The organism is Schaalia cardiffensis, from assembly GCF_016405145.1.
GTDB classification, from domain to species: Bacteria; Actinomycetota; Actinomycetes; order Actinomycetales; family Actinomycetaceae; genus Pauljensenia; species Pauljensenia cardiffensis.
Window position 1 is genome coordinate 1 of sequence record NZ_JAEKIA010000010.1, and the last position, 85,401, is coordinate 85,401.

Genomic DNA, 85,401 nt, shown 5'->3' on the forward strand with positions numbered 1-85,401 from the left:
CGTTCGCGTTCATCGGCGCTCGGCAGATCGGGCACTTGGGGCGCTTGTCAACACTCACCCGCTCATATAGGCCCCACCCCTATGGGGAACGCGACTTTACGCGGTCAGATCAACGAAAAGTCCGGGTCGATGCCACACTTCCTTGCCGGTATCCCCGAGATCAGCACCTGAAGGCCGCCGTCCACAGCATGCTTCGTGCGCCCGCCCTCGCTGAGCGCTTGCCCCTGTGCTTGCCTTGCGTCTGCGTTCGTTGAACGCTTGCGACTATGCTGCTTGCCGCTTGCGTCAGCAGATGCTTGTGCGGCGTGCATACTGGGGCTATGACCGCCGAACTGATTCGACGCCGCCTCCTCGCCCTCGCCGATGAGGGCAACGCAAGATTCGCCGCATCCCTGATCCCCGGACTGGAACCGACTCGGATCCTCGGATGTCGCAACCCCGCGCTGCGCGCCCTTGCGAAAGAACTTTGCAAGACCGAGCCCGAAGCCGTCGAAGTTTTTCTTGCCAAGCTTCCACACGAGCTCCATGACGAGGACATGCTCCACGCCTTCCTCCTCGGACTAGAGACAAAACCGGATCTCGCCCTCGCGAAAACGCAGTCCTTCCTCCCACACGTGAAGAATTGGGCGGTGTGTGACGCTCTATCTCCGAAAGGATTCACCAAAGACCTCGGAAGGCTCGAGCTCGAAGCCAAACGCTGGCTCGCATCCGAACACACCTACACATGCCGTTTCGGAATCTGCATGCACATGACGCATTTCCTCGGGGAGACGTTTCGTCCCGAGTTCCTCGCGCTCATCGGCTCACTCGATTCTGAGGAGTACTACGTCCACATGGCGCAGGGCTGGTATTTCGCGACCGCTCTTGCCAAACAACCCGAGGCGGCCCTGCCCTGGCTGGTGGAGGATCGCCTGCCCACTCCCGTTCGCCGTAAGGCCATCCAAAAGTCGATTGAGTCCTTCCGTGTGCCTGATGAGACCAAGACAGTGCTGCGTCGGGTGCGCGAGAGCCTTCCGCGCCGCGGGGGAGAGGTCGGCAGCTTACGGCGTGCGTGAAGCCGCTCGTCGAGTTCTCCGCCGTGGGAGAGGGGACCGGAGCTTTGCGGAGAGCGTGAAGCCAGTCCTGAGCTCCGCGCAATGGGGGAGGAGTCGGAGGCAAGTGAAGCTGAGCGGAGGAGGAGCTTGAGTCGCTGAGGCCTCGGCTTTTTGTATTGAGTGACCCCGAGTGTGTTTTCGGTGCAGTTGGGCGAGGGTGTGGGGTGTCGAGATCGTGTGTGGGGTTGTGGGGGTTGGGGTTTTGGAGTGTGTGGGGACCCTGATTGTGATTTCGGCGTAGTTGGGTGGGGGTGTGGGGTGTCGAGATCATGTTTGGGGTTGTGGTGGAGGGGGGTTTGGGGTGTGCGGGGACCCTGATTGTGATTTCGGTGCAGTCGGGCGAGGGCGAGGGGTGTCGAGATCGTGTTTGGGGTTGTGGGGGTTGGGGTTTTGGAGTGTGTAGGGACCCTGGTTGTGTTTTCGGTGTAGTTGGGTGAGGGTGTGGGGTGTCGAGATCGTGTTTGGGGTTGTGGAGCGCTGGGCACAAGTTGCGCAGTGCCCGTATTGAATGCCCTGAGGCCCTGCGCGAAGGCCCCAAGAAATGGCCTGTGTTCGCAAGATGGTGTCACGCCCGATAGTCTTAACCTGCCCCAATAGCTCAGTCGGTCAGAGCAGCGGACTCATAATCCGTCGGTCGTCGGTTCAAGCCCGACTTGGGGCACGAGAGTGCCGGTCTTGCCGACATATGTCGGACGGTAGGAAGCGGGGATCCATCCGCCTGTGCCGTCAGGGGCCGGCATTAGGTCGTTCGGCGTGACACCAAAGTAGGTGGACAAGAGGGCAATCTCTTCCGCCGCCCATCGCGTGCGACCGGTCATGCGGTAGGAGATGCTCTGGCCGGGCAGGCTCAGAATGCTCCCGAGCTGGGCGCGCGTTAGTCGATTGACGAACATGTACTGAGACATCGTGGCGCTGATTGCTTCATTGATTGTTAGCGCTGCGCCAGTCTGTGGCTGGTCGACTGTCATGCAACAAGTATGACAGATGAAACAAACCATTACAAGAGTAGATAATTGACCCTTCTGCACAATCGTGTGATGATTGCGATATGAAACAAGCTGTTACATCATCATCGCCGGAACTGATGTCAGGGCGTGAAGCGGCGGCTCTGCTCCCCGGGGTCACCTATCAGACTCTGCTCCGGTGGGCGAAGGCGGGGGATGTCCCGTGTGTGCGGTATCCGTCCGGTCGCTTCTACTTCCGGCGGTCTGATATCGAGGCGCTTGTGACGCCTGTCGTTATCGGGGTGAAAGGCGAGGTCGAGGAGTCGGGCCGCCCTTTTGAGGATGTGCCGTTGCCGGGTCTTGTGGCGGCGGTCTGATGATGCGCGAGTCGAATGATGGCCGGGGCGCGGGGGGCCTGGTAAGCCTCTCGCGCCGGGCGGGGGAGCTGCTGCTCCTCTTGCCTGTTCATCACGTCGCTCGTGGACAGTCGCCGGCGTGCCGGTGGTGTCTGTGGGCGGCGTGGTGGGGCGTGCCTGGGCTTCGGGCTCCTCGTCGTGACGGGGACTGTCGTCTCCGGTCTGGAGATGCCTGAGGCTGTTGTTAGCGTTGTGTTGTCGTGTATTCAGTGTTCGAGATTCCGGTGAAAGTGGAGGTTGACCGTGGAACTCAATGAAGAACCCGGGGCTGTCGAAACCGAGGCCGTTCCTGTGGAGGCGCCTGTTGTGCGTCGCTCGTGGACGAAATGGGCGGTTGGCTCTATCGCCGCTGTGCTTCTCGTGGGTGTCGTTGGAGGGGGTGTGTACTCTTCGATGCGTCACTCCGCCCTCACTGCGTTCGCGGATGCTCAGCAGGGGGCTGTGGCCGCGTGTGCGAGTGTGCCGACGGTCGAGCCCGAGCTGCTCGAAGCGGGCAAGGCGCTCACGGATGTGAGGGAACTCGAATCCCTCGCGGCGTCGGCGTCGCCGATCACGGCGGCCCAGCCGCCTAAGGGGCTTGCCGCCCTGCGCTCCGCCACGGCGGACTTGACTGTGAAGCAGACGGCGTGCGAGGACGCCGCCTCGAAGATCACAGCCGCCAAGGCAGACCTCGAGGGCAAGGTCAAAGAGGACCTGCGTACCAAGCTCGAAGCCGAAGCCGCCGAGGCGTTGAAGACGCAGGAGGCTGGCTTCCAACTCGATAAGGACGTGGCGGGCAAGATTGACCCGGATCCCAGTGCTCCTGGGACTCAGCTGCGCACGGCGATGCTGAGTGCGCTCGGTGACCTGACGGGAGCGCTTCCCACGGGAAACGCCGGAGCATCTCCCTGGCAGGTGATCGCCGATGAGCGGGCCAAGCTCGCCGACGCGAAAGCAACGGCCGAGGCGGCAATGAAGGCCGTCTCGGATGCCTACGCCGCCTGGCAAGCCCAGCAGGCACAGGCGGCCGCCGAAGCGGCGGCAGCTCCGGCCTCGTCCTACTCGTCGGGAGAGTCTTCGTCGAGTGCGGGGAATGGCGGAAATGCCTCATATTCGAGCGGATACTCATCCGCCCAGGAATCCCAGGACTACTCGAGCGGATCGTCCAATGGGACTGGCGTCAGCTCGTCAACGGGTTCCGGCGCAGGCGCTGCGTGGAGCGCTCCCTCAACCACGGTGCCGGACGGTTACTTCGATGATCCCGACGGCCACAAGCACTATCAGATTCAGCCGGACGTGAACGGATCTTATACCGGAGCGGAGACTCCGCTCTGGTAGCAGCTTCAAGCTCCCCGAAAGATGCGCCGTGAGCGGCGCACTGAAGACTCCCTGGCAGGCAGGCCTTAGCGGCCTAGGAACCCTGTGCCTGTCTGTCAGGGCTTATCCCTTCAACGGAAGGAAGGTCAATGGCAAACTCTGCCATCGGCGCCCCTGCGCGCCACTCACGGCTACGGTCCATCGTAGCCGCAGCATTGGGAGTCGCGATGATCGCGATGACGATGATCGTGTCTCTGCCCGCGATGGCTGCGGGCTCATGGGTGCGAGGAATGCCGATCCCTGGCGGGAGCGGATGGCTCGGCACCTGGATCCCCTATCAGGGTCAGCCTGTTCCAGGCCTCTGCATCCAGGCGAACGCCGTGAACCCTGCGGCGGATGTGGCGGTGACACCGGGGCAGCTGACGTCGCAGCCGTCGCTGAGCCGACCCGCCGACCTCAGTGTCGACATTCCGCAGATGGCGTACATCATGAAGAACTGGATGCCGACGTCGCTGGCATTCTCTGACTCGGATCTAGACGCGGCTGCGGTCGGCTTTCTCGCGCACGTGAACTTCGAGAACGCTGGCGCCCGATCACAGAGCAATGTCGACTCGCTCATCGGTCTGACTCCGGCCAACATTCAGGACCGCGCGCGTCAGATGGTCGCTGCTGCGCAGGCGGCTGGCGTTGTCGCATGGGAGCCGGGCGAGGTGACCGGTACAGGGACTCGCTTCGGCACGATCGACGGCATCGGCGTGAAGAACGGGGCTGCTGCCTATGTGGCGGGCAAGCCGTTCACCATCACGATGACCGGCCCGGCTGTCTTCGATGCCACTGGCACGAACACATACTCTTCCTCGACCGCTGCAACGCGTATCGACGGTATCAAGTGGCATTCAACTGGAAATGGAGGTGCAAGCTACCACGTTGAATATGGCGACCTTGGCAACTCGTCTCTTGGCTATGCGTCTCCCGGGGGCGGTCGCCAGGATGTGATCTGGGGCGACAATGAACACCCGCGTTCTGAGACGGCTCAGGGGCCGACGTGGGATGTGATTTTTGATTTCCAGCCTGTGGGTACCTCGGACGTTGCGGCTGCTCGCGTTGTTGATGAGGGCGCGCCGATTTCGGATACGTTCACGGCTGCCGCGAAGGCGGACTACGGTGATGGTCAGTGGCTTGCTGTGGACGGGAAGAACGTTCCGGTGACCTATGTGGGCACGGCGTATTGGACGGGTGAGCGGCCGGCTGCGCAGGCGGCTTCGGTGCCTGCTGATGCGAAGGTTCTCGGGTCTGCGACGCTGACGTTTGATGGGCCGGGTACGCAGACCGCCACCCTTGAGGGCGTGCAGGTCCCGTCGGGCTTCGTGACGTGGGTGTGGAAGGTTGTCAAGGCTGACCAGGCTGCGCAGGTCGTGGTGAATGGCGCGTCGATGGCGGCCTCCGAGCTGGTTCATGGTGACTGGTCGGACGCCTATGGAGCGGACAAGGAGATCACGTCGAAGCGCTTCCCGGTGGAGATCAACACGGCGATCTCGTCGCGCGAGACGAAGGCTGGCACGTATCTCGTGGATGACGTGTGGGTCGACGGATTCCCGTCGGATCATCCGGAGTTCGCGGGTGACCGTGGCTTCAAGGCTGACGTGAAGACGATGGATCAGACTCTTCTGTTCTTCCCGGAGGGTCTGGACGTGACCGAGGCGAACAAGGCGCAGGCGAGGGTGGTCGCGAAGGTTACTCTCCCTGCCAAGAATGGCTTCAATCCGACGGTGGGCTCGAACTCTTTCAAGGTTGATCCGTCCGAGTCCGGCACCTACGTGTTCGTCACTTCCTTTACGGGTGATGATCGTGTGGCGCCGATGACGACGAGCGTTGAGGACGAGGCTGAGCAGTTCACGGTCGAGGGCGTGATTCCGACGCTGGCGACCACGGCGACGGATAAGGCGGACGGCGACAAGGAGCTCGCTGCCTCCGGCACTGTGACCGTGTCTGACAAGGTGTGCTACACGGGCCTGGCTGTGGGCAAGGAGTACGAGCTAACGGGCACGCTCATGGATCAGGCGACCGGCAAGCCGTTCGTCGATGCTGAGGGCAAGACGGTCCAGGCGACGGTCAAGCACACGCCGACCAAGGCTGACGACTGCACGACGGTGGACATCACTGTCGACGCCTCGGTTCTCGCGGGCAAGACGACGGTCGTGTTCGAAGATCTCACGCGTGACGGCAAGACGGTCGCGACCCACGCGGACATCAACGATGAGGGTCAGACCGTTAAGGTCGACTCCCCCAAGCCGACCTTGCCGGTGACGGGCACCGACGCTGCGTTCTTCGGTGTGACCTCCCTGGTCGTCCTGGGCGTGGGCGTGACGATCCTCGGCATTCGTCGTCGTCAGCTCGTCTGACCCGATTCCCCCGCGCTGTATTGCGCAGTGCGGGCCCGTCGCAAGCGGTCGCCCTCCACAAGGCTGCTTGCACCGGCTCGGTGGGGGAGTGGACTCCTGCCACATCCCCACCGGGCCGCCGTAGACGCAAAAAAGGGAAGCGGGAAAGACGAACGAATCGTCTTTCCCGCTTCCGCGCTATTGAACGCGCCCGAGCGTACCCCAGCACAGTCGCTGGCGGTAGTCCGGGCCCGGCGAACGGTAGGAACACCCAATGACTTCCACACAGCGGCTGGCCGACGCGGCATGGCTTGCGCCGTGTCGAACCCAAACAGACAAGCTCGTTCTTCTCGCCCTGGCGCATGATGCGGGCGAGCGCGCCCGTGTGCGCATTGACCCCAATGTCCTCGCGACGAAGACCTCCCTGCCGGTGAGCAAGGTCGAAGGCTCTCTCGCCTCCCTTCACCGCGCTGGTCTCATCGACGCGCGCCGCTGGGACGACTCGGGCTGCTGGTCGGCCCGCCTGACGTTCGGGGGTGTCCGATGAGCTTCAAGGCTGTGCACTGGGCCCTTCACGAGGTTCAAGGAATGGGGGATGCGAAATTGGTCCTCGTGGCGCTGGCGGAATACGCCGATGACGACGATCGCGCGTGGCCCAGCCGTGAGACCTTGGCAGGCGTAGCCGAGTGTTCGCGATCGACTCTCGGGCGTCGCTTGAAGGCCCTCGAGAAGGCTGGACTCATCGTGCGTGAAGCGCGCTACTTCTACGACGAGGATGGGCGGCCGCACCGAGGGTCAACGATGTATCACCTCATGGTTGGCGCACAACCTCGATTGAGTGAAGGTGCAGGTCAGCCTATGAGGGTCAAAATGAGCCCCATAGAAGGTGCGGATGAACGGCCGGAGGAAGGGGGCAAGCGTTTCCGCAGGTCAGCCTATGAGGGTCAAAATGAGCCCCATAGCTCCTATGAGGGTCAAAATCGGGGGGCATGGGGGTCACAGGTGAGCCCCATAGATCTAAGGAAAGAACCACCAATAGAACCACCAGACCTGACCTGGGACCTGGAAGCGTCGCAGGCGCTCGAGGAGGTGGTGGTCGGGTCGGGTCGGCTTGGCGTCGACGAGTCGGTGAGCCCGGTCGGCGGCGCTGCGCGCGCCGACGTGGACACCAGTGGGCCCGCGCCGAGTCAGGAATCCCCCGTTAAGGCCCCTGGAAGCGCCTCTAAAGCGACTTCAGGTGTCGAGGACACCTCGGGGCAGCCAGGGGCGCGAACGGGCGTTCGAGGGCCGTCTGGGGGTCTTGGGGACGATGGTGTGCTCATCGCCGAGTGCTTGCCGCCCGCGCTTCAGGCCCTCGACCGGGCTGGTGGGCAGCGGGTCGCGCGGATGCTGGGCGAGCGACTTGAGGCCGGGTGGACGCCGCGCGAGATTCGCGCGCTCATGGACCAGGCGCTCCCGCCGAAGGTCCATCGACTCGCGGCTCTGGTGGCGAGCCGCCTGGAGGCGAACGTCGCGGTCGAGGCGGCGCCGAGCCGCCTGCGCGCCGAGGCGGACAAGCGCGGCGAGCAGCGCCGACAGGCTCTTCGCGAACAGCAGGATCGGGCTGTGGCCGAAGCGTGCGAGGACAGGCCGGTCGATCCGGAGTGGGAGGCGCTGATTGCGCAGGCCCGCGCTGAAATGCCCGACGCCGGATATCCGGCGTGGACGCGGTTCGCGCTGTCTCGTCGAGAGCGTGATGTCTCGTGAAAGTCATCTCCTGGCAACGCCAGCTGCGGGGGCTCGTGGGCGTATCCCCGTCGGCGCGGCTGGTCCTTGGTGAGTTGGCTCGGCTGGCCGACTGTCGGGGCGCGACGATCTGCTCGATCGACTTCCTCGTCGACGCGACCGGACGCGACCGGGCGACGGTGTTTCGCGCTCTCCGCCAGCTCGAGGAGAGCGGATTCCTGCGGCGTCATGCCCGCAGGGCGCCCACTCATCAGCGAGCGTCGCTGTTCGAGCTGCGCCTGCCAGCCGTCTCCTCATCCGCCCCGGAGCTCGCCTCGTGCGCGGTTGCCCTGGAAACCGGGGATGCGACGCCGATCGGGCGCAACGACAACGAGGGGCTTCGCGCGGCGCTCGCCGACGCGCAAGCCTCGGGCTGGCACGGACTTGGCGCCCAGGTCGTCGGAGCGACCCTCGTGGCCGAGGGGCCGAGGCAGTTCTGGGCTGCGGTGCGTCACTCCATGGCGTGCGGCATGACCTTCGATGAAGCTCTCGGCGACACGATCGCGACCGCCTGGCAGGTCGTTCGCGAGCATGCGGGCGAGCTCGTCGCCTCGAAGCGCCCGTGGGGATTGTGGACGGCGATTGTCGTCAAGCAGGGCTTGAAGCGTGATAGCGACCATGCGAGCAGCCCGATTCCGGTCGAGCCCGCGCTCCTACCCGAGACACCAGGTGAAGCGCCGCTTCCCGTCGATCGTGACCAGTGGGTGGCGCTTGATGAATTCGACGGCCCGCTCGCCCTCATCGTCGATGCTCTTGTCGATGCGGGCATGGATGAGACGATCGCTTGGGCGGGGACTCTGCGCGTCGCGGAGATCGCCTGTGGTGATCCGGGGCGCCGTCACGCGGTCGCTGGAGGCGACTCTCGCCTCGCGGATCTGGGTGTGGAGCCAGGGGTGGCTCGTGCGTGGATGACGCTGTTGGTTGGCTCGCGACGTGGCACGACTGGAGGCGTCCTTGACTTGGGAGAAGAGGGCCTGCGGGACCGGTGTGTCGACCTGGTGAAGCGCTGGAAGAGTGCGGCGTAACCGCCTGCGCTCAGATATGAAATGGGTCACAGAATGTGTATGGAGAGGGGCAGGGTCGCATTTTGCGACCCTGCCCCTGGTGTCGGCTGGCCCGGTGGTTCAGAGCTCGAGTATCGGGTCGAGCTCGGCGAGCAGTGCTTCGTAGTTGGTCGTGTCGTCGACTGGGGTCCAGGGCGTGTATCCGACGGCTTGGATGCGGAAGAAGATTCTGATGCGTGTGGAGGCCGGGTCGAGGCCTCGTGCGTCGCATTGCTCGAGTGCTTCCTCGTAGGCGATGTCGTAGTCGGTCGCCAGGAGCGGGTGGTGCCATTCGAGGGTGGCGGGGTCGATGTCCTCGTCGCCGAGGACGAAGGCGAACTGTGGGAGCAGGTAGGGCGCTTTCATGGTCATGCTCCTTGGGCTTTAGCGGCGGGGGTGTAGGCGTTCTCGTCGATGTGCCCGTCGGGGTGGACGGTCATGTGGAATGTGCCCTCTTCGTCGCAGGCGTCCACGTGGAGCGGGCGCGCGTACTTGCGGGCGAGTTCGCCAGCGGCATCCATCGCTTGGCGGCGTGCTGTGCGTGAGGGCGGGATCGTCTGTAAGTGAACGCCTGCGACGAGGATCCGCACGGACCCGAGCGGTGTGAGTTCGATGCGGATGGGCGGCCAGCTCGCTTCGGTCGGTGCTGACACGGGCGACTCCTTCTCAATGCTTGTGCGTCCCCATGCGACGTATTCGCTAGAAGGGACGGTGGTGTGGATGACTGAACGTGAGAATCCGTGGATTCTTCATCGAGAGAACGTCTGCTGTGCGCCCACCGACGAGCTTGCGTCAGTGGAGTCGAGGAGGGCGTGGCAGCCCGGTGCCGAGGTGGCTGCGCAGTTCGCGCTTGTCCGCGCCTATCCGAGGATCGAGTGCGAAGAGCATTTCTGGCTGGTGGGTGCGCATGGGGGTGCGGGGACCTCGACGTGGGCGAGCTTGCTGGACGCCGCTGACGGCGGGTGCCAATGGCCGAGCGTGGTGGGCGGTGCGGATGTCGTGATCGTGTGTCGGTCGAGCATGGCCGGCCTCGAGGCCGCGCGCAGGGCGGGGATGCAGTGGGCGTCGGGCGCTGTGCCCGACGTGGACCTGCGCGGGCTCCTCGTGGTGCCCGACCTTCCCGGTCGCCTGCCGAAGCCGCTTCGGGAAGCCGCCGCGAAGACGGCAGGGGCATTCCCGACCACGATCTACGCCCCCTGGGTGGGGGCGTGGCGGATGAGCGTGCGAGCCGAGCTTGGTTCGCCGTCACGCCACTTGACGCGGGCCCTCGACGCGGTGCTCGCCCTACGAAAGGAACACGAATGAAGGCTCTGGCACTGACGCTTCTGGCGTCCCTCGATCCGACTCCGACGGCTCCTCCGGGAGTCGAGGGGCCGATGACGACTGTTCTCGGATGGCTCATGTGGGGCGGCTTGGCGGCGGTGATCGCCGGCTTCGTCGCCGCCGGGATCTCGCTGGCTATCTCGAATGATCGCGGTATGGGCAACGAGAACGTGAAGAAGCTCGGGTTCGTGGTGTTGGGCGGCATCATCATCATGAGCGCGTCGGCACTCGCAAAGGCGATCATCAGCTGATGAGTACCTCGCGCGACTCAACGGCCCACGAGCGTCATCCGCTCGCCCGCCCGACTTTCCTCGCGTCGGCGATCGCCCTTTTCGCCCTCGTGGTCGCAGTCGCGTGGATCGTGCTGGGTGGGGGTGTGCGCGGCGGCGATGCCGCCACGGCTTCCCGTGCTGGCAGTGCCAGCATGTCTGGCGCTGCCAGCACTGTCAGCGAGGCTGGCATGTCAGCGGACTCGCAGTCAGCTTCGTCGGCGAGCGTGTGCGGCACTTTCCCGGCGGGTGCGGATAAAGATTCGGACGCGGCTCCGACCGGGCGAGTGAGCATGATCGGGGGTGTTGCGACCGTCGTTTCCGACGCCGCAGGGCCGGCGGTCCTGGACGGGATTCCTCGCTGCTACGCGCCGAGCAGCCAGGGGGCGGTCGTGGCGGCGGCGAACGCGCTGAGCTGGTTCGCGCAAGGCCCGTCGGTGGCTCGCGTCGTGCGCACTCTCGGCGTTGACGACGCGAACGCGCGCCGCGCCATCGCGGCGATGCCGGAAGGGCAGGGGGGAACCGAGCCGCAGGGAGTGCGCATCCACGGGTTCTCCACGGAACGGTGGAGTACGGACCTGATCCTCGTCGTCCTCGTCATCGACTCTCCGTCGACGGGAGGCAAGTGGCTGACGTGGCCGATGAAGATGCAGTACACGGGCGGCGACTGGAAGTTCGTGTGGCCCGAGGGTGACAACTGGGGTGCATCAGGCGTGCAGCCGGGGTCGCTTCCGAGCGGGTTCGTCGAGTGGAGGCTGCGATGAGCCCGCTCCTTCCCGCAGATGGTCTGAGGATCTGTGTGCCTTTCGATTTCGGGTGCGCCGCAAACAATGCGGCGACGATCGTCGGCGGCGTAGGCAGGGCTGCGAGCAACACGGTCTTGAAGTCCTGGTCGGACGCGGTATTCGAATCGTTGACCGACACGCTCGTGCGAATCGGAACCTTCTGGGTGAAAGTCGGCACCCCGTCGGTGGTGTCCCCAGCCTCTGAGGTCGCCTTCATCCAGAATCATCTCGCGTTCTTGACGGTGGCTGCCGTGACGATCTCGGCGATCGCAGCTGGGATCCAGCTCGCGGTGGGCCGCACTGGCGCGCCGATGCGCGAGCTCGTCAAAGCATTCGCCACCTACCTGGTCGTCGCAGGCGTGGGGGCGTTGGGCGCGGGCTACCTGATTCACATCGCGGACTCGTTCTCCCAGTGGATTCTTGAGCAGGCGACAGGCGACGACGGCACCCAGTTCGCGTTCTCTCTGTTCCAGGGTGGCCTGGTGGCCGGAGCCTACACCGGCTCATTGGGACCCATCCTCGTGATTCTGCTCGGCCTGTTCGGCATCATCGCCAACGTCATCCAGATCGGAATGATGATGCTCCGCAGCGCGTTTCTCATCATCCTGATCGGCATTCTGCCGATCAGTGCGGCGATGACGAACACGACATGGGGGAAGAGCTGGTTCAACAAGAACATCACCTGGCTGGTCGCCTTCCTCCTGTACAAGCCTGCGGCGTCCATCGTCTACGCGGTCGCGATCAAGCTGACGTCGAGGAGAGGCTTCGTCGACCAATGGTCCAGTGACGATGTGACGACGTTCATCATGGGCATCCTCCTGCTCGTCGCGGCAGTGTTCGTCCTTCCTGCCCTGATCGGCTTCGTCGTTCCCGCGTCGGCTGCCATGAGCCAGGGCGGACCGGGAGTGGGCGACTCGGTGGTCATGGGAGCAATGGCGACCGGATCGATCATGTCGATGCATTCGGCGCACTCGTCGTCGACGCACTCGGGCGGTCCGGGAGCGTCCGCGCCGGGGCGTGCGGAAGGCTCCGACACCTCGGCAGCTGGTGGGGGCCGTAGCGCCCCAGACGTCGCTCCGGCGAGTGCAGGCTCTTCAAGCGCGGCGGGCACCGGAGCGGCGGGCGCTGGCGCTACCTCTGCAGGCGCAGGCGCTTCTGCGGGCGCTGCGGCGGGTGCGACGGCGGCGACTGGCGGGGCTGCGGCGCCCGTGATCGTTGGCGCGCAGCTCGTCGCGGGCGCATCGAATGCAATTGGAAGCGCGGCGTCCGATGCCGCAAGCGCTCCTGCGTCAGGTGCTTCCACGGTGGTGAAGGAATGAGCAACACGGACACTCCGGCCCCTCGGACCTACGGGAATTGGCGGAGGCCGACGGCGGCAGGCTTGGGGAAGTTGTCGTTTGGAGCGTCGATGGGCCTGCTGGGGGCGATGATTCTCATTGTCCTCATCTACTCGACTCTCGGGCTGCGCTGGTCGGTCGGCTTCGGCCTTGTGAGCGCCGCAGCGATCTGGGCGGTCTCGGCCAGAGATCGCCACGGCATTTCGGTGGCAGATAGGACAGGTGAACGAATGCGATTCTGGTGGGCCTCGCGCACGAAGCGGACCATCTACAGGTCGGGGCCGCTGACACCCACGGCCGCCTCGACGGGCAAGTGCTCCTTGCCCGGCATCGCGGCCGCGTCGACGATCAGCGAGCAGGTCGACTCCTACGATCGGCCCTACGCGCTGATCCGCCACGCGGACGGGTCGCTGGCGGTCGTGATCAAGCTCGCCCCGTCGGGCGCTGATCTTCTCGACGTCAATCAGGTCGACCTCCAGGTCGCCTACTGGGGTCAGTGGCTCGCCGACCTCGGCGGCGAGCTCGGCATCGTCGGCGCATCGGTGTGCGTCGAGACGACGCCGGACACGGGAAAGAGGCTCGAACGTGAAGTGCGGCGGCGCGTGGACCCCGCTGCTCCTGAGCTGTCCCAGCAGATCATGCGCGAGATCGTCGTGGACTACAGGGCGGGATCGGCTCAAGTGCGTACCTGGCTGACCCTCGTGTTCGAACCGGCCAAGATGGGCTCGCGCAAGCGCAGCTTCGACCAAGCCGCCCGCGACATCGGGACCCGTTTGCCGGGCTTGACGCAGACGCTGGTCGCGGCTGGCGCTGGCGCGGTTCACCTCATGACAGTTGAGGAGGTCGTCAGGCTCGTGCGCGTCGCGTATGACCCGGCGTGCGAGTCGCTCTTCGAGGACGCGGCGGCCGCCGGTGAAGACGTTCACGTCTCGTGGGACGACGCCGGTCCTGTGAGTGCCTTGGCCTTGTGGGACTCGTACCGTCACGATTCGGGGGTGTCGCGTTCGTGGGTCGTGACCGCGCCCCCCAGGGGTGTGGTTCAGTCGAGCATCCTGCGAACGATCCTGTCGGCGAACTCAGACGTGGACCGAAAGCGCGTGACGATCCTGTACCACCCGATGGATGCGGGCCTGGCGCCCGACGTCGTTGAGGCGGACGTGAACATGGCGCGTGCGCGAGTGGAAACGTCCGGGCGTCCGACCGCCCGGGCGAAGAGCGAACTCCAGGCCGCCCAACAGGTCGCAGCCGAGGAGGCTGGGGGAGCGGGCCTCGTCGACTTCGGGATCATCATGACGGCGACCACTTCGGCGCCAGAGGACACGGACGACACATCATCGGCGATGGCGGCTCTGGCTGCCGCATCGCGTCTCCAGGTTCGCATCGCCTACGGCGCGCAGGACAGCGCATTCGCGCTCGGTCTGCCGCTCGGCCTGCGTCCGCCGTCCCAGCAGATGGGAGGCGCGCGGTGAGGATCCTCGGATTCATTCGCGAGCTCGTCCTCGCACTGGTCGGCGCTGACTCGGCTGACGCTCCCAGGCGCGGCCAGCTGATCCCCGGCGGAGGGTACGCGTCCTCGATGCCGATCATGCGGCCCTACCGGGGCACCACTCGTCAGGTGTGCGGCCTGTTCCCCTTCATCGTCGGGTCGGGCGCGCCGCTGGTGGGCGTGCCCGTGGGGCGGGCGACGAACGGGTCGGGCACGATCTGCGCCGATCCGATCAGTTGGTTCGAACGGGGCCTTATCTCGGCGCCGTCCGCGATGGTTCTGGGGCTCAACGGCCTGGGCAAGTCGTCATTGGTTCGCCGCATGATCGAAGGACTCGAGGCGTTCGGCGTCCACACGATGGTGCTCGGCGACATCAAGCCGGACTACGTGGATCTCATGAAGGCCCTCGGCGCCCAGGTGATCGAAATCGGCCACGGCAAGGGCGGAATCAACCCGCTCGACGCGGGCAACAGTAGGGAGGCGGCCAGCCTCCTGCGCGATGCCGGAGCGACCGAGGAGGCGGATGCTCTCGAGGCGGAGGCGCACGAGCGCAAGAAGACGCTCGTCGCCTCCCTCATCCACATCATCCGTCGGTCGGCGCCGTCGGATCGTGAGGAGACGATCCTCGACGAAGCGATCAGGGTCCTCGAGGAGCGCGGCGGGCAGCCCGTACTGGCCGACGTGCTCAACGTCGTGCGCGAAGGGCCAGCGCCCCTGCGTCGGGCAGCGCTCGATCGCGGGGACGACGCCCACTACCGGGAGGTCACCGAAGCCCTGGAAGCCTCGCTCATGGCGCTCCTGTCGGGGCGGTTCGGGGCCATCTTTGCGGTCGAGACGACCACGCCCATGATGATGGACCGCAGCGTCGTCTTCGACGTGCACTCCCTCTTGCAGGCCGACGAGGACCTCCAGGCGGCCGTTCTGTTGGCGTGCTGGTCGTATGGCTTCGCGACTGTAGAGACCGCTCAGACGCTCGCCGATGCGGGGGTCGCGCCGCGTCGCCGCTATCAGATCGTCATGGACGAGCTGTGGCGCACCCTGCGCTCAAGCTCGGGCCTGGTGGACCGGGTGGATGCGCTCACGCGCCTGAACCGGAGCGTGGGCGTCGGGCAGATGATGATCACGCACTCGATGAGCGACTTCGCTGCCTTGGAGTCAGAGTCCGACCGGCTCAAAGCCCTGGGCTTCGTGGAGCGGTCGAAGATGCTGTTCCTCGGGGGCCTTCCCGCCAGGGAGATGGACCTCCTGTCGGGCGTCGTCGCGGTGAGCGAGGCCGAGCAGGAGCTTCTGGCCTCCTGGAACGCGCCTGGCACCTACGACCCGTCGACGGGCAGGAAAGCCGCACCGGTCGGACGCGGGAAATTCCTCCTGAAAACCTCGGGAGCACCCGGCTACCCGCTGCGCCTGGACTTCGTGAAGTCCGAGGTCGCCCGGGGCCTGTCGAACACGAACCAACGCTGGGAGATGCGATGAGCCTCCGAGATGACGCGAGGACATGGGACTCCGCGACGATTCTTCTCATGCTCGCCCTCACGATCGGCGGGGTCGGGGGCCTCGTCGTGTGGGCGGGTGCGCGGCTGTGGAGCTGGTGGACGGGCAACGTCGCGCCGATGAACCCGTTCGAGCTCGTCCTCGCCCTCACGAAAGGGGAACTGCCGAACAGCGTGGTCGCCTGGGGTTTTGGCGTGGGAGCCGGTGCCGCAGCGGTCGGGCTAGGAGTGTGGGTCTGGGCATCGAATGTGCGCGTTCGCAAGCGAGGAGACGACGCGGCGCGCTTGGCCGGCTCAGGCAGTGACATTGAGGCGCTGACCATCAGTGCAGCCGCGAAGAAGGCGAAACGTCTCGGAGTCAGTGCTGGTATCGTCGGCTTGCCGATCGGTCGTTCCATCGCAGGGGGCGTCGAACTCGTCAGCTCGTTCGAGGACGTCGGCATCAACATCTCGGGACCGAGGACCGGCAAGACGACCTGCTGGGTGGTCCCCAGGATCCTTCAAGCGCCCGGCGCGGTGGTCGCGACCTCGAACAAGCGGGACATCGTGGACATCACGTGCCCGCTTCGCGCCCGTGGGGGCCGCACGTGGGTGTTCGACCCTCAAGGCATATGCGATGAGCCTCGGACGTGGTGGTGGAACCCGCTCAGGCAGATCACGAACGCGGTTGAAGCGAAGGACCTCGCCCAGGTGTTCGTCGATTCCACGCGTGCAGCGAATGCGACCACCAACGCCTACTTCGACGGCGCCGCCCAAGACGTCATCACCGCCCTCCTCCTGGCCGGCGGAAGAGGGAATAAGACGCTCCGCGACGTGTACAGGTGGGTGACGGACCCGGACGATCGGGAACCCCTGCGCATCCTGGAGCGCAGCGGAGAGGCGATGGCCGCCCAGTCCCTCGCCTCGAACATGGGACTGGTCGCCGAGACCCGCTCGGGTGTCTATGGGTCCGCTGGGCAGGTCCTGTCGTTCCTGCTCAACGAGGCGGCTCTCGCCTGGGTGGAGCCGGGCGGCGCCGAGGAGTTCATTCCCGAGGAGTTCGTCAGCTCGTCGGACACGCTCTACTGCCTTTCTCAGGAGGGCAAGGGGTCGGCATCCCCGATCGTCACCGCGTTGACCGTCGCGGTCGTCCAGGCCGCCCTCGTTCATGCGAAGGCACAGGCGAACGGCAGGGTCGCGACCCCGATGCTCATCGAGCTCGACGAGGCCGCGAACGTGTGCCGGTGGAGGGATCTTCCCGACCTGTACTCGCACCTCGGATCGCGCGGCATCTGCGTGGACACGATCCTCCAATCCTGGAGCCAGGGCGCGCACGCCTGGGGGGATGCGGGCATCCGCAAACTGTGGAGTGCCTCCAACGTGAAGGTCTACGGGGGAGGCGTGTCCGAACGCGACTTCCTCTCCCAGCTGTCTGATCTGATCGGCGTCCACTACGTCGATGCGGTGTCCACGTCCACGTCGATACAGGGGCGTTCGACCTCGACGTCGCGGGCGAGCCAGCAACGCCCGATCGCGACCGTCTCAGATTTGCAGGCACTCCCTGCGGGACGCGCCTGGGTGTTCGCCTCCGGCACGCCCGCCGTCCTTGCGGCACTCATTCCCTTCTGGCAGCGAGACAAGGAGAACAAGTCATGACAGACGAACGAATCGGCGATCTCACGCACCAGGAGGTCGAGAAGATCGTGCGGGCAGCCCTGCGCCTCGGTGAAGCGATGGCACAACGCCGGGCAGCGAGCCTGGCGAGCGAGGGCAGGCGATCGATGGAACACGCTGAGAGGCTCAGACGCGCCCTCGGCGAAGAACGCGATGTCGCACAGCGCCTGTACCGGCGGGCGTTGGATACGAGATTCTGGGACGACCCGAACACGAGCGTGGACGACGTGACAGCAGTCGTCCAGGCGGCCAAGCAGTTCGCCCCCTGGGATCCCGAGGCGGCACTCGCCGCACGTGAATGTGAGCGTCATGCGGGCCTCACCGTGGAGGCTGAGCAAGTCGCGGCCCGAGCGCAGGCCGTCGACGAGCTCGAGCACATCGAAGAAGTTCAGGCGCGAGAGGCGTCCAAGGGAGAAGAGACGCCTCGAGTCCGGGCTGAGACTGCCGACGCCGTGTCGAGCTCGGCAGCGTGGGACTCCGCGCAGGCACGCGCCGAATGGCTCGCCTCCAAGCAGGACGCAACCACTGACGTACACGCGTTCCACGGCGTCCTGCTCGCCGACGCCTCACTTCACCAGCCCGCCAGAAAGGCCCTCGCAGCCTCCAAGACGACGCGCGGGAAGAGCAATGTCCTGTCGGGCTACCGGGCGAACAAGATGCGCCAGAAGCGCGCACAGACCTTGTAAGTGAGCCGCTTGGACTACCCGTTGGGAGGGAACACGATGTCGCCCTGGCGAATGAGAGGCAGAAGAACTGCTGTGCCGGTCACCCGTGTGGTCAAATCACTCAGGGCTTCACGCACGTAGGGGAAGGCTGCCATGAGGCCGACTTTTGATGCGAAGTCAGCGGGAGCATCGGGAGAGAGAACGAACTCCTGACTGCCCGCGTAGTCGGTGATGACCGAGATCACGGCAATCCACTGGGGAGCCGTGATCCGGAACTCGAACCGGGCTCCGAACAGCCTACCTTCCTGGCGAGTGCCGAGCGTGCAGTTGATCTCGACCGGAGTGCCCTCGCTGTCCTCATCACCGTCGGTGCTCGCCTGGGCAGCGGCGTCTACAAGATCAATCGACAGGCGGTCAAAGCGGATGCTGGCGAGCTGGAGCTGCGCCGTCGCAAGCATGTCCTCGGCGCTCGCCAGGATCGGGCTATCAGACATGGGCTGGCTCCTGCACAAGGTTCCACCCATCGGCGATCGCCTGCGGCTTGCGTGATGGAGCGGAAACGCGGACGGTCGTCTGGGCGGCTCCGGTCATCTGCCATGTCGCGGGCACTCCCTCGCCGCAGTCGTCAACGACCCTGATGTCTAGGAGCGCTTCGACGGCCATCGTGTAACGGATGATCGACGATACAGTCGGATTGGCGTCATAGCGTTCGAATGCGGCAACCGTCGGCTGGCTGACGCCCATGCGCTCGGCCACCGTCTGCTGACTAAGATTGTGCCGCTTGCGCAGGTTCACGAGGTCCTCCAGAAGGCGGTCCCGCGCTTCGACCAGCAGATCGGCGCGCCGATCGAGGGTCTCATCACTCACCGTCATCATAGAGGGAACTCTATAAGTATGCCGTGATGGCATGCAACCTCTGGCCATGTTTAGGAGCGACGCGTCACTCCCCAACACGTTGGATACCCAGAGGCGTACAGCTGCTCTGCGATGTCGATCTGATCATCTTGTGCGTCCTTGGTGGCCGCCCGGTCATCCTCGACGATCGTCTTCTCGTGGGCGTGAAGGCCCAGAATGCACAAGCCGAGCTCGTCGAAAGGCTGAGCGTGTATCAGGCGGACCTCCACCTTTCTGGCGGCTTGAAGCTCCTCAGACACGACTTCACGGACCGGGATGGCTTGCCAGCGGATCTCGAAGAGTGAGCCGCCGCCGCGCAACGGCTTGAGCTCTTCCGGGGGCTGGAGTTTACCTTGTGCGGCCTTCTCAAGGCGCTTCCTGAACTCTGCGCGGATGATGCGCTCTTGGAATGGATTCCACAGGCGCTTCGGCGGCGCCTTGATGGCGCTCATGAGAGCCTCTACGGCCAGGGCGATGTGGTGATCCGCCGTACCATCGCCGCCGCCAAACCAGTAGAAGTCCACAGGCACGCCGACACAGGCATTCGACCTGGAGGAATGACCCGCGACGCCCATAGGCTCCATGATAGATGGGCGGCAGTGAATGGCGAACGCGCATGTCGCTGGCGACCCGCCGTCTGCAACGCACTCGGCGAAGATGCAGGCAGGCGCACGACGCTGGGAATGGGAGGCCTCTTCTATTCGCGCGGCTCGAACAGTCCCGTCGGTGGTGGGTCGCAGGGCAGGCGCCCGTCCGTATGGGGGCGCTCGTCCTCGTGTCCTCGGTCTTCGGCGCAGCCGATGAAGGGACCGGAGGTGGGGTTGAAGAGGACGGCCATCATGGGGTCGGCGATGTTGAGGATCCAGCCCGCCATCTTGCCGGGGCTCTCGTGGAGGCGGGTTTCCTCCCAGGAGAGCCAGAGGGCGTGCAGGCGGATGACGGCGCCTTCGTGGCGCCACCACTGCGGGCACCATACGCGCGTTTGCGCGCGCGGCAGGTCGTACATCGGAGCCAGGTACTGCTCAACGAACGCGTCGACCGTCGGGTAGTAGAGGCTCGCCTCTCCGTTGTCCTCGGCGGTCTCGTCGCTGGCAGAGTCGAGTGGGGTGTCATCTGAATCGTTCATGCCAATACGTGGCATGGGGACACACGCGAGAACGGTCTACAGGCTGCGTGTGGGCCCGTTTGCGGGTGGACGCCGCGTGGACGTCGGCGTTGGCGTGTATGGGGTGCTCGGCGCGCTGATGGCCAGCTTGGGGCGTCGTACCGCGTCGGGGCGGCCGGTCGCCGCTGCGAGTGCTTGGACGCGTGCGAGCTGCGGGTCGAGGGTGGGGGAGTTGACGAGTGCGAAGACTCCTGCGAGGTCGCGTTCGATCATCGCGGCGGTTTGGGCTTGGGCTGCGGCCCGGTGAAGGTTGGCGACCGAGCGGGCGAAGGCTGTCATCTCGTCGAGCATGGCCGCAGCGCGCGCGGCTGTTGACCGGGGGTAGTTCGTCGTCAGGAGGAGCCTCGCGGCATGGGTGAACGGGTCGCGCGTGGGGGCCAGGCGCGGCGGGCGCGTCTTCAATTGCGCGTGGCGTCCGAGGCTACGTGCGGCACGCGAATAGAGGCGAGCATGGGCCTGGTCGATGCCGGGCTGCAAGGCGGCTGCCGACAATAGGCCGGCGACGTCCTGGGTGGCGTCCGCCAACGCGATCGGGTCATGCGGATCGATCCGCGAGAACGTGTCGCGGTGGATCGCCAGCGCGTCGGCGCTCGCGCGGAACTCGCGTTCGTCGTAGGGGCGTTCACGGCGGCGCGCGGGAATCCCCTGCCATGCTGCCCGCCATTCGTCGGCGGCGGCCTGCGCGTCGTGGGGTGTGTCGGCCCACCGGTCGCGCAGGCGGGGAAGCGTCAGGTCGCGGGCGAGCGAGGAGCCCGAGTACCAGCGCTGCGGCGAGTTCGGCCCGGCTGAGGTGTGCAGTGCGACGGAGTAGCCGACGACGACATCCGTGCGGCCCTTGGCGAAGCGTGGTCGGATGCGCACGCCCAGGCCGCGCAAGCTGCGGACGAACTCGGCTTCACTGGCGGATGACGTGGCCGCCGCGCGCACGCGTGTCTCCAGCATTGCGCGCGTTGTGAAGGGGCGGCCCTCTCGCTTCGCCTGTCGCAGTTCGGTGGGAGTGTCGCATCTTGATCCGCGATTGTGTTCGCGTGATTCGATGACTTCGAGCCCGTACTTGTGCTCGAGCATGTTGCACGCGCGGTGCGCGATCACCTGGTCGCGCCAGGGCGACCACTTCGTTCCGTCGGCGCGCACGATGTTCGCGGCGATGTGGATATGGTCGCCGCCGTTCTTCGAGACTCCGTGGCGCACCGCGACCCATCGGCATGGCGCTTTGCCGGATGATTCGGTGAACCCCATTTCGTCCATGAAGTCGCCCGCGATCTTCGCCCACGTCTCATCGTCGAGGCGTCCCGTCCGAGGGGGCAGGGAAAGTGAACAGTGCCAGACGTGATTCGCGCCGCGATCCACGATCTCGGTCTTGCCGGTCTCAGGGTTGAAGTTACGGATCGGCCCTGTGGGATTAAGCCGCATTGCCATCATGTACCGGTCGAGCATGGATGCAATGTCGTTTGCTTGACCCGGGGAGAGCGACTCCCAATCGCCGAAGCGATCCATGATGATCGCGTCACCTGCGACCAGATGCGCGTTCTCATGCTCGTTGGCCCGACCCGGACCCACGAGGTAACGCATGAGCCCGGCAGTGTCTCCGCCTTCGACGATGTTGGGGATCATGCGCGCACGCTCTCGAGAGCATCTTCGATATCGACGAGGATGCGGCGCACGCGCTTGGCGAGCTCGCCAGCTTCCTCGGGGAACTGATGCTCTGTGTTCGCCCAATGAGCGAGCTGATTCAAGTTACCGGAGACGCCGCGCACCTGGTTCTGCAAGTCCGTAAGGACAGGCAAGAACTCATCGAGCTTCGCGCCGCTGATGCGATCCGACGCGGCATCGTTCATCGCGGCGCGCACGAGAATGCGCGACATCGACTCCCCCTGGTTCTCCGAGCGCGCACGAAGCATCACGTACTCCTCATGGGAGAGCGTGACTGTGAACTGCTTGCGCTTCACGCCTCGCTCGCTGCGTGGCAAGCGTCGCCCCGAACGCGAAACCGTCGCAGGCTCAACAGTCGAATCTGTCAAGGCTCGGTCCCCCTCTGCTCAGTGCAACGACCCCAACGGGGATCACACGACCAGTGTGCCAGGGTGGGCGCGCAGCGTCCAGCCCAAGCTCATATAGTCCATGGACTATATCTAGCTTGCTCCGCCTGCGCTTACGCGCGCCCCTGGTGGGGCGCGCTTGCGCGTAACGCCGCCTCGGGCGGTGTCTAAGTGGCGGAGCGAGCATGGAGGCCATGCCTGCATGCGAGGGCGAATGAGGCGCAGCCTGATGCGCCTCGATGCGTGGGAAAATGCGGGGCGTCCACGTTCGGCGTCCCAGGGGCGAGCGCGGTGGGCGCGAAGCCCCGGGCGCCGGAGGGTGGGCGCCCCGTCGAAGTGGCCTCGCCCGTCCCCACTGTGTGCAGGCGGAGCTCTCAAGGCTCTAGCGGCTGTGCACATTGGGGGCGGGCGAGGCGTGGGGGGGGGGGGTGCCCACCATCGGGGGCACACCACCGGTCAGGTCAGGGGCGCACCCCGCGAAGGGGTGCGCCTGCTGGTGGCGCCGTCGGCTGCTCACCGGCGGCGCGAGCGTCGCCACTTGCGGACTCCCGTCGCGACGCGTGAAAGGACGTCCGCGAGAGCGGCCACGAGAAGATTCGCGATGAACGCGGCTACGCAGCCGAGGTGCGGTTCGAGAGCAGCTGCGAGGACCATGACGAGCTGGTCGTGAGCGATCTCGTGAAGCTCGGCGCAGGACGCGGGTGGTGCAGCCGTGTGAATCTGGCCGGTGATGAGGAATCGGAGCCGTCGCACCGATTGAAGGAGGACGGTCAGCAGGCCGGAGAGGCGTCTCATGCCTTCTCTTGAGCGGCAGCGATGCCCTTGAGTCGTCGGGAGGACGGAAGCGTCCCGTGTGAGGGCGCGCGAGGGCTCGGCGGGGCCAGCTGCCTGTGGGGGTGGGTAGAATTAGACCATGAGGGACATGGAGGAGGTCGCGCGGATTCTTGCGGTCATGCGCGCGAAGAACCGCGACTTCTCCCAGCCTGAGCGCGTCCAGCTCCTTCTGGAACGCGGGGTTGACGAGGCGCTAGACCGGGTGACCGGAAGTGCGCTCTTCGCTGATGAGTCTCAGCTGGACGAATGTCGTCTCGAGGTCGCCTCGTGGAGCCAGCGGGGTATTCAGGTCGTCACCCTGTTCGACGCCGGCTACCCGCAGCGTCTCCTCAGCGTCCGCGAGGCTCCCGCCCTGCTCTTCTACACCGGACGTCTTGCCGGGGATGATGAGGCCGTCGCGATCGTCGGGTCTCGGGATGCAGGTCCGCGCCAGTGCGAAGCGGCGCGGGCCATCGCGGAACGAGCCGGAATTGCGCATGGCTTATCCGTCGCCTCGGGCCTGGCCAAGGGGGTCGATGCCGCTGCCCACACGGGCGCGCTCGACGCTGGGGTGCGCACTGTCGCGATCATGGGGACGCCCATCGACGTCACATACCCGAAGGAGAATCAGCCGCTGCGCGATCGTATTGAAGCCGCCGACGGCCTCGTCCTCTCGCAGTTCACACCCGGCGCCACCACCAGTCGACACACCTTCCCGATGCGTAATGTCACGATGTCCGGCTACAGTCTCGCCACGATCGTCGTCGCCGCAGGGGAGCACTCCGGGACCCGTCACCAGGCGCGGCGCGCTCTTGCCCACTCCCGCAATGTCATCCTCCTATCCGGCGTCGTCTACGCCACCGAATGGGCCAAGGAGATGGCGAGCAAGCCGGGAGTCTTCGTCGCCTCGAGCCTTGGCGAAATATCCGAGGCGATTGAGACCATCCAAGCGCACCGCCGTCTCCTGGCCGATTCAGTAGCTGCCCTATGACGGCTGATCGCCAGGCCGACTACCGGCGCGCATTGGACGACCTACGGGTCCGTCCTGACACGCGCGCTCCCAGGCCCGGTCCATGCGTGCGCGACCTGCCGAGGAGCCGCAGGCAACGACTACAAGTTCTGTCCTGCCTGCAATGGGCGTTACGGGCAGGGGAAGACCCCTCGCCTGGGCTTCTGCTTGTACGCGGTCAAGGGTGCACAGCTCTATCGGTCGCTCTTCGCCTGCAAGGAGAGCGGTGAGGCGCGCTACGTCCAGGATGCGCGCCAGCTCATCCGTGGAGTCCTCTACTTCGCCTTCGCCGACCACTACCGCTGTCTGGAAGCGCAGGAAGGTTCCGTCGACGCGTGGTGCATCGTTCCCTCACTGCGTTCGACAGTCAACACGAAGTCCGTTGACCACGCGTTGTCGCGAATCGCGTCCAAGCACTCGCAGCGGCGACCGGCTTCCCGAGCTCAACCTGTGGACGACTCCAGGGGAAGGCAAGCGCGTCTACCAGCCAGAACGGCTCCACCTCGTCCATACGCCCGACGCCGATCGTGCGCGGCACGTGCTGCTCATCGAAGACACCTGGGTCACGGGCAGCAACGCCCGCTCGGCGGCGGAAGCCCTCTTCAGGGAGGGAATCGAGAAGGTGTCGATCCTGACGATCGCCCGCCTCGTGGATAGTGGATACGCTCCCGCGCAGCCGCTCGTCGACCGCATTCGCGACCTCGCGAACACGCCGGACTCGATGTGGGCGTGCCCGTGGACCCGTTCTGGGAACTGCCCGACGATCCGGTAGACGAGTCGCCGCGAGCGATGTGCAGCCGCAGAGCGGTCAAGCATTGTCAGTAGCTCCGCGCGGGTCGCCCTACTCGAGCAGGCGCCGCTGGGTGTGTGTCCCCGTCCGACGTATCTACGAAGGACACGCCAACAGGAAGGACACACAATGACCGACCCCGTGGAAAAGCTCCTCGAACGCGACGAACACCGAGAGACGATGCTGCGCACTCTGGGAAGCAAGCTGACGACCATGTGGGAAGTCTCCGACGAGTACAAGGACGCATGGAGGGCCGCGACCGGTGTCGGCTGGGCACGAGCTGACCTCATCAAGGCCGGCTTCGTCGACCCATCGAAGCTGCCACGTAGAACTTCGACGCGTCGCAGCGTGGACGAAGACTGAGTGCGCGTGTGGGCGCCCGGCTTCAGCTGGGCGCCCACACTCACGTCGATGATGACGGAGTAGGACATGGAAGTCCTGCCCCTCGACCTGACCGTGTGAACCGAATAATCAGAAGACAGCCTCGTCCGCCTCGTCACCCGTCTCAATCCGGACATTCCCGAAGCGGAGTGTGCCGCCTAGGAGGGTGCAGACGATCTCCTCATCGGACTCGATGAAGGCTCCAAGCGTTTCGAGCTTGGCCCGATCGTGTGTCGAGTAGCTGTCGACGAGGGGCGTGGGTACGAGCCCGATCATTCCCGCGTCAACTGCGAACGAGTGGGCGCCGATAGTGCTGTGAAACACGCCGTCGCCGTAGAGGGTAGTGAGCCCGAGGACGGGGAGTCCGTCAACGTCTGCGAGCAGGAGGCCGGAGGCGAAAGCGTTAGCGTTGCTTTCGGCGGCTTGAAGAATCTCGGACCACTGCGCCTGGTCCTCGAAGACGTAGCTCGGGTCGCCGAGGAAGTATGCGCCGGGAGGCATAGTGACTTGGGCGCCGTAGCGGATGGGCAGCTCGTTCGGTGTTGTGATGGGCATGTCTTCCCTTTCCATGCGTGGGGATGTGGAGCCTCTACAGCGTCACACGGGGCATAGGCATTTGCGGCTGCTGCCTCAGTGAAGGGGGATGGCGGCCTTTCCGGCGGAGCGCTGCGTCCAGGTGTGTGGCGCGGGTGGAGCGCTCGGGGAGGCGACGCGGCATTGTCGTGTGTCCCCGAGGGGGAGGGCGCGTACTCGCGCCACGTCGGCGTCGATGCCTCTGGGCGTGGGGTCGAGCTCGGGGATGAGTTGTTGCCCGTGGGCGGCTTGGCTCATCTGGCGGCGAATCGCGTCGAGCTCGGCCTGGGCGGCTGCAAGCCGGTCGGTGTAGGGGTTGGGGCGGGCGAGCTCGGCGGTTGCCCGGTCGCGTTCGGCCTGGGCGTCGTCGGCGTGCTGGCGGTATCGCTTGGCAGTGGTGGCCAGGTTGGTCGCGTGGTTCTCGAGCTTGCGGATGACGCCGAGGGCTTGGGAGGGGTCGCGAAGGTCGGTGACGGCGAAGCGGACGGCCTCGTTGGTGAGGTACTCGTCGTCCATGTGGAGGTCTTTGAGGGCTGCGACGAGGACGGTGGGTTTGCTCATGTCGGGGTAGTCGTAGGCGTCCCGTGGAGCGGGTGCGACGCCGAAGACGAATTGGTGTCCGGCGACGGTGACCTCGACGTTGGGGAGGCCTTGCCGGTGGAAGTTGATGTATGCCATCCGGTTGGAGCTCAGGTCGCAGGCGGTGAGCGTGCGGGTGAGCGTGGCGGCGGCGTCGGCGCGGGTGTCGGCCAGGATGTCGGCGATGCGGGCGGTGAAGTCGTCGCCCTTGGTGGATGTGGTGCGGGCGGCGAGGTCTTCTCGGATCTGGGCCTTGCGAGTGAGGGCTGTGATCTGCCGGTCGAAGGAGGGGAGTATGGTGCGTAGGTGGGAGTGCTGTAGCTCGTGGTTCTTGGAGCGGGCCTGGTAGGTGGTGACCTGGTTCTTCAGGCGGGCTTCTTCGAGGAGGAGGGGGTTGCCAGATGCAATCGCCTTGACTTGGGCGTAGGAGGCTTCCTCGGTGCCTGCGGAGATGTCTTCGGCGGTGCGGCCTGCGAGCTGGTGGGTCATCACCTGGTTGATGAAGCGGGCTTTGCGTTCGAGGGTCTGCCAGGAGTATTCGTCGAAGGAGTGCTCGGTGACGTAGCGGAAGATCTGAACCTCGTCGTTCTGGTTGCCTTGGCGCAGGATGCGGCCCTCCCGCTGGGCGATGTCGGCTGGCCTCCAAGGGGCGGTGACGTGGTGGAGAGCGGCCGCGCGGGCTTGGATGTTCGCGCCGGTGCCCATCTTCTCGGTGGAGCCGATGAGGATGTTGATGGCTCCGTTGCGGGCTTGCATGAACAGGCGGTCCTTTTCGTCGGTGCTGGTGGCGTCGTGGGTGAAGGCGATCTTGTCGGCGGGCACGCCCGCGTCGACGAGAAGGGTCTTGAGCTCGTCGTAGAGGTTCCAGCCCTTCTTCGGGGTGCCCTGGTCGCAGAAGACGAGCTGGAGCGCTCCGGGGATGGGGGAGAGTTCCCCTGTTGCATCCTGGTAGGTCCGGCTCTTGGTCTCGTGGTAGATGCGGGCGACGTTTGCTGCTACGGCGTCGATCTTCTGGCTGCTGATGGGGCTCGTGACGCCTGTGAGGGCTCTGGTGGCGGACTGGTCGGAGAGGAGCCTGTAGTCGGTGGCCAGGGCGCGGCCGTCGCTGGTGATGGCGAGGAAGTTGTCCTCGTATGCGGGCACAGCACCGTTGTGGATGCGGTCAGCGCGCGCGGAGATCGCCTCGGTGAACTCGTTCATCGCGGCCCCGATGTTGACGGCGACGACCTCGGGTTCGCGTGCGCCGTTGGTGCGGGCGGCGAGTTCGGGGATCTTCAGGTCGAGCTGGCTGCGGGTCTTCACGTCGGCGAACACGCCCCACATGGTCATGAGCTCGGGCATGTTCTGGAAGCGGGCGACCCGCTGCTTGGCGGCGAGGGCGCCGGAGACGGTTGATTCGATCCTTTGCTCCGTGGCGGTGAACGTCCGAGCCCATTCGTTGAAGGTCGTGAGCCCAGCGTCGGTGAGTAGGTCGGGGCGCAGGTAGTGGGTCATGACCCACATCTCGCCCATCGTGTTGGCGATCGGGGTGGCGGTCGCGAAGGTCGCGACGCGGTCCCCGTGCGTTGCGCGCAGCCAGTCGAGCTTCATGTCCAGGTCGGTGCACTTGGCTGCCGAGGTGCTGGCGATCACGCCGTCGATCTCCGTGTTCGCCGCGAGGTTCTTGTAGTAGTGGGCCTCGTCGACGACGAGGTAGTCGACGCCGAGCTCCTCGAAGACGAGGCCAGCGTCGGAGGCTGCCTCGGCTGCTGCCTGTGCTTCGTCGAGTCTCGTTTGGAGTTTCTTCCGTTTCGATTCCGCCTTGCGAATGGACATGGAGTCGGTGGCCTGTGCGAGCCAGGCGTCGAGGTCGGCGAGCTCCTTGTTCTCGTATGCGGCTCTGGTCTGCTTCGAGACGCGGATTCTCTTGAACGCGGCTTGTGTGCAGATCACGGCGTCCCACTCGCTGGTGGTGGCCCGAGCGAAGAAGTCTTGGCGGCCTTCGGGCTTGGAGAAGCGCTGGGAGTCGGCGGTGAGGATACGAGCGTGGGGATATGCCTGGAGCCATTCGCGTTCGAACTGGCCGAGCATGTGGTTGGGGACGATGATCATCGGCTTGGAGACGAGGCCGAGGCGCTTCTGCTCCATGACGCCGCACACCATTTCCAGTGTCTTCCCGGCGCCGACCTCGTGGAACAGGCCGCAGGTAGGTTCGGCGATCATTCGGGCGATCGCGGCTCGCTGGTGGGTGCGGAGCGTGAACGTGGAGGCGAGGCCGGGTAGCTGGAGGTGGCGGCCAGCGTCCTCGTAGCTGCGGGGTACGAGCGAGTTGAAGCGTTCGTTGTAGGTGGCGACGAGGCGTCGTGCCCGGTGGGGGTCGCGCCAGATCCACTGCTGGAACGCCTCGCGAATCTCGTCTGCCTTGCCCTGGGCGGCCTCAGTCGCGGCCCGGTTGACAACGGTGCGGGTGGTCGGTGATCCGTCGTCGCGCGTCACGGGAACCGTGTCGGTGACCTTGATTTCCTTGGAGTTCAGCAGGTCCTTGAAGATGTCGGTTCCGGTCTTGCGGTCGGTTCCCCATCGGGAGGTCTGGTTGATGCCGTGCGTGGGGGCGCCGGTGAGGCCCCACCCTTCTGACGGGTTGTACGTGAGCCGTCCGGGAAGGTTGAGCTCGCGAGACAGGAACGCCTGGTGGTCCTTCACGGGGATCCAGGGGGCGCCGAGGGTGACGCAGATATCGGCGATTCCGAGGTCTTCGGGCATGACGGACTGGAGGGCGTCAACGTTGGCCTGGAACGCCGGGTCGGTGAGGGCCAGCTCCTTGGCGGCCGCGAGCTTGGCGCGCACGTTGCCCGACAGGTACTCCTCGCGGCGCACGATGTGGCCTTCGGGGGTGTCGAACACGAGCTCGCCGAGCGTGGCGCGAGCTTCTCTGGTGTCTGTGGCTGCGAGTAGGTACTGGCAGTAGTCGAGGTCGATGCTGCCCTTCTGGTCGAGGCAGATCGCGAGTGCGTCTTCAGGGGTCGAAGCGCCCTTGGGGACATATGAGGCGAACACTTGGCGTCGCTCCAGCAGCGGAGCGGGCCGGCCAGTCTCGGCCTCGTCGTCGTAGACCTCGATGGCGCGGGTGAGTGCGGCGTAGGGGTCCTTCGCGAAGATCCGGAAGACCGGCGGGCGCGTGGTGATGATGTCCTCTTCCTGTTCACCGGTCTTCTTGTCGATCGTGATGTGCGTGCGGTGCTTGGCGCGGTTGAGGGGACCGAAGTCCACGGTGTAGGCCATGTAGGCGTCCCGCAGGCCCTGGCGGCATGCCGTCATCTCGGGCGTGTCCGTGCGGCTGCGGGTCTCCAGGGTGAGGAGGGTCCGGGTTCGGTCGCGAAGATCGAGCAGGCGCGCGAGCTCGGCCTGCTGAGTCTTGGGGACCTTGATCGCTTCCCAGCCGTCGGCGCCGAGGCGTTCGAAGGCGCCCTTGTTGGATCGCAGGGAGCCGAGCTCGCGCGCGTCCACGGTGATGCCTGCGGTCGCGTCGATGGTGGGAGCTGGGGTGGAGTCGTAGGCTAGGCCCTCAATGGTCGCCTGGGTGAGGTCCTGGTCGAGGCGGCTCGTGATCTGGGCTGCGATGGTGGAGGCGTCCGTCGTGGAAGCGACGTGAAGGCCGACTGCGCCGTAGAGGCCCCGCGTGGCGGACATGGTGCCGATCACCCGGTCCGGTCGGCTCATGATCGCATCGTTGATCGCGACCGGGGTCGCCTCGGGGGCGAGAACGTGAGAGTGAGCGTGCTCCCAGGTGAACGCACGAGGCTCTTCACCGTCCTTGCGGACGCGGAAGACGAGGAGGTCGGTGACGACCTGCGTGTCGGCGGTCTGCTCGTGAGCGCCCGACGGGAGACGGATCGCGGAGATGAGGTCGGCGCGCTCGTACATGTCACGGCGGGCGGACGGGTTCTTCGCGTCGAGCGTGTGGTGGCTGGTCAGGACTGCGACGTAGCCGCCGGGCTTGGTCTGGGCGAGAGCTTTGATGATGAAGTGGTTGTGGATGGAGTGCTCGCCGGGGTTGTTCGCCGGATCGTAGAGGGCGTAGTCCCCGAAGGGGACGTTCCCTACCGCAGCGTCGAAAAGCCGGGTTGTCGGTGTCTTTTCGTAACCCTCGTTGCGGATTTCCGCGTTCGGGTACAAGGCGTGGGCGATTCGGCTGGTCGTCGGGTCGAGTTCGACGCCCGTCATGGCCACGCTGTCGGGGGCGAGCCCGATGAAGGTGCCCGCCCCGCATCCGGGCTCGAGGACGTGCCCGGAGGTGAGGCCGTGGGCGGCGAGGGAGTGCCAGATCGCTTCGACGTATTGGGCGTGGGTGTAGTGGGCGTTGAGGACGCTGGCGCGCGCCTGGGCGTAGTCCTCATCGTTGAGGAGGCCCTGGAGGTGCTCGCGCCGTGAGGCCCATTCGGGCTTGGACTCATCGAACATCCCCGACAGGCCGCCCCATCCGCTCCACTGGGCGAGCTGAGCCTGCTCGGCAGGGGTGGCGGGGCGGCCTTCGGATTCGAGGACGTGAAGGAGGCTGATCGCGTGGAGGTTCGCGTCGGCTCGCCGCGTGGGGGTGGAGGGCGTCGCGTGTGATGACGGGGTGAAGGAGGGGCCTACTGCTCGTCCTCTGCCGTCAGCTCCATGAGGTCCTCCCAGTCCAGGCCCTTGCGCTGCGCGAGCTGCAAGATCAGATCGTTCACCCACTGGGAGAAGGGGCGCGTCTCGCCAACCCAGAACGGAATCGGAGTGGGATACCGATGCGTCGAGCTGATCGTGTCCCACTGGGCCGGCGGAGTCTCCACCAGACCCTCCGGCAGGGGCCGGTCGAGCCACCACGTCATGAACCAGACGAGGATCGTCTCGGTATCCACGGGGCCGTGGTTGAGCATCCACTGTGCTGCCCGGTCTCTGTCGTCGCCCTGGACCAGCATCGTCAACCGATCCAAGTCGAGCTTCGGATCGAAGTCGGATTCCGTCCAGGGAGCTCCGTTCCAGTCCGATCCCATCCCGGTCAGGATGCACAGTCGCGCCATCGCCAGCTCGTAGAAGCGCGTGAGGATCTCCTTCTCGAGCTGATTCTGGAGCAGCCGGATCTCCTGCGGGTCCGTCGTGTCCTCGACCGCGTACTCCCCAGCCCAGTCGATCGGACTCCAGGCCGGATCCGTCGGGTTGAAGAGCTGGGCGTGCTCCTCGATGGTCTCCTCGAGGAAGATCTGCTCCCAATGGGTCATCGTGTCGATGAGGAACACGCTCGCTTGCCTGTCGCTGAGAATCCGGTCCTTCCACCACTGGTACCAGTAGGTTCTGCCGCTCGTGTCGTAGCGCATCGTGTTCCTCCTTGTAAACGTCCTGCTCTTCGAAGATGGAGAACAGGTCGAGCTGGTTCTCGTCGGTGGTGGTGTGCCGGGCCATCGGTGGTCCCTTCCCGTGGTGATCGCTTCTGTGATCACGTCGGGTGTGCACACACACCGGGGGTGCCCGCGCTGCGGGTGGTGCGGGCGTTGCGGGCTGTGCTGGTAATGGTGTCAGTGCCCGCTGGCGTTTGCGTCCGCCTACTCGTCGTCGGTGCGGGCGAGGGCGAGGTCGTCGGTGGCGAGGTCGGCGCCGATGTGGTCGACCCACACCTGGTGGGAGAGGCGCGTCTCGCCGTCGCGTCCCGTCCACTCGCGCACGCTGTAGGTTCCGGCGAAGACGATGCGTCGGTTGCCTGCACGTTCCTGGAAGCCGACGAGCCTTTCGCCGGGGGTGCCGGGGATGGTGAGGTCGTAGAAGACGGTGGCGCCTTCGGCCCATTCACCGTCCTCGCTTCGCACACGGTCGGTGACGGCGACCCTGGCGTGCGTGAGCGTGCGCCCCCGGTCGGTGGTGGTCGTGGCGGGTGCGCCGGTGAGGTTTCCGCTGCGGATGATGTAGCTCATGATGGTGTCCTTTCAGGGGGTCAGTTGAGGAGTGCGTGGGCTGCCATGAGGTAGGCGGCGGCGCTGAGGATGGCGACGCCGCTGATCGTCAGGAAGCTTGCCTTCTGATACTCGGGTTCAGCGTTGGACGCGATGGCGGCTCCGACGACGAGTGAGGAGACGGTTGACAGGCTCATGACGGTGCCTGCGACGGCGGCGAATACGGGGGACATGTTCGGGGCCTTTCGGGGTCTAGTGGGTGTAGCGGACGGGGAACCAGAGCTGGCTGCGCCAGTAGCCGGTGGAGATGGGGACCTCGTGGACGACGGCGCCGAAGTCGGGGGCGTGGATCATGCGTCCGTCGCCGACATAGATCCCGATGTGGTCGACGTGGGGTGTGCCGGACTGGGAGAAGCCGATGAAGTCTCCGGGCTGGAGGTCGGCTTCGCTGATCGGGGTGACGGCGCTGGAGTGGACGATCTGGTCGGCACTGGGCCGACCTTCGGGGAAGGAGTAGCCGAGTTCTTGCATGGTCAGGACGATGAGGCCGGAGCAATCGACTCCGGAAGGGGTTGTTCCGCCCCACACGTAGGGAGCTCCCGTGTGGGTGCGCGCTTGGTCGACGATCTGATTCCCGCTCGCTGACGAGGCGCCCGCGTATGTGGTGGCGTCGGCGATGATCCTGGCGACGTAGTTGATGGTCTCCGGGAAGGGAGGCATCCCGTGATTGTCGTGGACGGCGCCGGGGCCGGCGTTGTAGGCGGCGAGTACCAGGGATGTGAAGTCGCCCGAGACCGTGCCCTGGTCAAGCCAAGCGCGCACAGACGAGGCAAGTTCGCACATGTAGCGGCCCTGGCTGGCGATCGCGTCGAGGGGGTTGAACGGGTCGGCTTTGCCGTCTCCGTCGCCGTCGACGCCGTGGGCGGCCCAGGTCGTGGGCATGAACTGGGTGAGGCCTTGTGCTCCGACGGGGCTCACGGCCTTTGGGTTCCACCCGGACTCCTGCTTGATCTGGGCGGCGAGGATTGCCGGGGTGACGCCCTCGCACTGCGAGCCGGCCGCGATGATCGCGTCGCGGTACTCGGCGGGCACCCCTGCCAGGCCTGAGCCCAGCGGTCTCGCGCCCGTCGCCTGGGACGAGGCGACGATCATGAGGGGAAGGATCGCGAGCGGGGCGAGAGCGACGGCGGCGAATCCGAGCTTCACGGGCGCGGACCCCCTGCTTCGAACGTGGACCGCCCGTGAGGCCGCGAGGGGGCGGAACCCTTTGTGCTGGCTGTGACTGCGGTGCTGGCGTTGCGGGCTGTGCTGGCGTGGGTGGTCTTGCCGGTGTTCGCGGCGATGAGAGCCCGGATCCTGTCGGGGCGGAATCCGCTCGTTCGCTCCCCCGCCTCGTCTTCAAGGATCGGCGCCGACATGAGCCCCTCGCGTTTGAACTGTTCGATGAGGTCGGGTCGGGTCGATAGGTCGATCGTGATGAACTCGAGTCCCGCCTTCTCGAAAGCCCGGTGCGTCATCTGGCAGCCGGGGCATCCCGGTGTCGTGTAGAGGGTGACAGCGGGTAGGGTGTCTGCCCGATCGTCCTGACGCTCTTGGTCTGCCTGAAGGTAAGTGACGGGGCGAGCCTGGTCTGTGGTGTGAGCATCAGGGAGGATCGTCGCATTGGGGTCGTCGAAGAGGATCTTCACGAGCTCCTGGTCGGATAGTCCCGCCGCATTGAGAGCTTCGAGCGCCTCGGCGAGAGTCCGATCATCGTCCGTGCCTTCGGGAAGGGGCGCATGCTCATAGAGGTAGTCGCCAAGGCGGTTCCATGCGGCGTCTCCCGCCTGTTCGTAGTGCTCGTGGATCGTGCCTTTCCAGTCGTCCCGATTCGGATCGATATTGCCGGGGGCGAGCCTGGTCTGTGGTGTGAGCATCGGTTCAGTCCTTTCAAGTCGGGGAATGACGTGCCGGCCGCGAAGGCAGGGACGCGTCATGTCCTTACGTCGGGTGTGCACACACGCCTAGCCGCGCCTGTTGGCGGCGATCTGGCGATGCTCTGAGTTGTTGAGGTTGGGGGTGCCGGTGCCGAGGTGGGAGTTCCAGCCCGCGTCGCGCCCGTCCTTGAGCGCACGCTCATGGGTGTTGACTCCGCTGCCCTCGTGGAGATCGAGGGTGGTGATGTAGTCCGCGAGCCTGCGGGAGCGATCCCGGACAGTGAGTGCGGCGGATGAGTCTCCGGCGGCCTTCTGCTCGGTGATGGTGGCGCGTCGGGTGGTGCGGATCCGTTGGGCGACTCCTTGGGCGTATCCGAGGATGAAGCCTGCTCGTGCGCGCCGCTGGTTGGCGGGCTTCATCCGCTTGTAGCCGGGGCTGGCTTTGCGCCATTGGGTCCAGGCTGAGGCCGTGTGAGCCGTCAGAGCAGTGATGAGAGGAGCGAGCCAGTCAAGGTCAGAGTCGAAGCCGACCACGTGCACGAAGACGCCGGGGCTCCCCGGGCGTCGTCTCTCGTCGGTGTAGTAGGTGGTCGCTCCGCAGGCTTGGGCGACCTGGTGGACGGCGTGCGCCTGCGCTAGTGAGGGAGTCGTCATACCTCCGGGAATCATGATCGTCCGCGTCTCGATCTCGTCGCGTCGGACGGCGGGCGAAGAGCGATCGGACAGGCGTGTGATGGAGTGACGAGCCATGAGGATGCTCGCCCGCTCGAGAGCGACCTCACGCTCATTGGTGCTCGCGCCGGAATCTCGCGCAATAGCGAGGAATCTTCGGATCTGGTCTTCGATAGTGCTGGTCATCGGAGGGTCCTTCTCAGTGTTGCTGGCAGTGCCGGGCGTGCTGTCGAAAGCGCACGCGCGGCTAGCGGCGTCCGGTGGGGAGTCGCCCGGTGGGAACGGGAGCGAAGGGCTGACCGTCGTTGAAGGTGGCGATGTCGTCGGCGAGCTTGGCTTCGATAGCTTCTTGGATCCACTCGGCGAGAGAGGAGACGCCCGTTCGGGGGCCGCAGGTCCAGAACGCTGCTCGGGCTTGGTCCATGAGGTCGGCGTCGACGCGGAAGGTGACCTTGATCTTCATGGTCGTCGCAGGCTGCTCGGGTGAGCGTCGGGTCTGGCTCGTCGGAGTTGTGACGTGGGTGTAGCCGGTGAGCTTGGAGGTGCGGGGTTGGGGTCGCGTGCTCATCGGAGGGCCTCCTTGAGGATCGTGCGGTACAAGTCGGAGAACGCGCGGGCCTGGCGTCGGTTGGTGGGCCATTCGTCGAGGGCGGTCGAGGCTTCTACGGCGTCGGAGATGAGGACCGCGCGCGGGATCGGAGTGGAGATGAGGGGCAGGTGCTCCGTTTCGGTGAATGCTTGGAGCTCGGTGAGCCATCCGCTGCCGGAAATCGTCTGTTTCTCGTGCATGTTGATGACGATCCCGGCGACGTGGAGACGGTGGTTGACTTCCTGGACTGCGCTCACCGTGCTCAGCAGGTTGGCGAGCCCGGTGGCGCTCCACTGCTTGGACTGGGTGACGATGAGGACTCCATCGGCGGCGACGAGCGCGTTGATGGTGAGCTTGTCGAGCGAGGGCGGGCAGTCGATGAGGACGAGATCGTAGGAGGCGGTTGCGGCATCAAGCGCGTGGGCCAGGCGGGACTCTCCTCCGATCGGGAGACTGACCAGGCGGTCTCTCACTCCTGCGAGGTTGTCGCCGTTGGGTGTGGGAACGAGGTCCACTCCGCCCCACACCGTGGAGACGGTGACATCGTGGAGTGAGAGCGCACCGTGTGGGGTGAGGGCGTCGGCGACGCCGACGCTGGTCTCGGGCAGAGGATCGCTGGAGAGGTTGGCTGTGATGTTTCCCTGCGGGTCGAGGTCGACGACGAGGACCCGCAGTCCCTCGAGGGCTGCGGCGCGGGAGAGATGGAAGGTGGTCGTCGACTTGCCGACGCCGCCCTTCTGGTTGCAGATGGCGAGAGTCTTCATGAGGTTCTCCTGGGAGTGGTTCGGGTTAGTCGAAGGGCTGGACGATGACGCTTCTCGCATTGGCGATGAGCCGGTAGAGGTCGTTCGTCGTGGCGAGCTGTGCCGTGAAGGCGGTGGTTGGTTCGCCGGCCTGGTGGGCTGCGGCCCGCTCGACGACGAGACGGTCAGTCCACTCGTCGAGGGCGGCCATGAGCGTGACCTGCTCATTCGTGGACAAGACCTGCATGGCTGGTGATGCTGTCGGGGCTGGCATTGCTGTCACTTCTGGTCGAACAGGCACACGGAGCCAGCCGAGAAGACGAGCTCATAGAGGTCGTCTGTGGCGTTGAGCTCGTCCTGCCAGTTGGCGTCGGCGCTCGTCTGTTGGTCGCGGAAGATGAGGTCTTCGAGGTGTTCGCGGTGGCTGGTGATGGCTTCGATGAGGATGTTCTGCTCGGTTTCGGTGAGGAGTCGCATGGGGATTCCTTTGCGGGTTGTGCCAGGTGTGCTGGCGCTGCTGTCAGTTGCGGTGGATGTCGGCTGCTCGCACGGCCCGTCGGAGGGCGTTGTGGGGCGGTTCGGCGTATCGCTGCGTTGTCTGAACAGATGCGTGTCCCAGGAGTCGTTGGACGGTGAGGAGGTCGCGGTCTGCTCGGTAGGCGAGGGTCGCGAAGCGGTGCCTGAGGGTGTGGAGCGTCCATCTGCCCGGCAAGGCTTGGGAGCCGAGTTCGCTGACTCGTGCGCCGGAGATGTGGCCCCCGTACTTGGAGGGGAAGGCCCATCCTTTGCCCTGGTCGCAGGCGGACTCGACGCGGAAGGCGAGCCATGTGGGGAGCGGGACCTGGCGGATGCGCCCTCCTTTGCCGTGCACGACGAGGGAGAATCCTTCGAGATCGTCGACGAGGTCGTTTGCGTGGACCTGTGAGATCTCGGTGGCGCGTAGTCCAGCGCATGCGGCGAGGCTGAGGATGAGTTCGACTCGTTCGCTCGCAGCCTGAAGCCCGTCGTCGAGGACTTCGCGGGGCGTTGGGCGTGGAATGCCGGGAGGGCAGGTGACGCGGGGGAGAGCGAGTGCGGGGCTCTTCCTGAGGGCGTCTGGACCGTAGTACCAGCGGAAAAACACTCGAAGACTGGTGTAGTAGCTGTGCCGTGTGGCGGCTGCCCAGTCTTGATGTCCGGCCCACTCAAGAAGGTCTTGCGGTTGGACTTGATCGGGTGTGCTTCGTCCGAGTTCTCGAGCGATACGCCGGAGCTGGACGCTGCGTGTCTTGACAGTTCGCTCACTGAAACCAGCCGCCCTCAAGTTCGTAGCCCAGTCCGTCAGGGGACCGGTCCAGCCTTCGGGGATCGGTAGTGAGAGGGGATGAGTTGGTCGCATGGGTCCAACTGTCTCCCGTTTCTTTGCGGGCCAGAATGGATTCCGAGGCTGGCAAAGGCGGCAACGCGGGCACTAATGGCAAGGCAAGCGTTGCTGGGGGAGTGGGGATCGTGCGCTGGAGCAGAAAGCTGACCACGGCGACGATCGCAATGGCGAGGAATCCGTCGGTCGTCGGTTCAAGCCCGACTTGGGGCACGAATCCGCGCGACTTGGGGCACTGATCCGCTCAGTACAACTAGGCTTCCCTACCGCTCACTATGTTTCTCGAGGGTGCGGCTTCCCTGAGGCAAGGCTCTGCCATCCTGTGACAATCACGAGGCGAAGCCGCAAGATGCCGCTTCCCAGAGGCAATGCCAGCTCCCCTGGGCAATCGTCTCGCAATCTCCCATGGCCTACTGCCTCGCCATCTCCGGGGGCTATCGCTTCAGTCCCAGGGGCTATCGCTTCAGTTCCAGGCTTGGAGTTCGTCTTGCCACAGCGGGCGCTCGCCATCTCCGGGGACTACCGCTTCAGTTCCAGGAGCGCTTGCTTCTGTGGCTCGTCGAGGACTCGCCATCTCCGGGGGCTATCGCTTCAGTTCCAGGCTTGGAGTTCGTCTTGCCGCAGCGGGCGCTCGCCAGCTCCTCTGGGCTATTGCTTCACTCTCGACGGGGACGCCCCAAAACCGCCAAGAGGCGAACGAAATTCGAGCAGTATACCGTCGCCTTTGCGTGAATCCGCACACAAAGGTCCAGGCGTGTTGAAGCGGCGAGCCAATGAGCCTAGCATGACTATTTGCGCCTTATTGTGCCCGAGGTGAACCGTACCCACCCGCTGGAAAGGCGCTGAGCGGGTCCGGACGGTGTCAGATAATGGGCGAAGGCGTGCGCGCGCACAGGAAAAGCAGGGAAGGATCCCCTTTGGCTGCCAGTAGCACTGCCAACCAGCCCAGGAACCGCATCTCATTCGCGAAGCTCCGCGAACCTCTCCAGGCCCCGAACCTCCTCGGCCTGCAGGTTGAGAGCTTCGATTGGCTGCTGGGTAATGACGCGTGGAAAGCGCGCGTCGAAGCCGCGAAAGCGGAAGGCCGCACCGACGTCCCCGACGTTTCCGGTCTTGAAGAGATCTTCGAAGAGATCTCGCCGATTGAGGACCTGGCTCAGACCATGTCCCTCTCGTTCCGCGATCACCGACTCGAACGACCGAACTATCAGCCCGAAGAAGCGAAGGCTAAGGATTACACCTACTCGGCCCCGATGTACGTGACCGCCGAGTTCATGAACTACGAGACCGGTGAGATTAAGGGCCAGACCGTGTTCATGGGCGACTTCCCGCTCATGACCCCGCGCGGCACTTTCATCATCAACGGCACGGAGCGTGTCGTCGTCTCGCAGCTCGTGCGTTCCCCCGGTGTCTATTTCGAGCGCGTTTCCGACCGCTCCTCCGACCGGGACATCTTCGGCGCGAAGATCATTCCCTCGCGTGGCGCCTGGCTTGAATTCGAGATCGACAAGCGTGACGCCGTGGGCGTTCGTATCGACCGCAAGCGCAAGCAGCCCGTCACTCACTTCCTCAAGGCGATCGGCCTGACCGAGGCGGAGATCCGCGAGAAGTTCGCCGACTACCCGGTCCTGCTCGAGACCCTCGAGAAGGACACGGTCCACACGCAGGAGGAAGCTCTCCTCGACGTGTACCGCAAGCTCCGCCCCGGCGAGCCCGCGAACGTCGATTCCGCGCAGACCCTGCTCAACAACTTCTACTTCGACGACAAGCGCTACGATCTCGCGAAGGTCGGTCGTTACAAGATCAATAAGAAGCTCGCGGTTGACGCGGATCCGAAGGCCTCGACCCTGTCGATCGAGGATGTTGTCGCCACCGTGAAGTACCTGCTCGCCCTCCACAAGGGTGAGAAGACCTTCGCTGGTTTCCGCAATGGAGAGCCCATTGAGGTTCGCGTCGAGTCTGACGACATCGACCACTTCGGTAACCGTCGTATCCGCGCGGTGGGCGAGCTCATCCAGGCGCAGGTTCGTAACGGCCTGGCCCGCATGGAACGCACCGTCCGTGAGCGCATGACGACCCAGGAGCGCGATTCGATCACGCCTCAGACGCTGATCAACATCCGTCCCGTCGTCGCCGCGATCAAGGAGTTCTTCGGAACTTCGCAGCTGTCGCAGTTCATGGATCAGAACAACCCTCTCGCGGGCCTGACCCACAAGCGCCGCCTTTCGGCTCTCGGCCCCGGTGGTCTCTCGCGCGACCGCGCCGGCATGGAAGTCCGTGACGTCCACCCCTCGCACTACGGCCGTATGTGCCCGATCGAATCCCCTGAAGGCCCGAACATTGGTCTGATCGGTTCGCTCGCGACTTTCGCGCGCATCAATCCTTTCGGTTTCATTGAGACCCCCTACCGTGTCGTGCGCAATGGCAAGGTCACCGACGAGGTCGAGTACCTGACCGCCGATGACGAGAACGGCCATTTCATCGCTCAGGCCTCTTCGTCTCTCAACGAGGACGGAACCTTCACCGAGGAGCATGTCCTGTGCCGTGTTGCCGGTGAGGACCCGACCCTCATCGCCCGCGATCGCGTGGACTACATGGACGTCTCCGCACGTCAGATGGTGTCTGTCGCGGCCGCGTTCATTCCCTTCCTCGAGCACGATGACGCGAACCGTGCTCTCATGGGTGCGAACATGCAGCGCCAGGCCGTGCCGCTCCTGACGACGGAGGCGCCGCTGGTCGGTACCGGCATGGAGCGTCGCGCCGCGAAGGACTCGGGCGAAATGGTGATCGCCACGAACCCCGGTGTCGTTACCGAGGTGTCCGCCGACCTGATCGTCGTCTCGAAGGACGAGGGCGGCACCGACACCTACCGTCTGGAGAAGTTCGAACGTTCGAACCCGGGCAACTGCACGAACCAGCGCGTCATCGTTGATGAGGGAGACCGCGTTGAGGCCGGGATGGTCCTCGCCGACGGCCCCGCAACCGATAACGGCGAGGTCGCCCTCGGTAAGAACCTCCTCGTGGCGTACATGTCCTGGGAGGGCCTCAACTACGAGGATGCGATCATCTTGTCGCGTCGCGTCGTCGAAGAGGATGTCCTCACTTCGATCCACATCGAAGAGCACGAGGTCGACGCTCGAGAGACGAAGCTCGGCGAAGAAGAGATCACCCGTGACATCCCGAACGTGTCCGAGGAGACCCTCGCCGACCTCGACGAGCGCGGCATCATCCGTATCGGCGCCGAAGTCACTGCGGGCGATATCCTCGTCGGCAAGGTCACCCCCAAGGGCGAGACCGAACTGACCTCCGAGGAACGCCTCCTGCGCGCCATCTTCGGTGAGAAGGCCCGCGAGGTCCGCGACACTTCCCTGCGCGTCCCGCACGGCCAGGAAGGCATCGTCATCGGTGTACGCGAGTTCAACGATGAAGAAGACGACCTCAACCCCGGTGTCCGCCAGACCGTTCGCGTCTACGTCGCGCAGCGTCGCAAGATCACGATCGGCGACAAGATGGCGGGCCGTCACGGCAACAAGGGTGTCGTGTCGAAGATCCTGCCGGTCGAGGACATGCCCTTCCTTGAGGACGGCACCCCGGTTGACATTATCCTCAATCCCCTCGGTGTTCCGGGCCGTATGAACGTCGGCCAGGTGCTCGAGTACCATCTCGGCTGGCTCGCCCACCAGGGATGGGACGCTTCGAAGGCTGTTGAGGCCGGCGAGTCCTGGACCCGTGACCTTCCCGCCGAGGGCATCACCACGCAGCCGCAGACCCTGGTCGCGACCCCCGTGTTCGACGGCCTGGAAGCAGATGAGCTCGCTGGTCTGCTGCGCAACGTTAACCCGAACCGTGACGGCGAGCGTCTGACGAATGAGCAGGGCAAGGCTCGTCTCTTCGATGGTCGCTCCGGTGAGCCCTTCCCGTATCCGATCGCGGTCGGCTACACCTACATGCTCAAGCTCCACCACCTCGTCGACGATAAGATCCACGCTCGTTCGACGGGCCCCTACTCGATGATTACGCAGCAGCCGCTGGGCGGTAAAGCCCAGTTCGGTGGCCAGCGATTCGGCGAGATGGAGGTGTGGGCGCTCGAAGCCTATGGTGCCGCCTACGCCCTCCAGGAGCTCCTCACCATCAAGTCGGACGATACGACCGGCCGTGTGAAGGTGTACGAAGCGATCGTCAAGGGCGAGGACATTCCCGAGCCCGGCATCCCCGAGTCCTTCCGAGTGCTCATCCAGGAGATGCGCTCGCTGTGTCTGAACGTCGAGGCCCTCGACGCGGCCGGCAATGCCATCGACCTGCGTGACCAGGAAGAGGACTTCAACGCGCGCGAAGATCTGGGCATCACTCTTGAGGCTCGTCCGAACGCTGCTTCGACCATCGACGCGATCTGATAGGAAGTATGACTTTGCTGGATGCCAAGACCTTCGACAGTCTGAAGATCACCCTGGCCACGAGCGAGGACATCGCGACGTGGTCCTACGGTGAGGTGAAGAAGCCGGAGACCATCAACTACCGCACGCTCAAGCCCGAGCGCGACGGCCTGTTCGGTGAACAGATCTTCGGTCCCACGCGCGACTGGGAGTGCGCGTGCGGAAAATACAAGCGTGTCCGTTACAAGGGCATCGTGTGTGAAAAGTGCGGAGTTGAGGTCACCCGCTCCAAGGTGCGCCGCGAACGCATGGGGCACATTGACCTGGCCGCGCCCGTTACGCACATCTGGTACTTCAAGGGCGTGCCCTCGCGCCTCGGCTACGTCCTCGACCTCGCTCCGAAGGACCTGGAAAAGGTCATCTACTTCGCCGCGTACATGGTCACGGAGATCGACGAGAAGGGCCGCGATGAGGATCTTGCTGATCTTCGTCAAGAGCTCGAAGTCCAAAAGAAGCAGATGGAGAACCAACGCGACTCCGCGATCAACGATTATGCGGAGAAAGCGGAGGCCGACCTGGCCGCCCTCGAAGCCGATGGTGCTTCCGCGGCTGAGCGTGAGAAGCTGCGCAAGAATGTCGACAAGGAGATGGCTCGCATCCGCAAGCGCTTCGACGGCGACATTGAGGGCCTCGAGGTCGTGTGGGAGAACTTCAAGAACCTGAAAGTCGGTGCCCTCATCGGCGACGAGCGTCTCTACCGTGCGATGCTCGCCCGCTACGGCACCTACTTCAAGGGCGATATGGGCGCTGCTGCGATCCAGAAGCGCCTCGAGACCTTCGACCTGCAGGCCGAGCTTGACAAGCTGCGCCAGACGATCGCTTCGGATTCGGGCCCGAGGAAGGCTCGCGCCATTAAGCGCCTGAAGGTCATCAACGCCTTCATCGTGACCGGTAATTCCCCGGCCTCAATGGTTCTGACGAAGATCCCCGTGATCCCGCCGGATCTGCGCCCCATGGTTCAGCTGGACGGTGGCCGCTTCGCGACCTCGGATCTCAACGACTTGTACCGTCGCGTGATCAACAGGAACACCCGCCTCAAGCGCCTGCTCGAGCTGGGTGCGCCCGAGATCATTGTGAACAACGAGAAGCGCATGCTCCAGGAGTCCGTGGACGCCCTCTTCGACAATGGTCGGCGAGGCCGCCCGGTCGCGGGCCCCGGTAACCGTCCCCTCAAGTCCATTTCGGACATGCTCAAGGGCAAGCAGGGACGTTTCCGTCAAAACCTCCTCGGTAAGCGCGTCGACTACTCGGGCCGTAGCGTCATCGTCGTCGGCCCCCAGCTCAAGCTCCACCAGTGCGGCCTGCCCAAGCAGATGGCGCTCGAGCTGTTCAAGCCCTTCGTCATGAAGCGCCTCGTCGAGAAGAACTACGCGCAGAACGTCAAGGCCGCGAAGCGCAAGGTCGAGCGTCAGCGCCCCGAGGTGTGGGACGTCCTCGACGATGTGATCCGTGAGCACCCGGTTCTTCTCAACCGTGCGCCCACGCTTCACCGCCTCGGTATCCAGGCCTTCGAGCCGCAGCTCATTGAAGGCAAAGCGATTCAGCTCCACCCGCTCGCCTGCGGCGCGTTCAACGCCGACTTCGATGGCGACCAGATGGCTGTTCACCTGCCGCTCGGCGCTGAGGCGCAGGCTGAGGCGCGCATCCTCATGCTCTCGACGAACAACATTCTCAAGCCCTCCGATGGCCGCCCCGTGGCGATGCCGTCGCAGGACATGATTATTGGCCTCTTCCACCTCACCTCGGATCCTGATCCGGCGGTCGAGGTCGAAAAGGACGCCGAGGGCAAGGAAATCCTGCCCGCGTTCTCCTCCGCCGCCGAAGCCCAGATGGCTTTCGACAATGGCGACCTGGATCTGAACGCGAAGGCGCTCATCCGTTTCGAGGGAATCGTGCCCCCGCTCGACTGGCAGGCCCCGGAGGGTTGGGAGCCGGGCGACGATGTTCTCCTGGAGACGACCCTGGGCCGCGCGATCTTCAACGAGCAGCTCCCCGTCGACTACCCCTATGTCAACGAAGTGGTCGGCAAGAAGCAGCTCGGCCAGATCGTCAACAACCTGACCCAGCGTTACCCGAACGTCCTCGTGGCCGAGTGCCTCGATGCCCTCAAGTCCTCCGGTTTCCACTGGTCGACCTGGTCGGGCATTACGATTGCCTTCTCCGACATTCAGGCTTCGCCGCGCAAGGAGTCGATCCTCGCTGATTACGAGGCTCGTGCGGCTGCGATCCAGGATCAGTACGAGACGGGCATCATCACCGAGGACAACCGCTACGAAGAACTCGTGAAGCTGTGGCTCGAGTGCACGGAGAAGGTCGCGGAGGATATGCGCACCAACTTCGACGAGCGCAACACCGTGTACCGCATGGTGAACTCGGGTGCTCGTGGTAACTGGTCGCAGGTCCAGCAGATCGCCGGTATGCGCGGCCTCGTGTCCGACCCGAAGCAGAAGCTCATTGAGCGTCCGATCAAGGCGAACTACCGCGAGGGCCTGACCGTCCTCGAGTACTTCATCGCGACTCACGGCGCCCGTAAGGGCCTAGCGGATACGGCTCTGCGTACCGCCGAGTCCGGCTACCTGACGCGTCGACTCGTTGACGTCTCTCAGGATGTCATTGTTCGCGAGGCCGATTGCGCAACTCGCCAGGGCGTGAAGATCACGATCGCGCGCAAGAACGAGGCCGGTGAGTGGGAGGCGCTCGAGACCGTTGACACGACCGCTTACGCGCGGAACCTCGCTCGTGACGCCGTGAACGAGGCGGGCGAGGTCATCATGACTGCGGGTTCGGACCTGGGTGATGATGAGCTGGCGATGCTGGTGAAGGCCGGTGTTGAGCAGGTCGTGTGCCGTTCTGTCCTGACCTGTGAGTCCGCGGTCGGCACCTGCGCTGCCTGCTACGGACGCTCCCTTGCGACCGGTAAGCAGGTCGATATCGGCGAGGCCGTCGGCATCATCGCCGCCCAGTCGATCGGCGAGCCCGGTACTCAGCTCACGATGCGTACCTTCCACACGGGCGGTGCAGCTTCGGCTTCCGATATCACGCAGGGTCTTCCCCGCGTCCAGGAGCTCTTCGAGGCACGTACCCCGAAGGCTGAGGCGAAGATGGCCGAGGCCGCGGGCCGTGTGCACATTGACGACGAGGACGCCTCCGTGCGCAGGATCGTCGTCACTCGTGATGACGCCAAGGAAGATGATGTGATTGAAGTGTCGCGTCGTCAAAAGCTCTTGATCGTCGAGGACGAGCATGTTGAAGCGGGTCAGCAGCTCACCGAGGGTCAGCTTGACCCGAAGGAGGTTGTGCGCATCATGGGCCGCACCGTGGCCCAGAAGCAGCTCGTTGACGAGGTCCAGAAGGTCTACCGAGATCAGGGTGTGGGTATTCACTCCAAGCACATCGAGGTGATCGTGCGGCAGATGCTTCGCCGCGTGACGATCCTTGAGCCGGGGGATACGACCTTCATGCCTGGTGAGCTCGTCGACCGCATGGCGTATCTTGCTCAGAACCGTAAGGTTGCCGCCGAGGGCGGTCAGCCGGCCTCGGGTCGTCAGATGCTCATGGGTATCACGAAGGCGTCGCTTGCGACGGATTCGTGGCTTTCGGCTGCGTCCTTCCAGGAGACGACGAAGGTCTTGACTGAGGCTGCGATGAATGGCAAGTCTGATGCTTTGGTGGGTCTGAAGGAGAACGTCATCCTCGGTAAGCTCATTCCGGCCGGTACCGGCTTGTCGCGCTACAACCGCGTGAACGTTGAGCCGACTGCGGAGGCTCTGGCCAATTCGAATTACTCGGAGATGGATTTCCAGGATGGCACCGTTTCGGATGATTTCCTCAACGCTCTTGGTTCGATCGACTTCGGTATGACCTTCCAGGAGTGAGCGACTCTGAGGTGGCTCGTGGTTCTGGGGAGCTTGGCGGCTCATTGAGGCGATTCGCTTCTTAAAGCAATTCCCTTCCGTCGAGCTTTTGGCTCCCGTGGGGCGTTGTGCTCCCGTCGGGTTTGTTGCTCCCCAGAGCTGTTGAAACGGCTACGAGCCTGTTGAACGTGGGTGGGCCCGGTGATTCTTCAATCACCGGGCCCACCCCTTGCGTTGTCTTTGATTGGGGCATTCTCTTGGGGGAGCTCTTCTTTCGAGTGGGGGACTCTTTCGAGTGGGGGACTTCTCTGAGCGGGCTGCTATTCCGAGGGGGTGCTCTTCTTCAATGGGGGACTCTTCTAAGCACAATGCCCTTCTTGAGGAGGGGGCTTTTCCGAGCGGGGTGCTCTTCTTGAACGGGGGACTTTTCCGAGTAGGCACTCACTTTTGTGAAGGACGCTCGCTGAAGCAGGCAGTTTTGTTGGACGCGTATCTTTGCCGAGGCGCCCTGTGGCGTGAAAGAGTTTCTTAAGCAGGGCGCTCCCTAGAACGGGCAGTCTTTTGGGCAGTCGTTTAGGGGACGTACTCATCGTACGAGCCGCGGTTTTGAGCACACCTGAAACAATCAATCTGCTCTTCTTGATCCTTAGCTTCGAATGCCTGCTCGTGTGAGGCTGTGGTGGTGTGTTCGTGCGAAACCGTGGTCGTGTGCTCGTGTGGAACTGTGATTATGCTCGTGTTCGTGCGAAACTGCGCCGCGTGAAACCGCGCTCGTATGAGGCCGCGCTCATCCGAAGCCCTGTTCGCCCGAGGTTGTGTTGGTCGGAGGCTGTGTTCGTGCGAAACCGTGGTCGTGTGCTCGTGTGGAACCGTGGTCGTGTGCTCGTTGAAGCTGTGTTCCGCGATGCTAGTGCCCCGCATTCTCCGGCTACGCACTACGTTCTGTAGCCAACCAGGGGCCCATTGCGTCGTCGTGTGAACACGAAAAAGAAGGGGCGACTCCTCCGGAATCCTTTCCGGCAGACGGCAGACGGCAGGGGCTACTACTGAGTTCGAACTCGCCTCCCCTCATGCTGATATGCGGAGTGGTGATGCGAATCGTGCCGCCTGTGGCTATCCCGATGGTGCCTTTAGCTCGTCTACCCGATGGTGCCTTTAGTCCGTCTACCCGATGGTGCCTTTAGCCCCTCGTTATGTGTTCGGCGCCCTCGGCACGAGGTTGGGGTGCTCGAGATTGTGTATGGGGTTCTGTGAGGCCTGTGTTCGGGGTGTGGGTGGCGCTGGTGTTTGCCCTCGTTATGTTTTTGGCGCCCTCGGCATGAAGCAGGGGTGTTCGAAATTATGTGCAGGGTTATGTAAGGCCCGTGTGTGGGGGATGGGTGGCGCCTGTGGTGCCCCTCGTTATGTTTTCGGCGCCCTCGGCACGAGGTCGGGGTGTCTGAGATTATGCGTGGGGTTATCTAAGGCCTGTGTGCGGGGTTGGTGTTTCCCTTCGTTATGTTTTCGGTGCCCTCGGCATGAGGTCGGGGTGTCTGAGATTATGCGTGGGGTTATCTAAGGCCTGTGTGCGGGGTTGGTGTTTCCCTTCGTTATGTTTTCGGTGCCCTCGGCATGAGGTCGGAGTGTTCGAGATTGTGTGTGGGGTTGTGGGAGGACTGTGTGTGGGGCTGGTGTTTACCCTCGTGATGTGTTCGGACCCCTCGGCACGAGGTCGGGGCGAGTGAGATTGCGTGTGGGGTTATATAAGGACTGTGTACGGGGGATAGGTGGTGCTTGTGGTGCCCCTCGTTATGTTTTCGGCACCCTTGGGACGAGGTCGGGGCGAGTGAGATGGCGTGCAGGGTTGTGGGAGGACTGTGTACGGGGGATGGGTGTCGCGTGTGGCGACCCTCCTTACGTTTTCGGCAGATTTGAGTGAAGGGGAGGAGACCGAAAGCACATGTTGGAGAAGGATGGCCTCGTGCCTCGACGCTCGGGTGCCTTATCGCCACGTCACTGCGCACTCACCTGGTCAGCTGCGCCTTTGGAGTAGTGTGCGGGCCCCTTGGCCTACTCTTTACCTACTCCTCCTATCAACTCCGCCTCGAACGGGGTACTTCGCGGAGTACTTCAGCTTTCCTCTGAAGTGGCAGGCTGCTTCTTCTATCTGTTGAATGATTGATTCTGGTTTAAACAAGTCTGCCCAGCTGAAACGGATGACGTACCATCCACGAACTTCGAGTTGCTTCTGCCTTTGAATCTGCTCTCGGAGGACATTGAGCTGCTCTTCGGAATTGTTGCCGTACTTCAAACGTCCATCGAACTCAAGGGCGATCTTCAAGTGCGGTATTGCAAGATCAATGAAGTAGTGGACAAACGAGTCCTCGACCTCGAATTGAGAGACGATTCCTGCAAGGCCACGCGATCGCAGAATCCACAGAAGGCGGGCTTCCCCGATTGATTCGCAGCCTGCGCTTGCATGGCGGATGATCCATTCTGCTCGGCGAAGGTTGCGAGTGCCCGAAGGTAGCGTGAGTAGCTTGCTCAGGAGATGACGACGAATTGAAGCCTCCTGCTGCTCCCATCCGCTCAGACGCCGAGTGGAAGAGGGCGTGAGCATCCTTAACGCTTGGCAGGTGAAGACGAAGGCTTCTTCACCCGGGTCGATGAGCGTCCACTGAATGATGATGTCGAGCACTTCTTCAGCTGAGGGCGACAGTGCTTGTGGTGAGGCACGGTTAGGCGACAGAGCAGAGGATGAGGGGCTCGGCGTGAGAACTCTGGACGAGAAGTCCGTATCCTGCGCAGACAAGGTGGCTTCGTGCAGATGCACGTGGCAGCGCGCCTCCCCGAGGACGGGGACGCCGTCAAGGGTGACTGCGGGGAGCGCTGAATCCGTTGTGCTTTTGCATTCGACTTGAGGAATATGGATATGGATACTCGGGTTGGTGTCAAAGATGTCATATCCGCAAAGCAAGGCGGCGCTTCTTGCGACTGGTTGGGCATGCTGCCTTCGATGCAGCACGGCGAGTGTCCGGGCGATTGAAATGGCTCGCCGTTGCTCCCATGGTGTTTTCAGGTCGTGGAGGAAAGTCGATGGGAGATGGACTCCCCGATGAATCTTCACGGTGTCGCGCTCACTGAGTGGCATGCGCCGTTTTCTGGTCGTGATGATGAGCGCCTTGTGAACCTGGTTGACGAATTCCGTGTTCATTCCACATCCTCGCTTGGTAGTCCCCCTCTTGGTGTGGGAACACGATCGACCGGAGTTAAAGGAGGCAAAATCACCTCCTCCCTTGGTCATCGAGTCTCCTTGTGCAGGGCCCGTCAGTGAAGATGCGGCTCTTCGCTGTGGATAAGTCTGTTGAAAAGTGGGGCGCTTTCGCTTGAGTTCTACTCTTTTGAGGCTGTATTGCACAGCGTTCCTTGTCGTTTCACCGCGCGGCCGTAGTTGTCGCTTCGGAGTGGGCACGCCTGAGAGGCATGCGGTCGACAAGACTAGAAGTTGACTCCACAGTGAGCATTCGGCGTGCGCACGAATGCTTGGGCCCTTGAACTCGTAGATGTGGGGCTCTTTCTGAACGGCGTTGCTTCGAAGAATTGCGGAAGGATCGCGGTAGGTCGCCCCTCCAGCCGAAAACGTGGCTTCGCCTTGCGTGACGCCTGAGACGGTATTTCGTCATCGCACTGGATTCCGTCGAAAACATGGCTTCTCCTGACATGACACCTGAGCGCATTGGTGGTGCGGTGGTCCTTGATGCCGACTCTGGCCGAGCTTGAGGCGGCACGTAACTGGCGGCCTCTGCCATTTTCCGCCTGCCATCGTTGGACTCAGGTGCACCCTGCTTATGTTTTCGGCGCGTTCGGTGCGAGGTTGGGGCGAGTGAGATTGCGTGTGGGGGTGTGTGAGGCCCGTGTTCGGGGTGTGGGTGGCGCGTGTGGTGCCCCTCCTTATGTTTTCGGTGCCCTCTGCGCGAGGTTGGGGCGAGTGAGATTGCGTGTGGGGGTGTGTGAGGCCCGTGTTCGGGGTGTGGGTGGCGCGTGTGGTTTCCCTCGTTATGTTTTCGGCACCCTTGGGACGAGGTTGGGCTGAGCGAGATTGCGTGTGGGGTTGTGTCGGGGGTGTGGGTGGCGCTGGTGTTTACCCTCGTCATGTTTTCGGTGCCCTCTGCGCGAGGTTGGGGCGAGTGAGATTGTGTGTGGGGTTGTGTGACGCCCGTGTGCGGGGTGTGGGTGGTGCTTGTGGTGACCCTTGTGATGTTTTCGGTGCCCTCGGCATGAGGCAGGGGTGTTCGAGATTGTGTGTGGGGTTATGTAAGGACTGTGTTCGGGGTGTGGGTGGCGCCTGTGGTGCCCCTCCTTATGTTTTCGGTGCCCTTGGGACGAGGTTGGGGCGAGTGAGATTGTGTGTGGGGTTGTGTGAGGCCTGTGTACGAGGGATGGGTGGCGCGTGTGGTTTCCCTCGTTATGTTTTCGGCGCGTTCGGTGCGAGGCCGGGGCGAGTGAGATTATGTGCAGGGTTGTGTGAGGCCTGTGTACGAGGGATGGGTGGCGCGTGTAGCGAGCCTCCTTATGTTTTCGGCGCCCTCGGCACAAGGCCGGGGTGCCCGAGATTGTATTTCGGGCTCGAGAGGCCTCAGTTCACCCGGTTGCCCAACTTCACGCCGATGGGAAAGAGACGACTGAGGTGGGGCGGAAGAACCCGGCGAACCCGCCTTCACGCCGCCGGGAAAACGACCAAACAGCGGCGAAGGCGTGGCAGCTCTACCCGGCCCAGCCGCACACTGAGAGGAAAGAAGAGCGTGCCTCATGCGCCGCACCTCACTTTCGGCCCCTTTGACCCTGAGTTGATCCGCCCCGTAAACTGACTGGCGGTTCCCGTGTATTCGCGGGTCTCCTTCGCCGGTTCTTCCGGCGCGTCGGACTTGTTCCGACAGCGGGCTCCGTCCGTCGGAGCTCCGGGCGCTATTCTCTGGCCCCGCCACTACCGGGTGAACACCTTGAAAGGGTGAATCGCCCGAAGCGCAGACCTTGGGTCTGCACAGTGGGGACATCATGGCGCACCGGCCCCTGACGGATCGTCGTGCGTCCGAAAGGGGATTCGTGAAGTCGCGGAAGACTCACCATAAGGGCCCTGCGCTTGAGGCAAAGGGCCGCCGACGGAAAGAAACTGGAGAACCAGTGCCTACCATTCAGCAGCTCGTCCGCAAGGGACGCAGCTCTAAGCGCAGCAAGGTGAAGACCCCTGCGCTCAAGGGCTCGCCCCAGCGTCGCGGCGTGTGCACCCGTGTGTACACCACCACCCCGAAGAAGCCGAACTCGGCTCTCCGTAAGGTCGCGCGTGTTCGTCTCTCCTCCGGCATCGAGGTCACGGCCTACATCCCCGGTGAGGGTCACAACCTGCAGGAGCACTCGATCGTGCTCGTTCGTGGCGGTCGTGTGAAGGACCTCCCGGGTGTCCGCTACCGCATCGTGCGCGGCTCCCTCGACACGCAGGGCGTCCGCAACCGCAAGCAGGCTCGTTCCCGCTACGGCGCTAAGAAGGAGAAGAAGTAATGCCTCGTAAGGGCCCCGCTCCCAAGCGTCCGCTCGTTGACGATCCGGTTTACGGTTCGAAGGTCGTCACCCAGCTCGTCAACCGTGTCCTCCTCGACGGTAAGAAGACCGTCGCCGAGCGAATCGTCTACGGCGCTCTGGAGACCGTGCGCGAGCGCACCGAGCAGGAACCGGTTTCGGTTCTCAAGCGCGCTCTTGACAATATTCGTCCGGCTCTTGAGGTTCGTTCCCGCCGTGTTGGCGGCGCGACCTACCAGGTTCCGGTCGAGGTCCGTCCGGCGCGCGCAACCACGCTCGCTTTGCGCTGGCTCGTTGACTTCTCCCGTCAGCGTCGCGAAAAGACGATGACCGAGCGTCTCGCCAACGAGATCCTCGATGCGTCGAACGGTCTTGGCGCCGCTGTCAAGCGTCGCGAGGACATGCACAAGATGGCCGAGTCGAACCGCGCGTTCGCTCACTACCGCTGGTGATTCACTCCCATTGACGAGGACGAGCCCCTCGCCCTCGTCGATGGAATCTGAACCCGCTCACTCCATAATCAATCCGAGCGAAGGAACCCACTCGTGGCACTTGAGGTGCTTACGGATCTCAACAAGGTCCGCAACATCGGCATCATGGCTCACATCGATGCCGGCAAGACGACCGTGACGGAACGAATCCTGTTCTACACGGGCATCAACTACAAGCTCGGCGAGACGCATGATGGCGCCTCGACGACCGACTGGATGGAACAGGAGAAGGAACGCGGCATTACGATCACCTCGGCCGCTGTCACCTCCTTCTGGAACGGCAACCAGATCAACGTCATCGACACCCCCGGCCACGTGGACTTCACGGTCGAGGTCGAGCGCTCGCTTCGCGTTCTCGACGGCGCCGTCGCAGTCTTCGACGGCAAGGAGGGCGTTGAGCCCCAGTCTGAGACCGTGTGGCGTCAGGCCGACAAGTACGAGGTCCCCCGTATCTGCTTCATCAACAAGATGGACAAGATGGGCGCGGACTTCTACTTCTCGGTTTCGACGATCAAGGATCGTCTGCACGCAACCCCGATCGTGATGCAGATCCCGATCGGCGCTGAAAATGATTTCGAGGGCCAGATCGACCTCGTCACCATGGAGTCCCTGCGCTACCCGGCGAAGGACGAGAAGGGCGATCCCACTTTCGGCTCCGTCATCGTGCGCGGCCCGATCCCGGAGGAACTCCAGGAGCGTGCGGAAGAGTACCGCGAAGCCATGATGGAAGCGGCTGCCGAGGGCTCTGATGAGCTCACGGAAGCCTACCTGGAGAATGGTGAACTGACGGTCGAGCAGATCAAGGAGGGTATCCGCCTCCTGACGATCTCCGGGCGCGCCTTCCCGGTCTACTGTGGCACCGCTCTTCGTAACATGGGTGTCCAGCCAGTCCTCGATGCGGTTGTTGACTTCCTGCCCTCTCCCCTCGACATTGAGTCCGTCAAGGGCTTCAAGCCGAATTCGGATGACGAGGAGCGCACGGAGTCTCGTCTTCCCGACGAGAAGGAGCCTTTCGCTGCTCTCGCCTTCAAGGTTGCGGCGCACCCCTTCTACGGCAAGCTCACCTTCGTGCGCGTCTACTCGGGCAAGGTCGAGTCCGGCTCGCAGGTCCTCAACTCGACGAAGGGCAAGAAGGAGCGCATCGGTAAGATCTTCCAGATGCACTCCAACAAGGAGAACCCGGTCGATGAGGCTCATGCAGGCCACATCTACGCGGTGATCGGCCTGAAGGACACGACGACGGGCGACACGCTGTGCGCGATGGACAAGCCGATCGTCCTCGAGTCGATGACCTTCCCGAAGCCTGTTATCCAGGTCGCCGTTGAACCGAAGTCGAAGGCCGATCAGGAGAAGATGGGCGTCGCCATCCAGAAGCTGGCCGAAGAGGATCCGACCTTCACGGTCGAACTCGATCCGGAGACCGGCCAGACCATCATTGGTGGTATGGGCGAGCTTCACCTCGACATCATCGTTGACCGTATGCGTCGCGAGTTCAAGGTCGAGGCGAATGTTGGCGCTCCGATGGTCGCCTACCGTGAGACCATCCGCAAGACGGTCGAGAAGTACGAGTACACGCACAAGAAGCAGACCGGTGGTTCGGGTCAGTTCGCGCGCGTCATCATCGCTCTCGAGCCCCTCCCGGCTGATTCGGAAGAGGAATACGAGTTCGAGGACAAGGTCACTGGTGGCCGCGTTCCTCGCGAGTACATTCCTTCGGTCAGCGCGGGCATCCAGGACGCCATGCAGTCCGGTATTCTCGCCGGATACCCCATGGTCGACATCAAGGCGACTCTCCTCGATGGCGCCTACCACGAGGTCGACTCCTCTGAAATGGCCTTCAAGGTCGCGGGCTCTATGGCCCTCAAGGAGGCTGCGAAGAAGGCCAATCCGGTTCTTCTTGAGCCGATCATGGCTGTCGAGGTCCGTACTCCCGAGGAGTACATGGGCGATGTCATTGGCGATCTGAACTCTCGTCGTGGACAGATTTCGTCGATGGACGAGCAGCACGGCGTTCGCGTCGTGAAGGCCCAGGTGCCGCTCTCCGAGATGTTCGGCTACGTCGGTGATCTTCGTTCGAAGACTCAGGGCCGCGCCGTCTACTCGATGGAGTTCGACTCCTACGCGGAGGTTCCGCGCGCCGTTGCCGAGGAGATCATCGGCAAGTCGCGAGGCAACTGATCACTCCCACAACGATTCGCTGGGCCCCCGGGCGTTTGACGGGGGACCAGCGAGCCGTCTCACACCATTAATAACCCTGTAGGTTTCAAGTCTGGCGGGTGTTAGAGTGACACCAGCCAAAGGCTAGAACAACTACCCGAGTCCAGGAGGACACAAGTGGCGAAGGCCAAGTTCGAGCGCAGCAAGCCGCACGTCAACATCGGCACCATTGGTCACGTTGACCACGGCAAGACCACGCTCACCGCAGCGATCACGAAGGTCCTGCATGACAAGTACCCGGATCTCAACGAGTTCCGCCCCTTCGATCAGGTCGACAACGCTCCCGAGGAGCGCGAGCGCGGCATCACGATCAACGTCTCCCACGTCGAGTACCAGACCGAGAAGCGTCACTACGCTCACGTCGACGCCCCCGGCCACGCCGACTACGTGAAGAACATGATCACCGGTGCGGCTCAGATGGACGGCGCGATCCTCGTCGTCGCCGCCACCGACGGCCCGATGGCTCAGACCCGTGAGCACGTTCTTCTCGCCCGCCAGGTGGGTGTTCCGACCATCCTCGTCGCGCTGAACAAGTCCGACATGGTCGATGACGAAGAGATGCTTGAGCTCGTCGAGGAAGAGTGCCGCGATCTTCTCGAGTCCCAGGACTTCGATCGCGATGCTCCGATCATCAAGGTTTCCGCCCTGAAGGCCCTTGAGGGCGATGAGGAGTGGGTCGAGAAGATCGTCGAGCTCATGGACGCCGTGGATGAGTTCATCCCGACCCCCGAGCGCGACATGGACAAGCCCTTCCTCATGCCGATCGAGGACGTTTTCACGATCACCGGTCGTGGCACTGTCGTCACCGGTCGTGTCGAGCGCGGCAAGCTCCCGATCAACTCCGAGGTCGAGATCCTCGGCATCCGCGAACCGCAGAAGACCACCGTCACCGGCATCGAGATGTTCCACAAGTCGATGGACGAGGCGTGGGCCGGCGAGAACTGTGGTCTGCTCCTGCGTGGCACCAAGCGCGATGAGGTTGAGCGCGGCCAGGTCGTCGCCGTTCCGGGCTCGATCACCCCGCACACCAACTTCACGGGCCAGGTCTACATCCTCAAGAAGGAAGAGGGCGGGCGCCACAACCCCTTCTTCTCGAACTACCGTCCGCAGTTCTACTTCCGCACCACGGACGTGACCGGCGTCATTACCCTCCCCGAGGGCACCGACATGGTCATGCCTGGTGACACCACCGAGATCACCGTTGAGCTCATCCAGCCGATCGCCATGGAGCCGGGCCTCGGCTTCGCGATCCGCGAGGGTGGCCGCACGGTTGGTTCCGGTCGTGTGACCGCGATCGAGAAGTGATCTTCTCCGGCCGAGTAATGCGCTGAGCGTTGCTCGGACCGGTGGATCGCCTGAGGGCCTGCTGGGGGCCGTCATCTCCGACAAGGAGCTGGCGGCCCCCAGTTTTTGTGTCCGTGCATCGTAGAGGCGTGCTTGTCTTTTCGGGTCGAGGGCGGGCCGCGCTAAGGGCGCCCTGCCTTTCGAGGCTGTGCTGGAAGGGGTGTTCCTGTCTGTGTCTTTGTTTGCCGAGGCCATGGCCGCTAGCCCGGATCCGGGGTGCGGGTTGCGAAAGAATAACGATCAGAGGACGCCTTGCGTCATATGTGGATTCTCGGTACCGTGCAAGGCGCAGTGCTTTCGCTGCGCCACGAGGCCACCTCATCTCGTGGTAGCGACGAAGAACCCGAGGAGACTTGAATGAGCCAATCGAGATTGTTGACGCGAACAACGCGGCGAGGCCCGAGATACCTGTGGAAACGACGTGTGATCGCCTCCCTCTCCATGCTCACTCTTGGAGTTTCGGGAATTGCGGGCGCTGCGTGGGCGGATCCTGCAGGCCCTCAAAGTGATGTGGAACCAGTGGTAGGAAGCTCTCCATTCGACAGTGGAGATGTGCCGAGCGCGGATAGCTCGTCAGCCTCGACTACCGAGCTTGATGCTGAGGGGGAGGATGCAGAGCCTGGGGATGACACCACTGCGACACCGGAAGCATCCTCTGAGTCCTCTGCCGACTCAGGTGCGGGCGATGCCTCAGCCCCAGATGAGTCCGCTGGGGATGCGAGTGGCGAGGAGTCCGCGATCGATCCGGGTGCGCCTCGCATGGCTCCCGCGGCGCTTCGCGGCACGATCCCTCTGCAGGTTCAGGCTCAGGCAGCGAATCATGATGGGATAAATGGCACTACGGGGGGAGATATTCGCTACGGCTCTGCGGCTGCAGGAACTGTGAGCGGCACAATCGGAAATCCCGGGGTCGAAGTAGGATCGAACTCGACCGCTTTCGTGGGCCCAGGGAAAATGGTCTACTCCGCGCATGGCCGTGGACAGAAGTGTTTGAAAAAGATGGCTGGCAAATGTGTTCTCTATGAGGGCCAAGAGGATGGGGAGCTGAACTTGAACGTCAAGTCTGCTGTCGGCTTCGCTCCGCGTGAAGTTGGTAGCGTTGATGTTGGGAAAGAGTTCGCCCTCGGCTACTTCGTGCACGTGAACAACCCGATTGTGGGCTCGGGCGGAGGCGGGGGGCAGCATTATGCAGCCACGCTCAACATCAAACTCACACTCAATGGTGTGGAGAAAACCCTGAGTTTCCCCTGGACGATCCACGAGACCCCGAACAATGGGCCTCAGCCTAATGACATCCTGAACTTCACCTCGACGGTCGCGCCGGTCTCATTCGAATCAAACAACCTCAACTACACGCTCACCATCCACGGTTTCACGCAGAACACCGGCGCCTCGTGCCCTGCGGAACTCACCGGAGGAACCCCGCTTTCCGAGCAGTTCATTACCGTGGAAGGCCAGAAGACCTACGGATGCCTCTGGGCCTCCATTGAACAGGTCCGCAAGGTGACGATCGAGAAGAAGGTTGAAAAGGCGCCAGACATGGTCGGCGAGATTCCCGACACCACGTTCGGTTTCACGACCACCGGTGAACTGAGCAACCTATGGGGGACGGGCGGTAAATTCAGCCTCAAGCCCAAAGAGGCGACTCCCGCCACGGAAGTGAATGAGAATGGATACAACACGGGCAAAGAACTCAAGATCACCGAGGATACGCTTGGCGCTAACTGGTCTTTGAAATCCCTCAGCTGTAAGGACGCAGATGGACACGGTGCTCCTATTGGCTCCATTTCAGAAGGCACTCTGACCCTCGCGAAGGGGCTGGCGGAGGCGGATTCCGCGAAGGTCCCGATCCGATGCACCTACACGAACCTCTACACTCCACCGGCGACAATCACGCTCCTCAAAGAGGTGAGTTCAGGAACAGCAGCTGCCTCGAACTGGACGCTCAGTGCAACGCATGGCGCTGAGAGCGTGACTGGAGACTCCGGTGAGTCCGGTAAGGTTACGCCGAACCAGGTGTATTCGCTCAGCGAAACACCCAAAGTAGGTTTCAACGAAGCTGAGCAATACGAGCTTGAGGCGTGGTCCTGCTCCGCAGATCAAGGGCAACTCACATTCGATGCCAATGCGAAGACGGTGACACCCAAACCCGGACAGAAGGTGACCTGCACGGCGAAGAACAGGCTGAAGTCGGCGACCCTGACCCTGGTGAAGGAGATCAAGGTTCCTGCGGGCGCGCCCGACTGGGCGAAGAAAGCAACGGAGAAAGACTGGAACCTGAAGGCCAGCGGACCTACGAACATCGAGGGAACTTCCGGAGACTCTTCCGTCACGAAACAGAAGATTCAGCCCGGCAACTACACGCTGAGCGAGACAGCAAACTCGGCAGGCATCACAGGTGGGCTCCCCGCCACGGCCTATGCCGAATCCTGGGAGTGCCTCGACGCTAAGGGTGCGAACGTTCAGAAGGACTCCAAAGGCACATTCCCCTTCGCTGTGGGTGGGACATACACCTGCACGGCCACGAACACCCTTCGGACAGGTGGAGCGAAGTGGAAGAAGACCGGTAAAGGGGAGCCGCTCACAGGCTCCGAATGGACTCTCACTCTCAACGGAGTAGCCGGCGCAACAGTGGGGGTGAGCTCCGCTACCTCTGAGTTCGAAGTCCAGGATCTCCCGGTCGGCATCTACACGCTGCACGAGTCGAAGGTCCCCGCAGGCTATCTCGCACATGATGATCTTCAGATTGAGATCAAAGAGGGCGAGACGAACCTGGATCACTACACCGCTCCGATCGACAACAAGAAGCGGCCTGTTCCAAGATTGCCTCTCACGGGCGGACTTGGTGAGGATTGGTTTGTGATCCTCGCAGGCGGCGCCGGAGGCATCGCGGCTCTCCTCGCAGTTGCCGCTCGGCGACGCAAAAGGAGCGCTTCCTGATCCGAAAGCGCTGATGGTGTCGATCTGAACACCAAAGGAGTGCCGGGTTTTCCCTGTCGGGGAGCCCGGCACTCCTCACCTTCTCACTCTTCACTGCCGAAGCTCGGGGAGAAGAGGCACCTGGTGCCTCCCGGACTCGCGACTACGTGTGCTGGGGATGCCACCTGGAGGTGCCTGATTGGCGGATTTCGGGGGATTCTCGACCATGCGTGCTGGGGTGGATACAAGGATCTGCGCCTGAGCGGCGGATTTCGAAAGGACCCGCGACCACGCGCGCTGGGGCGGGCAAAGGTTTTAGGAAGTGTCTCCTCTCGTGTCACCCTGATGGGGCGCAGCCTCCCAGCCTGCGACTACGGCTACCACCTCGGGCACTCGGCGCGCCTTGCCAGTACTTTCGCGACGCGGCGGCAGAGCGATACTCTCTCCGCAGCTCTCATCGCAAGCCCGCGCTGCTTCCCACGTGCAAAGGCAGTAGGGGAGGACAAGCATCGGAGGTAGCCCCGAGCCAAGCACAAGGAGGAGGACGAGGAATAACAAGGATGGCCGAACACAGGGGAAGGAACAGGCGAAGACACTTCCGTCTCCTCGAAGCTTGCTGTGCGTGTTGCAGCCGGTGGAGACAGTGACTCGTTAGTGTGATCGAAAGCCTGTGCACGGTAGCCTCGTACAGCGCAGCTCAGTCACCTGCAGGCTTCGGGGGACTCGACGAAAGCCGTCGAGAACTCCACGCAACACACAAGTGAAGTGGGGGAGAAGAAAGTGCGAAAGGCTCAGATGAGGCCACGTCCTCGGATGGTGTGGCGATTCCATGTCCTCCCTATGCTTGTGGCGCTACTCGCCCTTTTCGGTATTACGATCGCGAGCTACCCGCCGATGGCGCAGTGGTTCAGTCAGTACCAGCAATCACAGATCGTCAACTCGTACTCGAGCACAGTTGCCACCGGCCTGGACCCGAGCTCTGAGGAACAGCTCACCGAAGCGAGAGGGTACAACGAAGCACTATCGGTGGGGGCCCTACTCGAAGCGAATACGAATGTTCCCAAGGGGGCGGGGAATGAGAATCAGGGCGGCTTCGATTACGACTCGCTCCTCAATGTCGGCGACACTGGGCTCATGGGGCGCATCAAGATCCCCGCAATCAATGCAGACCTCCCCATCTACCACGGAACAAGTGATGAAACCCTTCTCAAAGGCATTGGGCATCTGAAAGGCACATCCTTGCCGGTCGGCGGCGTCGGTACACGTGCAGTCCTGACCGGGCACCGAGGTTTGGCAAAGGCTGAAATGTTTACCAAGCTCAACGAAGTCGTCGTGGGGGACGAAATCACCCTTGAAATCCTCGATCAAGCCCTGAGCTATCGAGTCACTGAAATCAAAATTGTTGAACCCGAAGACACCGAGGAATTGCAGGCGGTGCCGGGCCGCGACCTGGTCACTTTGGTGACCTGCACACCCCTGGGTATTAACACCCAACGCATCCTTGTGACTGGAGAACGAGTCCTCCCGACGCCACCTGAGACGATTGAGGATCTTGGTGCAAAGCCAGAGGTTCCAGGATTCCCATGGTGGGCGATTATTCAGGTAGCGGGGTTCCTTCTTACCGCTGTGTATGTGTGGCGCTCCGGACGTGAAACTGAAGCAGAGCCTTCAGCGGCCTGAACGCGGGGAGTGGTTCTGCTTGCACAAGCCGTGATGCAGCTTTGGGCTGTGGTGGTGAAGCGTAATCATACTGTGACCCGAAGGGTTGTGATCCGGCTAATGTGAGCTTTAGTCTGTACTCATCGGTTGCTGCTTGCTCATTGAGTGTTCGAGGCTCTTGGTGATGCTGGCGACCATTTCGATCCTGTTTTGGCCGCTGAGCGGCCAATGCTTCAGGCACATGGTGGCGGGTGATCCGCCGAGTTCACGAAGGGAGTTCACCTCCATGAGCACGACTACGAGAGAACGCCGCATTGTTGCGGTTCTTGCTTCGCTCGTCCTGAGTCTTTTCACCCTCTTTGCTCTGTCGAGCGCGGCTATGGCGACGACAGGTAATGATATGGGGAACATTACGGACACTGCAGGCACGATCAACGTGTACAAACACGCCAACCCAGGCGGGACCCTCAACTACGGCAACGGCAACGAGGCTGTGGCAGAGGGGGAACTCCTTGATGGCGTGACTTTCACCCTGTACAAGGTGAAGGACGTTGATCTAGTCAATGGCAACACGGGCTGGGAGATCGTTGGGAAGGTCACGGATCCTGCCAAGCCTGTCGTGCCTGCGCTTGATAACCAGACCTCGCCAACACAGGTGACGATTGGCGGTGCTCCTTACGATCTCGGGCCGGGAACTGACAAAACGACAGGTGATGGAGGGGAATCGGGGCTTGCCAAGTTCGCTGACGTGCACCCGGGGCTCTACATTGTCGTCGAGAAGGAAAGAGGCTGGCCTCTTCCTAATCACTCCATGATTGTTTCCAAGGCGGCGCCCTTCTTCGTTGTCTTGCCGATCAAGGACGCTAAGGGCGCCTGGTCGTACACGGCGAATGTTCACCCGAAGAACACAGTGTCATATGGGCCGCAAAAGTCTGCGGAAGTGAAGAATGACGCCGATGGTGTGATCACCTGGACCGTGGAGCAGACTCTTCCAACCTTTGATGACACCAACAAACTCACGGAGTTCAGGTTCTCGGACGATCTTTCCTCAGCCGGTGATACGAAAGGCACTCTTGACTCGGTGAAGGTCACGGTGAACGGGGACGACAAGACGGGTGACTTCACCACGGCACTTGTTGACAAGGTTCTGAGCATTACGGCGGGCAATCCGGGCGGTCTTCCCTCAGGCGGAAAGATTGTCGCAACCTACACCACCAAGGCTTTCGGGAACGGTCAATACGAAAACAAAGTCAATACTTTTATCAATAATGTCGACGTTGGTTGGGCCTCGGCAGCTGCCACGCTCGGCAAAATCATAGTCGAAAAGAAAGATGCGGCGGATAAGGGCCGCTACCTCAGTGGTGCCGTGTTCAAGGTCTGTGTCGACGAAGATGGAGTGGAAGAGACCAAGGATTGTCCCGCTGTTGGAACGATCACCACGGAAAAGTTCCTGGGGACGGGATATCTCGACAATCTGAAGATCCAGAAGTACGTCCTCTTCGAGACCGCGGCCCCCGCTGGATACACTTTCAACCCGGACACGCCTTACAAGGCAGATCTCACCACAGCTGCCAACAACACCGTCACGTTAACGATCGAGAACACGAAGACGAACGTGCCGACCTTGCCGCTCACGGGTGCGGACGGCCAGCTCCTCATGACCATTGGAGGTGTCGCACTCGTCCTCCTTGCCGGTGGAGTCTTCCTCGTCGCCCGCAAGAAGCGCTCTGAGAAGTGAGCCCTCGAATGCAGTGCCTCGCTCACTTAACGGCATGAACGCCGAAGCAGGACTGCATTCGACAAGATGACACCCTGTGGCGGGGAATCCCCAATAGGATTCCCCGCCACGGCCATGTCCTCCCGAAAAAACTCCATCACCCCGCCTCGCCCCCAAGACTCCCGTTAGTAGTGATTCTCAGGCCCGGGCTCGCTGCCGTTGGAGTAAGAGCGTGCTGTAGTTTCGCGCTATCTGCCGACTCGATGAAAGGGTGCTGTAGCTCCGCGCTATCTGCACTCTGGGTCGAAACCAGGCAATAGTTTCGAGCTATCTCGAGTCTGGGCGAAACCTTCCCGTCTCCAGACCGGCCCCTGATTCTGGCAGGGCAGAACCGTGCTCAAGCTCTGAATTCGCTGTAGGCCCCGACCTTGCTCCAGGCGCGGTGGAACCGTCCCACATCCAGATCTGCCCCGCTCACTGTATGGGCGAAACCTCAGCTGCAGAGCCCCCCAACCTTCAACAAAGCCGATCTCGCTCCAGGCGACATCCAAAACTGCGCCCGCCGAAATACGAATACGCGCAAGCCAAAATGAGACTGTGCTCCCGGTGGCCCCGCCCTCGTCGCTTTGGCGACACGCCCGAGCGCGTATACACTAAACCCCCGGAGTTGCCCCTCATCCTCGGCGGGAATGCCCACCGGGCATCGTCCTCGTCAATAGGTCAAGGGACCAGCAGCAACTATCCGATCAATGTCAGGGGATTCACACGACATCCCACAGCGTCGAGCTTGCCGGGAAGAATGCGAATCTGAAAGACTAATACGGTTGCCCCGCACATGCGGGGCGGTTCCGCGGGAACTCCGCGGACCGGGCATTCCGCCCGTGATCTTTGGACAAGACAACGGTCCACTCCCCACCCCGGGGAGAACCGCGCGTACGATGGTCGCTTCACAAGCGACACGCCCGAGTGCGGGGACCGGTGACGAATCTGTACGAGAAGAGGTAAGACGGCATGGCGGGACAGAAGATCCGCATCCGGCTCAAGTCGTATGACCACGAGGTCATCGACAGCTCCGCGCGCAAAATCGTGGACACCGTGCAGCGAGCAGGCGCCACCGTGGTGGGCCCCGTCCCGCTGCCGACCGAAAAGAACGTGTTCGTCGTCATTCGGTCGCCCCACAAGTACAAGGACAGCCGCGAGCACTTCGAAATGCGCACCCACAAGCGGCTCATCGACATCATCGACCCGACCCCGAAGGCCGTCGACTCGCTCATGCGTCTCGATCTGCCCGCGGACGTCAACATCGAGATCAAGCTCTGAGGACATCTGCAATGACTACTGACAACAAGCAGCACGCAGCTGCGCCGGTTCAGGCGCTGCTCGGCCGCAAACTCGGCATGACCCAGGTCTGGGATGCCGACGGCCGTCTCGTGCCCCTCACTGTCGTGCAGGTCGGCACCAACGTCGTGACCCAGGTCCGCACCGAAGAGGTCGACGGATACAGCGCCGTCCAGCTCGGATTCGGTGAAATCCCCGCTCGCAAGGTCACCAAGCCCATGGCCGGACACTTCGCGAAGGCAGGCGTTGAACCGCGCCGTCACCTCGCCGAAGTCCGCACCTCCGCCGCCGACAACTACGAGCTCGGCCAGGAACTCCAAGCCACCGTGTTCGAAGCCGGTCAGGCTGTCGACGTCTCTGGCAACACCAAGGGCAAGGGCTTCGCGGGCGTCATGAAGCGCCACGGCTTCGCCGGCGTTTCCGCCAGCCACGGCGCGCACCGCAATCACCGCAAGCCCGGTTCGATCGGCGCCTGCGCAACCCCCGGACGCATCTTCAAGGGCCTGCGCATGGCCGGCCGCATGGGGAACGTCCGCCGTACCGTCCAGAACCTGAAGATTCAGGCCGTGGACGCCGAGAAGGGCCTGCTGCTCATCAGCGGCGCCATCCCGGGTCCCAAGAACGGCGTGGTCCTGGTTCGCTCCTCCGTGAAGGGTGCGTGAAATGTCTGAGGTCCAGACTCTCGACGTTCTCGATCTCCAGGGTAAGAAGGCCGCATCGGTCGAACTCCCTGCAGAGATCTTCGACGTCCCCACCAATATCCCGCTTATGCACCAGGTCGTCGTCGCACAGCTGGCCGCCGCCCGCCAGGGCACGCACGCCACGAAGACGCGCGGCATGGTTTCTGGCGGCGGCAAGAAGCCGTTCCGTCAGAAGGGCACCGGTAACGCCCGTCAGGGTTCGATCCGCGCCCCGCACTTCACCGGCGGCGGCATCGTCCACGGCCCGCAGCCGCGCGACTACGACCAGCGCACCCCCAAGAAGATGAAGCAGGGCGCTCTGCGCTCCGCTCTGTCCGACCGTGCGCGCAATGGCCGTATCCACGTCGTCACGGCTCTCATCGAAGGTGAGACCCCGAAGACGAAGATCGCTCTCGCAGCGCTGCGCGCCATCGTCGAGGACCGTCAGGCCCTCGTCGTCCTCGAGCGCAATGATGAGATCACCGCTCTCAGCCTGCGCAACGTCCCCGAGGTTCACGTTCTCTGGGTCGACCAGCTCAACACCTACGACGTCCTCGACGCCGATGACATTGTGTTCACGCAGGCCGCCCTCGAGTCCTTCCTCGGCACCAAGGAGGAGACCAAGTGAGCACCCTCGAAGCGGGCAAGAACCCCCGCGACATCATCCTGAAGCCGGTCGTTACCGAAAAGTCCTCCATCCTCATGGATGAAGGCAAGTACACCTTCGAGGTCGACCCGCGCGCCAACAAGACCGAGATCAAGATCGCCATCGAAGCGATCTTCGGAGTCAAGGTCGGCCAGGTTGCCACTCAGAACCGCAAGGGCAAGACCTACCGGACCCGCACGGGTCAGGGCAAGCGCAAGGACGTGAAGCGTGCGATCGTCACCCTGCGCGAGGGAGCCATCGACATCTTCGGCGATCAGGCCTGAGCCCGGAGAGGTAGAGGACAAGAATGGGAATCCGCAAGTACAAGCCCACGACCCCCGGTCGTCGCGGCGCGTCGGTCTCCGATTTCGTTGAGATCACCCGCTCCGAGCCCGAGAAGTCGCTACTCCGCCCGCTCCACAAGACCGGCGGTCGCAACTCGAACGGTCGTGTGACCGCCCGCCACCGCGGCGGCGGACACAAGCGCCAGTACCGAGTCATCGACTTCCGTCGTCACGACAAGGACGGCGTCCCCGCCGTCGTCGCGCACATCGAATACGACCCGAACCGTACCGCCCGCATCGCTCTTCTGCACTACGCGGACGGCGAGAAGCGCTACATCCTCGCTCCCGCGAAGCTCTCCCAAGGCGATCGCATCGAGGCTGGCGTCGGCGCGGACATCAAGCCGGGCAACAACCTGCCGCTGCGCAACATCCCCTTGGGTACCGTCGTGCACGCGGTCGAACTCAAGCCCGGTGGCGGCGCGAAGATCGCCCGCTCCGCTGGCTCCTCCGTCCAGCTCGTCGCCAAGGAAGGGCGCTTCGCGCAGCTGCGCATGCCCTCCGGCGAAATCCGCAACGTCGAAATCACTTGCCGTGCGACGGTGGGCGAGGTCGGCAACGCCGAGCAGTCGAACATCAACTGGGGCAAGGCCGGTCGCATGCGCTGGAAGGGCAAGCGCCCCCACGTCCGCGGCGTTGTCATGAACCCGGTCGACCACCCGCACGGCGGTGGCGAGGGCCGTACCTCCGGTGGCCGTCACCCGGTCAGCCCGTGGGGCAAGCCCGAGGGCCGTACCCGCCGTCCGAACAAGGACAGCGATCGCCTGATCGTTCGCCGTCGCAAGACCGGCAAGAACCGCTGAGTAGGAGTCGATTAGAATGCCGCGCAGTTTGAAGAAGGGTCCCTTCGTCGACGATCACCTCCTCAAGAAGGTTGACGCCGCGAACGAATCCGGTTCGAAGAACGTCATCAAGACCTGGTCGCGCCGCTCGGTCATCACCCCGGACTTCCTGGGCCTGACCTTTGCAGTGCACGACGGTCGCAAGCACGTCCCCGTCTTCGTCACCGAATCGATGGTGGGCCACAAGCTCGGTGAGTTCGCTCCCACGCGTACTTTCCGCAGCCACGACAAGGACGATCGAAAGGGACGCCGGCGCTGAGCCGGCCCTGGGAAGAAGAGGCAGATTCAATGGAAGCCAAGGCGCAGGCGCGTTATGTCCGCGTCACGCCCCAGAAGGCCCGCCGTGTCGTGAACGAGGTTCGTGGCAAGGCCGCCCTGGAGGCCGCCGATATCCTGCGGTTCGCACCGCAGGCCGTCGCCGTCGATGTCCGCAAGGTGCTCCTGAGCGCCGTCGCCAACGCGAAGGTCAAGGCCGAACAGGTCGGCGAAACCTTCAACGAGGCCGAACTCGAGATCCTCGAAGCGTACGTCGATGAAGGACCGACTATGAAGCGGTTCCGTCCGCGCGCTCAGGGGCGCGCAGGCCGCATCCTGAAGCGCACAAGCCACATCACCATCGTGGTCGGCACCAAGGAAGACAAGAAGAAGGGAGACCGCTGACATGGGCCAGAAGGTCAACCCCACCGGGTTCCGCCTGGGTATCACCACGGATCACCGCTCCCGCTGGTTCTCCGACTCGACGACCAAGGGTCAGCGCTACGCCGACTACGTCGCCGAAGACGTCGCGATCCGTAAGAACCTCACCGAAAACCTCGAGCGCGCAGGCATCTCGAAGGTCGACATTGAGCGTACGCGCGATCGCGTCCGCGTCGACCTGCACACCGCGCGTCCGGGCATCGTCATCGGTCGCCGCGGCGCCGAGGCGGATCGACTTCGCCAGGATCTGGAGAAGCTCACCGGCAAGCAGGTTCAGCTCAACATCCTCGAGGTGAAGAACCCCGATATGGATGCGCAGCTCGTCGCGCAGGGCATCGCCGAACAGCTCGCTGCTCGCGTTTCCTTCCGTCGCGCCATGCGTAAGGGCATTCAGTCCGCGCAGCGCGCCGGAGCGAAGGGCATCCGTGTGCAGGTTTCGGGTCGTCTCGGCGGCGCTGAGATGTCGCGTTCCGAGTTCTACCGGGAGGGTCGCGTTCCGCTGCACACCCTCCGCGCGAACATCGACTTCGGATTCCACGAGGCGCGCACGACCTTTGGTCGCATTGGCGTCAAGGTGTGGATTTACAAGGGCGATATCACCGAGCGCGAGTTCGCTCGTCAGCAGGCCGAGCAGGCCAATCGCGGTGGACGCCGCGGCGATCGTCGCGGCCCGCGTCGCGGCGGCCGCCAAAACCAGGAGACCGCTCAGCAGCAGGCACCCGCAGCGGCGCCCGCAGCTACTGAAAACGGATCGGAGGCCTGAGTCGAATGCTCATTCCCCGTCGTACTAAGTGGCGCCGACAGCACCGTGCGCACCGCACCGGTAATGCTTCCGGCGGTACCGAGCTGGCCTTCGGCGATTACGGCATTCAGGCGCTGACTGGCGCGTACGTGACGAACCGCCAGATTGAGGCGGCCCGTATCGCGATGACGCGTCACATCAAGCGCGGTGGCAAGGTGTGGATCAACATCTTCCCGGACCGTCCGCTGACGAAGAAGCCCGCTGAAACCCGTATGGGTTCCGGTAAGGGCGCCGTGGAATGGTGGGTCGCCCCCGTCAAGCCCGGTCGAATCCTGTTCGAGCTGGGCGGTATCGATGAGAACCTCGCTCGCGAGGCCATGCGCCGTGCCCAGCACAAGCTTCCGATGAAGACCCGTTTCGTGGTCCGAGAGGGTGGTGACATCTGATGGCGGAAAAGGCTCTGACCACCTCCGACCTTGATGCCATGGACGACGCCCAGCTGTCCAAGGAACTCGAGAAGGCCAAGGCCGAGCTCTTCAACCTGCGTTTCGCGCAGGCCGTGGGCTCCCTCGAGGATCACGGCCGCATGAAGACCGTGCGCCGCGACATCGCCCGTATCTACACGATCGCGCGTGAGCGGGAGCTCGGCTACCGCACCGCGCCGAGCACCGAGGAGTGAGTGGCATGGCAGAGAGCACCACTCGTAATGACCGCAAGGTCCGTCGTGGCTACGTCGTCAGCGACAAGATGGATAAGACCGTCGTCGTTCAGATCGAGGACCGTGTCAAGCACGCCCTCTACGGCAAAGTCATGCGCAAGAACAAGAAGGTCAAGGTCCACGACGAGCACAATGAGTGCGGCGTCGGCGATCTCGTCCTCATCATGGAAACTCGTCCGCTGTCGGCCACCAAGCGCTGGCGCGTCGTCGAGATCATCGAGAAGGCCAAGTGATCTGACTCAGCTCGCATGAGCTGAGCGAATCGAAGCCTCGGGCCCGGTTCCCCCAGTGGGAGCCGGGCCCGTCTCGTATTCGCTGGGGAAAGGGCGAGATGGTGGGGCGTGCCCTTGAGAAGAAAGCGATGATGCGGCGCACTTGCGAAAGAACCCGACCCGTTCGGTGATCTCGGCGTTGGTTTGGGGGTGGGATCCCGCGCGAGATTGTGTTTCGGGTCTTTATGAGGGTGTTGAAGGGAGTGTGGGGAATGGGTTGTCGCCCCTGCTTGTGATTTCGGCGTTGATTTGGGGGTGGGGCTTACGTCGAGATTGTGTTTCGGGTCTTTACGAGGGTGTTGGAGTCGGTGTAGGGGAGGGGTTTTCTCCCCTGCTCGTGATCTCGGCGTTAGTGCGGGGGCGAGCTCCGTCCCGAGATTGTGTTTTGGGTCTTTATGAGGGTGTTGGAGTCGGTGTAGAGGAGGGGTTTTCTCCCCTGCTTGTGATCTCGGTGCTGCTTCGAGGGCGGGGCGTACGTCGAGATTGTGTTTCGGGTCTTTACGTGGGTGTTGGAGTCGGTGTAGGGGAGGGGTTTGTTCCCCTGCTTGTGATCTCGGTGTTAGTTCGAGGGTGGGGCTTGCGTTGAGATTGTGTTTCGGGTCTTTACGTGGGTGTTGGAGTTGGTGGAGGGGGTGGGTTTGTTCCCCTGCTTGTGATCTCGGCGTTGGAGCGGATGCTCGGCCCAGCGCGAGATTGTGTGGGGGTGAGAGATTGTGTGTGGGGTGAGAGAGCGGGTGTGGGGGGTGTGTTTGCTCGCCTGCTTGTGATCTCGGCGTTGGTGCGGGGGCGAGCTCCGTCCCGAGATTGTGTTTCGGGTCTTTACGTGGGTGTTGGAGTCGGTGGAGGGGGTGGGTTTTCTTCCCTGCTTGTGATTTTGGCGTTGGTTCGAGGGCTGGGGTCGCGTCGAGATTGTGTTTTGGGTCTTTATGAGGGTGTTGAAGGGTGTGTGGGGAGTGGGTTGTCGTCCCTGCTTGTGATCTCGGTGCTGTTTCGAGGGCGGGGCTTGCGTCGAGATTGTGTTTCGGGTCTTTACGTGGGTGTTGGAGTCGGTGGAGGGGGTGTGTTTTCGCCCCAGCTTGCGATGTTGGCGTCGGTTCTAGCGCGGGGCTTGCACCGAGATTGTGTTCGGGACTCAAAGTGCTGAGAAATGGAAAGCAGCGCGGCGCTTCAGAGCCCCGAACCCACCTACCCGCTTACACAAGCACCTTGACAAGCTCCCCTAACACTCCAAGCCACCCACACAAGGACCCTGACTCCCGGATTGGCAGTGGCCGCCGGTGGAAACACTCCAACCCACCTACACAAGGCCCCTGACAACTGGTCGAGGTTCACGCCGACGTAGAACGGCTCCAATCCACCCCCACAAGGACCGTGCCTCCCGGATTGGCAGTGGCCGCCGGTGGAAACACTCCAATCCACCCACACAAGGACCCTGAATGGGGGTCCCCCAAGTCCCATGGTGTGAGAACCTCCAATCCACCCACACAAGGACCCCGACAGGCTCACACACCACTCCGACCTCGTGCTCGGGCCAAAAAACGCCCATTTTGCCCCGAATTCGTGTGTCAAATCATCCGAATCCGCATTTCCGTGCGGCTGAGTGAGGGGGTATTGTTGGAGGGTTGCATGACGCGGGTGCACTGTACCCGCGTCGATAGTGCGAGCGAGCAACATCATGACACCTGTCTGTGGTGCGTTCGCGCTGTTGTCGGAATCCGATGCGCAACAGTTCAATGCACGTTCGGCAAGGCTCGCGGGAAGTAATGCTCCCAAGAGAACCGGCTCGACGACAGGAGTCAATAGAAAATGATCCAGCAGGAGTCGCGACTGAAGGTCGCCGACAACACGGGGGCCAAGGAGATCCTGACCATCCGTGTGCTCGGTGGTTCTTCTCGCCGCTACGCGGGAATCGGCGACACCATCGTCGCCACTGTCAAGGACGCCATCCCCGGCGGTTCCGTCAAGAAGGGCGACGTCGTCAAGGCAGTCGTCGTCCGCGCCCGCAAGGAGACCCGTCGTGCAGACGGCTCCTACATCCGTTTCGACGAGAACGCGGCCGTCATCATCAACGCGAACGGTGAACCCCGTGGCACGCGCATCTTCGGCCCCGTGGGCCGCGAACTGCGCGACAAGAAGTTCATGCGAATCGTCTCGCTCGCCCCGGAGGTGATCTGATGGCAGCCAAGATCCGTAAGGGCGATCTCGTCGAGGTCGTGCGTGGCCGCTCGTCCGACGAGAAGAAGCTCGCCGAGCGTAATGCGCGTCGCGCCGCTGAGGGCCTCGAGCCCCTCAAGCCCGGCGATAAAGGCAAGCAGGGACGCGTCATCAAGGTATTCCCGGCTGAGGGCACCGTCCTCGTCGAGGGCGTCAACCTCAAGACCCGTCACGTTCGTCAGGGCCAGAACCAGGCCGGCGGCATCGAGACCGTTGAGGCCCCGATCTCGCTCGCCAAGGTCGCCCTCGTCGACCCCGACACCAAGCAGCGCGTGCGCGTCGGCTTCCGTGAGGATGTCGTCGAGCGCGATGGCCGCACCCGCAAGGTCCGCGTCCGCGTGACGCGCGGTGGCGTGGCCCGCGGCATCGAGCAGGGCAAGGAGATCTGAGCATGGCCCCGCGTCTCAAGGAAAAGTATCTCTCCGAAATCCGTGATGCTCTTCGTGCAGAGTTCAAGCACGAGAACATCATGCAGGTCAGTGGCCTCACCAAGATCGTCGTCAACATGGGCGTCGGCGAGGCCGCTCGCGATTCGAAAGCCCTCGAGGGCGCGATCCGCGACCTCACCGTGATCACCGGCCAGAAGCCCGTGACCACCAAGGCGAAGAAGTCCATCGCGCAGTTCAAGCTCCGCGAGGGCCAGCCCATCGGTGCGCACGTCACGCTTCGCGGCGACCGCATGTGGGAGTTCCTCGATCGTCTCCTCTCGACTGCTCTGCCCCGAATCCGTGACTTCCGCGGCCTCTCGGCCAAGCAGTTCGACGGCCACGGCAACTACACCTTCGGCCTCACGGAACAGTCCATGTTCCACGAGATCGATCAGGACTCCATCGACCGCGTTCGCGGCATGGACATCACGGTCGTGACCTCGGCCACCACGGACGAAGAGGGCCGCGCCCTTCTGCGTCACCTCGGCTTCCCCTTCAAGGAGGACTGATCTCATGGCCAAGACGTCCCTGAAGATCAAGGCCGCCCGCGCCCCGAAGTTCGGCGTTCGCGGCTACACCCGGTGCAACCGCTGCGGCCGTCCCCGCTCCGTGTACCGCAAGTTCGGCCTGTGCCGCGTGTGCCTGCGCGAGCTCGCCCTCCGCGGCGAACTCCCCGGCGTCACGAAGAGCAGCTGGTAAGAATCTGACGTCGCAGGTCCCGGGACTCCGGAGAAACCGCGACGAGGAAGGGGTCAATCCCCAATGACAATGACCGATCCCATCGCAGACATGCTGACGCGTCTGCGCAATGCGAACCGCGCGCACCACGACACGGTCTCCATGCCGTACTCGAAGCTCAAGAACGCGATCGCGAACATGCTGGTCGAGGAGGGCTACCTCGCCTCGACCTCCGTCGAGGATGCCCGCGTGGGCAAGACCCTCACCCTGACCCTCAAGTACGGTTCGCACCGCGAATCGGCAATCAAAGGTCTGCAGCGCGTTTCTAAGCCCGGTCTGCGCGTGTATGCCAAGTCCACCAACCTGCCCAAGGTCCGCGGCGGCCTCGGCGTGGCGATCCTGTCCACGTCCTCTGGCCTGCTGACCGACCGCCAGGCAGCCGACAAGGGTGTAGGTGGGGAAGTCCTCGCCTACATCTGGTGAACAGGAGGCTGAACAATGTCGCGTATCGGTAAAACCCCCATCACCGTTCCGGCGGGCGTGGACGTCACCATTGACGGTCCTCTCGTCACAGTGAAGGGCAAGAAGGGCGAACTGTCCCACACCATCCCCGCGCCGATCACGGTCGCACTCGAAGAGGGCCAAATCCTCGTGTCCCGCCCGGATGACGAACGCGCCTCGCGTTCCCTCCACGGCCTGACCCGAACCCTCATTGCGAACATGATCGTCGGCGTGACCGAGGGCTACAAGAAGTCCCTCGAGATCACGGGCACCGGTTACCGCGTGGTCGCCAAGGGTAAGAACCTCGAGTTCGCCCTCGGCTTCTCGCACCCCGTCATCATTGAGCCCGCTGAGGGCATCGAGTTCACCGTCGAATCACAGACCAAGTTCACGGTCCACGGCATCGACAAGCAGCTCGTCGGTGAAACGGCGGCTCGCATCCGCAAGCTGAAGAAGCCGGAGCCCTACAAGGGCAAGGGCATCCACTACGTGGGTGAAACGATCCGTCGCAAGGTCGGAAAGGCTGGTAAGTGATGGCGTACACAGTCAAGGGCAAGGGCAAGTTCGTCGCTCGCAAGCGTCGTCACCTTCGCCTGCGCAAGAAGGTCAACGGCACGCCTGCGCGTCCCCGCCTGGTCGTGACCCGTTCGAACCGTCACATCGTTGCCCAGGTGATCGACGACACCATCGGTCACACTCTGGTCTCCGCTTCGGACATCGAAGCCGCCCTCGTCAAGGAGGAAGGCACGAAGACCGAAAAGGCCCGCAAGGTCGGCGCCCTGGTCGCGGAGCGTGCGAAGGCCGCCGGCATCACCGCCGTCGTCTTCGACCGTGGTGGCAACAAGTACTTCGGCCGCATCGCGGCCGTCGCCGAAGCCGCCCGTGAGGGCGGCCTCGAGCTGTGACCGGATCGAAGGAAAGAGAGATCAACTGATGGCTGCACCGCAGCGAAGCAGGAACGGTCAGGAAGGCTCTGAGCGTTCGGGCGACGGCGAGCGTCGCGACCGCCGCAACGGACGCGGCAACGACCGCGACAACCGTCGTGGCAATGACAAGAACGAATACATCGAGCGCGTTGTCACCATCAACCGCGTGTCCAAGGTCGTGAAGGGCGGACGCCGTTTCTCCTTCACCGCCCTGGTCGTCGTGGGCGATGGTGAAGGCACGGTCGGCGTCGGCTACGGAAAGGCCAAGGAAGTTCCCCAGGCCATTTCCAAGGGCGTCGAGGAAGCGAAGAAGAACTTCATTCGCGTCCCGATGGTCCGCCGCACCATCACCCACCTGGTCGAAGGTCGCGCCGCCGCAGGCGTCGTCCTCCTTCGTCCGGCCGCCCCGGGAACCGGCGTTATCGCCGGCGGTCCGGTGCGCGCGGTCCTCGAGGCCGCGGGCGTGCACGACGTGCTCACCAAGTCCCTCGGATCTGCGAACGCGATCAACATCGTCCACGCGACGGTCGACGCGCTCAAGCAGCTCGAGCAGCCCGAGGCCGTTGCGGCCCGTCGCGGCCTCTCGCTCGAACGCGTCGCCCCGGCGTCAATGCTCCGCGCCCGCGCGGAGGGCGAAGCTGAGAAGCGCGCCGCCGCCGAGCAGGCCGAGGCTGAGAAGGCCTCCGCGGGGGTGAGTGAGTGATGGCGAAAATCAAGATCACGCAGACCAAGTCGACGATCGGCGCCAAGCAGAACATGAAGGACACCCTGCGCACCCTCGGGCTGCGCAAGATCGGCCAGAGCGTCGTCCGTGAGTCCACCGACACCGTCCTCGGTGCGGTGCGCACGGTGCGTCACCTGGTCACCGTTGAGGAGGTCGACTGACCATGGCGGACTCGAAGACCGCACAAGGCGAGAAGGTACAGATCGTGAAGCTGCACCACCTCCGCCCGGCCCCCGGCGCCAAGACCGCTAAGACCCGTGTCGGTCGAGGCGAGGGCTCCAAGGGTAAGACCGCTGGACGTGGTACCAAGGGCACGAAGGCCCGCTACCAGGTTTCGGCCGGTTTCGAAGGCGGCCAGATGCCGATTCACATGCGCCTGCCCAAGCTGCGCGGGTTCAAGAACCCGTTCCGAGTGGAATACCAGGTCGTCAATGTGGCCAAGCTCGCGGAGCTCTTCCCCGAGGGCGGCAAGGTGACGGTCGAGGACCTCATCGCCAAGCACGCGGTGCGCGACAACGCGCCGGTCAAGGTGCTCGGCTCCGGTGAGCTCACCGTCAAGCTCGAGGTCGAGGTCGACGCCTGGTCGGCCTCAGCCGCCGAGAAGATTCAGGCGGCCGGCGGAACAATTTCCGCTCGCTGACAATGGATCGGGGGTGGTTCGGACATCGATCCGGACCACCCCCTTTCGTCATCTCCCCTCTGTTCCAAGCGGGGACTTTGTCCTCGCACATAAGAAACCATGCATGTGATGACCGAAAATTCCGGTAGTCTGGCACGGTTGCAAAGGCCGAATTGTCGGCCCATCAATCACCAGTAGGAGGAAAGCTGTGCTCAGTGCATTCGCACAGGCGTTCCGCACTCCCGATCTTCGCCGCAAGCTGCTGTTCACGCTGTTCATTATGGCGATGTTCCGCCTCGGCTCGTACATCCCGACACCCGGCGTTGACTCCAAGGCGATTCAAAGCTGCCTCTCGCAGGAGTCGGAAGCGAATCTGCTCGACCTCGTGAACCTGTTCTCCGGTGGGGCGCTCCTGCAGCTTTCAGTCTTCGCTCTGGGCATCATGCCCTACATCACAGCGTCGATCATCGTTCAGCTCCTGCGAGTGGTGATCCCCCGATTCGACGACCTTCACCACGAAGGACAGACCGGTCAGGCCAAGCTCACCCAATACACTCGCTACCTGACAATCTTCCTCGGCATCCTCCAAGCGACGACGACCCTGACACTTGCGCGCACGGGCCGCATGTTCTCTGGTTGCTCCGAGAAGGTCCTTGCCGAGGACTCTTGGTGGATGTTCCTCATCATGGTGATCGTCATGATGGCCGGTACAGCCGTCGTCATGTGGCTCGGCGAACTCATCACCGAACGCGGCATTGGCAACGGCATGTCGCTCCTGATCTTCACCTCGATCATCGCGCGCCTGCCCTCGCAGATGCTCGCGATCGGACAATCCGGCAAGTGGGGCTCCGTCCTCGTGATCCTTCTACTCCTGCTGGCCGTGACCCTCGCGGTGGTGTACGTCGAGCAGGCTCAGCGTCGCATCCCGGTCCAGTACGCGAAGCGCATGATCGGTCGACGTCAATACGGCGGAACCACCACCTACATTCCGCTCAAGATCAACATGTCGGGCGTTATCCCCGTCATCTTCGCCTCTTCGATCCTTGCCCTTCCTGCGATGGTCGCCCAGTTCGGTGAGCCGACTGACGCCTGGGTCCAATGGATTTCTACGCACCTGCACCAGGGCGACTGGGTCTACCTCAGCGTCTATTCCCTTTTCATCCTCTTCTTCGCGTTCTTCTACACGTCGATCACTTTCAACCCTGAGGAAGTTGCCGACAATATGAAGCGCTACGGAGGGTTCATTCCTGGCTACCGTGCCGGACGTCCGACTGCGGAGTTCCTCTCCTACGTCATCAACAGGATCACGACCGCAGGCTCGCTCTACCTCGTGGTGATTGCGCTGCTGCCCTCGCTCCTGATCATCCCCCTGAAGCTGAGCGCCTCTCAGATGCCTTTCGGTGGAACGACCCTCCTCATTATCGTGGGAGTCGGCCTCCAAACGGTGAAGGAGATCAACACGCAGCTCCAACAGCACCACTACGAAGGATTCCTCCGATGAGCGCAGTCATTCTTCTTGGCCCCCCCGGAGCTGGTAAAGGAACTCAGGCCGTTCGCATTGGCGAGCGCCTGTCAATCCCCGTGATCTCGACCGGCGAGATTTTCCGTTCCAATATGGCTGAGGGGACGCAGATCGGCAAACAAGCCAAGTCGTACATGGATCGGGGAGAGTTCGTCCCTGATTCGGTGACGAACGCGATGGTGAAGGCACGCCTCTCGGCTCCTGACGCGACCCAGGGCTTCCTCCTTGACGGCTACCCGCGCAATGTTGAACAGGCTCGGGTCCTCGCTGACTTCTGTGAGGAACTCGGCACGCACATCGGGGTGGTTCTGGAAATTCAAGTTGACGAGGACGAGGTCGTCGCCCGCATGCTCAAGCGCGCTGAAGAGCAGCACCGGGCTGACGACACCGAACCGGTGATGCGTCACCGACTCGAGGTCTACCGTGAACAGACCGAGCCCGTCGCTTCCTTCTACGCTGATCTCGATCTGCTTGAGACGGTGGATGGTTCTGGTTCCATCGATGAGGTGAGCGAAAGGATCTTCACGGTCCTTGACTCGCGCCTGGGCCGCTGACATGGGGCGCATCGAGCTTAAGAGCCTCGAACAGGTCAAGTGGATGCGTGAGGCCGGACTTGTCGTCGCCGATATTCACCGCAGCCTTCGTGAGGCGGCGCGTCCCGGGATCACGACTCGCGAGCTCGATGCGGTCTCTGCGCAGGCCATCAGGCGAGCAGGCGCGACATCGAACTTCTTGAACTACGCGGGATACCCGGCGACCGTGTGCATTTCCATCAACGACGTCGTTGTCCACGGTATCCCTGGGGAGCGCATACTCGAAGAAGGCGATCTCGTGAGCTTCGACTGTGGCGCGTGGGTGTCGCGCAACGGGCGCGAGTGGCACGGGGATGCCGCCTTTTCCATGATTGTCGGCGATGAGTGGATTCCCGATGAGCAGTTCGCGCAGGGCAAGCGTGCTATGGGGGCTGCGCCTGGTGGTCTGAGCGATGAACTTATTCGGCGTCGCAGAGAACTCGATGCTGTTACCCGCGAATCCCTTTGGGCCGCACTTGCAAACCTTGAGGGCGCGAGGCGCGTCTCAGCGGTCGGCGCAGCCGTTGAGGACGTGGTTGCGCTCAACGCTGATGAGCTCGGCTGGGAGGCCGGCATTATTGAGGAGTACACGGGGCACGGCATTGGCACTGCGATGCATCAAGAGCCGGAGATCCTTAACTACAACGCACGTGGAATCTCAGCGAAACTCAAGCCCGGTATGGTGCTCGCTGTCGAGCCGATGCTCACTGCGGGTGGAATTGAGACGTTCACCGAGGATGATGAGTGGACTGTTCGTACCTGTGATGGTTCTGATGCCGCTCATTGGGAACACACCGTCGCGATCCTCCCGGAGGGGATTTCGGTGCTCACTGCCCCTGACTTCGGCAAAGCGGGCCTCGCACCTTTTGGAGTTGTGCCAGTAGAACTGTGAGTTCACGGCCAAGCTTGGGTGTTGAGAGCGGAGGCGGCGGCCGGTGAGACAGATGAGGCGGCCTTCGGACTTCGCGAGTTTCAGGGGGGACACCCGAGGATGCGGGGATCGTCAGCGGCGGTTTCAATAGTGGCGGTGGTTACGGTACAGGCGCGGGTGAGGGTATAGCCGAGGGCGAGAGGTGCACCCACGTGCGGGGTATAGCTGAGGGCGAGGGTATATCCGAGGGAGTCGGTAGCTTCACCGCCTATTAAGGCACTTTCGGCTCTTTCTCGTTCGGGCTCTCTTTTCTTCTGTCCTCACGCTCTTTTGGTACCCGCTCTTTCGCGTTCTGGCATTTTGGGTCCGGCTGTCTCGCCTTCGGGATCTTCTGCTCGCCCTTTTTCGTGTTCGAGCTCTTGTGGGTCCCCGCTCTGTCGCCTTTCGCGTTCTTTTTCTCCCGCTCTTTCACGTTCGCGGGTTCTCAGGGCCTCTTCTGTTCGTGCATCCTCGGCTCCCGCGGGCTCTGGTCTCGCCGTGCTTGTCCTTAGAGGTGAATCGGCCTCGTTAATGGACCGAGGGGCGGTGCCCGTCAGCGAGGTAGGTGTCGAGCGCCGAGTGAGGCAGGCGTCGAGCGCCGAGTGAAAAGCCGTCCATTCCCGAGTGAGGCAGTCGACAGTGCCTCCAACTACCAGAATCAAGCGCTTTTGTCGTATTGTAGATCCTCGGGCGTGTCGCATGTTGGCCCTTGCCGTACATGCTGCACATGTCCCGCGGCCCTAGGGCTGTGATTCATCCGATGAACGTAGAGGACAGACGGAGGATATGGCGAAGAAAGACGGCGTCATCGAAATGGAAGGCACAGTCGTTGAGGCTCTGCCTAATGCGATGTTCCGCGTGGAGCTGGCAAACGGTCACGTTGTGCTCGGCCACATCGCGGGGAAGATGCGACAGCACTACATCCGAATCCTTCCTGAGGATCGGGTCGTCGTCGAGCTGAGCCCCTACGACCTCTCACGAGGCCGTATCGTCTACCGATACAAGTAAGAACCGACACTGACCGCCCTCGGGCGGTGGAGGAACCACCATGAAGGTCAAGCCGAGTGTCAAGAAGATCTGTGACAAGTGCAAGGTGATTCGTCGCCACGGCAACGTCATGGTCATCTGCGACAACCCCAGGCACAAGCAGCGCCAGGGCTGAGCCCAGCGCATCGCTGACCCCGGGCGAATTGCCCGACAGCATCGTTTCATCCGCCGAAAGGCGACCCCCGGTTCGGAGGCCGGGGCCGAATGGCTCATTCGGAAGGAGCGATGACGACCTCCGAGGAACAACTGGAGCACCAACAACATGGCACGTATTGCCGGTGTCGACCTCCCCCGCGAAAAGCGACTGGAGATCGCGCTTACCTACATCTACGGCGTGGGCCGCACCCGCGCCGCCGAGACCCTCGCAGCCACGGGCATCAGCCCCGACCTGCGCGTGAAGGACGCCACCGAAGAGGATCTCGTCAAGCTTCGCGAATACATCGACAACAACTTCAAGGTCGAGGGCGACCTGCGCCGCGAGGTTCAGGCCGATATTCGCCGCAAGATTGAAATCGGTTCCTACCAAGGACTTCGTCACCGTCGTGGCCTGCCGGTCCACGGACAGCGCACCAAGACCAATGCTCGCACCCGTAAGGGCCCGAAGCGCACCGTCGCAGGCAAGAAGAAGGCCAAGTAAGGCCTGAGGGCTCGTCGCACCTGCGCACGAGACCCCACACACGACTGAAGAAGGAACAGTAAAGCAACATGGCAGCTGCAAAGACCTCGCGCTCCGGTGCTTCTCGTAAGCCGCGCCGGAAGATCTCCAAGAACGTCACCCACGGTCACGCGTACATCAAGTCGACGTTCAACAACACCATCGTCTCCCTCACCGACACGACCGGTGCCGTCATCGCCTGGGCCTCCTCCGGCCAGGTCGGCTTCAAGGGCTCGCGCAAGTCCACCCCCTTCGCCGCCCAGCTCGCGGCCGAGGCTGCGGCCCGTCGCGCCCAAGAGCACGGCATGAAGAAGGTCGACGTCTTCGTCAAGGGTCCCGGCTCCGGCCGTGAGACCGCGATCCGCTCCCTGCAGGCCGCAGGCCTCGAAGTCGGTTCGATCCAGGACGTCACCCCCCAGGCCCACAATGGCGCTCGTCCCCCGAAGCGTCGCCGCGTCTGATCTGTCGCGCCGGGACGGAGCCTCGTCTTCGTTGATGAGGAACCATCCCCACGTCTGAGCGAGCCTCAGGCCGCTCACACTCCCTTGCCCGCTCCTGCGGGAACCACACTCCGGCGTCATATGGTGGGCGCCGGGAAGAAAGGACCAAGACGTGCTCATTGCAGAGCGACCAATCCTCACTGAGGACAAGGTCAGCGAATTCCGCTCGCGCTTCACGCTCGAACCCCTCGAGCCCGGTTTCGGCTACACGCTCGGTAACTCCCTGCGTCGCACCCTCCTCTCGTCGATTCCCGGCGCCGCGGTCACGTCCATCCGTATTGATGGCGTCGCCCACGAGTTCCGCACGATCGAGGGCGTGAAGGAGGATGTCGCCGAGATCATCCTCAACATCAAGCAGATCGTCCTCTCCTCCGAGAACGACGAGCCGGTCGTGATGTACCTGCGAAAGGCCGGCCCGGGTGCCGTCACCGCGGGCGACATCACCCCGCCGGCAGGGGTTGAGATCCACAATCCGGAACTCACCCTCGCGACCCTGAACGAGAAGGGCAAGCTCGAAATCGAGCTGACCGTTGAGCGCGGTCGCGGCTACGTGTCCGCCGCTCAGAACAAGGACCCGCAGGCTGAGATCTCGCGGATTCCGATCGATTCGATCTACTCGCCCGTCGTCAAGGTGACCTACAAGGTCGAGGCGACTCGTGTCGAGCAGCGCACCGACTTCGACCGCCTCGTCATCGACGTGGAAACGAAGCCCGCGATCACCCCGCGCGACGCCCTCGCATCCGCAGGCAAGACTCTCGTCGAGCTCTTCGGCCTCATGCGCGAGCTCAACGAGGAAGCCGAGGGTATCGAGGTTGGACCGTCGACCACCGACGCGACCCTCGCTGCCGATCTGGCCCTGCCAATCGAGAGCCTCAACCTGCAGTCGCGTTCGTACAATGCGCTGCGTCGTCGCGGAATCCTCACCGTCGGTGAGCTCGTCGCCCACTCCGAGGCCGACCTGCTCGACATCCGCAACTTCGGCACGAAGTCGATTGAGGAGATCAAGGAAGCGCTCGCCGGGCTTGGTATGACCCTGAAGGATTCGGTCATGCCTAACTTCGGTGACTCCGACTCCGGATCGATCCAGTTCAGCGACGAACAGTCCATCTGACCCACAGCATGCGTCCGATGGACGCGAATAATTCGTAGGAGACGAAATGCCCACTCCCAAGAAGGGCGCCCGCCTGGGCGGCAGCCCGGCGCACCAGAAGCTGATTCTCGCGAACCTCGCGACCCAGCTCATCGAACACCGCGCTCTGACCACCACTGAGGCGAAGGCTAAGGTCCTTCAGCCCTACTTCGAGAAGCTCGTGACGAAGGCCAAGCGCGGCGACCTGCACGCCCGCCGGACCGTCGCCAAGAAGATCACCTCGAAGGAAGCCGTGTACATGCTCTTCGACGAGATCGTTCCCGAGCTCGACCCGGAGCGCAATGGCGGCTACACCCGTCTGATCCGCGTTGGTAACCGCAAGGGTGACAACGCTCCTCTCATGCGCATCGAGATCGTCCTCGAGAAGGTCGAGAAGAAGGCTGTCGTGAAGGCTGCCGAGGCGACCGTCGCCAAGGCTGCTGAGAAGGCTGAAGAGCCCGCCAAGGACGAGATCGCCGAGGTCGAGGCTGTTGAGGCTAAGGCGACTGAAGCCGAGTGACACTTGAGACGCATGCGCGTCACGAGTGCGGGGGGCCGGTGATCCTTTGGATCACCGGCCCCCCGTCTCTACTCTCGACGGGGGACAGTCGGATCGAGAAGTCCGGAATCGCGCAGCTTATTCAGCAGATGGTTAAAAGACGGTCGTACTCGAAGGTCGCCGCCTCAAAGGGCGAATCCACAGGAAGAAGGCATCTGAGCGGGCGCAGTGTTACGATCTGGCGGTAACGAACCGGGAGGAGGTGGAGAACATGGAAGCACTTGTAGAAACGAAGCTCAATTGTCGTTTGATCGCCGACTATTTCATTGCTCGCGACGAGGAGCGTTATGAATCGGATGTGACGCAGATGAAGCTTCATAAGCTCATGTATTTCGCGCAGGCCAACTACTTGGCGGAAACTGGGAACAGGCTGTTCGATTCTGATATTTTCGCCTTCGAACATGGTCCTGTCATCGACGGAATCTATCAAGAGTTCCGCGTGTTCGGGCGCTCCACCATCGTAGTAAAGGATGATGACGTCGCGGCGCTGGCGAAGGATCGTTGCCGAGAGATTCCCGAGGGTGTCTACCGCTTCCTAGACTCGATATGGGAGAAATACGGCGACTATTCCGCCAGTGAATTGCGTATGCTCTCACACAAAGACGCTCCGTGGAAGGACGCGTACGACCCAGATTCTCACTATTGCCTGATTGATGATGCGGCCTTGCGTGACTACTACCGCCATTCCGTCGCAGCAAGCGAACGTGTCCACTGCGATACCGTCTGGTTCGTCGATCAACCTGTCTGGGACCGACTCGAGGCTGTCGAAGGTGCCATCTGAAAACAAAATCCCAGTGGGCCCGTGGAAACGGGTTGAGCCCCTTGGGGAACACCACGATAGAAGTGCCTTTTCCTGCGGACAGGTCGCAATCGACCACTGGCTCCACGACGAAGCCTTGAACCAGCAGCGACAAGGAAACATCTCCGTGTGGGTGTGTGTTGATGAACAGGACAGACTATGCGCCTTCTTCGCATCACGCGTTCATGTTCTCTCCGTTCCGACCTCCTTGAGCTCCACCCGACGGAAGCATTGGGGCGTTGATGAAAGAGGATTCGCGCCAGCATTCATGATCGCGAAGCTCGGGTTGGATCGCGCTCTTCAAGGCCGGGGATACGGAAAAGTTCTTCTGCATGAGGCACTGTGGAAGTGTGTCGAGGCTGCGGATAGGGCCGCGTGCAAACTTATCGTTGTCGATGCTTTGGACGAGGGTCTCGTCAGCTTCTACGAAAACCAGGGCTTCGTGCCAATCGAAGGGAGAAGATTGATTCTCTCGGCGAAGGCAGTCCGCAAGAGCCTGCGGCCGTTGGCCTAAAGGAGCATGGGCCAAGCGAGATTTTCCCCAGCGTTTTAGGATCGTCCCTTCGTCCTCGTCAGTTTCTCTCATTTTGAAAATGGTCAAGTCCATTCTCCGGATTGCTCAAATGATGACGTCTGAGAGAAGGGGGGGGATCGAGATTGTGCGGATAGAGTGAGAGTCATGTCCGAAGAGATGACCCTCGCGATCGACTGCGGTGGCGGAGGGATCAAGACCTCCGTCCTCGACTCGCACGGCACCATGATCGCCCCGCCGCTGCGCACCCCAACGCCCTACCCGCTCCCACCCGCGCTCCTGGTCCAGACAGCGGTCGACCTTGCGGAGCAGCTGCCCCGCGCCGACCGGGTCACAATGGGAATGCCCGGGATGATCCGCCACGGGGTCGTCGTCGCAACCCCCCACTACATCACCCGCTCGGGTCCGCGTTCGAAGATCCTTCCCGAACTTGTTGAAGAATGGCGATTCTTCGACATGGGCCGCGCCCTCGGACGAGCCCTCGAACTGCCGACGAAAGTCCTCAACGACGCCGAAGTCGCAGGAGCCGGAGTCGTAACCGGCACCGGCCTCGAAATGATCATCACCCTGGGCACTGGCCTAGGCAACGCCGTATTCGACGGAGGCGTACTCGCGCCCCACATCGAAGTCTCCCAAGGCTTCGTGCGCTGGGGGCTGACCTACGACGACTACATCGGCGAACATGAACGTCTGCGTCTGGGCGATACCCACTGGTCTCGGCGCGTGCGCCGAATCGTTGATGGACTGAGACCCATGTACCTGTGGGACCGCCTCTACCTCGGCGGCGGCAATTCCAAACGCATCACCGCAGGTCACCGGGCCAAACTTGGTGAGGATGTCATCATCGTTCCCAACGACGCGGGAATCATCGGGGGAGTTCGAGCGTGGGAACTGTGAACCCCCCTGAGGCAGTCGAAACAATCCGTGCGCGCATCGACCTCGCCTACGATGGCACGGACTTTCACGGTTGGGCGGCCCAACCTGGGCTTCGTACAGTGCAAGGAGAAATCGAAAGCGCCCTCGCCCTCGTTGCCCGAATGCCTCTCGTGCTCACCGTCGCGGGACGCACGGATGCTGGGGTGCACGCACGCCACCAGGTCGCGCACGTCGACATTCCGCTCGACGCCTGGCAGGGCTTCGCCCCTCGTGATGCAGACCGAGAGGATGGCACGGCGATCGGCGCGGCTCTGACGCGCAGACTCAACGCCCTGATCGCCAAAGCCCACGGCGAATGGGGGAGAGGACACGGTCTGCTCATCCCCCGTGGAAGCTCCGACATTGTCATCTCGAGAATCAGCAGGGTAAGTGCCGACTTCGACGCTCGCTTCAGCGCCCTCGGGCGGAGCTATTGCTACCGGATCTGCGAGGGCGCGCCCGATCCGCTGCGCAGGCACGACGTGTTGAGCCTCCCCGGCCCCCTGAACCTTGATGCGATGAACCGGGCAGCCGCAGCTTTGCTCGGCGAACACGATTTCCTCTCCTACTGCCGCCCACGCGAAGGGGCCACGACGATCCGCACCCTCAGGCGCCTGGAGTTCACGCGCATCGGGGGGATCGTCGAATGCCGAGTCGAGGCGGATGCCTTCTGTCATTCCATGGTTCGCTCCCTCGTTGGTGCTCACCTTCCGATCGGCCAGGGAAAGAAGCCCGAGTCCTGGTCCGCGCAACTTCTTGAGAAGTGCAGCCGCGAAGGGGCGGCCCCGATCGCTCCGGCGCATGGCCTCACCCTCGAGGATGTGCACTACCCGGAGGAACAACAATGGGCGTCGAGGGCGAAAGTGGCCAGGCGGCGCAGGGGCTGCTGCCAGGAGGACTGAAGAAGCGCACAAGCCTGGCGTGCACAACGAGCCTGATCGACGTGGAGCTGAGTGATCCGACACAGTGCGCCGACGGCTTTGACCGGCCCGATGCACGCGGATAAACTGACTAACGCTGTGCGTCAGCGGCTCCTTCGGTGCATTCCCACTCGCCGTCGAGCGGCCTTTGACGCCTCGCGCGAACCGTTTCATCGAGAGCCAGGCCCAGACACCTGAGGCACACGCTCCATGACCGACAAGAATTGAAGGTTACGCCCGTGCGCACCTATTCACCCAAGCCCGGGGACGCGGACAAGAAGTGGTACGTCATTGACGCCACCGACGTCGTCCTCGGCCGTCTGGCGGCCAAGGTCGCCGACATTCTCCGTGGGAAGCACAAGCCGACGTTCGCCCCTCACATGGACATGGGCGACAATGTCATCATCATCAATGCGGACAAGGTCGTTCTGACCGGTAAGAAGCTCGAGCAGAAGATGGCGTACCGCCACTCCGGGCGTCCCGGTGGCCTCACCGCCGTCTCCTACCGTGACCTCATGGCGAACTCGCCTGAGCGCGCCGTCGAGAAGGCCGTCCGTGGCATGCTTCCCCACACCAGCCTCGGCCGCGCGCAGTTCAAGAAGCTGCACGTCTACGCCGGTGCTGAGCACCCTCACGCCGGCCAGTCGCCGGTTCCCTACGAGATCACCCAGGTGGCCCAGTGAGCGCCCCGCGCTCCTGAGCACCCCATTAAGAACTGAGGAGAACCGTGGCTGAGACCACTGAACTCGTCGAGCTGGACGAAGAGAACGTCCCCAGCTCGTACACGACCGAGACTGAGTCCGCGCCCGCAGGCGCCGGCCAGTCCATCACCGCGCCCGGCGCGGGCCTGGGCCGCCGCAAGGAGGCCGTTGCTCGCGTTCGCCTGGTTCCCGGAACCGGCGAGTGGAAGATCAACGGACGCACTCTCGAAGACTACTTCCCGAACAAGCTCCACCAGCAGCTCGTGAAGTCCCCCTTCGTGCTTCTCGACATTGACGGACGCTTCGACGTCATCGCCCGTATCAACGGTGGCGGCATCTCCGGCCAGGCCGGCGCCCTGCGTCTGGGCATCTCGCGCGCCCTCAACGAGATCGACCGCGAAGCGAACCGCCCGGCGCTCAAGAAGGCAGGTTTCCTGACTCGTGACGCCCGTGCGATCGAGCGCAAGAAGGCCGGCCTCAAGAAGGCCCGCAAGGCCCCGCAGTACTCGAAGCGCTGATCCGCTCTTCACGCTGTGGCCCCGCCCTCGTTTCGACGAGGACGGGGCCTTCGGCTTTGAGGCGACGCCTTCGGCTTGGGTTAAAGGACACCTCGTGTTGGTCTGACTGGGACTTTTCGTTGTGCTGGTGCGGGAAGGTCTGGGTTTTAGTTGGTGGCGGCCAACTATGAGGGTGGACAGAATGTGTTGGTCTGATCGGGGTTT

At 63.2% G+C, this 85,401-nt stretch carries 87 protein-coding genes, 1 tRNA gene and 1 pseudogene; 66 read left to right on the forward strand and 23 right to left on the reverse strand.

All coding sequences use genetic code 11. The features are described 5' to 3' along the window. Positions 1–320: 320 nt before the first annotated feature. The 9 genes and pseudogenes from JFX23_RS06705 to JFX23_RS06740 all read left to right on the forward strand — a co-directional run bounded on the left by JFX23_RS06705 (position 321) and on the right by JFX23_RS06740 (position 8,920). Positions 321–1,055 carry a DNA alkylation repair protein gene (locus tag JFX23_RS06705; protein ID WP_198776261.1) on the forward strand — a complete coding sequence of 245 codons (735 nt, stop codon included), beginning with the start codon at positions 321–323 and terminating at the stop codon, positions 1,053–1,055. A gap of 626 nt (positions 1,056–1,681) precedes the next feature. Beyond that, positions 1,682–1,755 (forward strand) — tRNA-Ile (locus JFX23_RS06710). Between the two features lie 387 nt (positions 1,756–2,142). Further along, entirely contained in the window at positions 2,143–2,415 is a 273-nt protein-coding gene (locus JFX23_RS06715; protein ID WP_198776262.1) for a helix-turn-helix domain-containing protein, read from the forward strand. A gap of 282 nt (positions 2,416–2,697) precedes the next feature. After that, positions 2,698–3,771, forward strand: coding sequence for a hypothetical protein (locus JFX23_RS06720; RefSeq protein WP_198776263.1), 1,074 nt, complete (start codon positions 2,698–2,700; stop codon positions 3,769–3,771). A gap of 128 nt (positions 3,772–3,899) precedes the next feature. After that, the gene (locus JFX23_RS06725) at positions 3,900–6,152 is read left to right on the forward strand and encodes a VaFE repeat-containing surface-anchored protein (RefSeq protein ID WP_198776264.1); all 2,253 of its coding nucleotides are present in this window, start codon (positions 3,900–3,902) and stop codon (positions 6,150–6,152) included. Between the two features lie 253 nt (positions 6,153–6,405). Further along, positions 6,406–6,678, forward strand: a complete 273-nt coding sequence (locus tag JFX23_RS06730) for a hypothetical protein (RefSeq protein WP_198776265.1) — start codon at positions 6,406–6,408, stop codon at positions 6,676–6,678. Positions 6,679–6,719: 41 nt separating this feature from the next. Continuing rightward, positions 6,720–6,863: pseudogene (locus JFX23_RS09645) on the forward strand (helix-turn-helix domain-containing protein); the annotation flags it as partial. Positions 6,864–7,220: 357 nt separating this feature from the next. Then, on the forward strand, positions 7,221–7,877 hold the full coding sequence (locus tag JFX23_RS09405; protein ID WP_233050661.1) for a hypothetical protein: 657 nt from the start codon (positions 7,221–7,223) through the stop codon (positions 7,875–7,877). Beyond that, on the forward strand, positions 7,874–8,920 hold the full coding sequence (locus JFX23_RS06740; RefSeq protein WP_198776267.1) for a helix-turn-helix domain-containing protein: 1,047 nt from the start codon (positions 7,874–7,876) through the stop codon (positions 8,918–8,920). The genes JFX23_RS09405 and JFX23_RS06740 overlap by 4 nt, the downstream gene beginning before the upstream one ends. Positions 8,921–9,019: 99 nt before the next feature. On the opposite strand, the gene JFX23_RS06745 is transcribed toward JFX23_RS06740, so the two are convergent. Beyond that, the gene (locus JFX23_RS06745) at positions 9,020–9,310 is read right to left on the reverse strand and encodes a hypothetical protein (protein WP_198776268.1); all 291 of its coding nucleotides are present in this window, start codon (positions 9,308–9,310) and stop codon (positions 9,020–9,022) included. After that, positions 9,307–9,591, reverse strand: coding sequence for a hypothetical protein (locus JFX23_RS06750; RefSeq protein ID WP_198776269.1), 285 nt, complete (start codon positions 9,589–9,591; stop codon positions 9,307–9,309). The genes JFX23_RS06745 and JFX23_RS06750 overlap by 4 nt, the downstream gene beginning before the upstream one ends. A gap of 67 nt (positions 9,592–9,658) precedes the next feature. Between JFX23_RS06750 and JFX23_RS06755 the strand changes: the two genes are divergently transcribed. Genes JFX23_RS06755 through JFX23_RS06790 form a run of 8 tightly spaced genes read left to right on the forward strand, consistent with a single transcriptional unit; the run spans position 9,659 to position 17,967 of the window. Continuing rightward, complete coding sequence (locus tag JFX23_RS06755; RefSeq protein WP_198776270.1) at positions 9,659–10,243, forward strand: DUF6668 family protein; 585 nt, start codon at positions 9,659–9,661, stop codon at positions 10,241–10,243. After that, positions 10,240–10,512, forward strand: coding sequence for a hypothetical protein (locus tag JFX23_RS06760; protein WP_198776271.1), 273 nt, complete (start codon positions 10,240–10,242; stop codon positions 10,510–10,512). Before JFX23_RS06755 ends, JFX23_RS06760 begins: the two co-directional genes overlap by 4 nt. Continuing rightward, complete coding sequence (locus JFX23_RS06765) at positions 10,512–11,294, forward strand: hypothetical protein (RefSeq protein WP_198776272.1); 783 nt, start codon at positions 10,512–10,514, stop codon at positions 11,292–11,294. The genes JFX23_RS06760 and JFX23_RS06765 overlap by 1 nt, the downstream gene beginning before the upstream one ends. Then, positions 11,291–12,634 carry a hypothetical protein gene (locus JFX23_RS06770; RefSeq protein ID WP_198776273.1) on the forward strand — a complete coding sequence of 448 codons (1,344 nt, stop codon included), beginning with the start codon at positions 11,291–11,293 and terminating at the stop codon, positions 12,632–12,634. Before JFX23_RS06765 ends, JFX23_RS06770 begins: the two co-directional genes overlap by 4 nt. Then, positions 12,631–14,121 carry an SCO6880 family protein gene (locus JFX23_RS06775; protein WP_198776274.1) on the forward strand — a complete coding sequence of 497 codons (1,491 nt, stop codon included), beginning with the start codon at positions 12,631–12,633 and terminating at the stop codon, positions 14,119–14,121. The genes JFX23_RS06770 and JFX23_RS06775 overlap by 4 nt, the downstream gene beginning before the upstream one ends. Next, positions 14,118–15,611: an ATP/GTP-binding protein gene (locus JFX23_RS06780; RefSeq protein ID WP_332874688.1), complete on the forward strand. Its 1,494-nt coding sequence runs from the start codon at positions 14,118–14,120 to the stop codon at positions 15,609–15,611. Before JFX23_RS06775 ends, JFX23_RS06780 begins: the two co-directional genes overlap by 4 nt. Continuing rightward, positions 15,608–17,263, forward strand: a complete 1,656-nt coding sequence (locus tag JFX23_RS06785) for a type IV secretory system conjugative DNA transfer family protein (protein ID WP_198776275.1) — start codon at positions 15,608–15,610, stop codon at positions 17,261–17,263. The genes JFX23_RS06780 and JFX23_RS06785 overlap by 4 nt, the downstream gene beginning before the upstream one ends. Then, positions 17,260–17,967, forward strand: a complete 708-nt coding sequence (locus tag JFX23_RS06790; RefSeq protein WP_198776276.1) for a hypothetical protein — start codon at positions 17,260–17,262, stop codon at positions 17,965–17,967. Before JFX23_RS06785 ends, JFX23_RS06790 begins: the two co-directional genes overlap by 4 nt. 14 nt (positions 17,968–17,981) lie before the next feature. Here the strand turns inward: JFX23_RS06790 and JFX23_RS06795 are convergent, their stop codons facing one another. The 7 genes from JFX23_RS06795 to JFX23_RS06825 all read right to left on the reverse strand — a co-directional run bounded on the left by JFX23_RS06795 (position 17,982) and on the right by JFX23_RS06825 (position 22,839). Beyond that, complete coding sequence (locus JFX23_RS06795) at positions 17,982–18,440, reverse strand: hypothetical protein (protein WP_198776277.1); 459 nt, start codon at positions 18,438–18,440, stop codon at positions 17,982–17,984. Next, the gene (locus tag JFX23_RS06800) at positions 18,433–18,822 is read right to left on the reverse strand and encodes a helix-turn-helix domain-containing protein (protein ID WP_198776278.1); all 390 of its coding nucleotides are present in this window, start codon (positions 18,820–18,822) and stop codon (positions 18,433–18,435) included. The genes JFX23_RS06795 and JFX23_RS06800 overlap by 8 nt, the downstream gene beginning before the upstream one ends. Positions 18,823–18,872: 50 nt before the next feature. Beyond that, the gene (locus tag JFX23_RS06805) at positions 18,873–19,415 is read right to left on the reverse strand and encodes a hypothetical protein (RefSeq protein ID WP_198776279.1); all 543 of its coding nucleotides are present in this window, start codon (positions 19,413–19,415) and stop codon (positions 18,873–18,875) included. Between the two features lie 122 nt (positions 19,416–19,537). After that, positions 19,538–19,966, reverse strand: a complete 429-nt coding sequence (locus tag JFX23_RS06810; protein ID WP_198776280.1) for a DUF4913 domain-containing protein — start codon at positions 19,964–19,966, stop codon at positions 19,538–19,540. 36 nt (positions 19,967–20,002) lie between these two features. After that, entirely contained in the window at positions 20,003–21,619 is a 1,617-nt protein-coding gene (locus JFX23_RS06815; protein WP_198776281.1) for a relaxase/mobilization nuclease domain-containing protein, read from the reverse strand. Next, positions 21,616–22,026 carry a MobC family plasmid mobilization relaxosome protein gene (locus tag JFX23_RS06820; protein ID WP_198776282.1) on the reverse strand — a complete coding sequence of 137 codons (411 nt, stop codon included), beginning with the start codon at positions 22,024–22,026 and terminating at the stop codon, positions 21,616–21,618. Before JFX23_RS06820 ends, JFX23_RS06815 begins: the two co-directional genes overlap by 4 nt. Before the next feature lie 531 nt (positions 22,027–22,557). Then, a complete protein-coding gene (locus JFX23_RS06825) occupies positions 22,558–22,839 on the reverse strand; it encodes a hypothetical protein (protein WP_198776283.1) in 282 nt (93 codons plus the stop codon). Between the two features lie 118 nt (positions 22,840–22,957). Between JFX23_RS06825 and JFX23_RS06830 the strand changes: the two genes are divergently transcribed. From JFX23_RS06830 to JFX23_RS06840, 3 genes are all read left to right on the forward strand, one after another. Then, on the forward strand, positions 22,958–23,848 hold the full coding sequence (locus tag JFX23_RS06830; RefSeq protein ID WP_198776284.1) for a DNA-processing protein DprA: 891 nt from the start codon (positions 22,958–22,960) through the stop codon (positions 23,846–23,848). 400 nt (positions 23,849–24,248) lie between these two features. Continuing rightward, on the forward strand, positions 24,249–24,638 hold the full coding sequence (locus JFX23_RS06835) for a hypothetical protein (RefSeq protein ID WP_198776285.1): 390 nt from the start codon (positions 24,249–24,251) through the stop codon (positions 24,636–24,638). Positions 24,639–24,785: 147 nt separating this feature from the next. Next, positions 24,786–25,019 (forward strand): hypothetical protein, encoded by a 234-nt coding sequence (locus JFX23_RS06840; protein ID WP_198776286.1) that lies wholly within the window; start codon positions 24,786–24,788, stop codon positions 25,017–25,019. Between the two features lie 108 nt (positions 25,020–25,127). On the opposite strand, the gene JFX23_RS06845 is transcribed toward JFX23_RS06840, so the two are convergent. The 13 genes from JFX23_RS06845 to JFX23_RS06905 form a co-directional block, all read right to left on the reverse strand. Further along, entirely contained in the window at positions 25,128–25,592 is a 465-nt protein-coding gene (locus tag JFX23_RS06845; protein WP_198776287.1) for a hypothetical protein, read from the reverse strand. 75 nt (positions 25,593–25,667) lie between these two features. After that, positions 25,668–30,893 carry an SNF2-related protein gene (locus tag JFX23_RS09610; protein ID WP_198776288.1) on the reverse strand — a complete coding sequence of 1,742 codons (5,226 nt, stop codon included), beginning with the start codon at positions 30,891–30,893 and terminating at the stop codon, positions 25,668–25,670. Then, entirely contained in the window at positions 30,803–31,516 is a 714-nt protein-coding gene (locus JFX23_RS06855) for a hypothetical protein (RefSeq protein WP_198776289.1), read from the reverse strand. The genes JFX23_RS09610 and JFX23_RS06855 overlap by 91 nt, the downstream gene beginning before the upstream one ends. A 225-nt stretch (positions 31,517–31,741) precedes the next feature. Further along, the gene (locus tag JFX23_RS06860) at positions 31,742–32,107 is read right to left on the reverse strand and encodes a single-stranded DNA-binding protein (RefSeq protein WP_198776290.1); all 366 of its coding nucleotides are present in this window, start codon (positions 32,105–32,107) and stop codon (positions 31,742–31,744) included. 20 nt (positions 32,108–32,127) lie between these two features. Further along, complete coding sequence (locus JFX23_RS06865; RefSeq protein ID WP_198776291.1) at positions 32,128–32,319, reverse strand: hypothetical protein; 192 nt, start codon at positions 32,317–32,319, stop codon at positions 32,128–32,130. A 19-nt stretch (positions 32,320–32,338) separates the two neighbouring features. Beyond that, positions 32,339–33,292, reverse strand: a complete 954-nt coding sequence (locus JFX23_RS06870; protein ID WP_332874689.1) for a C40 family peptidase — start codon at positions 33,290–33,292, stop codon at positions 32,339–32,341. Continuing rightward, the gene (locus tag JFX23_RS06875) at positions 33,289–34,002 is read right to left on the reverse strand and encodes a glutaredoxin domain-containing protein (RefSeq protein ID WP_198776292.1); all 714 of its coding nucleotides are present in this window, start codon (positions 34,000–34,002) and stop codon (positions 33,289–33,291) included. The genes JFX23_RS06870 and JFX23_RS06875 overlap by 4 nt, the downstream gene beginning before the upstream one ends. Positions 34,003–34,089: 87 nt before the next feature. Beyond that, positions 34,090–34,860 (reverse strand): DUF7168 domain-containing protein, encoded by a 771-nt coding sequence (locus JFX23_RS06880; protein ID WP_198776293.1) that lies wholly within the window; start codon positions 34,858–34,860, stop codon positions 34,090–34,092. 61 nt (positions 34,861–34,921) lie between these two features. Beyond that, positions 34,922–35,242, reverse strand: coding sequence for a hypothetical protein (locus tag JFX23_RS06885; RefSeq protein WP_198776294.1), 321 nt, complete (start codon positions 35,240–35,242; stop codon positions 34,922–34,924). Further along, positions 35,239–36,027: a ParA family protein gene (locus JFX23_RS06890; protein ID WP_198776295.1), complete on the reverse strand. Its 789-nt coding sequence runs from the start codon at positions 36,025–36,027 to the stop codon at positions 35,239–35,241. The genes JFX23_RS06885 and JFX23_RS06890 overlap by 4 nt, the downstream gene beginning before the upstream one ends. 25 nt (positions 36,028–36,052) lie before the next feature. After that, on the reverse strand, positions 36,053–36,253 hold the full coding sequence (locus JFX23_RS06895) for a hypothetical protein (protein ID WP_198776296.1): 201 nt from the start codon (positions 36,251–36,253) through the stop codon (positions 36,053–36,055). 32 nt (positions 36,254–36,285) lie between these two features. After that, a complete protein-coding gene (locus JFX23_RS06900) occupies positions 36,286–36,483 on the reverse strand; it encodes a hypothetical protein (protein WP_198776297.1) in 198 nt (65 codons plus the stop codon). 43 nt (positions 36,484–36,526) lie between these two features. Further along, complete coding sequence (locus JFX23_RS06905) at positions 36,527–37,384, reverse strand: tyrosine-type recombinase/integrase (protein ID WP_184453762.1); 858 nt, start codon at positions 37,382–37,384, stop codon at positions 36,527–36,529. A gap of 35 nt (positions 37,385–37,419) precedes the next feature. Here JFX23_RS06905 and JFX23_RS06910 point away from each other — a divergent pair, with 35 nt between their 5' ends. The 3 genes from JFX23_RS06910 (at position 37,420) to JFX23_RS06920 (ending at position 45,674) form a co-directional block, all read left to right on the forward strand. After that, entirely contained in the window at positions 37,420–37,605 is a 186-nt protein-coding gene (locus JFX23_RS06910; protein ID WP_198776298.1) for a hypothetical protein, read from the forward strand. Between the two features lie 678 nt (positions 37,606–38,283). Continuing rightward, a complete protein-coding gene (gene rpoB, locus JFX23_RS06915) occupies positions 38,284–41,760 on the forward strand; it encodes a DNA-directed RNA polymerase subunit beta (RefSeq protein WP_198776299.1) in 3,477 nt (1,158 codons plus the stop codon). 14 nt (positions 41,761–41,774) lie between these two features. Continuing rightward, the gene (locus JFX23_RS06920) at positions 41,775–45,674 is read left to right on the forward strand and encodes a DNA-directed RNA polymerase subunit beta' (RefSeq protein WP_198776318.1); all 3,900 of its coding nucleotides are present in this window, start codon (positions 41,775–41,777) and stop codon (positions 45,672–45,674) included. A 2,035-nt stretch (positions 45,675–47,709) separates the two neighbouring features. Here the strand turns inward: JFX23_RS06920 and JFX23_RS06925 are convergent. Further along, entirely contained in the window at positions 47,710–48,846 is a 1,137-nt protein-coding gene (locus tag JFX23_RS06925; RefSeq protein ID WP_198776300.1) for an endonuclease domain-containing protein, read from the reverse strand. 1,967 nt (positions 48,847–50,813) lie between these two features. On the opposite strand from JFX23_RS06925, the gene rpsL reads away from it, so the two are divergent. The 43 genes from rpsL (at position 50,814) to rpsI (ending at position 85,197) form a co-directional block, all read left to right on the forward strand. Beyond that, positions 50,814–51,188, forward strand: coding sequence for a 30S ribosomal protein S12 (gene rpsL, locus JFX23_RS06930; RefSeq protein WP_026460007.1), 375 nt, complete (start codon positions 50,814–50,816; stop codon positions 51,186–51,188). Continuing rightward, positions 51,188–51,658: a 30S ribosomal protein S7 gene (gene rpsG, locus JFX23_RS06935; protein WP_005962255.1), complete on the forward strand. Its 471-nt coding sequence runs from the start codon at positions 51,188–51,190 to the stop codon at positions 51,656–51,658. The genes rpsL and rpsG overlap by 1 nt, the downstream gene beginning before the upstream one ends. A 93-nt stretch (positions 51,659–51,751) precedes the next feature. Further along, entirely contained in the window at positions 51,752–53,875 is a 2,124-nt protein-coding gene (gene fusA / locus JFX23_RS06940; RefSeq protein ID WP_198776301.1) for an elongation factor G, read from the forward strand. A 156-nt stretch (positions 53,876–54,031) separates the two neighbouring features. Then, complete coding sequence (gene tuf, locus JFX23_RS06945; RefSeq protein ID WP_198776302.1) at positions 54,032–55,219, forward strand: elongation factor Tu; 1,188 nt, start codon at positions 54,032–54,034, stop codon at positions 55,217–55,219. Between the two features lie 591 nt (positions 55,220–55,810). Then, on the forward strand, positions 55,811–58,198 hold the full coding sequence (locus JFX23_RS06950; RefSeq protein ID WP_198776303.1) for a choice-of-anchor K domain-containing protein: 2,388 nt from the start codon (positions 55,811–55,813) through the stop codon (positions 58,196–58,198). A 774-nt stretch (positions 58,199–58,972) separates the two neighbouring features. Next, on the forward strand, positions 58,973–59,857 hold the full coding sequence (locus tag JFX23_RS06955) for a class C sortase (RefSeq protein WP_233050663.1): 885 nt from the start codon (positions 58,973–58,975) through the stop codon (positions 59,855–59,857). Between the two features lie 265 nt (positions 59,858–60,122). Next, on the forward strand, positions 60,123–61,574 hold the full coding sequence (locus tag JFX23_RS06960; protein WP_198776304.1) for a SpaH/EbpB family LPXTG-anchored major pilin: 1,452 nt from the start codon (positions 60,123–60,125) through the stop codon (positions 61,572–61,574). Between the two features lie 990 nt (positions 61,575–62,564). Next, positions 62,565–62,873, forward strand: a complete 309-nt coding sequence (rpsJ, locus tag JFX23_RS06965; protein ID WP_003790631.1) for a 30S ribosomal protein S10 — start codon at positions 62,565–62,567, stop codon at positions 62,871–62,873. A gap of 11 nt (positions 62,874–62,884) precedes the next feature. Next, positions 62,885–63,553: a 50S ribosomal protein L3 gene (rplC, locus tag JFX23_RS06970; protein ID WP_005962246.1), complete on the forward strand. Its 669-nt coding sequence runs from the start codon at positions 62,885–62,887 to the stop codon at positions 63,551–63,553. A 1-nt stretch (position 63,554) separates the two neighbouring features. Then, positions 63,555–64,199: a 50S ribosomal protein L4 gene (gene rplD / locus JFX23_RS06975; RefSeq protein ID WP_005962245.1), complete on the forward strand. Its 645-nt coding sequence runs from the start codon at positions 63,555–63,557 to the stop codon at positions 64,197–64,199. Continuing rightward, on the forward strand, positions 64,196–64,501 hold the full coding sequence (gene rplW, locus JFX23_RS06980) for a 50S ribosomal protein L23 (RefSeq protein ID WP_005962244.1): 306 nt from the start codon (positions 64,196–64,198) through the stop codon (positions 64,499–64,501). The genes rplD and rplW overlap by 4 nt, the downstream gene beginning before the upstream one ends. A 23-nt stretch (positions 64,502–64,524) precedes the next feature. After that, positions 64,525–65,361: a 50S ribosomal protein L2 gene (rplB, locus tag JFX23_RS06985; RefSeq protein WP_005962243.1), complete on the forward strand. Its 837-nt coding sequence runs from the start codon at positions 64,525–64,527 to the stop codon at positions 65,359–65,361. A gap of 16 nt (positions 65,362–65,377) precedes the next feature. Next, positions 65,378–65,659 carry a 30S ribosomal protein S19 gene (gene rpsS, locus JFX23_RS06990; protein ID WP_005962242.1) on the forward strand — a complete coding sequence of 94 codons (282 nt, stop codon included), beginning with the start codon at positions 65,378–65,380 and terminating at the stop codon, positions 65,657–65,659. A 29-nt stretch (positions 65,660–65,688) separates the two neighbouring features. After that, entirely contained in the window at positions 65,689–66,060 is a 372-nt protein-coding gene (rplV, locus tag JFX23_RS06995) for a 50S ribosomal protein L22 (protein WP_005962241.1), read from the forward strand. 1 nt (position 66,061) lies between these two features. Further along, a complete protein-coding gene (rpsC, locus tag JFX23_RS07000) occupies positions 66,062–66,859 on the forward strand; it encodes a 30S ribosomal protein S3 (protein WP_005962240.1) in 798 nt (265 codons plus the stop codon). 5 nt (positions 66,860–66,864) lie between these two features. Next, the gene (rplP, locus tag JFX23_RS07005; protein WP_198776305.1) at positions 66,865–67,284 is read left to right on the forward strand and encodes a 50S ribosomal protein L16; all 420 of its coding nucleotides are present in this window, start codon (positions 66,865–66,867) and stop codon (positions 67,282–67,284) included. Next, positions 67,284–67,517 (forward strand): 50S ribosomal protein L29, encoded by a 234-nt coding sequence (gene rpmC, locus JFX23_RS07010; RefSeq protein ID WP_005962238.1) that lies wholly within the window; start codon positions 67,284–67,286, stop codon positions 67,515–67,517. Before rplP ends, rpmC begins: the two co-directional genes overlap by 1 nt. A 5-nt stretch (positions 67,518–67,522) precedes the next feature. Further along, positions 67,523–67,789, forward strand: a complete 267-nt coding sequence (gene rpsQ / locus JFX23_RS07015) for a 30S ribosomal protein S17 (RefSeq protein ID WP_005962237.1) — start codon at positions 67,523–67,525, stop codon at positions 67,787–67,789. 1,845 nt (positions 67,790–69,634) lie between these two features. After that, positions 69,635–70,003, forward strand: coding sequence for a 50S ribosomal protein L14 (rplN, locus tag JFX23_RS07020; protein WP_005962234.1), 369 nt, complete (start codon positions 69,635–69,637; stop codon positions 70,001–70,003). Then, positions 70,003–70,431 (forward strand): 50S ribosomal protein L24, encoded by a 429-nt coding sequence (gene rplX / locus JFX23_RS07025; RefSeq protein ID WP_005962233.1) that lies wholly within the window; start codon positions 70,003–70,005, stop codon positions 70,429–70,431. The genes rplN and rplX overlap by 1 nt, the downstream gene beginning before the upstream one ends. A 2-nt stretch (positions 70,432–70,433) precedes the next feature. Beyond that, the gene (rplE, locus tag JFX23_RS07030; RefSeq protein ID WP_198776306.1) at positions 70,434–70,979 is read left to right on the forward strand and encodes a 50S ribosomal protein L5; all 546 of its coding nucleotides are present in this window, start codon (positions 70,434–70,436) and stop codon (positions 70,977–70,979) included. A gap of 4 nt (positions 70,980–70,983) precedes the next feature. Then, positions 70,984–71,169: a type Z 30S ribosomal protein S14 gene (locus tag JFX23_RS07035; RefSeq protein ID WP_005962231.1), complete on the forward strand. Its 186-nt coding sequence runs from the start codon at positions 70,984–70,986 to the stop codon at positions 71,167–71,169. Positions 71,170–71,232: 63 nt separating this feature from the next. After that, positions 71,233–71,631 carry a 30S ribosomal protein S8 gene (gene rpsH / locus JFX23_RS07040; RefSeq protein ID WP_005962230.1) on the forward strand — a complete coding sequence of 133 codons (399 nt, stop codon included), beginning with the start codon at positions 71,233–71,235 and terminating at the stop codon, positions 71,629–71,631. 15 nt (positions 71,632–71,646) lie between these two features. After that, positions 71,647–72,183 (forward strand): 50S ribosomal protein L6, encoded by a 537-nt coding sequence (gene rplF / locus JFX23_RS07045; RefSeq protein ID WP_005962229.1) that lies wholly within the window; start codon positions 71,647–71,649, stop codon positions 72,181–72,183. After that, positions 72,183–72,554, forward strand: a complete 372-nt coding sequence (gene rplR / locus JFX23_RS07050; RefSeq protein ID WP_198776307.1) for a 50S ribosomal protein L18 — start codon at positions 72,183–72,185, stop codon at positions 72,552–72,554. The genes rplF and rplR overlap by 1 nt, the downstream gene beginning before the upstream one ends. Positions 72,555–72,582: 28 nt before the next feature. Then, positions 72,583–73,278, forward strand: a complete 696-nt coding sequence (rpsE, locus tag JFX23_RS07055; protein WP_005962227.1) for a 30S ribosomal protein S5 — start codon at positions 72,583–72,585, stop codon at positions 73,276–73,278. Beyond that, positions 73,278–73,460: a 50S ribosomal protein L30 gene (rpmD, locus tag JFX23_RS07060; protein WP_040313533.1), complete on the forward strand. Its 183-nt coding sequence runs from the start codon at positions 73,278–73,280 to the stop codon at positions 73,458–73,460. The genes rpsE and rpmD overlap by 1 nt, the downstream gene beginning before the upstream one ends. A gap of 2 nt (positions 73,461–73,462) precedes the next feature. Further along, positions 73,463–73,939, forward strand: coding sequence for a 50S ribosomal protein L15 (gene rplO / locus JFX23_RS07065; RefSeq protein WP_005962225.1), 477 nt, complete (start codon positions 73,463–73,465; stop codon positions 73,937–73,939). Between the two features lie 187 nt (positions 73,940–74,126). Continuing rightward, positions 74,127–75,419: a preprotein translocase subunit SecY gene (gene secY, locus JFX23_RS07070; RefSeq protein WP_198776308.1), complete on the forward strand. Its 1,293-nt coding sequence runs from the start codon at positions 74,127–74,129 to the stop codon at positions 75,417–75,419. After that, a complete protein-coding gene (locus tag JFX23_RS07075; protein WP_198776309.1) occupies positions 75,416–75,994 on the forward strand; it encodes an adenylate kinase in 579 nt (192 codons plus the stop codon). Before secY ends, JFX23_RS07075 begins: the two co-directional genes overlap by 4 nt. A gap of 1 nt (position 75,995) precedes the next feature. Continuing rightward, positions 75,996–76,904 (forward strand): type I methionyl aminopeptidase, encoded by a 909-nt coding sequence (locus JFX23_RS07080; RefSeq protein ID WP_198776320.1) that lies wholly within the window; start codon positions 75,996–75,998, stop codon positions 76,902–76,904. An 804-nt stretch (positions 76,905–77,708) separates the two neighbouring features. Further along, positions 77,709–77,930 carry a translation initiation factor IF-1 gene (gene infA / locus JFX23_RS07085; protein WP_005962220.1) on the forward strand — a complete coding sequence of 74 codons (222 nt, stop codon included), beginning with the start codon at positions 77,709–77,711 and terminating at the stop codon, positions 77,928–77,930. A gap of 40 nt (positions 77,931–77,970) precedes the next feature. Further along, positions 77,971–78,084: a 50S ribosomal protein L36 gene (gene rpmJ / locus JFX23_RS07090; RefSeq protein ID WP_003790577.1), complete on the forward strand. Its 114-nt coding sequence runs from the start codon at positions 77,971–77,973 to the stop codon at positions 78,082–78,084. A 147-nt stretch (positions 78,085–78,231) separates the two neighbouring features. Then, a complete protein-coding gene (gene rpsM / locus JFX23_RS07095) occupies positions 78,232–78,606 on the forward strand; it encodes a 30S ribosomal protein S13 (protein WP_005962219.1) in 375 nt (124 codons plus the stop codon). Positions 78,607–78,674: 68 nt separating this feature from the next. Then, positions 78,675–79,085 (forward strand): 30S ribosomal protein S11, encoded by a 411-nt coding sequence (rpsK, locus tag JFX23_RS07100; protein ID WP_005962218.1) that lies wholly within the window; start codon positions 78,675–78,677, stop codon positions 79,083–79,085. Between the two features lie 151 nt (positions 79,086–79,236). Continuing rightward, positions 79,237–80,235 (forward strand): DNA-directed RNA polymerase subunit alpha, encoded by a 999-nt coding sequence (locus JFX23_RS07105; RefSeq protein ID WP_005962216.1) that lies wholly within the window; start codon positions 79,237–79,239, stop codon positions 80,233–80,235. A 46-nt stretch (positions 80,236–80,281) separates the two neighbouring features. Further along, on the forward strand, positions 80,282–80,773 hold the full coding sequence (gene rplQ, locus JFX23_RS07110; RefSeq protein ID WP_198776310.1) for a 50S ribosomal protein L17: 492 nt from the start codon (positions 80,282–80,284) through the stop codon (positions 80,771–80,773). A gap of 250 nt (positions 80,774–81,023) precedes the next feature. Then, entirely contained in the window at positions 81,024–81,593 is a 570-nt protein-coding gene (locus tag JFX23_RS07115) for a Panacea domain-containing protein (protein WP_198776311.1), read from the forward strand. A gap of 286 nt (positions 81,594–81,879) precedes the next feature. Beyond that, positions 81,880–82,125 carry a GNAT family N-acetyltransferase gene (locus JFX23_RS07120; protein ID WP_198776312.1) on the forward strand — a complete coding sequence of 82 codons (246 nt, stop codon included), beginning with the start codon at positions 81,880–81,882 and terminating at the stop codon, positions 82,123–82,125. Positions 82,126–82,290: 165 nt separating this feature from the next. After that, on the forward strand, positions 82,291–83,040 hold the full coding sequence (locus JFX23_RS07125; RefSeq protein WP_198776313.1) for an ROK family protein: 750 nt from the start codon (positions 82,291–82,293) through the stop codon (positions 83,038–83,040). Beyond that, on the forward strand, positions 83,028–83,960 hold the full coding sequence (gene truA, locus JFX23_RS07130; RefSeq protein ID WP_198776314.1) for a tRNA pseudouridine(38-40) synthase TruA: 933 nt from the start codon (positions 83,028–83,030) through the stop codon (positions 83,958–83,960). Before JFX23_RS07125 ends, truA begins: the two co-directional genes overlap by 13 nt. Positions 83,961–84,217: 257 nt before the next feature. Further along, positions 84,218–84,661 (forward strand): 50S ribosomal protein L13, encoded by a 444-nt coding sequence (gene rplM, locus JFX23_RS07135; RefSeq protein WP_040313531.1) that lies wholly within the window; start codon positions 84,218–84,220, stop codon positions 84,659–84,661. A gap of 44 nt (positions 84,662–84,705) precedes the next feature. Further along, entirely contained in the window at positions 84,706–85,197 is a 492-nt protein-coding gene (gene rpsI, locus JFX23_RS07140; RefSeq protein ID WP_198776315.1) for a 30S ribosomal protein S9, read from the forward strand. Positions 85,198–85,401: the final 204 nt, after the last annotated feature.

Coding starts and splice junctions, on each gene's coding strand:
- JFX23_RS06745 (WP_198776268.1), bottom strand. CDS start 9,310: ATGACCATGAAAGCGCCCTACCTGCTCCCACAGTTCGCCTTCGTCCTC.
- JFX23_RS06855 (WP_198776289.1), bottom strand. CDS start 31,516: ATGCGCTACGACACGAGCGGCAGAACCTACTGGTACCAGTGGTGGAAG.
- rplE (WP_198776306.1), top strand. CDS start 70,434: ATGGCCCCGCGTCTCAAGGAAAAGTATCTCTCCGAAATCCGTGATGCT.
- rpsK (WP_005962218.1), top strand. CDS start 78,675: ATGGCAGCTGCAAAGACCTCGCGCTCCGGTGCTTCTCGTAAGCCGCGC.
- JFX23_RS06875 (WP_198776292.1), bottom strand. CDS start 34,002: ATGCTCACACCACAGACCAGGCTCGCCCCCGGCAATATCGATCCGAAT.
- JFX23_RS06795 (WP_198776277.1), bottom strand. CDS start 18,440: ATGTCTGATAGCCCGATCCTGGCGAGCGCCGAGGACATGCTTGCGACG.
- infA (WP_005962220.1), top strand. CDS start 77,709: ATGGCGAAGAAAGACGGCGTCATCGAAATGGAAGGCACAGTCGTTGAG.
- JFX23_RS06910 (WP_198776298.1), top strand. CDS start 37,420: ATGGATTCCGAGGCTGGCAAAGGCGGCAACGCGGGCACTAATGGCAAG.
- rpsM (WP_005962219.1), top strand. CDS start 78,232: ATGGCACGTATTGCCGGTGTCGACCTCCCCCGCGAAAAGCGACTGGAG.
- JFX23_RS06900 (WP_198776297.1), bottom strand. CDS start 36,483: ATGCGACTCCTCACCGAAACCGAGCAGAACATCCTCATCGAAGCCATC.
- JFX23_RS07035 (WP_005962231.1), top strand. CDS start 70,984: ATGGCCAAGACGTCCCTGAAGATCAAGGCCGCCCGCGCCCCGAAGTTC.
- JFX23_RS06880 (WP_198776293.1), bottom strand. CDS start 34,860: ATGACCAGCACTATCGAAGACCAGATCCGAAGATTCCTCGCTATTGCG.
- JFX23_RS06760 (WP_198776271.1), top strand. CDS start 10,240: ATGAAGGCTCTGGCACTGACGCTTCTGGCGTCCCTCGATCCGACTCCG.
- JFX23_RS06845 (WP_198776287.1), bottom strand. CDS start 25,592: ATGCCCATCACAACACCGAACGAGCTGCCCATCCGCTACGGCGCCCAA.
- rpsJ (WP_003790631.1), top strand. CDS start 62,565: ATGGCGGGACAGAAGATCCGCATCCGGCTCAAGTCGTATGACCACGAG.
- JFX23_RS06705 (WP_198776261.1), top strand. CDS start 321: ATGACCGCCGAACTGATTCGACGCCGCCTCCTCGCCCTCGCCGATGAG.
- JFX23_RS06860 (WP_198776290.1), bottom strand. CDS start 32,107: ATGAGCTACATCATCCGCAGCGGAAACCTCACCGGCGCACCCGCCACG.
- JFX23_RS07075 (WP_198776309.1), top strand. CDS start 75,416: ATGAGCGCAGTCATTCTTCTTGGCCCCCCCGGAGCTGGTAAAGGAACT.
- rplD (WP_005962245.1), top strand. CDS start 63,555: ATGTCTGAGGTCCAGACTCTCGACGTTCTCGATCTCCAGGGTAAGAAG.
- rpsS (WP_005962242.1), top strand. CDS start 65,378: ATGCCGCGCAGTTTGAAGAAGGGTCCCTTCGTCGACGATCACCTCCTC.
- JFX23_RS07115 (WP_198776311.1), top strand. CDS start 81,024: ATGGAAGCACTTGTAGAAACGAAGCTCAATTGTCGTTTGATCGCCGAC.
- JFX23_RS06925 (WP_198776300.1), bottom strand. CDS start 48,846: ATGAACACGGAATTCGTCAACCAGGTTCACAAGGCGCTCATCATCACG.
- JFX23_RS06805 (WP_198776279.1), bottom strand. CDS start 19,415: ATGGGCGTCGCGGGTCATTCCTCCAGGTCGAATGCCTGTGTCGGCGTG.
- JFX23_RS06955 (WP_233050663.1), top strand. CDS start 58,973: ATGAGGCCACGTCCTCGGATGGTGTGGCGATTCCATGTCCTCCCTATG.
- JFX23_RS06800 (WP_198776278.1), bottom strand. CDS start 18,822: ATGATGACGGTGAGTGATGAGACCCTCGATCGGCGCGCCGATCTGCTG.
- rplQ (WP_198776310.1), top strand. CDS start 80,282: ATGCCCACTCCCAAGAAGGGCGCCCGCCTGGGCGGCAGCCCGGCGCAC.
- JFX23_RS06905 (WP_184453762.1), bottom strand. CDS start 37,384: ATGCGACCAACTCATCCCCTCTCACTACCGATCCCCGAAGGCTGGACC.
- JFX23_RS07120 (WP_198776312.1), top strand. CDS start 81,880: ATGATCGCGAAGCTCGGGTTGGATCGCGCTCTTCAAGGCCGGGGATAC.
- rpsC (WP_005962240.1), top strand. CDS start 66,062: ATGGGCCAGAAGGTCAACCCCACCGGGTTCCGCCTGGGTATCACCACG.
- JFX23_RS06715 (WP_198776262.1), top strand. CDS start 2,143: ATGAAACAAGCTGTTACATCATCATCGCCGGAACTGATGTCAGGGCGT.
- rplR (WP_198776307.1), top strand. CDS start 72,183: ATGGCGTACACAGTCAAGGGCAAGGGCAAGTTCGTCGCTCGCAAGCGT.
- rpmC (WP_005962238.1), top strand. CDS start 67,284: ATGGCGGAAAAGGCTCTGACCACCTCCGACCTTGATGCCATGGACGAC.
- JFX23_RS06790 (WP_198776276.1), top strand. CDS start 17,260: ATGACAGACGAACGAATCGGCGATCTCACGCACCAGGAGGTCGAGAAG.
- JFX23_RS06960 (WP_198776304.1), top strand. CDS start 60,123: ATGAGCACGACTACGAGAGAACGCCGCATTGTTGCGGTTCTTGCTTCG.
- rpsH (WP_005962230.1), top strand. CDS start 71,233: ATGACAATGACCGATCCCATCGCAGACATGCTGACGCGTCTGCGCAAT.
- JFX23_RS06815 (WP_198776281.1), bottom strand. CDS start 21,619: ATGATCCCCAACATCGTCGAAGGCGGAGACACTGCCGGGCTCATGCGT.
- rplO (WP_005962225.1), top strand. CDS start 73,463: ATGGCGGACTCGAAGACCGCACAAGGCGAGAAGGTACAGATCGTGAAG.
- JFX23_RS06895 (WP_198776296.1), bottom strand. CDS start 36,253: ATGCAGGTCTTGTCCACGAATGAGCAGGTCACGCTCATGGCCGCCCTC.
- rplC (WP_005962246.1), top strand. CDS start 62,885: ATGACTACTGACAACAAGCAGCACGCAGCTGCGCCGGTTCAGGCGCTG.
- rplB (WP_005962243.1), top strand. CDS start 64,525: ATGGGAATCCGCAAGTACAAGCCCACGACCCCCGGTCGTCGCGGCGCG.
- JFX23_RS06725 (WP_198776264.1), top strand. CDS start 3,900: ATGGCAAACTCTGCCATCGGCGCCCCTGCGCGCCACTCACGGCTACGG.
- JFX23_RS06885 (WP_198776294.1), bottom strand. CDS start 35,242: ATGAGCACGCGACCCCAACCCCGCACCTCCAAGCTCACCGGCTACACC.
- JFX23_RS06755 (WP_198776270.1), top strand. CDS start 9,659: ATGACTGAACGTGAGAATCCGTGGATTCTTCATCGAGAGAACGTCTGC.
- JFX23_RS06890 (WP_198776295.1), bottom strand. CDS start 36,027: ATGAAGACTCTCGCCATCTGCAACCAGAAGGGCGGCGTCGGCAAGTCG.
- rpsQ (WP_005962237.1), top strand. CDS start 67,523: ATGGCAGAGAGCACCACTCGTAATGACCGCAAGGTCCGTCGTGGCTAC.
- rpsE (WP_005962227.1), top strand. CDS start 72,583: ATGGCTGCACCGCAGCGAAGCAGGAACGGTCAGGAAGGCTCTGAGCGT.
- rplX (WP_005962233.1), top strand. CDS start 70,003: ATGGCAGCCAAGATCCGTAAGGGCGATCTCGTCGAGGTCGTGCGTGGC.
- JFX23_RS07080 (WP_198776320.1), top strand. CDS start 75,996: ATGGGGCGCATCGAGCTTAAGAGCCTCGAACAGGTCAAGTGGATGCGT.
- rplF (WP_005962229.1), top strand. CDS start 71,647: ATGTCGCGTATCGGTAAAACCCCCATCACCGTTCCGGCGGGCGTGGAC.
- JFX23_RS06770 (WP_198776273.1), top strand. CDS start 11,291: ATGAGCCCGCTCCTTCCCGCAGATGGTCTGAGGATCTGTGTGCCTTTC.
- rplP (WP_198776305.1), top strand. CDS start 66,865: ATGCTCATTCCCCGTCGTACTAAGTGGCGCCGACAGCACCGTGCGCAC.
- rpmD (WP_040313533.1), top strand. CDS start 73,278: ATGGCGAAAATCAAGATCACGCAGACCAAGTCGACGATCGGCGCCAAG.
- JFX23_RS06840 (WP_198776286.1), top strand. CDS start 24,786: ATGACCGACCCCGTGGAAAAGCTCCTCGAACGCGACGAACACCGAGAG.
- rpsG (WP_005962255.1), top strand. CDS start 51,188: ATGCCTCGTAAGGGCCCCGCTCCCAAGCGTCCGCTCGTTGACGATCCG.
- JFX23_RS06785 (WP_198776275.1), top strand. CDS start 15,608: ATGAGCCTCCGAGATGACGCGAGGACATGGGACTCCGCGACGATTCTT.
- JFX23_RS06775 (WP_198776274.1), top strand. CDS start 12,631: ATGAGCAACACGGACACTCCGGCCCCTCGGACCTACGGGAATTGGCGG.
- JFX23_RS06730 (WP_198776265.1), top strand. CDS start 6,406: ATGACTTCCACACAGCGGCTGGCCGACGCGGCATGGCTTGCGCCGTGT.
- JFX23_RS06810 (WP_198776280.1), bottom strand. CDS start 19,966: ATGAACGATTCAGATGACACCCCACTCGACTCTGCCAGCGACGAGACC.
- JFX23_RS06865 (WP_198776291.1), bottom strand. CDS start 32,319: ATGTCCCCCGTATTCGCCGCCGTCGCAGGCACCGTCATGAGCCTGTCA.
- JFX23_RS06825 (WP_198776283.1), bottom strand. CDS start 22,839: ATGAGACGCCTCTCCGGCCTGCTGACCGTCCTCCTTCAATCGGTGCGA.
- rpmJ (WP_003790577.1), top strand. CDS start 77,971: ATGAAGGTCAAGCCGAGTGTCAAGAAGATCTGTGACAAGTGCAAGGTG.
- JFX23_RS07125 (WP_198776313.1), top strand. CDS start 82,291: ATGTCCGAAGAGATGACCCTCGCGATCGACTGCGGTGGCGGAGGGATC.
- rplN (WP_005962234.1), top strand. CDS start 69,635: ATGATCCAGCAGGAGTCGCGACTGAAGGTCGCCGACAACACGGGGGCC.
- JFX23_RS06830 (WP_198776284.1), top strand. CDS start 22,958: ATGAGGGACATGGAGGAGGTCGCGCGGATTCTTGCGGTCATGCGCGCG.
- rplV (WP_005962241.1), top strand. CDS start 65,689: ATGGAAGCCAAGGCGCAGGCGCGTTATGTCCGCGTCACGCCCCAGAAG.
- JFX23_RS06765 (WP_198776272.1), top strand. CDS start 10,512: ATGAGTACCTCGCGCGACTCAACGGCCCACGAGCGTCATCCGCTCGCC.